Consider the following 115343-nt stretch of genomic DNA (forward strand, 5'->3'; position numbering starts at 1 on the left):
TACAGGAGGAACCGATAAATATCCCCAAGCCAAATGATGCGCCTGATCCAGATGCAGATATTCATCACGTTGCAGATCATATTCCGGACTCAGCAAAATATACTGCAGTGCAAATTTTAAAATGATAAACCCAATTAAAATAAATGTCTTTTTGGTCATGTAGATTTTGGTTTTTTAGGTTTGTTTGGCTTTGGTGGTCTAAGTGGTTTTAAATCAACGCGTAATTCTGTAGCTAAGATAGGATTTATTTTGATTTTTGAATATTCAGAATATTTTACAATAGGATATTGTAAATATCAGATATCTAGATGTTTATGGTTGTTTAATGTCAACTGAATTGACATTTTTATTACCTTTAATACCCAGCAATAACTTTAAAAGAAAAAACCATGAAAAAGAAATTATTGATTGCGGCTGTCCTTTTAGGGGCAATTTCATTTGCAAATGCGCAAAGTGTAGGAGAAATTACAAAAGCGGCGAGTAAGGCGTCGACAACAGCAGTTCCTGCTTTTGATGTTGCTAGTCTCTCGAATCAGGTTATGGGCGTATTATCTCCAAAATTAAAATTAACCGAGGCCCAAAAACCGATTGTGAATTCATTGGTAAATGAAACTTTAAATAAAAAGAAGAACATTTTGCCTACAATGGCTACAGATAAGGCGGGTTATACTTCTAAAATGACAGCCAGTAGAGAGTCTTTTATAGCTAAAATGAAAAAAAATATAAGTCCAACACAATTTGATGCACTTACATCTTTATTGCCAAAATCAGCTTCGGCAGTGACGCCATTGGCAAAAATGCTTTATTAAAATAGTGTAAAATAAAAAAGCAAAATAGAATTCTATTTTGCTTTTTTATTTTCATTTATTAGAAAATGTCTTGCATTTAAAGACTTTCTTCTAAATAAGTAGGATCAAATTCGTTTGTATCCTGAACTTCGGCAGCTACAGGTTTAGAAGCTTTCAGTGTATTGAATCTTTCCAGCATTTCTGTTTCGCCTTCTTCACCGCTAAAATAAGGGAAAACATCCATAATTGCTGTTTCTGAAATGGCCGGAATAGAATATTCACCCATTGTATTTTTCATTACGTGAAGTGTATTGTCGAAAGCTTCGCGAACATCGTTTGCCTGAATAAGCATGTACATGCTTGTTTTTCTTTCCTTACCGCTTTCTTCATCATAAGCAATTAAAGTGATTTTAGATTTAAACCATCTGTCCGCATTTTCAAAAGGATGAATTTCGGCATAATTTGCCACTTTGATAGCTGTGATTTTAAATTCTTCACTAGTATAAGCGGCCATTTCTTCGGTCATTCTTTTTTCAGCTTCTGTATAAGATAAAGCATCAACCAAATAAGGTTCGGTTAAAACTTTTTGCCCTCCAGTTTCATCTGTTTTTCTATATTTTACTTTGCATTCGTACCAAGTTGCGCTCATTTTCTTGTAATTTTTAAGGATGTCAAAGATAGATTTTAAAGAGAAAATATGCCTCAAATTCTCAAATAGATATTCACAATTTAAAACAACTATTGATTTGTTAATTTTTGTTTAATGTTTTGTTGTCTGATAATTTTATTTGATTTTTTAATTACAAATGTTTTAAAAATGTATTTCATCGATTATTAATGAATATGGTATGCTTTATTTGTTAAAACGTTTTAAACTTTATAAATTTAATAGATTTCTGGGTGTGTCTTTTTTGAAGAATTTTACTACTTTAGATTAAACAAAATTTAGTTATCAGCCTAACGTATTTATTAAGGATAATTTAAGCGTATGAACAATATTCAGGATTTAAACATAAGAGAAGAAGTATTGCCTATTTTTGATTTTTCACTAAATAGCTTCACTAAAAAAAGGATTCTTTATTTATTAGAAACGCCTTTAACAACCGAAAGCCAAATTGTTGAAAGGCAAAATATTCTTAAAGGATTTGCTTTGAATAATGAGGTTCTGGAAAAGTATTCTTATACTGTTTTGTATTTAAATGAAGTTCATTTTTTTCTAAACAATTTTAGAGAAGAAGAAATCAACTGGAAACGCTTTTTGTTTTTTGGTCCAACTGCTGATGAAATTCTTACGCACAATAAAATCCATTTATTAATATTATTTTTTTATCGACTAGAATCGACTTGTTTTACAAGATTGAATCTTATTCATTTTCCTGAATCATATAGAAAGGATTTGAATAGAATTTTGTCTTTTCTTTCATTTTTTGAATTGAGTAAATACGAATATATAATTAGGGAAAAACAATTAAAGAGCAAGCATCTCAAAAAAATAACAGCTAAAATTTCTGCATTGCAGGAAGAAGGAAAAATTGAAAAATTTTGGGACGATTTATTTTTGTTTGAATCGTATTTGTCGATTAGTAAAGCAATCATAAAGCGTGAATTTGTTTTTCCGGTTCTTACAGAAAACACCCTGAATATTAATGATTTTTACCATCCATTAGTCGAAAATCCTATCAAAAACAGTTTTAAGGCATTTAAGAATGTAATTGTATTGAATGGACCAAATATGTCTGGAAAATCTACTTTTCTTAAATCGGTAAGTTTGTGTCTTTATTTAGGAAATTTGGGTTTTGGTATTCCGGCTTCTTCGGCAGAAATTCCATTTTGTACTGATTTTTCAATTGGAATAAACAAACGCGATGATATCTTGAATGGCTATAGTCATTTTATGACAGAAGTAATTAATGTCAAAGATGTAGTTCTAAAAGCGGCTGACGGCAAAAGATGTTTTGTTGTTTTTGATGAGCTTTTTAGCGGAACGAATGTTGAAGATGCTTTAGAAATTTGTACCCGAACCATAAATGGTGTCAGTATTTATTCGAATTCGTATTTTTTAATTTCGACGCATATTCAGGAATTAAAAAATCTGACTAATGATACCGTTTCGACTTATTATCTCGACTGCGAGCTGATAGATAATATTCCAACATTTACTTATAAACTAAAAAAAGGATGGTCGGATATTAAAGTGGGAAGAATTTTGTTTGAAAAAGAAGGGCTGAATAAACTTTTGCAGGCCAATTAATTTTTTTCATCTTAAATAAAAAAAAAGCTCCAGATTTCTCTGAAGCTTTTTCTATTTAAATAATACCTTAGAAATTAGTATTTACTTTTTTAGAGCGATCTGCAATGTAAGAGATCAACCAGATTACTTGTCCTTCTTTTACAAAAAGTACTTTTTTCGATTGTAAATTTGGAATACTTTCAAGGCAAGTCTGTAATATATTATTTGCTGAAATAAGATATTGCTGGTCATAAGTGCTTAAAACTCTGGCAACTTCTTTGTTGGTTTTTGCCTGGTTGGTAAACTTCACAAAATTGTTTTTCAGAATAGCATCATAATTGATAACATCTTCTAAAGTTAAAGGAATATAATGTTCTTTTATTTCGTCATTGTAGTATAACGTTGCAAAAGCCCAAACAGCACCGCCAGACAAATAGATTTTATTTTTTTTAGCCAAAGGAGGATTTGCATCTAGTAATGCTTTTACTTTTTTACGCAAAATAGGATTGAAATCAAATGCTTTTTCCTGATAAGTAGCCATGTCATTTGCCTGATTTGGATTGACAACTGTCTTTTTTACTGCGTCAGTAAGCGTCATAGTTCCAAAATCAAGTTCTAAAGGAATAAATTCTAATTTATCGTCCTCAAGCTCATCAATATAACCACCTTTAGTAGTTTGAGCGCCAATATCAAGTAAGAATGCATTAGCAAAATCAACTGGAGGCATTGCACCTTTAACAAGTGTTTTTGCTTCTTCGTTAACGTTTAAAACGTCAAGATTTTTATTAGTTAACGTATTAATTTTGGTTTTTAAAACATCAATATTACGTGCTTGTGCAAAAACGGGAGCTGCTACTATAAAGATGTTTTCTTCAAGAAGTTTAAAATCAGTTTTTATTTTTTTTAATTGATCGACAACTGTAATACCAATTTTGTTGATGTCTTCTTGAGGAAGTTCGCCTTTTTCGGCAATATGTGCAGCAAAATCAAGTCTGTCTGTTGCAAAATAAAGAATTTTATAGTCGGCTTTTCTGATGTTGTTTACATCGACAACAGAAACTTTTATTGCTCTTCTTCCGATTTCAATTCCAGCGTAAACACTTTTTTGAGAAAATGCGTTTAGAGAAAAAAATAAATTTAAAAGAATAAAAAATAAAATTTGGGGTTTGTTTTTTTTAATCATTGGATTTAATTGTTGTTGTAATATAGTTGTGAATAATGATGTACGATATTGATTTGATTGTGTAAATTGTAAAGAAAGTGTACTCTGGATTTTTTTGCGTTATGCGTCATTTAAAAATCGAACGAGTTTATTATAGGTTGTTAGGATTATGGTATTTGGGTTTTAATTAATTTTTGCAAAAATCCGATAATTTGTTTGAAGAAAAAAGAACTTACATGTTTTTTTATTGTTACTTTTTGAAGGATTATTGAGTTTGATATTTTTTTTCAGAGAATGTCATAAATTTCTAGATTCTTATCGCCAATTTTTGATACAATTGTTAACGGATAAAATCTGCTAATATTTTTCCCAAACGATGAAAAACAAAAAAAGCTTCAGATTTCTCTGAAGCTTTTGCTTTGCTAAGTAGTCCGTGGGGGAATCGAACCCCCCTTACCAGGATGAAAACCTGGCGTCCTAACCGATAGACGAACGGACCTGTTTTGCTATTGCGGGTGCAAAAGTGCAAATAATTTTGGAATACGCAAACAGTTTTTTGAAAAAACTTTTTAAAATTATTTTGGAAACATCAAATTTAGAAGCAGAAAAGCCTGAAATATTTTGTTTGATTAAGACTTATTTGTTTGATTCGTAATTAATTGTTTTATGTAAAGAATGAAATAAAGAAGTTTTTTTCTTAAAATAAAAATTTCAAAAAAAATAAAAATTTTATGTGTGATTTTTTGTTTTGAAAGAATATTCTCTTGATTTTTTTATATCTTCGAAGAGTTCCTTGTGAGAAACTGTACAATCTCGAAATCTTTGGAGGCTTGCACGACGCTTATATGAACACATTGGACATGCAAAGAATTTAAGTTAATAAATAGAAAATATTAAACTGATTTAAAAATTTTAAAACAAAGAAAGCAATGCAAAAATTACAATTTAAAAAAGAAATTAAAGCATCAGCTCAAAAGGTATATGAAACGATGCTAGGCTTAAAAAACAAAGCCACTTACGAATATTGGACAGCTACGTTTAATCCTACTTCTACCTATGAGGGAAGCTGGGAAAAAGGAAGCAAAATCCTTTTTGTAGGAGTAGATGAAAATGGCAAAAAAGGAGGGATGGTTTCGGAAATTGCAGAACATAAACCAGCGAATTTTGTTTCCATTCGTCATTACGGATTTTTGGACGGAGATACCGAAGTAACTACAGGCGAACAGGTAGAAAAATGGGCAGGTGGGCACGAAAATTATACCTTTCAGGAAAATAATGGTATTACAACTGTAATCGTGGATATCGATGTTATTGATGAGTATTTAGGCTATTTCAATGACAATTATCCAAAAGCAATGGATAAATTAAAAGAAGTTGCAGAACAATAAAAAAAACGCTGAAAAATGAGCACGACTAAATTTGCAGAGACTATTTTAATAAATAAAAATTCAGAACTGGTTTTTGACTTTACGCAAGATTATAATAAACGATTAAAATGGGATACTTTTCTTAAAAAGGCTGACTTAATTGATGGTGCAACAAAAGCTGATAAAGGGGTTAAAGCATATTGTGTAGCGAAAAACGGACTTGGTATGAAAACAGAATATGTTACCTATAATCGACCAAAAGTTACGGCAATAAAAATGATAGATAATTCCTTTTTATTTAAATCATTTTTAGGTTCTTGGACGTTTAAAGAAATACCTAACGATAAAACAGAAGTAGTTTTTTTATATTCTTTTTCACTTAGATTTCCGTTCAATTTAGTGATAAATTTTATAAAAAAGATTTTGCAAACAAACGTAAGACAAAGACTTATTGATCTTAAATTGAATATTGAGAAAGAAAACATGATTGTATAACAATTACTATAATGAATTTAAGCAATTAACTTAATGGAAAGTTTAACAATTAAGCAAATCGTTCAGAAACATTCGGTTTTGATATGTTTGGTCATTTCCGTGATTTTGATTGTAATAGCAACTTTATTGTATCCAGGCGGATCATTGCTTGACAAAAATTCTATTGGATTTGGCTGGTCAAAAAATTTCATTAGTAATTTGTTTGCTGCAAAAGCGATAAATGGGGCAGAAAACCCCGGCAGGATTTGGGCCATTATCGGAATGGCATTCCAATCGGTTGGTTATGGTGTTTTTTTTTATTCATATGTCAAAAAAAATAGCTTTAAGACAATGGGCTAAAATTTTAAAATTTATAGGCGTTGCCAACATATTGTTTATTTTCTTAATTGCAACACCCTTACATGATCTGGGAACCATATCGATTGTTTTAACATTAATCGGTTTATTTATTATTACAGTATTGATTCTTAAGTCAAAACTTCGTTTACTTAAATTTTGCTGTATTATTTGCTTGCTGACATTTTATTGCTTCTTTTTTCTATTTGGGTTTGGTTATTTGAGTTCAGCCATCATAATGCAGAAAGTATATAATGCAAGTTCGGTATTATTGGTTTTGGGACTTGAGTATTTTACCAAATATGAGGACTTTATAGCAGTTAAATCGGGAGAACAAAAAGTATAAATAATGAACTTGTAAAAACCGATGTAGCTTCAAAACGTATACTGAATCACTTCATTAATGGTAAATAACTGCTTATAATTCTGATTTTTATAAGTAGTAATTCTCACAAAAACTTCAGAATTAAAAACTGAATTCGTATATTGTTCTGCTAAAATTAATTTGTTTCCAAACGTCTTTCAGTTCATTTTAATAGAAATCATTTAAATTATGAAAAAAACCTTAGTGCTCTTCAGTGCATTCTTAGCTTTTGCATCATGTTCAAAACATGAAGGAAAAAAAAATGTTGCTATCACAGGAATAGATTCCACATTGACACCTGGCAATGATTTTTTTAAATATGTAAATGGTAAATGGTACGATTCTGTATCAATACCTGCATCTCAATCCGGAGTTGGTGCTTATATGTTTATGAATTTCCCACAACGAATGCGTCTGCAAGGAATATTAGACAGTATTTCAAAAAGCGAGAATCCGGCAGGAAGTATAGCGCAAAAGGTAGGAGATTTTTATGCATCAGGTATGGATACTGTAACTATTGACAAACGCGGTTACACACCTATAAAGCCGCTACTTTCCAAAATTGAAGCAATTAACGATTTGCCTACCTTGATGAACTTTGTGGTTGATCAAGTAAAGGTGTATAATCCTTCTATTATAAGTTTTGGAGTCTCAACTGATGATAAAAACAGCAAAATGAACATTGCTCAAATCTATCAAACCGGTATTGGTTTACCAGACAGGGATTATTATTTCAAATCAGATTCGTCGACTGTTGCCATACAGGAAGCATACAAAAAATACCTTATTACATTATTTCAGCAAACTGGCAGTAATGTAGAAGAGGCTAAAAAGAGTGCTGATTTGGTTTACAATATTGACAAGCAACTCGCTACTTCACATAAAACAAAAGTTGAACTTCGAGATGTGCAGGCAAATTATAATAAAATAGCGGTGACAGATCTTGTAAAAAGACACCCTAATATCGATTGGACTGCTTTTTTAAATAATTTAGGTGCTAAAACCGATTCTATTAATGTATGCCAGCCTGCTTATTATGATGCTCTTAATAAGCTCTTAAAAACCATTCCGCTTAATAATTGGAAAATTTATTTGAAAGCAAACTCTATAGAAAGATATGCTGATGATCTAAGTAAACCTTTTGTAGATGCTTCATTTGAATATACAAAAGTGCTTTCTGGTCAAGCTGTTCAAAAATCACGCGGCGAAAAAATGGCTAATGTCATTGATAGTTATTTGGGCGAAGCGTTGGGCGAATTGTATGTAAAGAAATATTTTTCAGAAGATGCCAAAAAACGTATGTTGGTACTAGTGAATAATTTGCAAAAAGCGTACGGCAAAAGAATTGATAAATTGGAATGGATGAGTCCAATTACGAAACAAAAAGCTAAAGAAAAATTGTTCGCCATTACTAAGAAAATAGGATATCCAGATAAATGGAGAGACTATAGCAATGTGAATGTAGCTAGAAATACCTATTTTGAGAATATTATTTCGGCTTCTAAAGCTGCGTATCAATTTCAATTAGCAAAATTGGGCAAACCAGTCGATAAATCAGAATGGTTTACTACAGTTCCAACAGTTACGGCATATAATAATCCTACTGCAAATGAAATTGTTTTTCCAGCAGGTATTTTACAAGCTCCATATTTTGATAATAATGCAGATGATGCACTAAATTATGGAGGTATTGGAATGGTTATAGGTCACGAAATTACTCATACTTTTGATGATCAAGGTGCTCAATATGACAAGGATGGAAACCTAAAAAACTGGTGGACAAAAGAAGATTATGCGCAGTTTAAATCAAGAATACAACAGGTTATCAATTTGTACAGTACCTATACTGTTTTAGGAGATTTGCATATTAATGGCGCAATGACAGTTGGTGAAAATACAGCTGATATTGCTGGAATAGCAGTTGCCTACGATGCTTTTAAAATGACCGAACAAGGAAAAGGAAACACAAAAATCGATGGTTTTACTCCAGACCAACGCTTCTTTATTTCTATAGCCAAAATATGGCGAGTAAAAATGAAAGACGAGTTCCTGCGTTTGTGGATTAACAATAATCCGCATTCTCCACCAAATTGGCGTGTTAACGGTCCTCTAATGAATACTACACCTTTTTATGATGCATTTAATGTAAAACAAGGCGATAAAATGTTTTTACCGAAGAAGGATAGGATAACGATTTGGTAATACCTTCGTTCTCCGAAGTGTTCCTATAAAAAGCTGCGCAAATGTCACTGACTTTGCGCAATTTTTTGTTTATTAGAGATCGAAAGGCCTTCAAAGACTCTGACTTTTCAGTTAGTTTTTAATATTATTTTAATTATTTATTTTGGAAATTACTCCTAAGAAATTTAGTTTTAAAGTCGGAGACTTTATGACTTATTCGTTTTAAATTACATATTTATAAAATGGCGCAAAGTCGGAGACATTTGCGCAGCGTTCTGAATAATACTTTGCGGAGCGGGTATTATTTTTTGCATGGTGAAAGACCTCCAGGAAATCCAATTTTTAGATAATTATAATTAATAACAATTATATATGAAACTAGCATTAGCTCAATATACATCGGCGGAAATAAAAAAAGAAACTAGATTTTTAATTGATTTTTCAGATGAAATCGAAAAATATTTTATTAAAAAAAAATATGGGAATGATTTAATGGAAATTGTAATTGGAATTATATGTGTAAGTTCAATATTTGAACAATTTTTTAAGCCAAAGTCGCCGAAATATACAAAAGAAAAAAAACATATAAAAAGCGAGGGATTCGAATATGAAGTTGAAAAATGCTTAGAATATAGTATAAAATTAGATTTTGAAACATTTAAAAATTCTTCAGAAATTAAAGCAAAAAAATATTTGGCACAAGAAATTTTAAAATCATTGGAAATTATAGACACGATGAAATCTAAATTTAAAGACTTCGATTTGGTAAATTTTAAAAAAGATTTAGAAAATTATTTTAAAGAAAAAGAATTGATATAAAAAACTGACCGACAAATAATTTTAAGATTTAGTTTTCACATTTAAACAAAAGTTTGCGCTATTCTTGATAATTTCTTCGTTTGCGCGAGTGTATCACTCATGAACGCAATAAAAATAAAAAGCCATTCCAAAAAAAAGGAATGGTTTTTAGCTTTCTAAGTAATTGTAGGAATAGCAAAATTTAACCTTTGAACATACTTGTCCTAACTTCCAAAAGTGTACGCAGGATAAAGAATGCTAAGAAGAAAAGTTGTATAAATATCTCTGATTTTATGCTTTTTTTTCTTACTCAGAATTTTATAAATAAATAATTTAAAACATTATTTGTTTTATTTATTGGATTTGTTTTTTGATATCTATGTGGCGTGTTTCTCCTCCTGAATGGAGGAAATCAAATGGAAATGTTGATTCTGGAAAAATATTACATATATGGATATTTTTTCTTGCATGGCGAAAGACCTCCAGGAAACGGAATATTTAAATAATTATAATTAATTACATAATGTATGAAAATAGCATTGGCTCAATATACTTCAGCAGATATCAGAAAAGAGACAAATTTTATAAGCGATTTTTCAAATGATTTGAAAGAATGGTCTTCGGAAAAGAAATATGGTAAAGACTTAATCGAGCTTGTCATAGGCGTTATTTGCGTTAGCCAAAGTTTCGAGGCTTTTTTTAAACCTGGAAAGCCAAAATATATAAAAGAAAAAAAAGGCGTAAAAAGTACTTATACAAAGCAAGAGTATGATATTGAAAAATGTTTAACATATGATATAAAATTAGATTTTGAAACATTTAAAAAATTTTCAGAAATCGAAGCTAAAAAGCATTTATCCTTAGAAATTTTGAAATCCTTAGATATCATTGTAACTATGAAGACTAAAATTAAGGATTTTGATTTTTTAGCTTTTAGAAAAGATTTAGAAGACTATTTTAAAGAAAATGGATTGATATGAAAAACTGCATTCTGTTAAACGTTTCGGAACAAATCGTGTTGAAAGAAAAAATTTGACACTCAGAACTCATTTAAAAAGACTAAACCGCAGAACAATCTGCTTCAGTAAAAGTTGAGTAGTTTTTATTGCTGTTTTAAAAATTTACTTTTGGATATGAGTTTAATTGGATTTGAGTCTTTTGTTTGACTTAATGGGACTCGAACCAATTTTCCCTGAAAATACTAGAGGTTTTTATTTTTAATAAATGGAACAAGATTTTTCGAACCATAAAAAAAGCTTGAGAAATCTAGATTTTTCAGGCTTTTAGTTTTTACTAGTAGCGGGAACAGGACTCGAACCTGTGTCCGCCGCGGCGGATATAAGCCCGAAGAGCTAAATGTTAAGAATTAGATTTTTAATAAACTCTCTTCCAATTCCTGTTTTTAAATATTTTTCTCTTTTCATTGCTTCAGATTTTGAATTGAAAAATTCGACATGAATCACTTTCCAAGGTCTAAATTTTAAAGTATACCCTTTTGTTTCAAGAAGATTGTGAGATTTGAATCTCTCAATTAGATTAGAAGTATAACCTGTGTAATTTTTATTGAATTTTTCAGAATAAAGAATGTAAACTACAAATTCTTCCATAATACAAAATGTTATAAACAAAAAAAACACCACTTGTTGAAGTGGTGTTTTTGCTTAGTAGCGGGAACAGGACTCGAACCTGTGACCTTCGGGTTATGAGCCCGACGAGCTGCCTACTGCTCTATCCCGCGATGTTCGGGTGCAAAGATACGGCGATTTTTGAGAAATCCAACGAAAATATTAAAAAATGTTTTATTTTCTCTATTGAGTTGATATGACTACCTTTGCACTCGAGACCGATAGGTCGAACTGTACGCAGTAAAATTAAATATTATGCAAATGTCACATAAAGCAGGTTTTGTAAACATCATCGGGAATCCAAATGTTGGGAAATCGACACTAATGAACGCTTTCGTTGGAGAACGATTGTCAATCATTACATCAAAAGCACAAACTACACGTCATAGAATCTTAGGAATTGTAAACGGAGAAGATTTTCAATTGGTATTATCAGATACTCCTGGAATTATAAAACCGGCGTATGAAATGCAGGAATCGATGATGAATTTCGTAAAATCGGCTTTTGAAGATGCTGATATTTTAGTTTACATGGTCGAAATAGGCGAGCAGGATCTAAAAGATGAAGCTTTTTTTAATAAAATCATTCATGCTAAAATTCCGGTTTTACTTCTTTTAAATAAAATTGATAACTCGCACCAAGAACAATTAGAAGAGCAAGTAGCTTTTTGGAAAGAAAAAGTACCAAATGCTGAAATTTTCCCAATTTCTGCTTTGCAGAATTTCAATGTTCCAGAAGTTTTTGGAAGAATTATCGAATTACTTCCAGAATCTCCAGCCTATTATCCTAAAGATCAATTAACAGATAAACCAGAACGTTTCTTTGTTAACGAAACAATCCGCGAGAAAATCTTATTGAATTACAGCAAAGAAATTCCATACGCAGTTGAAATCGTGACAGAAGAATTTCACGAAGACGAAAAAATTATCAGAATTCGTTCGGTAATTATGGTGGAACGCGATACACAAAAAGGAATTATCATCGGACATAAAGGAGCTGCTCTAAAAAAAGTAGGAACAGATGCCCGTGCTGATTTAGAGAAATTCTTCGGAAAACAAATTCACATTGAACTTTACGTAAAAGTGAACAAAAACTGGAGAAGTAATGCCAATATGTTGAAACGATTCGGGTATAATCAGTAGTTTTTATTGAATCGGTTAATCGTTGATTTGTTTAATCGTAAAAACGAAAATATTCTTGAAACACAGATGCCCTAGCCCAGATGGGAACGGCATCCTTTTGTGGTCTCGTTTTTTTCTAACGAGACCACAAAAGATATAGTGAACAGCTGGATTAAGCTCCTGAAAATTATACAAATTAGAATAAAAACTTAGGTACTTAGAAACTTAGCATCTTAGCAACTTTTTTTAACTACCTTTGCAAAAAATTTAAATAAAGCATTTTTGGTTTATAATTTATTGTGATTTAGTCAAAAACGAAATCTGAAATTGTAAATCTGAGATCTAAAATTCAAAAAAATGAATAACATTGTTGCGATAGTAGGAAGACCTAATGTAGGGAAATCAACCCTTTTTAATAGGCTGATACAAAGAAGAGAAGCTATTGTAGATTCAGTATCTGGGGTTACCCGTGATAGAAACTATGGTAAAAGCGAGTGGAACGGAAAAGAGTTTTCTGTTATTGATACGGGTGGATACGTTCGCGGATCTGATGACGTATTTGAAGGTGAAATCCGTAAACAAGTGGAGCTTGCTATCGACGAAGCCGATGTTATTATTTTTGTTGTTGATGTTGAAGAAGGAATTACACCAATGGATGAAACGGTGGCTAAATTGTTACGTAAAGTAACAAAGCCGGTTTTATTGGCTGTAAATAAAGTAGATAACGCAATGCGTGAAAAAGATGCGATTGAGTTTTATAATCTTGGTTTAGGAGATTATTACACTTTTGCAAGTATTTCAGGAAGTGGAACTGGAGATTTATTAGATGCTTTAATTGATGCATTTCCAGAGAAACCAGTTGTTGAGGTTAAAGAAGATTTGCCTCGTTTTGCTGTTGTTGGACGCCCGAATGCTGGAAAATCTAGTTTTATCAATGCTTTGATTGGCCAAGACAGATATATTGTAACGGATATTGCAGGAACAACTCGTGACGCAATTGATACTAAATTTGACCGTTTTGGTTTTGAATTTAATTTGGTTGATACTGCGGGAATTCGTCGTAAAGCAAAAGTGAAGGAAGATTTAGAATTTTATTCTGTAATGCGTTCTGTTAGAGCGATTGAGCATGCAGATATTTGTATATTGGTTATCGATGCAACACGCGGATTTGAAGGTCAGGATCAAAGTATTTTTTGGTTGGCAGAGAAAAACCGAAAAGGTGTTGTAATCTTGGTAAACAAATGGGATTTGGTTGAGAAAGATACCATGTCAACCCGTGATTACGAAGAGAAAATCAAAAAAGAATTAATGCCTTTTACAGATGTGCCAATTTTATTCGTTTCGGCATTGACAAAACAACGTTTGTTGAAAGCATTAGAAGCTACAGTTCAGGTTTTTGAAAACAGAAAACAAAGAATCGCTACTTCAAAATTTAACGAATATATGTTGAAAGTTATTGAGGCTTATCCGCCGCCAGCGACAAAAGGTAAATATGTGAAAATTAAATATTGTATGCAATTGCCAACTGCAACACCTCAGTTTGTGTTTTTTGCCAATATGCCACAATATGTTAAAGAACCATATAAAAGATATCTTGAAAATAAAATTAGAGAAAATTGGGACTTTGCCGGAGTGCCGATTGATATTTATATCAGAGAAAAATAAAACTGAATCCCCTGTAAAAAGGGGATTTTTTTTTGCTTCTAAACAAAATACGCAGTAAATGTTATATTTATAATTAAACCTTTAAGTTGCTTTCAGGTCTTAATAGTTCTAACCAACCAATTATGACCAGGTATTTTTCTTATTTATTGTTTTTTCTTTTTTGCGTCGCTGCCAATGCGCAAAATGATATTATCATTAAAGGAACTGTTGTTGATCTTAACACACAAGTTCCGCTTGAAATGGCGACAGTATATTTTACAACCGTTAAAGATTCTGCTGTAATCGAATATGCTACTACTGATAAAAACGGCGTTTTCAGAATAAATACAAAAAAAATCAACAAACCTGTTTTCCTGAAAGTCAATTATATGGGATATCAGACTTTCGTTGAAGAACAAAAAGAACTTGTTGAAAGCAAGGATTTCGGGAAATTATATTTGGCCGAAAATATTAATGCTTTGGAAAATGTTGTCATTAAAACTGAAGCACCACCAGTTGCCGTTAAAAAAGATACTTTGGAATTTAATGCTTCGGCGTTTAAAGTAAGGCCAGATGCCAATGTTGAAAATTTATTAAAACAGTTGCCCGGCGTTGATGTTGATAATGACGGAAAAGTTACTGTAAATGGGCGGGAAGTAACCCAGTTTTTAGTTAACGGAAAAGCTTTTTTTGATAAAGACGGTCAGATGTTATTGAAAAATATGCCGGCCGAAATCATTAAAAAAGTTCAGGTTTCAGATTTTAAAACCAAAAAAGAAGAACTGGCAAAACAGGAATCAAGTTCAGATAATTCCTCGATTAACTTCACGATTGACGAAAAGAAAAATAAAGGTTTCTTTGGAAAAGCGCTTGCTGGTTATGGTTCAGATGATCGCTATGAAAGCAGTCTGATTATGAATTTCTTCAATAATAATCAGAAAATTAGCGTTTTGGCTTCTTCTAATAATATCAATTCGACCGGTTTTTCAATGGATGACGTATTTGATAATATGGGAGGTGGACGAAATAATAACGCCAATCAAGGAAGTACTACAAGTGGAAAAGGAATTATTCAGTCAAATTTGGCTGGAATTAATTATTCAGATGAATGGTTTAAGGATTTCTCAGCTTCCGGGAGTTATAATTTTTCAAATAATATAACGAACAATGACAGCAAAGCTAATCAATTGAGCTTTTTGCCGACAGGAAATATTTTAACGGAATCAGATGCCAAAACGAGAACTGAAAATACCGGAAATAAAGCCAATTTTGAGTTCGAGTACAAACTTGATCCGAGTACGCGAATTGTTTTTACGCCAAAATTCAATCAGACGCGAGTTGATAGTGATTCAGATTCATCAAGTTCTTCTCAAGATGAAAATGGCCAGGCTTTAAATGAAAGTACAGCGGTTTCTCGCCGAGAAAATACAACGACTAATTTTGCCAATACTTTAAATTTCAATAAAGCATTTGAGAAAAAAAATCGTAACCTGAGTTTCGTTTTTGATAATAACAATACAGATGCTATTACGGATGCATTGAATGTTTCAGAAACAATTTTTTATCAGGATAATAAACCAAATGATAAACGAAATCAGACGACAAGAAATGATAATGTGAATGATGCTTATTCCTTAGATATTGAATATACGGAACCGATTACAGATTCTTTAAGAATCAGATTTGGTTCTGATTTTGATTGGCAAAACGAAATAAAAGATCAAAAAACATTTGATTATGATGCTGATACACAATCGTATTCTCAAGTAAATGAGTCTTTGACGACTTATACAACGTCGAAACAAAATTCGGTGAGCCCGAAAGTTGGAATTACGCTTCAAAAGAACAAATACACCATAAATCTGGATACAAAAACCTCGATTATTGATTATGATAATCATGCTTTTTATTTAGGAAAACCAACCGATTTGAATCAGAAATATGCTTTGCCATACGCGACAGCTCAATTTCGATATAAGTTCAGCCGTTCAAAGAATATGACTTTTAAATATGATTATTCGAATGCGCTTCCGGCTTCGAGTTTTTTATTGCCAGTTGCAAATTTGAGCAATCCGTTGAATACGATTATAGGAAACCCGAATCTGACGCCAATAGAAAAAAGCAGTGCAAATTTTAGTTTCAGAAATTTTGATTTCCGAACACGTTCGGGTTACAGCGTGTATGCAAGAGGAGATTATTATTCTAATGATATTTCTTCTACTTCATTTTATGATGACAGCGGAAAAAGAACGACAACGTATGTGAATATATCAGATACCTACACCTTTACTGTTGGCGGAAACTGGAATCAATCGATCAAGAAAGATGCAAATACGTTTAGATATGGTTTGCAGTTGAACGGAACTTACAGTTTTGATAAAGGTTTTACAAATGGAGTTATGTACAATGCAAAAGGTACTGCAGTAACGCCAAAAGTATATTTGTCTTATGAATATGGCGAGCTGATTGTTATTGCACCTTCGTACAGTTTGTCATACAATGAAACAAAATATCAAAACTACACTCGCGATGCAACTTCAAATGTCGTACACCGAATTAATTTGCAAACAACGAGTTATTGGCCAGCTAAATTTATTTTCGGTAATGACTTTGGATATACTTATAATTCTAATATTTCGAGTGATTTCAAAAAAGACTTCTACTTATGGAATACGAGTTTGTCTTACGGATTTTTGGACAAAAAACTTTATGCAAAAGTGAAAGTGTACGACGTTTTGAATCAAAATCTAAGCGCTACCAGAACGATTTCGGCAACATCAATCCGAGATGAAGAAAACACCGTTTTAAAAAGATATATCATGTTTTCATTGGCCTATAAAATTGGAAATTTTGCAGGAAATGAAAAGGGTAAGAGAAGAGGCCGAGAAAGAGAGGAGTAGGTTTTGTCTTTCTGAAGAGACGTGTGTTGGCGCGTCTCTTTAAGGCTTTTTTTTAAGATGCTAAGGTTCTAAGGTACTAAGGCGCTGAGGTTTTGAAAAAGCGTATAAATCAAATAAAGTTTGATTTATACGCTTTTTTTTATCACTACATATAAAACCTTAGCATCTTAGAAGCTTAGCACCTTAGAACCTCTTTTCTATTCGATGATAAACAGTAAAACGAACAATATCCCTGTCATAAAAATCTATACCAGTGGCACGTCTTTGGAAGTTTTTTAGATAACCCAATTCTACTCCGATATTAGGATTGAAATGATAGCGAAGTGCTACGTAAAATCTGTTTTGATCAAAAGTATTCAGCTTGTTGTCTTTTCCGAAATTGAACATAACTTCGTCGGAAATTGTACCTTTTAAGCTTCTGTTTTCTTTTTTCCAAAGATCAAAAGTCGACTGCAATCTATATCGGAATCTTAAGGCAAATGAGAAATCATCGAGTAATTCTGTTCTTGAAGCTTTTTCGATAAAACGTTCTTCAAGCTGAAAACGATTGTGAAAAGTGATTTTCCCAATATCGTCAATCAAAGTAATATCTTGCTGAATTCGATATTCCGGAATTGAGAAATCAGGATCAATATTGGGATTTTGAGTATTTACATTAAAAAAAGCAAGTCCGCCTCCTAAATCTACAAGTTTGCTTGCTCTATATCGACCCTGAACTCGGATAACAAAAAGATTTTCATGAACCGGATTTAAAAAAGCCCGATTATCAAATTCAGAATGAAGTGCCCATTTTTCGGATAAAGGCAAAATGTTATAATAACGAATCCAGGCTAAAGTTTGCTGGTCGGTTTTCTTTTCATTTTGCGCCGATAAATTTGTGCCAATTAAGCCAAGTAGGAACAGTAATTTGAAAAACTTCATCTAATCTCCATAAATTCAGGCTGCGAATATATAGAAATCAGCGTTGATTCAGTGCAGATTAAAATTTGGTTTCATTACTATTTTGTGATTTCAAAGTATAAAAAAACGAGGCAGGTTTAAAAACTTGCCTCGTAATAATAATTTTAAACAAACTAACTTAACCGCTTACAGCGAATATTTTAAAGTAACTCCGTAAGTTCTTTGGTCACCAATTACCCCTGCATATTGTCCTGCGTTACCTCCGGCAGGCAACAATTGCTCATAGTAATCTTTATTCAATAAGTTGCGTCCCCAGAAGTGAACAGATAGCCCTTGAGAGGCACGGAAACCTAAACGTGCATTAAAAATAGCATATCCTGGTACAACCAAATATTTTGAAGCCGATGGACTTGAAGAAAATTCTGAACGAGCATAAGAATCAAGTGCTACAAATATTTTTCCTCTATTTCCAAAGAATGTTGCATTGTCGGAAAGCTCTCCGCCTAATGATCCTGCCCATCTTGAAGCTCCAGGCAAATCAGTTCCAGAAACATCTTTGAAAGATACCGGTGCACCAGTTTCTTCTAATGGAAGCGGAGCATTTGTAAATTTCACATATTTTCCGTCAGTATAAGTTGCAGCAGCATTTACTGTTAAATGTGAGCTAAATACGAAACTTGCATCTAATTCTGCACCTCTTACACGTACTTTATCAGCATTTGCAAGGTATCCACGGTTTACACCTAATTCAGCAGCCTGAACGTTTGTTTGGAAATCTTTAATATCTGTATTGAAGAACGTTAAGTTGAAAATCGAATTTTTAAATGGAGACGTTTTTACTCCAACTTCATAATGATTTACTTTTTCAGGTTTGATTACAGCAAGATCCAATAACGGATTTCCTTTTGAATCTGTAGGAAGTCCAGCAACGTTTACACCAACTGGTTTGTAGCTTTTTGCATAAGTTGCATAAGCATTGATTTTGTCTGTAACTTTATAAGTCAATGTTAAGTTTCCTGAAAAATCGGTATTGTCTGTACTTGAATCAAAAGCCTGATCAGAGTAAACTGATTTTTTCAAAGCAATTAACGCAGGATCATTAGTTTGTAAACCTCCGTAAGTTAAACGGCTGTAATGAGCATCTTTTTTATCAAAGTTATATCTTAAACCTGGTAAGACATGCAAGCGTTCTGTAATTGCCCAGTCAATTTGGCCAAATACTGCTGCACTTGAAGCTCTGATTCTAGCATCAGTTTTGATTCCGTAGCCTTCAAAAAGACCTGGAGTTTTCCATAATGGGCTAGTAGAACTTTGTGCGAATCTCCATTGTGCATTTCCAGATTCTTCTGTACCATCTGTTTGAGAAGTTTGATCAATAAAGAATACTCCCGCAACACCACTAACTTTAGAAGTTAATTGACCTGCATAACGAACCTCTTGAGTTATCTGAGTTTGTCTTGTTGGGTTTTGAGATTTTGCTAATACTTGTAATCCTGTAAAATCCCTGTCATTTGATGGATCCCAGTTCCAGAATCTCCAAGCGGTAGTTGAAGTTAATGTTCCTGGTCCAACTTTTGTGTCAATATTAAGCGAAATACCTCCCATGTCTTGATTTGAACGCCATGGTGTATCCTGATCAATTTTACGGTCAAAAGCATTTAAACTTGGTAATTGATAATTTAAATCTTTGATAATAGCATCAAATTGGCGGTAAGCGGCTCTTTGAGTAGGAGCAACACCAGCTACAACCTGTGCATATCCGTCAGGACGCTGTGTTGTAATATCTGCTGCTAAAATAATATTAGTATTTACAGATGGAGTCCAAAGCAATTGACCTCTAACACCTTGATTGTTCAATGTGTTTGTTGGTCTTCCAGTTGCTACGTTGTCAATTAATCCATCTCTTTGTGTTCCTGAAAAAGAGATTCTTCCAGCAACTTTTTTACCTAAAGCTCCAGTAACCGATGCTTTAGCTTGTAAAAAGTTATAGTTTCCATAACTTACTTCAAAATCTGCTCCTGTAGAAAAACTTGGTTTTCTAGTAGTAATATTGAAAGCACCCGAAGTTGTATTTTTTCCAAATAATGAACCTTGTGGCCCACGTAACACCTCAATTTGCTCCACATCAATAAAATCTAAAGTTGTTGCTGCAGGACGAGCATAATAAACCCCGTCAACGTAAAAACCAACTCCAGGATCGATTCCGTCATTTGTTAATCCGAAAGGAGAACCTAAACTACGAATGTTGATTCCTGTATTTCTTGGATTTGAAGAATAAAGTTGTACTGATGGAACTAATTCTTTAATACGGTTAACATTAAAAGCACCTGTTTGTTCTGCTTGTTTTCCTGTAATTACAGAAATTGCAATTGGCACATCCTGAACTTTTTCGATTCTGCGCCGTGAAGAAACAACAACTTCGACCAAAGCGTTTTCTTCATTTAAAATGATTTGTAATGGAGTTGCAGGCAAATCATCGATTTCTAATTCGGTAGTTTTATAACCAACATATTGAATTAAAAGTGTTATTGGAAGTTTTCCCTTAGTGTCGATAGTAAATTTTCCTGTAGCGTCAGTAATTGTATTTATAGTAGTACCTTTAATAACAACGTTTGCAGCTTCTAATGGAGTATTTTCAGTTGTTTTAACTACACCTTCGATGTTTTGTCCAAATGAGAGTGAAAAAGTTAAAACAGATAATATTGTAAGTATATTTTTAATCGAATTTTTCATTTTTATATTAAGTATATATGATTAGTAGAGTTTTTAATAAATTTTTTTTTATCAACACATACACATCATACAAGAAATGCTTTTTGCAGTTTGGAACTGACTATTTGAATTTGTTTGCAAAAGACTTTTGGTTACGCCTAATAAACTGAAATGTTCTTTCATGAGTTAAAAATTTGTAATTGGTTTGTTAATTATTTTTTGGCAAATATATATAATTAATTCTATCGATTTACTAGACTTTAAAAAAATATTTTTTTATTTTTTTACTAATGAGGCGATTGTGATACCTTCCATAGCCTTCAAAGTTTTATCTCTAATAAGCATTAAACCATGACGCAGACTGCATTCAGACTCGGTTTTGCAATCAGAACAAGGCTCGTAAAAATTTAAAGAAGCACATGGCAAAAGTGCAATTGCACCGTCAAATAATCGGTGAATTTCTGCCAAAGTGATGTCGTTTTTGGATTTTATCAGATAATAACCGCCAAATTTTCCTTGTTTGCTGCTTACAAAACGTCCTCGTTTTAGATCTAAAAGAATCTGTTCTAAAAACTTTTTAGGAATGTTAGCGCCATCAGCGATTTCTATAGTTCTAGAAATGTGATTTTCGTCTTGTTCAGCTAAATAAAGTAAGGCCTTAAGGGCGTATTTTGCTTTATGTGATAACATCTATGATTGAATTATGAATTGTAAATTTAACTAAAATAATTTAGTAAACCTGAAACTTGAAATTAGAAACAAAATAAATTACCAACTTCCGCCTGAACCTCCACCAGAGAATCCGCCTCCGCCAAAGCCTCCGCCGAAACCGCCGCCGCCAGATGATCCGCCACCGAAGCCTCCAAAACCGCCTCCGCCACTTCTTCCAAGATTACTCAGAATAATAACATCAAGTAGGCTAGGACCTCCGCCGCTATTCCCAGAATTTCCTCCGCCACCTCTTTTATTACGGGAAAGTAAAATTAATACTATTACCACAATGACGATAAATGGAAATATAGGAAAGTCTTTTCCTTTAGATTGCTTGCGTTCGCCTTTATATTTGCCTTTAAAAACATCAAAAAGCGCATCGGCACCTTTGTCAAGTCCGCGATAATAACTTCCTGCTTTAAATTCAGGGATAATAATGTTTCGGGTAATTTCTCCTCCAATTCCTGCTGTTAAACGATCTTCTAATCCATAACCAGGAGAAATCCAGATTCTTCTTTCGGCTTTAGCCAATAAAATCAAAACCCCGTTATCTTCTTTTGCTTGTCCAATTCCCCATTCCTGAGCCCATTTTGGAGTAAGAATTCCAATATCTTCCCCTTTTAAGCTTTCAATAGTAATGACAACAATTTGAGTAGAAGTTGAATCGGAATAACGAACTAGTTTTTCTTCTAATTGTGTTTTTTCAGAAGAACTTAAAACATTGGCGTAATCATAAACCGAAGTCTGGAAATCAGGTTTTTTAGGAATGTCAAACTGAGCAAAAATAGTATTGCAGATAAAAAACGCGATAAGCAAAAAAGTAAACTGAAAAATTCTATTGGAATTTGGGATTTTATTATTGGAATTTTTCATTATTTATCCTTTTGAGATTTCGTTAGATAATTCGTTTGTGTCGCCTTCCGACCACGGAAAGTATTTTTTTAATTGTTCTCCGGCATTTGTAATTCCGTCAACAATTCCTTGTTTGAAATTGCCAGATTTAAAATGATTACTCATGATGTCTTTGGTACAATCCCAAAAATCATCGGCAACCAAATCATTAATTCCTTTGTCTCCACAAATTACAAAACTTTTGTCTTCAACTGCAAAATAGAGCAATACGCCATTTTTTAATTTGGTTTCATCCATTCGTAATTCATGAAAAACTTCTAAAGCCCGATCAAAATGAGCTTTAGAAGTTGTTTTTTCTATATGAACTCTAATTTCGCCAGAAGTATTATTTTCAGCCATTCGAATAGCTTCAACAATTTCCTGCTCTTCTGCTTTGGTTAAAAAATCTTCTACTTTTGACATTTGGGTAATTTTAGAGTTAAGGTTATAGATCTTAGATTTATTGTCTAAATTCTTTTTAGAATTTTACTTCAACTGGTTTGTCTGCTCCGGTAGAAGCCTCGAAGTATGGTTTTTCTTTGTATTCGCTCAAGAACCAGTTGTTTGGAATTTTTAAAACATATCCGTTATAAGTTTGTACAGATTCATTGAAACGAGTTCTAGCCGTTAAAATTTGATTTTCTGTACTTGCTAATTCGTCTTGCAATTTTAAGAAATTCTCGTTTGCTTTCAAAGTTGGATATTGTTCTACAGAAACCAATAATTTTGATAATGATGAAGTTACACCACTTTGAGCCTGGTTGAATTGTGCCAATTGCTCTGGAGTCACATTACTTGGATCAATAGTTACTGAAGTTGCTTTTGCACGAGCTTCGATTACTGCTGTTAAAGTTGATTTTTCAAAATCAGCAGCACCTTTAACCGTGTTTACTAAATTTCCAATAAGGTCATTTCTTCTTTGGTAAGCTGTTTGTACGTTACCCCATTCTTTATTTACAGCTTGACTGTGCTGTAAGGCAGTGTTTTTAATTCCAATTGACCAAAATGCGATAATAGCAATAAATGCGATAAGAATTCCTACAGGGATTAACCACTTTTTCATATTTGTTTTGATTTAAGTTTATTTCTATTTTTAATTACAATTCGTTTTTGATGTCGTTCAATTGTGTTTTTATGGTCTCTAATTTACGTATTATTTCGAATTTATCTAATGTTTTCTTCTGTCCCTCTTTTAAATGCGTTTTAGCGCCTTCAAGCGTGAAACCTCTTTCTTTTACCAAATGATAAATCAGCTGCAGGTTTGTAATATCTTCCGGAGTAAACATTCTGTTGCCTTTAGCATTCTTTTTTGGTTTCAGAATATCAAATTCGCTGTCCCAAAATCGTATCAATGATGCATTGACATTAAAAGCCTTGGCAACTTCGCCAATACTGTAATATCTTTTGTCTTTTGAAAGTTCAATATGCATGTTTTTGTATTTCTAATTTATTTCAAAAATAACACTTTTTAAAGTATTAATCTAATGATTGATTTTCCTGGTTCGCCATTTGTGAAATTGCTACATATTCGGCAGCTGAAATATTTCCGTAATAAAAATTCAGCGGATTTACGACTTTTCCATCTTTGTGGACTTCATAATGACAATGCGGACCTTCAGATCTTCCGGTACTTCCCACGTAACCAATAATGTCACCTCTTTTTACATGTTGTCCTGGTCTGCAATTGTATTTACTTAAATGTGCATAAAGGCTTTCGTAGCCAAATCCGTGCCGAATTACAACATGATTTCCATATCCAGAAGCCGTGTTGTCAGCTCTGCTCACTACGCCGTCTCCGGTTGCATATACAGGAGCTCCTGTGTTTGCAGTGAAATCCATTCCGTTGTGCATTTTCCTCACTTTCGTGAAAGGATCAAGACGATATCCAAAACCCGAAGCAACACGTTTTAAATTTTCATTTCGAACGGGTTGAATGGCAGGAATGGCTAATAATAAATTTTCTTTGGCTCCAGCTAATTTTAAAATTTCATCTAAAGATTTCGACTGAATGGCCAGTTGCTTCGAAAGTTTATCAATTCTTTTCGTAGTATTTAAAACTAGCTGAGAATTATTATATCCTTCTAGCGTTTTATACCTGTCAGAACTTCTAAATCCTGCTTTTCTAATCGAATCTGGAATTTCAGCTTTGTTAAAATATACACGATAAATATTATTGTCACGTTCTTCTAATGCGTCTGCAGCATCATCAATTTCGTCTAGTTTTTTATTTAAAATGGAATATTGAAGTTTTAAATTTTCAATTTCACGTGCCTGTAAACGATCTTTTGGAGTTTCGAAATAAGGCGTGTTAATTAAAAGAACAAAAACTAAAAAACCAAACAACGCTGAAGCCACTAAAAACAATAATGCGTAACCTATTTTTATTCTTTTTCTGGTTTTTATTTTTGTATAAGCCAGATTTTCTGAGTCGTAATAATATTTTACTTTCGCCATATTTTAAAATACGCTATTTTTGCACCTTGTAAAATAAGTTAGTCGAATAAAACTGCTAAATGTTTCAGTTATCCGACACTTTTTTTTACGAGGATTAATGATTAGATATTGGGGACTATTTTATCATTAGATAATGCGCAAAATAGACAATTTATTGTTTAAATTATAAGTTTTTTAATTTCATTATAAAAAACTTAATGCATCATCAAATGAATTAATTATCTAATTATCTAGTTATCAAATTGACACATTAAATTGACACATTTTCTAATTAAAATATGAAATCACAAGACGTACGTAAACAATTTTTAGATTTTTTTGAGAGTAAAGGACATACTATCGTTCCTTCAGCTCCTATTGTTCTTAAAGACGATCCAACCCTTATGTTCAATAACTCGGGAATGGCCCAGTTTAAAGAATTTTTCTTAGGGAATGGAACTCCAAAAAGTCCAAGAATAGCCGATACGCAAAAATGTCTTCGTGTTTCAGGAAAACATAACGATCTTGAAGAAGTTGGTATTGATACCTACCACCACACTATGTTTGAGATGCTTGGAAACTGGTCTTTTGGAGATTATTTCAAAAAAGAGGCTATCAACTGGGCATGGGAATTATTGACAGAAGTGTATAAAATCCCAAAAGAAAATCTTTATGTTTCTGTTTTTGAAGGAAGTAAAGAAGATAATGTTCCGTTTGACCAAGAAGCTTGGGATATCTGGAAAACATTAATTGACGAAGACCGAATCATTCTTGGAAATAAAAAAGATAATTTCTGGGAAATGGGTGATCAAGGACCATGCGGACCTTGTTCTGAAATTCACGTTGATTTACGTTCTGAAGAAGAAAAAGCTCAGGTTTCTGGAAAAAGTTTAGTTAATAATGATCATCCACAAGTAGTTGAAATCTGGAATAACGTATTCATGGAATTTAACCGTAAAGCGGATGGTTCTTTGGAAAAACTTCCTGCACAACACGTAGATACCGGAATGGGATTTGAGCGTTTGTGTATGGCTTTACAAGGAAAAACATCAAATTATGATACTGATGTTTTCATGCCTTTGATTAGAGAAATCGAAACCATTACAGGAGCAAAATATACAACTAATGATGTAACAGACATTAGTGAAGAACAAAATAAAATGAATATTGCTATTCGTGTAGTTGCAGATCACGTTCGTGCGGTAGCATTTGCTATTGCTGATGGACAGTTGCCTTCTAACACGGGTGCAGGATATGTAATTCGTAGAATTTTACGTCGTGCTATTCGTTACGGATTTACTTTCTTAGGAACAAAAGAGCCATTTATTTTCAAATTAGTTGAAACTTTAAGCGAGCAAATGGGAGATTCTTTCCCGGAAATCAGAACACAGAAAGCACTTTGTTCGAATGTGATTCGTGAAGAAGAAAACTCTTTCTTAAGAACATTAGATCAGGGATTAATTCTTTTGGATGCTGTAATCTTAAATAATGCAGGAGATACAATCGACGGTAAAAAAGCTTTTGAATTGTATGATACTTACGGTTTTCCAATCGATTTAACGGCTTTGATTCTTTCAGAAAAAGGATTGAAATTAGACGAAAAAGGATTCCAGGAACAATTACAATTGCAAAAAGAAAGATCTCGTGCAGCATCAAAAGTAACTGCTGGAGACTGGAATGTAATTGTTGAAGATGACATTCAGGAATTTGTTGGTTATGACAGATTATCTCAGCAAGTTAAAATCACGAAATACAGAAGAGTAGAAAGTGTAAAAGATGGAGAAATTTTCCAATTAGTTTTCAATGCTACACCGTTTTACGGGGAAAGCGGAGGACAAACTGGAGATAAAGGATATCTTGAAGCTCAAAATGGTGATATTATTTATATCATTGATACTAAAAAAGAAAATAATCAAACTGTTCATTTAGCAAAATCGCTTCCTGAAAATATTACTGGAACTTTTAATGCTGTTGTTGATGCAATTCAAAGAGCTAAAACTTCTTCAAATCACTCGGCTACGCATTTATTGCACCAAGGTTTGCGTAAGATTTTAGGAACTCATATTGAACAAAAAGGTTCGATGGTTCGTAATGCTTCACTTCGTTTTGACTTTTCTCATTTCTCTAAAGTTACAGATGAAGAATTGCTAGAAGTAGAGAACTTTGTAAATGCAAGAATTCGTGAGAGTTTGCCATTAATCGAGAAAAGAGCCATTCCGAAAGAACAAGCGCTTGAAGATGGAGCAATTGCTTTATTTGGAGAGAAATATGGCGATTTAGTTCGTACAATTAAATTTGGTGATTCTGTCGAATTATGTGGAGGAACACACGTTGCAAATACATCAGATATCTGGCATTTTAAAATTGTTTCAGAAGGAGCAGTTGCAGCCGGAATCAGAAGAATTGAAGCGATTACAAGCGAGGCAGCAAAAGAGTATTTTGAGTCTCAGGCAATTTCTTTTAATGAAATTAAAGAAGTGCTTAAAAATGCTCAGGATCCTGTAAAAGCGATTCAGGTATTGCAAGATGAAAATGCTCAATTGAAAAAACAAGTGGAAGCTTTATTGAAAGATAAAGCTAAAAATATGAAAGCTGATTTAGCTAAAGAATTACAAGAAATCAACGGCGTTCAATTCTTAGCAAAACAAGTTGATTTGAACCCAGAGGGGGCAAAAGATTTAGCTTACGAATTGGGAGGCTCATATAACAACTTATTTGTAGTTTTCGCAACTGCTCACGAAGGAAAACCGATGTTAACTTGTTATATTTCTAAAGAAATTGTAGCAGAGAAAAACTTAAACGCTGGACAAGTAGTTCGCGAATTAGGAAAATACATTCAAGGTGGAGGAGGAGGACAACCTTTCTTCGCAACTGCTGGAGGTAAAAATGTTGACGGAATTGGTGAGGCTTTGGCGAAAGCGGTTGGTTTCGTGAAGTAATTTTTAATCTCGCAAAGACGCAGAGTCGCAAAGTTTAATTTTTAAGCTTTGCGATTTTTTTTTGCGCTAATTTAATTGCTAAGGTTTATGTTTTTGAAATAGAAGATTTACTAATCTCGCAAAGACGCAGGGTCGCAAAGTTTTTTAAGTTTTATTTTTGTAAGTTTATACTTTGATTTAAAAAGAATGACTGAGAATGAGATTTCAGCTGTTGTGGTTGATGTTTGTTATAAAATTCATGTGAAATTAGGACCTGGTTTATTGGAATCTGTTTATGAAGCTATTTTACATCATGAATTAACTAAGAGAGGATTAACTGTAGAAAGACAAAAAACTTTACCCGTTATTTGGGATCAAATAAATCTGGATATTGGATTTAGAGCAGATTTAATTGTTGAAAATAAAGTGATTTTGGAAATTAAATCAATCGAACAATTGACGGATATTCACGCCAAACAAGTTTTAACTTATCTTAAAATCACAAAAATGAAGTTGGGCTTACTAATTAACTTTAACGTACCAATTATCAAATTTGGAATTAAAAGAGTCGTTTCAAATCTTTAATAAAACACTTTAAAACTTAAATAAAAAAGCAGAGTCGCAAAGTATATAAAAAAACTTTGCGACTCTGCGTCTTTGCGAGATTAAAAAATTACTTACGCTCCCCAATTTGCTGGCGCCACATAGCGTAATACAATCCTTTTTCAGCAATCAAATCATCATGTTTACCTTGCTCGATAATTTTACCTTGTTCCAAGACAAATATTCTATCAGCGTGCATTACAGTTGATAAACGGTGTGCAATTAAAACTGTAATTCTATTTTTATCTGAAATATTTCTGATAGTAGCATTAATTTCTTCTTCGGTAATAGAATCCAAAGCCGAAGTTGCTTCATCAAAAATCAATAAATTTGGATTTCTAAGAATAGCTCTGGCAATAGACAAACGCTGTTTTTCTCCACCCGAAACTTTAATTCCGCCTTCACCAATTGTGGTGTTCAAACCATCTTCAGCACGTTTTAACAATTTTTCGCAGCTTGCTCTTTTTAGGGCATCGTATAAATCTTCATCGGTTGCATTTGGTTTAACAAACAATAAATTTTCGCGAATTGTTCCGGAGAATAATTGAGCGTCCTGGGTTACAAAACCTAACTGCTTTCTTAAATCTAGTAAATCAATCTCGGCAGAATCGATATCATTGTAAAAAACCTGACCTTCTGCAGGCGTGTATAATCCAACTAATAATTTTACCAAAGTTGTTTTTCCGGAACCAGACGGACCGACAAATGCAACAGTTTGTCCTTGTTTAATTTCAAAATTGATATCTTCTACGGCTTTAAATTTTGCCGTTTTATGTTTGAAACTAACATTTGAAAATAAAAGTGATTGAATTGCGCCAACATGTTTTGGACTTTTAGGACGAAATTCTTTTGGAGCATTTAATAATGTTCTGAAATTCTCCATAGAAACTTTCGTTTCATTAACTGCAATAATAAAGTTTCCAAGTTCCTGAAGCGGACCAAAAATGAAGAAAGTGAAAAATACCATCGTCAATAAATCACCCACAATAATTTTACCTCCAAACAAGAAGTAATACAAAGTAAACACCACACAAGTTCTTAAAAAATGAACCGTTGTTCCCTGAATAAAACTCAAACTTCTGATATAACGAACTTTCTCTAATTCGAGATGTAAAATCTTAAAAGTATTTAAGTTAAGACGTTTTTCTTCTTGATACGTCAAACCTAGACTTTTTACAAGTTCAATGTTTCGCAAACTTTCGGTTGTTGAGCCAGCCAAAGCATTTGTCTGGTTTACAATTTTTTTAGAAACTACTTTTATCTTTTTTCCTAAATAAGAGCTTACCAAAGCAATAATTGGCGCCGTAATTAAAAAGATAATTGAAATACGATAATCGATTCGGGCAACATAAACAATTACGAATATGAATCCGATAATGGTTTGAAAGATTAACGAAATCGAAAGTGTAATTAATTTTTCAGAATCAGAACGAACTTTGGTTAGTTTGCTTAAAGTTTCACCGCTTCGTTGATCTTCGAATTCGGCGTATGGTAAATCCAAAGATTTTTTAATTCCATCAGTATACATTTGAGCACCAGTTCGCTGAATGACAACATTGGTGAAATAGTCCTGAAAGTTTTTAGTAATTCGGGAAATCATTGCTGCTCCAAGCGAAAGCCCAAGCCAAAATGACAATGATTTGATAAAACCAGTTGCGTTTCCATCATATTTATGGAGCCCGACACCGCAATCCTGCATTAATTTACCGGTAATAATTGAATCTGATAAACTGAAACAAATGTTTATCGAAGCCATAATCAGCGCAAAAAACAAAAGCATTTTGTGTCTGATTATATAAGAATATAATAATTTCATATGATTTTTAGAAAAGTGGAAGATGCAAAAGTAAGCAATTGTTTTAGTTTGTAAAGTTGATTTATGTTATTTAAAATGTAATTTTTTTTACGGTTAAATTATATGTGTTTTTATAGTATTATATGTTTGAAATTTTAGGAAGTATTTTTAAACTTTTGAATAAATATAAAAATAAGAAAACAACTATTTTTATTACAGTATTTTGTTTTGTAGTTAAATTTCTAAAGAAGTAATTTCTTGTGTATAGTAGTTGTTTTTAGTGTGTTAAAAAAGGTTAATTGTGTTTTTTGTTCTGATTATGGAAACCCGTAAGGCTTTGATTTTGGATTGTGCTATGTTTGTTTCATTAACAAATTTATCCAAATCAAAATGAAAAAAATCCTATGTCTTTTCGGAGCTTTGACTCTATTATTAACTTCATGTTCTAGTGATGATTCGTCTTCAAATTCTGGTTTACTTAAAAAAACCGTTATTACAGCTCCTGATGGTGATAAATACACTATCAGTTATAAGTATGATGGTAATAAAATAGTAAGTGCGATAGATGATTCAGGTGATGTAAGTCTTTATTATACTTATACAGGAGATTTAATTACCAAAATAGAGTTTAAAAACCCTGATGGAACAATCGACCAAATAAATAATTTTTCATATAATGCAGAAGGTAAATTAACAACTTTTGTAAGAGTAGAACCAAATATGGATTGGGGACATAAGGAAGTTTATACTTATAATGCTGATGGAACTGTAACAGCTCAATCGTATTCAGGTGACGGTACAACTCAAACAAACAAAGGAACAAGTAATACAATTAAATTTGTAAACGGAGAAGTTAGTGAAATAGTTAGTTCAGCAAGTTGGGAAAATCATAAATATACTTATGACAATAAAAATAACCCTACGAAAAATATTTTAGGAATGGATAAAATTGCATTTGTTGATGGAGAAGGAAATGGAGTAAAATTTAATATTTTGACAGATACATCAGAAGGAGATTTGTGGACAAATAGCACTTTTACTTATAATGAGCAAGGATACCCAACTAAAGAAGTTGATAAAGGATCTGACAGTTTAGGTACTTCGGAGTACTTCTATTAATAACCACACAATTTTAATTATAAAAGCCAGATTTTATCTGGCTTTTTTTTGATCTATATTTTTCCTTTTTTCGCTGACCATTTTACAACACCATTTTGAATTAGTTCAAGATCTCCATTATCCTGTAAATGAAGTTGTGCGTTTGTAATCCCAGAAATTTTACTTCTCCAAACAATTTCCTGCAAGAACATACCGTTAGGTCGTGATCCTAAAATTCCAATCTCTCCACTATTTGAAAAAAAACACATAGCGTTATTATAGATAGGAGATCCAACTAACCATATTTTTTGATTATTTGAGTTGTCCAGTATAAATAAGCAACCTGAATCAAATTCTAATGAATATCTTCCATTAGGTGATTTTATACATTTCCGATAACATGCTAAATCGATTCTTTCTCCAGTTTCTATGACTGATCTTACAGCGAAAGGATACCATTTTAGTATTGATTCTTTATCAATTCTTGATAAAGTACTTTGCTCATATACGGCTACACCATTAGTTGTAAGAGATGCGGGTACATAATAATGCATTATAGAAAGAGGGTCATATTCAGAGTAATTTGTTGAATTTGCTTTATTAATAACTGATTGATCTACTTTTTCTTTTGACCAATCCATAAGGTCATAATAGTATTTATATACTTTTGGTAAATCCCATTTAATAGTAGCGGCAGGATTAGTTGTTTCATGAACTAAACCTAATGCATGACCAAATTCATGTAATATAGTTCTTCTGGAACTTTCATTATCACTAATAGCACCTAAACGCATTGTTGGCGTATTTTGGACATTAGAAAAAAGCGGACTTGGATACATTCCGATTGCTCCTAGTTGAGACCAAGTTCCAGGAGTACCTATATTAATAGCAATTTTAATATGAGCATCTTGATCTTTAGGAACATATTCAAATTTTAGATTTGCATATTTTACCCATTCCGAAGCATATTTTTTTACTATTTCATGTTGAGAATTAGTGCCGTCTAAGAATTTAATTTTTATGGTTTGGCCAATTTCCCAACGCGGGTCAATAATTGCTGCATTAGACTTTAATGTGAGATCATTTTGTCCTTCTCTTAGGTCAAATGTGCACATAACGATATCCTCATTTTCCTGTGAAAACGTTTCAGAATAAGTATCACTTATATCAGCGCTACAAGATGATAATACTAAACTGGTTAATAAAATTTTTAATTTTTTCACAATTATAAGGCTTTCTTTTAAGCACAATTTTCAACACAAAATAAAGTGAGACAATACGTGGTATTTTAATTGTGTCTTATCCTGTTATGATTAAAATTTTTAGTAGAAAATTATTATCATAAAAATGTTCATTTTCACCGTAAACTTAATAAATCAATTATGCAAAAGCAATTATCATATTACTTGTTAGCTATAATATTCATTTTAAATTCCTGCTCTAATGAAGAGTATAATTATTCTGTAAATACAATCTTGCCAAAAACGGTAAAAACGATATATTCGGATCATCCTAAAGATAATTTTTCGACTGATTTTATTTATGATGGAAATAAAATTGTGAGTATAAGGAACAAAAATGAAAAAAGAGATTATGAATATGAGGGTAATAATATCGTTAAAGAAACTGTATATAGTTTGTATAAAGGTGAAGAAACTAAATATGCAGAAACAAATTATAGTTACAAAAATGACAGTTTGAAAACAGTTACTAAATTTTTAAACGGAGAAAAAATAAGATACGATTATAGCTATAACAATAATGGTTCAATAACTAAAGAAGTCTATAATTTAGACAATAACACTAGTAAAGAATCAAAAAAATCTGAAAAAAAGTTGATTACTATCATTAATGGAAATATCGCAAATTTAGAATCTGATTGGGGAGATGATTATGATGTCATTAGTATTTCTAAATACGAATACGATACAAATAACAATGCCTTTAAAAATATTGCAGGCTTAAATTTACTGCTCGATCAGTTTAGTTTGGATTCAGGAATAAGCTTGTCTTCAAATAATAATATAAAGCGATATAAAGTAAATTATAAACAAGGACTATTATCAAATATAGCTTTTGAACCATATTGGTTTAAAATGGAATACGAATACAATAAAAATGGTTATCCAATAAAGAAAACAACTTATGATTATGCTGAAAGGATAACTGAAATAGTTGAGTATGTATATTAATTTTCAAAAGAAAATAAATCTGTAAAAACCAAATACAAAAGTATTTGGTTTTTTGTTTATAAAAAATAACCGAAATTTACAGAAAACAATTCTCATGCAATTCAGAACCCAAATTCCAATTTCAAAAAGTAACAATCCAATCGATTATAACTCGAAAGTACTTTCAATTGGTTCTTGTTTTGCAGAAAATATAGCGGAGAAATTTGATTATTTTAAGTTTCAAAATGAAACCAATCCGTTTGGAATTATTTTTAATTCGGTTTCAATTGAGAAATTATTTCGAAGAGTTTGCGAGTTGGATTTCTATCAGGAAAAAGACGTTTTTTTTCATAACGAGCGTTGGCATTCTTATGAAGTGCATTCCGATTTAAGTAATTCCGACCGACAAGAATTGCTTGAAACTTTAAACAAAGCAATCACAGAAACCAATAAACAATTAAAAGAAGCTTCGCATATAATCATTACATACGGAACTTCCTGGATCTACAGAAACCTAGAAAGCGAAGAAATTGTAGCCAATTGCCATAAAGTGCCCCAAAAACAATTCTCAAAAGAATTATTATCAGCTGAATTCATTCAGAAAAGCATTCAAAACACAATTAATTTAATCCAGACATTAAATCCGAACATAAATTTCATTTTTACAGTTTCGCCAGTTCGTCACATTAAAGACGGATTTATAGAAAATCAACTAAGCAAATCACATTTATTTACAGCGCTTCATCAAGTTTTAAAAACTCATAATTCAAAACTCATAACTCATAACTATTTCCCTTCGTATGAAATCATGATGGATGAACTTCGCGATTATCGTTTTTATACCGAAGATATGCTTCATCCAAATCAAATAGCAATTGATTATATCTGGAAGCTTTTCAGTGAAAATTACATTGCTCAGGAAAGTATTTCGGTAATGCAGGAAGTTGATGAAATCCAGAAAAGCTTGCGCCATAGAAGCTTCAATCCAGAATCTGAACAACATCAAAAATTCTTAGCCAATCTTCAAAAGAAAATTAATCTCTTAGGAGAAAAACTTCCACAAATCAAATTCTAAAATTTTCTTTGCGCTTTTGCGTCTTTGCGAGATTATTTCTAAGCTATTTAAACAGGCTTTTTTTAGTCTCGCAAAGACGCAAAGGCGCAAAGTTTTATTCAGTCTTTGGCTAAAGTAAGAACTGAAAATTAACTATTTTACAGTGAAATTTTAGAATAATTGCAGATAATTGTGTAAATTGTTAAGGTTTAAAATCCACAATTTTGTAGACTGTATAATTACAGCCTTATAAAACTGCAACTTTAATCTAATCGTGTTTTGCTGACGTATGAATAAGAAATCAATTCATTTTCTAAAAAAAACACTTCGTGTACTGCTTTGGTGCATGACTTCAATAGTTGCACTTTTATTGCTTATAATTGTTTTGATTCAGGTTCCTTCAGTTCAGAATTTTGTTAAGGACAAAGCGGTTTCTTACCTTCATAAAAAGATTAAAACCAAAGTTTCTTTAGATCATATTTCGATTAAATTTCCAAAAGATGTAGTGTTGGAAGGTTTTTATTTTGAAGATCAAAAAAAGGATACACTTTTAGCTGGAAAGCGTTTAGAACTCGATGTTGATCTTTTTAAATTGGTTAGCAGTGAACTCGAAATCAATTCAGTTTCCTTAGAAAATACGACTGCTAATATTTCCCGAAATAAAGACGGCGTTTTCAACTTCGATTATATCATAAAAGCCTTCGAATCAAAAGAACCAAAAGTCGAAGATCCAAATGCAAAACCTTTTAAAATTTCGGTTGTAAAAGTCAATTTAGATAATATCAAATTCAATTTTAAAGATGATTTCTCTAAAAATGACATTCGCGTAAAGCTGACTCATTTTGATACTAAATTCAAGGAATTTGATTTGGATAGAATGAATTTCGATATTCCGAACATCGATCTTGACGGATTAAAATTGGTTTTAAATCAAGATGTTGTAGAGAAAATTGCCGAAGTTTCGGTAAAAACAGTCGATACGATTTCCAAGCGACCAGATTTCAAATTAAAACTCGGAAAAATCAGTTTGTCAAAAATTGATATTGCTTACGATAATAAAGATTCAAAATTAGATTCGGGAATAAAACTCGGAAATCTAAATTTGTCTTTCAATGAAATTGATTTAAATAAACAGCTTTTGGATTTTGATGCTTTCGAACTAAAAAATCTTAACGGAAATCTAAGATTAGGTGCAAAAGACAAACAAATTGACGCGCCAGATTTAGATACAACAGCGATAAAACAAGCTGGTTGGAAAGCAAAACTGAATAAAGTTGATATTGAAAATGTTGCATTCAAATTTGATGATATGCAGTCAAAACCTATTACAAAAGGTTTAGATTACAGTCATTTGGATTTGAATAAATTTAATTTTCAGGCTGAAAAATTCTATTATGCAAACGATACAATTTCTGGAAATATTAAATCGTTGGCAGTAAATGAAAAAAGCGGTTTAAATATTCAGGCTTTAAAAACCGACTTTTTCTACGGACCAAAAAAAGCGTATCTGAATAATTTATACTTAAAAACACCGCAAACGCTTCTTCAGGATAAAATTAAAGTAGAATATAAATCGCTCAAAGCACTTCAAAAAGATCTTGCAAATCTTTCGATTGAAGCCAATGTAAAGAATTCAAAAATTGGTTTCAAAGACATTTTACTGTTCGCTCCCGATTTACGAAATACTAATCCGTTCAAAAGTAATCCAAATGCTGTTTTGGCGATAAACACACGTTTGAGCGGAAAAGTAAAAGATTTAGATATTCCGTTATTCGAAATGAGCGGCATCGGAACGACAAAAGTTTCCCTTTCGGGGAAGATAAAAGGCCTACCTGATGCTCAAAAAGCGTATTATGATTTGAATATCAAAAAACTTTCGAGCACTTCAAAAGATATTTATGATTTTGTACCAAAAGGAACAATTCCGACGAATATTCAAATGCCGCAACAATTAAGTTTGATCGGAAAATTCAAAGGTTCTGTGCAGAATTTCAAAACAAATTTGGCTTTGAAAAGCAGTTTCGGGAATGCAAAAGTCGACGCCTTATTTGATCAGCGTGTTAAAAAAAGAGAGAAATACGATGCCACGGTTTATTTATTGGATTTCGATTTGGGAAGATTAATCAAAAATGATTCGATCGGAAAAATTACGCTTAAAGCGAAAGTCAAAGGCACTGGTTTAGACCCAAAAACAGCAAATGCAGCAGTTGACGGATTGGTTCAAAAAGCAGTTTTCAATAAATATACGTACAGAGATTTGGCATTAAAAGGAAATATCGAAAACGGATCATTCGCCGTAAGATCAGGAATGAAAGACCCAAATTTGAATTTTGATTTAGTCGCAAGTGGCAATACAAAAGAGAAATATCCGGCCATAAAATTAAACTTAAACTTAGATATAGCCGATTTAGAAAAACTGAATCTTCACGCCGGACCAATGAAACTTCGCGGAAATGTCGATGCTGATATTGCCAACAGCAATCCAGATTTTTTGAACGGAAAAGTATTTCTTTCAAACATTCAGATTTTGCAGGACAAAGAACCAATTGTTTTAGATTCCATCCGCGTTTTTGCTTTTGCTGATAAAGACAGCAATTCAATCAAAATTTCATCGCAATTTTTAAAAGCTGAAGTAACCGGAAAATACAAATTAACAACGCTCTCAAATTCGATTCAAAAATCATTATCAAAATATATTAATCTTCAAAATCCAAAAGTCAACGCCGAATCAGACGAGCAAAGATTAGCGTTTACTTTAAAAGTAGATAATGATCCTGTACTTTTAAAATTATTGCCAAAACTAACAGGATTAGAACCTTTTGAAATAAACGGAAAATACAACAGCCAAACAGATTCGTTGGAAGTAAAAGGAACGATTCCGAGAATTGTTTATGACGGAAGTACCATTTCGGACGGAAGGATAAATATTGAAACAAAAGATAACGCTTTAGAATATTTGGTTTCTGTGGCCACTATCGAAAGTGGTTCTTTCAAAATTCCGTTTACAAGTTTATCGGGTAAAGTAGAAAACAACGAACTGACTTATGCTTTGGCAGTAAAAGATGCCAAGGAGAAAGAGCAGTATTTTATTTCCGGAAATCTGAAACATGAAAATGCGAAAAACATCTTTAAAATTGATCCTGAAAGCTTTGTTTTAAATTATGAAAAATGGAATGTCGATCCGGAAAATGCAATCGAATTTGGAGATAAGCGACTTTATATCAATAAATTTTATTTGAATCATGAAGGTGACGAATTGAAGATTCAGTCTCAGGGAACACAAAATAATGCGCCATTGCAGGTTGATTTTGTAAACTTCAAAATCGGGACAATTATGAATATGATTTCCAAAGATCAAGCGCTGATTCAAGGTTTGGTAAACGGAAATGCTTTGGTTGAAAATATAATGACAAAACCCACTTTTACTTCTGATTTAAAAATAGATGATTTTGCTTTTAAAGGAGAAAAACTAGGAGATTTAGAAATAAAAGTTGACAATAAAACGACTGATACGCTTTATGCAAATGTGGTTTTGAGCGATGAAGGAAATGATGTAAAACTTACTGGCGAATATAAAATAGCGGAAGGCAATTTTGATTTGGATGTTGCCATCAACAAACTGAATATTAAAAGTATTCAAGGTTTCAGTATGGGAAATATCACTGAAGGCACAGGTTTTCTATCAGGAAATTTTAAGGTTAAAGGAAATACTTCGGCTCCAAAAGTTAACGGTGAATTGAACTTTAATGATTCTGGTTTTAGAGTTACGCAGTTGAATTCTTATTTTAAAACCGGAAAGGAAAAAATCACTTTCAACGAAGGAACGATTTCATTTGATAAGTTTTCTCTTTTAGATGAAAATGATAATGAATTGTTTGTCAACGGAACAATACAATCTGCTGATTTTGTAAAGTATAATTTTAATCTTTTGGTAGAGGCTAGTGATTTTAGAGCTATTAATTCTAAAGCGGCCGATAATGATTTGTTTTACGGCGATTTGTTTTTGGATACAAAACTAAACATTAAGGGAAGTTTAGAAAGTCCGGTTATTGACGGAACTATTAAAATAAATAAAGAAACCGAGTTTACGGTTGTCATGCCTCAATCAGATCCGTCAATTGCAGATCGGGAAGGAATTGTTGAGTTTGTCGATGAAGATAATATGTATCTGAAACAAACGGTTGACATGAAAAATAAATTGGATCAATCGGAATTGAAAGGAATGGATGTGAATGTCGCTATTTCGATTGACCCGGAAGCCGAATTGACTTTGCTGATTGATAAAGCAAACGGTGATTATTTAAAATTAAAAGGCGAAGCGGAATTAGTTGGAGGAATTGATCAGTCAGGAAAAACAACGCTGACTGGAAAATATGAGTTTACTGATGGTGCGTATGAAATGAATTTTAACGGAATCAAAAGAAAATTCGACATCCAAAAAGGAAGTTATATTACTTGGAACGGAGAGCCTACAGAAGCAAATGTAAATATTACGGCAATTTATAAAGTCAATGCGGCTCCAATAGATTTATTGGGAAATCAGTTATCAGGCAAGGAGCAGGCTGAAAAAAACACCTATAAACAAAAGCTTCCTTTTCAGACTTTATTGAAAATGAATGGCGAATTAATGAAACCTGAAATTTCGTTTGGAATTGAACTTCCAGACGGAAATTACGATGTTTCTGCAGATGTTGTGACATTGACTCAGTCAAAATTAAAACAGATAGAACAAGATCCGGCGGAATTAAATAAACAGGTTTTTGCTCTTTTATTATTAAATCGATTTGTAGGCGAAAATCCGTTTTCGAGTGAAAGTGGCGGTACAAATGCAGAATCTATGGCAAGACAAAGTGTGAGTAAAATTCTTTCGCAACAATTAAATAATCTTGCTGGAGAATTAATTACAGGTTTTGAAGTCAATTTTGATTTAGAATCAACCGAAGATTATACCACAGGAACCATGCAAAACAGAACCGATCTGAATGTTGAAGTTTCAAAAAGATTATTGGATGATCGCTTAAAAGTTACGGTTGGAAGCAGTTTTGGCGTAGAAGGCCAGGAACGTGCCAATGAAGAAAGCACCAATATAGCTGGAGACGTAGCACTCGATTATCAGCTTACAAAAGACGGCCGATATATGGTTCGTGCCTACAGAAAAAACCAATATCAGGTTGCTGTTGAAGGTCAGGTTGTAGAAACGGGAGTTGCTTTTGTTATTACGATGAGTTACGATAAATTCCGTGAACTTTTTCATCGTACAGAAAAGGAAAAAGAATTGATAAGAGAAGAAAAACTGCGAAAAGAAAAGCAAAAACAAAAAGAGAAAGAAAAGAAGAAATTAGAAGAAGATCAGGAAAATAAAATTAAGGGAAATGAACAAAAGACATAATCATATAAAAAATCATTTTACAAAGTATTTTGTATTGATGTCCCTGTTTTTTGTTTTAGGATGCAGTAATACAAAATACCTTCCGGAAGGCGATTTACTTTATACTGGCGGTTCAGTAGAGGTGAAGGATTCTATCATAAAAAAGAAAGATAGAAAGGCACTGGAAACGGAATTGGAAGGATTGCTTCGCCCGAAGCCAAATAAAACTTTCTTAGGTTTACGCCCGAAATTATGGTTTTATAATATTGCCGGAACACCGAAAAAACAAAAAGGATTCAGATACTGGCTGAAGAATAAAGTCGGCGAAGAACCCGTACTTTTCAGTAAAGTAGATTTAGAATACAATGCATCGGTTTTGCGAAATTTTACCGAAAACAGAGGCTATTTTAAAACCCGTGTAAGTGCCGATTCGACTGTTCGAAATAAAAGAGTAACAGCAGAATATATTGTTGTTCCTAAAAAACAATACATTATCAAGAGTGTTACTTTTCCTGATGATTCTCTCAAAATGTCAAAAATAATTGCCCGATCAAGCCGAAGAAGTTTATTGAAAGTTGGAAATCCGTATGATTTGGATGTTATAAAAGCAGAAAGAGAACGCATCGATGCTCGATTAAAAGAAAAAGGTTATTTCTATTTTAATCCGGATTATATTTTAGCAAAAGTAGATAGCAGTAAAGGCGATCACGAAGTAAAAATAAGATTGGTTATAAAAGACGAAACACCGGTTAAGGCTTTAACCGCTTACAAAATCAACAATATATTTGTATATCCAAATTATTCTTTCGGAAATGACACTGCAGTGTATCGAAAAAGAAACATAACACAATACAAAGATTTTACCATTATAGATACAACGGAAACTTTTAAACCAAGAGTTTATGACCGAACAATTTATTTTAAAAAAGGAGATTTATACAATAGAAAAGACCATAATTTAACGCTGAACCGTTTTGTAAATCTTGGAACTTTTAGTTTTGTAAAAAATGAATTTAAACCTTCTGATAGTATCGAAAATGCTTTAGATTCTTATTACTATTTGACACTTTTGCCTAAGAAATTTATTAGAGTTGAGGTTATCGGAAAAACGAATTCGGCAAGTTATACCGGTACAGAAGTCAATTTAAATTGGAATAACCGAAACTTTTTCAAAGGCGCAGAATTGTTTACCGCATCGGTTTTTGGCGGTGCCGATTTTCAGTTGGGCGGTGTCAATAAAGGAAAAAATATTTATAAGCTTGGAGGAGAAGTTAGTTTGACCTGGCCAAGATTTATTACGCCTTTTCATATAGAAGGAAACAGTGAATTTGTACCAAGAACCAAGGCCACTTTAAGATACGAATATCAAAAAAGAACGGAGTTATATGCATTGAATTCTTTTAACTCGACTTTTGGCTATTTATGGAAAGAAAATATCCGAAAAGAGCATCAGTTAAATGTTGTAGATGTGACCTATGTGAGTCCGAATCATGTTACGGAAGAGTATTTAGAAGATATTGAAGAAGATCCAGCATTAGGAAAAGTAATTGAAAAACAGTTGATTTTTGGTCCAACTTATAATTATACCTACACCAATACAATGCAGAAACGCCGAAAAAATACCATTTATTTCAATGGTGAATTAGATTTGGCGGGAAATCTTACTGGATTAGTTACGGGCGCAGACTATCCAAATAAAGTAAAAACAATATTTGATGTTCCGTTTAGTCAGTATGTAAAAGTCAGATCTGATTTTAGGCATTATTTAAAATTGGGAAAAGAAAGTGAATTGGCCAGCAGATTGATTGTTGGAGCCGGATTTGCTTACGGAAATTCAAATACACTTCCTGCGTCCAAACAATTTGTTGTGGGCGGTACCAATAGTATTCGTGCCTTCAGAGCAAGAACACTCGGACCTGGAAGTTATGTAATTCCACCGACCACAAATTCAAATTATACACCTGATCAGTCCGCTGATTTAAAACTGGAATTCAATACAGAATATCGGGCAAAATTGTTTAGCATTGTTAGAGGCGCTGTCTTTTTAGATGCCGGAAACATCTGGCTTTTGCATGCCGATCCTGACAAACCTGGTGCTGAAATCTCAAAAGATTTCATGAAAGAGATTGCTGTTGGCGCTGGTGTTGGTTTGCGTTTTGATTTATCGTTCTTTGTTTTGAGAACAGATTTGGCTATTCCGCTTAGAAATCCTGCGTTGCCAGACGGACAACGATGGGTAATTGATGATATAAATTTTGGAAGTAGTTCCTGGCGAAAAGATAATCTGATTTTGAATATTGCTATTGGATATCCGTTTTAGAGTTTTTTTTGCCACGAATTTCACGAATTTTCACGAATTCGATGCGTGTATTTATACATTATTTTGCAAAGCAAAATTTCAGAAAGAAGCAAAAAAATTAGTGGAAATTCGTGAAATTCGTGGCGAAAAAAACTAAAAAAAGAAGTAAATTGCTCTAAATATTTTATTAGAATGCAGAACTTAATCAAAAGAATTATAGGAGTTGGAGTTATTGTTTTATTTATTGTTCTGGGCTTCAAATATTGCCAGTTCAAAAAAGACGACGATTCCGATATTCAATACAACACCAATTTAATTCAGCAACAGATTCTTAATGTTGGAAAATTGGTTGTCACCGAAGGACATTTTTCAGAAGTTATCACGTATAAAAATCAGCAGAAATATTTCATGGACATGATTTCTTTTGAGAAGAAAGCCCTTGTTGTTGTAAACGCAAATGTGACAGTTGCTTACGATTTGCACAAAATGAAATATGATATTGATGAAAAAAATAAAACGATTACGATTTTAAACATCCCAAAAGAAGAAATTACCATCAATCCCGATATTCAGTTTTATGATGTAGAACAAAGCAAACTGAATCCGTTTACGGGCGATGACTACAATAAAATCAACAAATCGGTAAAAGCGAATCTGGCTAAAAAAATCGAAAAATCTTCATTAAAAACAAACGCCGAAAACCGCTTAATAAGTGAATTGTCTAAGATCTTAATTATGACAAATTCAATGGGCTGGAAACTACAATACAATGGAAAAACAATTGAATCTGAGACTGAGTTAAATCAGGATTTGAGTTCAAAGTTGTAAAAAAAGAATCTCGCAAAGACGCAGAGTCGCAAAGCAAACTTATTAAGTAAAAACTTTGCGACTCTGCGTCTTTGCGAGATTAAAAAAAATCTGTAGAATCTGCTTAAATCTGTAAAATCTGCGTGCAATAATTTAAGCGGTCTCTTTGTCAAAAATCAAATCCAATCCGCCAGCAATTAAATGCGCTACTTCAGGACGCTTCACTTTCAATTGATCCAAATGAACCAATACTTCCTGAAGCAGTTGTTTTTCATCAGAATCCTTTAAAAGTTCTGCGATTTCAACAGTTAACAGCCAATCGTTAGAATGATTGTTTTTGACTTTCTCAAAAACAGATTTTAATTCGGTTTTAGCATCTTTATTATTTCTAATGTTTCGAACTGTGGCGTATAAAATCTCTAATTCATCACGCTCATCAGTATGTTTCGCTTTAATTGTTTTAGTTGTTGGAACGATATTAATCAAGTCAAAACTATTCACATCGGCAGGACCGGAAAAAGCAGAAACCACTTTTTTACCAATTGCCATATCATAATTTCCCCAATCAGGCTGAAACAAAATTGTTTCGCCATGCGTTACGGTACAATTTCTAAAACTAATTAAAATAATTTCTCCGTGTAAGTTTCGTGAACCGGTGATAATTTCTCCTTCAACAATAATATTGCCTTCAAATTCCAGTTTTACTGTTTCATTTTCAACAATACTGTATGCCTGTAAATCTTTCGGACTCATGTCTTCAATCGCTAAATTGAAGCCTTTCAGTTTTCCAATCGGACTTCCAAATCCGTGTGGATGTGTTAAAGTTCCATGACCGACTAATTCTTTTTCGCGGTATGCCAAAGCTGTTTTTCCAGTGGTCTGAATATAAACCGGTTTTCCTTCTTCTTCAATTACATTTGTAAAAACTCCTGAAATTTGCAAACCAGTACTTAATTCAATTGTTCCTAAAGCGTTGGACTGAATCAATTTTTGAATTCCAGATAATCCTCCGGTACGCAAAGCCATTTTATTTGCAAATTCTTCCAAAATCAAACTCAAATAAGAGAAAGTTGGCGTTACATATAGTTGAGGTTGTAATTGTGTAATATCAAAATTTTGATTCGCTGCCGAGATATCGTAAGGGATTTTCTTTACATTATCTGTCATGCACCAAGCGCTTTCGCCAATTGAAGAAAGCAATCCGGCGCCGTATATTTTTGGATTTTCGACAGTTCCAATTAATCCGTATTCAACTGTCCACCAATGTAAATTTCGAATTTGCGCCATTTCAGACAATTCGCCCATATTGTTTTGTAAATCGGCAACTGCTTTCTCAGCTTCGTCAATTTTTTCTTGAGGTGTATCTTCGGCTTCTTTCAAAATCGAAAGCAAACGAATCGCTTCATACATCTGATAATCTTTATGAGAAGAAATCGCTTTGCATCCAATTTCGCCAAAACGTCTTAAATATTCAGCATATTCAGGATTCGCAATAATAGGAGCGTGGCCGGCACCTTCATGAATAATGTCTGGAGCTGGTGTATATTCAATATGTTCAAGCTGGCGAATATCTGAAGCAATAACCAAAACGTTATAAGCCTGGAATTCCATAAAAGCATTTGGCGGAATAAATCCGTCAACGGCAACTGCAGCCCAGCCAATTTCGGTAAGAATACGGTTCATTCCGTACATACTCGGAATAGAATCAATTTCGATTCCGGTTTTCTTTAATCCCTCTAAATAGGAATGATGTGCAACTTTTGAAAGATAATCTACATTTTTACGCATTACATATCGCCAAACTGCTTGATTGATAGGTGTGTAATCGCTATAATCTTGAGGTTTAATAAATTGCTTTAAATGTTTAGGCAACCGCTCTAATAATGGATTTGTTTCTATAGATGCATTCATTTCGAAAACGTTGTAGATTAGAATGTAAAATTACGAATTTAGACCGCTAATTTTTGCTATTCGTCACAAAATTTTTATTCGAAAGTATGTTTTATTGCGTTTTTATAGTTTTTTAGAGCTTAGTCAGAAAATTGGTTTTAACAGTCGTTATTCTCGTAATTGACTTTTTCCATTGTTTTTTCAAAGTCAGTCAACTCTTTTTTTGTCATCGAAACTTCTTTCAATTCAACTTTTAATTGTTTTTTAGTGTCAGGACTTATCCATAATCCTGAAAAAGTATTTTCGATTTTCTTCAAAATTAATACGCCGCTGAAACCATGTTCTACAAGAACAAATTCATTTTCAGCTTTTCTGTTTTGAGTAATGTTCAGCTGAATCCAGTTTTTGGATTTGTTGTAACGGTACATCGAAGTGTACATTAAATCAGCTGTGCACGGATTTTCTTCTGTTTTGATGTAAACTGTTATTGGCGTTTTTCCATCCACAGTTCCTTTGTATAGATTTGATGTTGGAGCCGTTTGAGCTTGAATTGTATTGAAAAAAGAGAAACAAATTATTAAAAAGAGCATTATTTTTTTCATTCGAAAAACTTTTAGTAGGTTTTTAATTTGGTTAAGATAGGGTTTGTGCTGAACCAAATTTATTTAAAAAATAATAACATCCTCTAAATTTTGAAATTTACTTTTAAGATTTCTTGACCGAATTTCTCAATTCATTTTCAGCGTTTCTGAAATATTCAATTTTATGATTGAACATAAAAGCCATGTTTGTGGCGCGCATTTTAGCTTCTTCCGTCAATGGACCTGCAAATTGTTCATCAATTGTAGTGTTGAAAATTTCGATCCAGCGGTCAAAATGAGTTTTATCGACTGGTAATTGTTTGTGAGGAGGAAACGGAGTCCCAGAATAGGCACGAACATCAAATAAAATAGTTTGCCAAAAACCGTACATTTTTTGCAAATGAGGTTCCCATCGATCTTGTAATTTGTCATTAAATATTGGACCAATGAGATCATCTTTTCTAACATTGTCATAAAAGCTGTTCACCATTTGTTTAATATCTTCTAAAGTCGAAATATCTTTAAGGGCATTCATTGTTTTTCTTTCTAAAATGAATTGCAAAAATACGATATAACTTCTTGCCTAATCCATGATATTTGTCATTTAACAGCTGGTTTTTAACCCTGAAAACAATCAAATTTAGGTTATAAAACACCTATTTTTGAAATATTGTAGATGTAGTAAAATAAAAAGTAAGATTTTTTGTGTTTTATTTTTAATTAATGATTTGATATTCAGTGTTTTGAATTTTAATTAGATAAGTTTTTGTTAAGGTAAATTTTACAAATGATGTGTATTTGTAAAGTTTCAATTATATCGATTTCGTTAAAATTGATATATTTTTGATGCGTTTTAATAAAAATAATCATAATAAAATGAGAAAAATTTAACTATCAACAAACCTCAAAAACCACAAAAAAATGCACAAAACTACTCAAAAACCTACAAATCGGGTAAAAGCTTTTATGACACAAGTCATTATAATGATGCTTTTATGTATTACAAAAACAAATGCTCAGACGGTTACGCCTTTTATAACATCAGGCGATCAGACAAAATTACTTCAACAGCAGGTAACTGTAAGTTTCGGAACAAACTCAGGAACTAATCCATCTACAGTTACAGTTAATGCAGGGACAACCTATCAAACAATGGACGGCTTTGGTTACACACTTACAGAAGGTAGTGCCGAAGTGATAAACGGAATGGCAGCAACACAACAAAACCAGCTATTGAATGATTTGTATAATCCAACTACAGGATTAAACGCAAGTGTGATTCGTATTAGTATTGCGGCTTCAGATTTGAGCAGTTCTTCTTATAGTTACAATGAGACTTCGGGAGATACTAATATGAATAACTTCAGTTTAAACGGTCCGGATTTGACTTATTTGATTCCGATTATCAAAAAGATTCAGCTGATCAATCCGAATATTAAAATATTGGCAACTCCTTGGACTGCACCACGATGGATGAAAACCAACGGTTCTTGGGTTGGCGGAAGTTTACAAACACAATATTATGCAGCTTATGCCAAATATTTTGTAAAATACATTCAAGCTATGCAGGCGCAGGGAATCTCGATTTGGGCAATTACACCGCAAAACGAACCTGAAAATCCAAACAATGAGCCAAGTATGCTGATGAATTCTACAGAGCAAAAGAATTTTATCAATCAACAACTTGGTCCACAATTGGCTGCTGCTGGATATGGCGGTGTTAAGATTATTGCTTTTGATCACAATTGTGACAATACAGCATATCCAATTGATGTTTTGAACAACAGTAGTTACGTAGACGGTGCAGCATTTCACTTGTATTTAGGAAATATCTCTGCAATGTCAACCGTAAAAACGCAAACAAATAAAAACGTTTATTTTACAGAACAATACACAGGTTCTGGAGGAAGTTTCGCTGGAGATTTTGGCTGGCACATGCAAAACGTTGTGATTGGTAGTACAAATAACTGGTCGAAAACAGTTTTGGAATGGAATGCTGCAAATAATTCAAGTATGGGGCCGCACACACCAGGTGGTTGTAACAGCTGTTTAGGAGCGATTACGGTAAATAATAGTACAAGCTATACTAAAAATGTTGCGTATTATATTATTGGCCAAATTTCTAAATATGTGAAACCGGGTGCAGTAAGAATTAATTCTTCTAGCACAAGCGGAAGTATTTTATCAGTTGGATTTAAAAACCCTGATGGATCAATTGCTTTGGTGCTTTATAATACTTCCGGATCATCAAATACTATAAAAGTAGTTTCAGGATCATCGGCATTTAATTATGCGGTTCCAGGATCATCGGCAGTTACTTTTACTTGGGGGACAGGAGGTACGGTTGCTGTAACGGGAGTTAGTGTAAATCCAACTTCTGCAACAATTACGGCGGGGCAAACACAGCAATTAACGGCGACAGTTTCGCCAAGTAATGCGACAAATACAGCTGTAAACTGGAGTTCAAGTAATACCGCAGTGGCAACTGTAAACTCAAGCGGATTAGTTACAGGAGTTGCGGCAGGAATTGCAATGATTACAGTTACAACGGTAGACGGAGCAAAAACGGCGACAAGTACAATTACAGTAAATGCGTCAAGTACTGGATTTCCGGGATATTATAATATCATTTCAAGAAACAGTAATAAAGGTCTAGATGTGGCTGATAATTCTACAACTAGTGGTGGAAGAATTCAACAGTACGATGTTACCAGCGGAGGAGGAAGCAATCAAAGATGGAAATTTGTTTCAGACGGAAGCGGTAATTATTACATTATTGTAAAATCAACAGGAATGTATTTGGCAGTTGAAAATAACGGAACGGCGAATGGACTAAAAGTACAGCAAAGAACTTTTGTTAATTCTAATGAATTTAAATGGACGGTTGCAAGTCTTAGTGGCGGATATTATAAAATTACCAATGTAAATACCGGAAAGTCTCTTGATGTCGAAAATGTTTCGACAGCAAATGGTGCTAATATCCAGGTTTGGGATTATACTGGCGGATTAAATCAGCAATGGCAATTTGTTCAGGTGGAATCTACTGCAAAAAAAGCTTTGGCGCCAACAGTTTCGGCAGAAGAAGAAAATCCAAATGATATGGTGATTTTTATTAATTCGTCAAATGATTATTTGAAAATTGACACCAATCATACAGGAAGCGCCGATGTTGAGATATTCTCACTTGAAGGGCAAAGCGTTTTAAAGAAAAATATGAATTTCGAAGGAAGACAAGCTGAAATTGAAATTTCAAGATTGCCAAAAGGCATTTATGTAGTGCGAGTAAATGACAACACAGGATCGTACTCTAAGAAAGTGTTGAAACAATAAATTACAAATCTAGAATTCAATTAGTAATTTTATATTTGATTTTAAAGGCTGTCTACGGTTAATAGACAGCCTTTAATTTTTATCCAATCAATTGCGTGAATAAATCCTGATTATCATTCAAATATTGAAATTCAAAACCATTTTGAGTCATTTTCAATTTAATTGGCATAATGTCGTTTTTGTTTTTTAATTCCAAACCAACAACTACCGAACCAACTTCGCGACTGTTTTTCTTTGCAAATTGAAAATAGGTGATATCATCGTCTGGACCTAAAATATTGTTTACGAATTCTTTCAATGCCCCAGGACGTTGCGGAAACTGAATCATAAAATAATGCATCAGACCTTCATATAGCAATGAGCGTTCTTTTATTTCTGCAGTTCTTTCAATGTCGTTATTGCTTCCGCTGACAATGCAAACTACATTTTTGCCTTTTATTTTGTCTTTATAAAAATCCAAAGCTGCAATTGTTAAAGCGCCTGCTGGTTCTACAACCATTGCTTCTTCATTATACAATCGCAAAATTGTGGTACAAACTTTTCCTTCGGGAACCAGAATAATATCTTCTAAATTATAACGACAGATTTCAAAAGTTTTATCGCCAACTTGCTTTACAGCGGCACCGTCAACAAATTTGTCGATTGTTTTTAAAGCTGTATTTTTATTTTCTTCTATTGAAGTTTTCATCGAAGGTGCGCCTTTTGGTTCAACGCCGATGATTTTTGTGTTCGGACTTAAATGTTTAAAAACTTCAGATAGGCCAGAAGCCAGTCCGCCACCGCCAATTGGAACAAAAACATAATCGATTGGTTCTTTATAACTTTCCAGAATTTCCAAGCCAACAGTTCCTTGTCCGGCAATTACTTTTTCATCATCAAAAGGATGAATAAATGTTTTGTGATTTTTGATGGCATCTGCAGTTGCCGAAGCGTAAGCATCATCAAAAGTATCGCCAGTCAAAACAATTTCTACAAACGATTTTCCAAACAATTGTACTTGTTTTACTTTTTGTTTCGGAGTGGTTTTCGGCATATAAATTTTACCGTTTATTTTAAGAAGATTACAAGAATAAGCAACGCCCTGAGCATGATTTCCTGCACTGGCACAAACAATTCCGTTTGATTTTTCTTTTTCGTTTAATGAAGAAATCTTATTGTAAGCACCTCTGATTTTATACGAACGAACAATTTGTAAATCTTCTCGTTTTAATAAAATCGTAGATTTGAACTCGTCTGAAAGATTCAAATTTTGCGTAAGCGGAGTTGCGGCAACTACATTTTCAAGTTGCTTTTTTGCATTAAGTACTTCGTTGAATAAACTCATAATGGTTGTTTTTTATTTTTTGCCACAGATTAAAAAGATTTCAATGATTTTAATCTGTGAAAATCCTTTAATCTGTGGCAAAACAATTTTATTTAAAAATAAAAAACCTCCCGTTTTGGGAGGTTTTTATAAAATATATTTTACTTATTTATATAACACCTCGCCATTACTGCTGAATTGCAATAATGCTGATAATAGCGATAATAATGTTATTAAAATTTGTCATTTTTTAGCTGATTGAAAAGCAAAAGTAATTAATTATTTTTTTACTGGCGGATACTGTGCTAAAATTTTGGTTACAAATTCAGTAATTCGGGCATCTTTTTTATCAATGTTTTTGTATAAAGTACCAATGCCTTGGCCTTGCCAGATCATTTCTTTCTTTTTAGCATCAATAAAATCAATGAACAAAGTTCCTTCGGTGTATCTGGAAACTGATGTTCCTCCGTACATATAAGGGCTGTATCCCCATCCCCAGCCGTAACCCCAGCCATAACCGTATCCAGCATAAAATTGATTTACATCAACTTGCTCTTTGGCTTTGGTAAAAATGTTTATTAGGATATCAGGATTTTCGCTTTTGGTAAAACCTTTAGCTTGCATTTGATCATCAATTGCATGAAGAATTCTTTTTTTGTCCAAATCAGATATTTCGACCTTATCAATTCCGGGCTTAAAATAAGCATAAGTTTTATAAGGCGTAAAATCTACGGTTTTATCGTAGTCAGAGTAAGCACTAACCGTGTCGCACGACGCAGCAAGTATCAAAAGCAAAAAAATCGGAATTAATTTGAATGTTTTCATGTTATTAGAAATTTAATGTTCTCTGTTTTATGAGTAACTTTTGTTTAAAGCAGACTTTCGTCAACAATATTAGGTAAAGTTACTTTTAGTAAAGGCTCAACTTGCATGGCTCTTTTTATGGCAAAAATAGCTTCGTCATTTCGAGCCCAGCTTCTTCTTGAAATTCCGTTGTTAACATCCCAAAAAAGCATTGATGCTAAACGTTTTGAAGCTTCTTTAGAACCATCAAGAACCATACCAAATCCACCATTTATAACCTCTCCCCAGCCAACTCCACCGCCATTGTGAATCGATACCCAGGTTGCTCCTCTAAAGCTGTCTCCAATTACGTTATGGATTGCCATATCGGCTGTAAAACGAGATCCATCGTAAATGTTTGAAGTCTCTCTGTAAGGTGAATCAGTTCCGGAAACATCATGATGGTCGCGTCCTAAAACAACTGCACCAATTTCGCCTTTTGCAATTGCCTGGTTGAATGCTTCAGCGATTTTAATTCTTCCTTCTGCATCAGCGTAAAGAATTCTAGCTTGAGAGCCTACGACAAGTTTGTTTTCCTGCGCACCTTTAATCCATTTAATATTATCCTGCATTTGTTGCTGAATTTCATTAGGAGAAGTTTTTGCCAATTCTTCTAAAACCTGACTTGCAATTGCATCCGTTTTTTGCAAATCTTCAGGTTTTCCGGAAGTACAAACCCAACGGAAAGGTCCAAAACCGTAATCAAAACACATTGGTCCCATAATATCCTGAACGTAGCTTGGATATCTGAAATCAATTTTATTTTCCGCCATAACATCTGCGCCAGCGCGCGATGCTTCTAATAAAAAGGCATTTCCGTAATCAAAAAAGTATGTTCCTTTTGCTGTGTGTTTGTTGATTGCCAACGCTTGTCTGCGAAGTGATTCCTGAACTTTTTCTTTAAATAAATCAGGATTATTTGCCATCATTTCATTGGCTTCTTCAAATGAAATTCCAACTGGATAATAACCTCCAGCCCAAGGATTATGAAGCGAAGTCTGATCTGAACCTAAATCAATTTTGATATTTTCTTTATCGAAACATTCCCAAACGTCAACTACGTTTCCTAAATAAGCAATTGAAACCGTTTCTTTATTGGCTTTCGCCAAAGTCACTCTCTGAACTAATTCTTCAGTTGAAGTTACAATTTCATTAATCCATCCTTGTTCGTGACGAATTTTAGTGATTTTCGGATTTACTTCGGCGCAGACCGTAATACAACCTGCAATATTTCCAGCTTTTGGCTGCGCGCCCGACATTCCACCCAATCCAGAAGTTACAAATAAACTTCCTTCAGGATTTTGTTTTATTTTTCTGAAACCGTTCAAAACCGTAATCGTAGTTCCGTGTACAATTCCTTGTGGGCCAATGTACATATAACTTCCGGCGGTCATTTGTCCGTATTGTGAAACTCCTAAAGCGTTCATTTTTTCCCAATCATCCGGCTTAGAGTAATTCGGGATAACCATTCCATTTGTTACGACAACTCTTGGCGCTTCTTTATGAGAAGGAAATAATCCCATCGGATGTCCGGAATACATCGTCAAAGTCTGTTCATCTGTCATTTCAGACAAATATTGCATCGTCAATAAATATTGTGCCCAGTTTTGAAAAACCGCTCCGTTTCCTCCATAAGTAATCAATTCATGTGGATGTTGTGCCACAGCATAATCCAGATTGTTTTGGATCATGTGCATGATCGCTTTCGCTTGCAAAGATTTTCCTGGATATTCGTCGATAGGACGCGCGTACATTCTGTATTCAGGACGAAGACGATACATATAAATTCGCCCGTATTTTTCTAATTCTTCTGAAAATTCAGGAATTAATTCGGCATGATGTTTTGGATCAAAATAACGCAAAGCATTTTTTAAAGCCAGTTTTTTTTCTTCTGCCGAAAGAATTTCTTTTCGTTTCGGAGCATGATTAATAGCAGGATCATACGCTGCCTTTTGAGGTAATATATTTGGAATTCCTTGTTGTATTTGTTCTTTGAAAGTCATTTTTTTTAAAGATTCTAAGATGCTGAGATTCTAAGCTACTAAGGTATTGTGCTTAGATTAACAACAGATTAATTTTTTGTTTTTTTAGATTTTGTCGTTCCACTGGTACTCAAATGTGACCAACATTTTATTGAGTGCAATTGGAAATTGGATTTTTTTTAAATTATCTAATTTTCAAATTGGCACATTTTCTAATTAAAAAAACTAGGGATAACGGATATCCGACCTATGATAAGACTTGTGGATTTTAATCCTGAATTTTCGTGAATGGATATCCATTTATAATTTTAGAGTTTAGATTATTGAATTATCTAATTGACACATTTTCAAATTGACTAATTATTTAATTAGCCCTCTTTCTGATTTCTCCTGTTCTTTTATCAAACCCGTAAGGACAATGACGGCAACCGCTTTTGCAGCAATAACCACGTTTTAAGTGGTGTTTTTCAGTAAAGCATTTGTAACCTTCGGGCGTATAGTAAAAATCTTCTCCTTCGATTAATTTATTTTCATTACTTTGCTCTTTCATAAATCTGCTTCGGGTTTTTGTTTCATTATTCAAAAATCAAAAATAAGTATTTGATTGAGATTTTAATGAAATCAAATAATTTTATAGCTACAAATTTATAAATTTTACAGCCAATGTTTCTGATTGTTGCCAAATATTTAATTCCGAAAGGATATCGCGGAATGGCTGTTTTTCCGTTTGTTTTGGTGAAATATGATTTTGATAAAACGAATGGCGTTTTTGTCAATCATGAAAAAATCCATTTAAGACAGCAATTAGAACTTTTAGTAATTCCGTTTTTTATCTGGTATTTTTTAGAATATCTAATTCGTTTAATTCAATATAAAAATGGGGCTTTAGCGTATCGCAATATCAGTTTTGAAAGAGAAGCTTACGCCAAAGAAAATGACTTAAAATATTTGAAAAACCGATCATTTTTTCAGTTTTTACATTACATCAAATTAAAATGAATTCAGTTTTTAATCAACATATTTCGATTGATTTTCCGAATGATATTTCGCTGATAATAAAACGGGAAGATCTCATTCATCCTTTTGTTTCGGGGAATAAATTCCGGAAATTAAAATACAATTTGCTTCAGGCGAAAGTCGAAAAAAAAGATACTTTACTGACTTTTGGAGGTGCATTTTCGAATCATATTGCAGCAGTAGCATTTGCGGGAAAAGAGCAAGGTTTTAAAACTATCGGAATTATTCGCGGAGATGAACTTTTTGATAAAATCGAAGGAAATCCAACGTTGAAATTCGCTCAGGAAAACGGAATGCAATTTGAATTTGTTTCAAGAGAAGAGTATCGTTTAAAAAGTGAAATTTCATTTTTAGAAAAGTTAAAAAATAAGTTTGGAGACTTTTATTTAGTTCCCGAAGGAGGTACAAATGAACTTGCAGTGAAAGGTTGCGAAGAGATTTTGACTGATGAAGATTCAGTTTTTGATTATGTTTGTTGCGCTGTAGGAACCGGTGGAACCATTTCAGGATTAATAAATAGTTCTAAGGAAAATCAGAAAATTTTAGGGTTTCCGGCGCTAAAAGGTGACTTTTTAAAGGATGAAATTCGTATTTTTGCAAAAAAAGATAACTGGGATTTAATTTCTGACTATCATTTTGGAGGTTATGGCAAAGTAAATTTGGAATTAATCGAATTTATAAATGCGTTTTTTGAACAAACAAAAGTGCCATTAGATCCAATTTATACAGGAAAGATGGTTTTTGGCGTTATAGATTTAATAGGCAAAAAATATTTTCCTGCACATTCAAAAATTTTACTCATTCACACCGGAGGATTACAGGGAATTGATGGAATGAATATAAAGTTGAAGCAGAAAAAATTACCAATACTCATAACCAATGATTAAAAAAATTATATTACTTCTCGTAATATTAGGCTTAGCAAGCTGCTCATCTAGCAAGCCTGCCATAGCGACGACTAAAAAAGCGGCAGCAGTTCAAGCCAGAACAGCTTCAGTTAAAAGAAGTAATCCTGCCAAGCCAATCGGTAAAAATTATCCTTCTACAAATAATACAACTGAAGTTATTCAATCGACTTCAAAAACAGTTGTAACCAGCGATTTAGTTAATTCTTATATTTTGCAGTATAAAGATATTGCAATGGGAAATATGCAAAAGTATGGTATTCCTGCCAGTATTATTTTGGCGCAGGGTATATTAGAATCGGGTGCGGGAAAAGGAGATTTGGCTGTCGATGCTAATAATCATTTCGGAATTAAATGTCATAAAGATTGGCTTGGAGAAAGTGTTCGCCATGATGACGATGCAGAACAAGAATGTTTCAGAAAATATAAAGAAGCTTCAGAATCGTATCGCGATCACGCTTTATTTTTAGTTGGGAAAAAGAGATATGAATCTTTGTTTACTTACGAAAAAGACGATTACAAAGCTTGGGCAAAAGGACTGAGAGCTTGTGGTTATGCAACAGATCCAAATTATCCGGACAAATTGATAAGCTATATTGAACGTTATAATTTGCATCAATATGATTGTCAGATTACAGGAAAAAATTATGTTGCAATTAATAAAACGGCTCCACCAAGAAAATCATCTTATGATGTGAATTCTGATCCAAAGATAAATTTAGACTCAAACGACCCGAATTTATACGAAGTTCAAAAAGGGGATACGCTATATTCAATTTCAAAAAAATTCAATTTATTGGTCGATGATTTAAAACAAAAAAACAATCTCACTGATAATGCGATTTCAATTGGACAGAGACTTAAAGTGAAGTAATTATGAATTGATAATTAATAATTAACAATTATCAAGAAATCTATAATAAAAAATGTTATATAAGAGAAGTAGTCAGCTTTTTGCTGAAGCAGAAAAAGTAATTCCGGGAGGAGTAAATTCACCAGTTAGAGCATTTAAAGCAGTTGGCGGAACTCCAATTTTTGTAAAAAGTGCCAAAGGTGCTTATTTGTATGATGAAGACGGAAATAAATTAATAGATTATATCAACTCTTGGGGACCAATGGTTTTAGGCCATGCTTATCAGCCAGTTGTTGATGCGGTAATCGAAAAAGCAAAACTAGGAACTTCGTTCGGAATGCCAACAGAATTGGAAACTGAAATCGCAGCTTTAGCCGTTTCTATGGTTCCGAATATTGATAAAATCAGATTCGTAAATTCAGGTACAGAAGCTTGTATGAGTGCGATTCGTTTGGCTCGTGGCTTTACAAAAAGAGATAAAATTATCAAATTTGCAGGCTGTTACCACGGACATTCTGATTCATTTTTGATTCAAGCCGGAAGTGGAGCCGTAACTTTTGGTTCGCCAAATAGTCCAGGCGTGACAGAAGGAACTGCGAAAGATACTTTATTGGCAAAATACAATGATTTAGAAAACGTAAAAACGTTAATCGAAGCGAATAAAGGCGAAATTGCAGCAATTATTATTGAAGCAGTTGCAGGAAATATGGGCTGTATTCCGCCTGCAAAAGGTTTCTTAGAAGGTTTAAGAGAATTGTGTACAGCAAACGGAATCTTATTGATTTTTGATGAAGTTATGACAGGTTTCCGTTTAGCGCGCGGAGGAGTTCAGGAATTGTATAATATCAATGCAGATATTGTAACTTTCGGAAAAGTAATTGGAGGAGGACTTCCGGTTGGAGCTTTTGCTGCACGTGAAGAAATCATGAATTATTTAGCGCCTCTTGGACCGGTTTATCAGGCAGGAACATTATCTGGAAATCCGCTTGCAATGGCAGCCGGGTATGCAATGTTGAAAGCGTTGGATAATGACCGCGAAATTTTTACGCGTTTAGAAGAAAAAACAGCTTATTTAGAAGCAGGAATCGACAAGGTTTTAAAAGCAAATAATGTTGTTTTTACCATCAATAGAGTAGGCTCTATGATTTCTGTTCACTTTGATGCAAATCCTGTAACCGATTTTCAAACTGCTGCAAAAGGAGATAATGAAACGTTCAAAAAATTCTTCCACGGATTGTTGCAGGAAGGCGTTTATATTGCGCCATCAGCATACGAAACTTGGTTTATTACCGATGCTTTGACTTATGAAGATTTAGATTTTACAATTAATGCAATCGACAAAGTTTCGAAAACATTTTAAATCAAATAAAAAATATTTCTCAAAGGTTCAGTTTTATCAGCTGAACCTTTTTTTATTATTATAATACTTATTTTGTAGTTAATAAAAAGTTAATGAAGATGTATTGTCTTGTGTTATTGTAATCAAAAATTATTTTTGTTTATCAAATAACCATAAAACCTGCAATAAATGAAGAAATTTTTCATTTTATCTACAATAGCGGCATTTGCGCTATTTCCAACAAACCAATTTGCCCAATCGAAAAAGAAAAAAGACGAAACTCAAACTGTTCCGCCTGAAAAGAAACCGGAATCAACAATTAAAGAATATAGCAAAGTAATTACAAAAGATGCTGTTTCTGATGAAGGACTTTTTACGGTTCACAAAGTGGATAAAAAATACTACTTCGAAATTCCGAATAAATATTTAGATAAAGATATGCTCTTGGTAAGCAGATTAGCAAAACTGCCTTCGAATTTAGGAGGAGGCTACGTAAATGCTGGATCTGAAACGAATGAGCAATTGATTGTTTGGCAACGTTTTCAAGATAAGATTCTGATCAAATCAAAATCATATAATTCAGTTGCAAATGATACTTTACCAATCAGCATTTCAGTTAAATCAAACAATTATGAGCCAACATTATTTGCTTTTGATATTGTAGCTTTCAGCAAAGATTCGGCTAATACTGTAATTGATGTAACCAAATTTTACAGTACAGATGTGAAAGCAATTAGTGGAATTTCGGCAGAAATGCGTGAAACGTACAAGGTAAAAGGATTGGATGATTCGAGAAGTTTTATTAATAAAATTAAAAGCTTTCCGATGAATATTGAAGTCATTCAGGATATGACTTACAATGCTTCAAAACCATCAATGTTGGAGGATACAGAGTCAATCAGTATTCAAATGAATCAATCGATGATTTTATTGCCAGAAGTACCAATGCAGCCTAGATTGGCAGATCCGCGAGTTGGCTTTTTCACCGTTAGTCAATACGATTATGGCAGCAATGAATTAAAATCAGATCTTAAAACCTATATCAGACGTTGGAGATTAGAACCAAAAGATCCGGAAGCTTATGCAAGAGGAGAATTGGTTGAACCAATAAAACCAATTGTTTATTATTTAGATCCTGCAACTCCTGAAAAATTGAAAAAATATATCAAACAAGGAATTGAGGAATGGCAAAAACCTTTTGAAACTGCTGGATTTAAAAATGCTATTATTGCAAAAGATGCACCAACAAAAGAAGAAGATCCAGATTTTAGTCCGGAAGATATTCGTTATTCTGTGATTCGTTACGTGGCAAGCACGACAAGAAATGCAGTTGGACCAAGCGTTTCTGACCCTAGAACAGGCGAAATTATCGAAAGTGATGTAATTTGGTATCATAATCATTTACGTTCATACAGAAACCGTTATTTGCTTGAAACAGGAGCAGCAAATCCATCGGCAAGAACTTTGCAGACAAGCGATGAAGAAATGGGCGAAATGATGCGAATGGTAATTGCACACGAAGTAGGTCACGCACTAGGATTTCCACACAATATGGGAGCAAGTTCATCATATGATTGTGAAAGTTACAGAAACGGAGCTTTCACACAGGAAAATGGTATTTCTCCAAGTATAATGGATTATGCGCGCTATAATTATATTGCGCAGCCTGGAGATCAAAATATTCGTTTTATTCGTAAAATGGGTGCTTATGATCATTATGCGCTTAATTGGGGTTACAGAGTAATTCCGAATGCGAAATCTCCTCAAGATGAAAAAGCAACTTTAGATAAATGGATTTTAGACAAAGCAGGAAATCCAATTTATAAATTCGGAAAGCAGAGCAGTACGTTTGATCCTTCTTCTCAAACAGAAGATATCGGAAATAATTCAATGAAAGCCAGTACATACGGAATGAAAAATCTGGAATATGTGGCAAATCATTTGAGTGAATGGACCAGTAAAGTGACAAATGATTATGAAGATTTAAGCGAATTATACAAAGAAATGTTAGATGTTTGGGGAAGATATGTCGGGCATGTTGTAACCAATGTTGGAGGTGTTTATGAAAACACAAAAAATCCAAATCAGATCGGAAATGTGTATGAAGTTGTTCCAAAAGCAAAACAAATTGAAGCAATGAACTGGCTTCAGGCAAATGCTTTTGCATCGCCAACTTGGATTGTCAATATCAATACATTAAAAAATACAGGATATGCAGGTTATACAGAGACTTTCAGAAATATTCAGGTTCGCCATTTGAACAATTTACTGAGTCTGCCTCGCATTGGAAGATTAATGGATAATGAAATTCTTGGCGCAGATACTTATAAAGCTTTGGATTTCTTCAAAGATCTTCGAAAAGGAATTTGGAAAGAAGCTGCTTCAGCAACGAATGTTACTATTTATCGCAGAAATTTGCAAAGAGCTTATATTGATAGAATGGGTGGCTTAATGACAGAGGAAATTAAACCAAATGATCGATCTGCAACCTATTATAATGCTGCACAATCTGATCTTAGGGCTTTGGTTAGAGGAGAATTAAATGCTTTGAAAAAATCACTTGTAACGGCAAAAGCGACAGCAGTAAATACAGAAACAAAATACCATTATGAGGATTGTATCAAACGAATTGATTTGATTTTAAATCCAATTAAATAATTATAATATAAAACAAAAAAGAGGCTTTTAAAGCCTCTTTTTTTATGAAAGTAAATTAGTTGCTCTCATCTTTGTATTCTCTCATTTTTTCTCTAGCCTTGTCTTTGTTTTCCTCCTGAATTTTTTTCCATTTAGTGTATTGGTCAGCATTCAGAATCGATTTCATTTTAGCGTCGTTTGCGTCTCTTTCAGCTAACATATCTTTTTTAAAGGTTTCTCTTTCGGCAGCAGTTAGTTTAGTTCCATTTTCTTTATTTGCCTGACGAGCTTCTCTTAGTTTTTCTGCTTTAGCGCTTCGGTCAGCCAAAAGCTGTTTTACCTGAGTTTGCTGATTAGCATCTAAGTTTAATTCAGAAGTTAATTTTTTCAGCTGTTTTTCATTACGCTGTTCAGGCGTCATTCTTTCTCTTTGGTCACGTGCTGGCTTTTGATCCATGTCTTGTGCAAAAGATGCTACTCCAACAAATAACATAGCGGCGATAAATAGTTTTTTCATGATTAAGTTTTTTTAATTGTTATATCGATTAGACTTCATCAAATTCATTAGGTTTAATTTTCTCTAATAGATTTGTATTTTATTTAACATATTGATTCGTAATTCATTAAAACGTTAACAAGAAGAGCAATAGTATCGAAATAATTGCTTATTTTTAAAGTATTAAGATGTTTATGAACGTAGAACATGATTATGATGAGCTCAAATACTCCTTTAAATAATAAAATAGCTTTTTTCTCAACCCAGCCTTATGATAAAGTTTTTTTTAATAAATACAACAGCGATTTTGGTTTTGAGCTGGATTATTTTGAAACACAGCTAAATCTTCAGACTGCTGTTTTAATTGAAAATGCCAGTATTGTCTGTGTTTTTGTAAATGATATTGTAAACGAAGCCGTAATCAAACAATTGGCCGAAAAAAACGTAAAAATTATTGCTTTGAGATGCGCTGGTTTTAACAATGTGGATTTAGAAGCGGCTAAAAAATACAACATAAAAGTATGTCGTGTTCCGGCTTATTCACCTCAGGCCGTAGCTGAACACGCAATGGCCATGATTTTGACCTTAAACAGAAAAACTCATAAAGCTTATAATAGAGTTCGGGAGCAAAACTTTTCATTAAACGGCTTGTTAGGTTTTGATTTGTTCGGAAAAACAATCGGAATTATTGGAACTGGAAATATCGGTAAAGCATTCGCTAAAATTGCGTTAGGTTTTGGCTGTAAAGTTTTGGCGTATGATATTGTCGAAAATGATGAAATGATTAAAGATGGAGTTTCGTTTGTTAGTTTAGAAGAGATTTTTAGATCAAGTGACATTATTTCGCTGCATTGTCCGTTAAACGATCAGACGAAGCACGTAATTAATAATACGTCGATTTCTTTTATGAAAGAAAGCGTTATGATAATTAATACAAGCCGCGGCGGATTAATTGAAACGTCATCTGTTATTGAAGGTTTAAAAGAAGGAAAGATTGGTTATTTAGGAATTGATGTTTACGAACAGGAAGAAAAACTGTTTTTCAGAGATTTATCAGCCGATATCATACAGGATGATGCCATTCAACGATTAATGAGCTTCCCGAATGTTTTGGTTACAGCGCATCAGGCATTTTTTACCAATGAAGCTTTGACACAAATTGCGTTAGTGACTTTTAATAATATAAAATCGCTATTGGAGAAAAATGATATTGAAAACAAAGCAGCACTGTTGGTTTAAATTGTCAAATATTTTTCGTAATTTAATTAGCTGTTAAGGAAAATGTAGATTTTAAAAATTTCAGATTATGAAAAGTAAAATTCTAATTTTAATCGGAATTCTGGCATTCTATTCCTGCCAAAATAAAAATGAATCAAAAAATATAATTAAAACTATTGTTCAGGATACTTTGTCAAAAACTGTTGGCGGAACAGCTAACTTAAGCGATGCGCCGTCAAGAGATGATAAAGCAGTTGAATTGATCAGAAAGCAGTTAAATATTTTGCTGGAGAAAGATTTGCCTGTCATGACAAAAGCAGACCGATTTTTTTATTATCAAGCTTTTGATTTAAACAATGATGATAAAAACGAATATTTTGTTGGCTTTTCAAACTCCTATTTCTGCGGAAGCGGTGGCTGTTCTGGTTATATTTTAAATAATGACGGAAGCCTAATAAATCGCTTTTCAGTAACCGATTATCCAATTCTTATAGCGAATACATCCACTGAAAATTTTTCTGATTTAATAATAGAAAGCAACGGCGAGTTTCATATTGTGAGAATGAAAGACGGGAAATACCCATCAAATCCATCAGTTCAGGAAATTTGGAAAGGTGTGACCCCAAAAGAAAGTACTAAGGTTTTGAATATTACAGATAAAAAAATGGAGAAGTATTCGTTTTAAGCTTTAAATATAAAAGGAGCCATTTAGCTCCTTTTTTTATTAATCAAATGAAATGTAATTTCCTTCGTGAAGATCTATTTGATATTTAACTTTGAATTCTTTTCTTTTTGATGACACGCTTGCTTGTGGTGCAATTCTTTTATGGTTGTCAAAACAAATTATAGCATTTTTACTTTCAACATTAATTGAGTCAATTTTCTTTAAATAAAATTTAATAGTGTTTTCTAATTGTGCAATACCTTTTTTTCGTCGAACTGATAAATTTTCGTCTGTTGCTTTTATTTCAGTAAAATAAATGCAATTATCATTAAGGATAACATAATCGCATTGCCCACCTTTAATGCTTTTCATAACACAATCATCATTTTGAATGAAGTTGTATGATGACTTTGTATTGTTTTGAATATGAAAATGATACTTTTCAGTAGCATCTACAAAAACACCTTTTTTTAATTTCGGATCTTCAAAAACAAATGCGTGTTTATTAGCAATGACGGTTATGCAATTTTCTTCGATTTGAGGAAATGCTTCTCGAAGTTTATTAATCATAAATCTAATAATTTATTAAATTCATCTGCAAAACTATCAGAAACTCCATCAATCATATTTTCAGAAATCTGTCCTAATTTATCATTCATAATCTTTTTCGCTTTTCCATTTTTCAATTCGTAAGCAATAAAGTTTTTAGGGTTTAACCAAGATTCTTTTTTTATAATTTTATTTACTTCTTTTGGATTTGTTTGTCCTTTATCATAAGCAAGTAATAAGTTGTTTATAGATGCTAAAACAAATGGACTATGAGTTGTAAGAATTAAATTTTTTCTGTCGAACAAACAATTTTTAACTAAGTATTTAATTAACTCATGTTGTGCCTTTGGATATAAATTTAATTCAGGCTCTTCTACCACAAAATTGAAATTGTATTTTTCTTTTAATGATTTCGAATATTCTACAAGTAATAAGATTGGTATTATAGATTGTAATCCTGATGCAGATTCTAACAAATCTATTTTCTCATTTTCATTGTGATAGATATATGAGGTTTGTCCTTCCCTCTTGTACTTGAATTTTTTATCGATAATAGCTAATGGTAGTTCTTTTACTGTTTGAACAGCTTTTTCGTATTCTTGCCCGCTATTTAATAGGTATTTTGGAATCTGGATATCATTGTTTATTAATCCTAATATATTGGTAGAGATAATTCCTAAAATATTTCTTTCTGTAGGTATATAGATTGAATCATATAAGAATATATTTGGAAAACAATTAATTAAGGTTTCGTAAAGCTGAAAATAACTCTCGGTTTCTTTTTCTTTGTTTAAAATATCTAAAATTTCATCTGCTAAATATCCTTTAAAAGACTTTCTGTTTTCTGGATTGTAATAATAGCTTATAAACTTAGTCTTCTGTTTCTTTTCTGGAAAAAGATTGAGAATTTTTGTTTCAAAATTTGGATCATAAGATTCACAATGCTCAATGCTCCAGTAAATTGATAATTTAAAAGCTATAATCGTTATATCTTTTGTAATAAAATGATCTTTAGGTTTTATTTCTTTGAAAAGCTCAATTGAATGAGGGGCTGTTTGCTTTTCAAATTTACTAGATGAAAATTTTAATGTAAATGGAAATACACTTTCGCTATTTTTATATTCAATAAAAGTGTTTTCATTTAAGTAGGAGTAAATATTGTATTTATGTAATTCTGTTTCAAAAGTTGCTTTTGAGCTCCTTCTAAAATCATCATCTTCAAATATTGAAATTAATTTAGCCAAAGTACTTTTTCCAGAAGCCTGTGCCCCAATAAAAGTTACCATTTCTCTAACTTCAATATTAATATCTTTTAGGGGTCCGAAATTTTTAACAATAAGTTTTGCTCTTTCCATGTTTTCAAAATTAAGGAAAATATTTATATATGAAAAAGGAGCTTCAATAAAAGCTCCTTTTTTAATTTTGTATGATTTTAAAAGAATTTACCCCACCAATTCCACAAATTTAAACTCGCCGTCAACTACAACTTTAGTCAAACCATGTTTTGATAAGTTTTTCATAGAAGCATCCCATTTTTTACCGCTTAAGTTAGCCGTAACTTTAAGTTGTCCTAATTCCATTTTATTTTCATTTCCTTTCAATAAAGTAATGATAATTTTTTCTTCGTCAGACAATTCAATCTGAGCTAATTTTTTCTCAGGACGCATTTGAGGGAACAATAGAACTTCCTGAATAGAAGCATTATTCGTTAAATACATAATCAAACGATCCATTCCAATTCCCATTCCAGAAGTTGGAGGCATACCGTATTCAAGCGCTCTTAAAAAATCTTCATCGATAATTCCGTTTGCTTCATCATCACCTTTCGCAGCCAAACGCATTTGATCTTCAAAACGCTCTCTTTGATCAATTGGATCATTTAATTCAGAATATGCATTTGCAATTTCTTTACCGCAAACCATTAATTCAAAACGTTCAGTCAAATCTGGATTATCGCGGTGTTCTTTACAAAGCGGTGACATTTCTTTAGGATAATCAGTAATAAAAGTTGGCTGAATATAATTTCCTTCGCATTTAGCGCCAAAAATTTCATCAATTAATTTTCCTTTACCCATTGTTTTGTCAACCTCGATTCCCATTCCTCTTGCTGCTTCAAACAATTCTTCTTCTGTTTTTCCTGAGATATCAAAACCAGTAAAATGTTTGATAGAATCTGTCATCGTAACACGTGCATAAGGTGCTTTAAAGTTGATTTTGTGTTCGCCAAAAGTAACTTCGCTTGTACCATTTACAGCAATTGCACAATGCTCTAATAAACCTTCAGCAAATTCCATCATCCAGTTGTAGTCTTTGTAAGCTACATATATTTCCATTGCGGTAAACTCAGGATTATGCGTTCTGTCCATTCCTTCGTTACGGAAGTTTCTAGAGAACTCATAAACACCTTCAAATCCACCAACAATTAATCTTTTTAAATATAACTCATTCGCAATACGCATGTAAAGCGGAATATCAAGCGAGTTATGGTGCGTAATAAATGGTCTCGCCGAAGCACCACCAGGAATTGACTGCAAAACCGGAGTATCAACTTCAAGATATCCAGCATCGTTAAAATAACCACGCATCGCAGTAAACAATTTAGTACGTTTGATAAAAGTTTCTTTAACCTGTGGATTTACAGTTAAATCTACATAACGCATTCTGTAACGTAATTCAGCATCATTAAATGCATCGTGAACGTTTCCTTCTTCATCAACTTTTGGCAATGGTAACGGACGCAATGTTTTACTCAAGAAAGTAAATCCGCTCACGCGAATACATTTTGCACCAACTTGCGTTGTAAATAATTCACCTTCAATACCAATAAAATCACCTAAATCAGTTAATTTTTTAAATACTTGGTTGTATAAAGTTTTATCGTCACCTTCACACAAAACATCACGATTCACGTACAATTGAATACGTCCTTCGCTGTCTTGTAATTCAGCAAAACAAGCTTTACCCTGATCACGAACACTCATCAAACGTCCCGCAACGATAACCTTCTTACCCTCCTCAAATGTGTCCTTTATCTGCTTCGAAGTATGATTTACAGGAAAAAGATTAGCCGGATAAGGATTGATTCCTAAGTTGCGTAAGTTCTGAAGTTTTTCTCTTCTAATGATTTCTTGTTCTGATAATGCCATTTTGTGCTCTGTTTTTTAAGTGTGCAAAGATAGTTTTTAAGTCGCAAAGTTGCAAAGTCATAAAGTCTAAAGTTTTAGAAAAGAGTAATGTTTTTTATTAGAAGCAGAAAAAACAGTTTTTTATTGGCTCTTGTCCCGCTATTCGCTTGTATCTTTTCCTTCCGCCACGGCGGAAGAAAAAGGATACCGCTTCTATCGGGGCTAGATGAGAAATTTTTGTTTTCAAAAGATGTTTTAGTTGGAATGTTTATTCTTAACGCAATTACAAACAAAAAATCTGTAAGAAATAAACTAAAAGAAAACTTAGTATCTTAGTCACTCAGAATCTTAAAATCTTTTCAAAAAAATGAAATACATATCCGTTTTTTTTATCTTAATTTCTTTTGCAAGTTGCCAAATTACTGAAACTATCAATCTCAATTCAGACGGAAGTGGAACAATTGAATATTATAATCTTCGTGATGAGAACAGTTTTCAACAATTAGGAAGGCAGGATCTTAGATACGAAAAATTCAGAGACACAATTTTTACTTTTCAAGATTATATTACAAAGTATCATGAAACTTTTGTGAGATTTAGTAAGGTTGATCAAGCTTTGTTTACGGAACATGCGAATGTAAAAATGCATATCAAAGTAGATCCAATTCAAATGGAAAATTTCAATAGAGTATGGGTCGATTTCAAAAAAATAGATGAAGTGCCATATGTTTACGAAAGCCTCGGATTAGCAAATTCATTAAAAGAAAATTATCCGATACATAGAAAAAATTATAAAATAAAATACAGTTTTGATGGCGTTATTTTTAAAAGAAGTTTACAAATAATGGATCAGGAAAATTTTGAGAAAGACAAAAAAGAATGGGAGGAGAGAAAAAAAATATATTCGAAATATAAATTAGTGGAGTCGTATATTTTAAATTATCATTTTCCGAGAAAAATAAAATCGGTTTCAAATGAAAAAGTGATTCTCAGCTCAGATAAAAAATCATTAACCATAGAGTTTCAGCTTTCAGATTGTCTTCAAAACCCTCAAGTAACAAATTTAGAAGTGGTTTTAGAACCAAAAGACTTTCAATAAGCTAGACTTAGCATCTTAGAAGCTTAGTTACTTAGAGTCTTAAAAATAAAAATAGACTTCGTATCTTTGATAAAAATAAAACCATTATGAAATTATATAAACTTCTGTTTTTTTCTTTTTTACTAGCAACTTTAACAAGCTGTACTTTCACTGAAAATATTTATATCAACGATAACGGATCCGGGAAATTTTCTGTAGATATGGACGGTTCTTCTTTAATGCAAATGGCCGGCGATCAACTTGGAAGTCAAGTAGGAGCTGATGCCAAAAAAGACATTGATTCAACTTTTACTTTTAAACAATTGCTTGCTGAGAAAAAAGACAGCATCGCAAAATTATCTCCAGAAGTGCAAAAAGAACTGAAAAAGCTGGAAAACTTCGTAGTTACTACAAAAATGAGCGCAGAAAAAAAGCAGTTTTTAATGACTTTATCAACTGATTTTAAGAGCGTGAATGAACTTCAGGATATTTTACAGACAGCAAGTACACTACAAAAATTAGAAGGAGGAGCAACAGCAAATCCTCTTGGGAATGGTTTTGGAGACAATAAAAGTAAATTAAATTATACGTATGACGGAAAGAAATTTACCAGAAAAGCTACAATTGATCAGCAAAAATTAACAGAAAAGCTAAATGATTCGTCGGCAGATATGTCTAAAATGATTTTTGCATCGTCAAATTATATTGTGAAATATCACTTTCCAAAAAAGATTAAAAAAGTTTCTAATCCAAGCGCTTTATTCAGCGACGACAGGAAATCAATTACAATTCAATACTCTTTCACGGATTATATGGAGAATCCGGACAAACTTAACTTTGATGTTGAGTTTGAAAAATAATCAAAATGAACAAAAATATTCAACTTCAGGATCTGGGAAACAGAGACTATAAATCGACTTGGGAATATCAGGAAGAACTTTTCGCGGCTATTGTCGACTTAAAAATCAAAAACAGAAGAGAAGAATTAGATTTGCCAACACCAAATTATTTGTTATTTGTTGAGCATCCGCATGTTTATACATTAGGTAAAAGCGGTGATCTGGAAAATTTATTATTAAACGAAAAACAGCTCGAAGCAAAAGGAGCGACTTTTTATAAAATCAATCGTGGTGGTGATATAACGTATCATGGTCCGGGACAAATCGTAGGTTATCCTATTTTGGATTTAGAAAACTTCTTTACCGACATTCATAAATATTTACGTTTCCTCGAAGAAGCAATGATTCTTACCTTGGCAGAATACGGTTTAGAGTCCGGCAGGAGTGAAGGAGAAACGGGTGTTTGGCTTGGTGTCGGAACTCCGTTTGCACGTAAAATTTGCGCAATGGGCGTTCGTGCTTCACGCTGGGTAACCATGCATGGATTTGCCTTAAACGTAAATGTTGATTTAGGATATTTTGATAATATTATTCCGTGTGGAATTCGCGGAAAAGGCGTAACTTCTTTACACGTAGAGCTTGGTGTCGAAAAAGTCGATGAAGACGAAGTAAAAGCCAAAATACTCAAACATGTAGCTAATTTGTTTGAAGCTGAATTTATTAAATAAGTTTCTAAAATATATAAAGTATGAAAAATGCTGAAGAAAATAACAATTACAGAATTGCCGTTCCTTCAGCATTTGAAACTGTTTTTTCGCATTTCTACTTTGCTGAAAACAAAACAGAATTTCCCATAACCAAAACCTTATTGCCAAGTTTTCAAAGTATATTGGTTTTTAATTTCGGAACAAAATCATCTTTAAAATCGCAGCAGAATACTTTTCTGGAAATTGAAAAATGCGTTGTTTTGGGGCCAATCAAACAAGCTTTTGATTATACTTTAGAACCAGGTTCACAGATTTTAGTTGCCAATTTTAAAGAAGATGCTTTTTACAGATTCTTTGGCAATGCGCTTTTTGATTCTATGCCCATTCATCCCGATGATTTAATTAATGAAAACTGTTTTACTGTTTTATGGGAAGAACTTCAAAATATTCCTGATCCAAAAGAACGTGTCGCTTATATTTTAGATTTCTGCAAACCTTATTTGCGGGAACAAACGGCAATTACGACTCTTTTAAGCGATTTTCATGATCAGAATTTAAATCCAATAAAAACGATTGCTTCACAGATCAATCAAACTGAAAGAAACATTCAGTTGAATCAAAAAAAGATTTTTGGTTATTCCGTTAAAGAAGCCAATCGTTATGAAAGGTTTTTAAAGGCCATTGATCAAATTCAGAAAAATATTCTAAACGAACTAAAAATAGATTGGTTAACAATTGTTAATGAATGCGGATATTATGATCAAAGCCAGCTTATTCATGACTTTAAATATTATATGAATATTTCGCCAACAAAGTTCCTCAAATTTCAAAGCGATATCTGCAGTTCAAAACGGCAATAAGACCGATTTCGTTTTCTTACAATTACTCCTCAAACCTGTGTTATAGATTTGTCATGTTCAATCTTTAAAACTAGAAAACATGAAAAATTTAATTATTTACGCACATCCAAACGAAGCAAGTTTAAATCATTTCTTTAAAAACACAATCGTAGAAACTTTAGAAAAATCAGGGCAGGAAATTGTGGTTCGCGATTTAAATGAAATCAATTTTAATCCGGTTCTTTCTTTGCAGGATATGCAGGGGCAAAGAATGGGACAAGTTGCAGATGATGTAAAAACAGAACAAGATTTTATTTCGTGGGCAGACCAAATTATTTTTGTTTACCCAATTTGGTGGACGGGAATGCCGGCAATTATGAAAGGTTATATTGACCGCGTTTTTAGTTACGGATTTGCGTATCGATACGATCAGGGCGTTCAAAAAGGTTTACTGACAGAAAAAAAAGCCGTTATTGTAAATTCTCATGGAAAATCAAATGCTGAATATGAAGCAATAGGAATGGACAAAGCTTTGGAATTAACTTCGGATACCGGAATTTTTAAATATTGTGGATTAGAAATCAAACAGCACTTTTATTTTGATAAAGCTGACAGAGCTTCAACAGACAACGTTTTAGAATGGGAAAAGGAACTTAAAAATGCTTTTAAACTCATAAATGAAGTTTCTGTTTTTCAATAGAAATTTATTTTTCAAAGGAATAATTGAAAAAAAATCTAAAAATGTTCGGCTAAGAGCCAAGATTTTAAATTGATAGCAAATTACAGAAATATGATGATTTTCTAATGTTTTTATGGTAAATTTGGTTTTATACTTAAAATTTAAGCGTTAACTAAATCTAATATCTTATGAGAAAAATCTACTTTGTATGTTTTCTATTTATGCTTAATGGCCTTTTTGCTCAAAAGAAAGATAAATTATACCCAATTGCAGCTTATGAAAAGGTATGGCAAGAGAAAAATAGTGACGTCAGATTAAAAATGATTAAATCGATTTGGCTAGAAGACAGTACTTTTGAAGATCCTTCTGCTTCAATAAAAGGAACTACGGCGTTTAATAATGTCATCAATGAATTTTATAAAAAATTTCCAGATGCTGTATTGACATCTGGAGTAAAAATAGTGAAAGATAATTATGTAACCTGGGAATGGAAAATTCTGGATTCTAAAAATAATCTTATAATGGCAGGCCGAGATTTTGCCCGCTTGAATGGAAAAGGGCAAATAAGTAAAATAATCGGCTTTTGGGATAATTCAGCAACTTTGTCTGAAACGGATATTTTAAAAAATCTTGAAGTAGATAATCTTAAAGTTGTTGCAAAATATTATGAATGTCTTTTTAAAACAAGAGATTTTGATGCAATGGCAACTTTAATTGAAGATGGAGCAGTTTACACTCAGGCGACGGGACTTCCTTACGGCGGTACTTTTGTAGGGTTTGCTGAATGGACAAAAATGTTTGCAAAATCTGCAGAGTTTTTTGATTTGCAAATAGAGAAAGAACCAACATATTTTAGTGATGCTTCAAAAAATGAAGTAATCATTTATTTCACTATAAATTGCAAATCCAAAAAATCGGGTAAAAACCTTTCAATGCCAATTTCGGAACATTTTGATTTGAAAAACGGAAAAATTACGGCGATCAGACCTTTTTATTATGATACCAAACAATTTGCGGAATTCCTGAAAAGCAAGAAATAAAAAAAAGCGACCTTAATATATAGGTCGCTTTTTTTATTCAAAAAAATCCAGAGTCAGTTGATCAGGCAAAAGTCTGAAACTCATTCGATGATATTTTGTGGGGCCATATTTTTTAATAGCTTCTCTATGTTCTTTGGTTGGGTAGCCTTTATTTTGTTTCCAATTGTACATTGGGAATTCTTCGTGAATTTGATCCATATATTCGTCGCGATACGTTTTTGCCAAAACGGACGCTGCCGCAATACTTAAATATTTAGCATCACCCTTAATAATACTTTTATTTGGAATTGATTTTAGAAGTTCAATTTCGGTTGAAGAAAATTGTTTGCCAAAAGTGTTTTTAAGTCCAAGTTTTGCATTTAAGGCTCGGTTTCCATCAACAATAATATATTCGGGAACATGTTTTAATTTTAAAATGCATTCCTGCATTCCTTTCATAGAGGCATTCAAGATATTTATTTCGTCAATTTCTTCCGGAAATAAATGTGTGACAGCAAAACAGAGCGCTTGCTGTTCAATAATTGGTTTTAAAAGGGCTCTTGTTTTTTCAGACAGTTGTTTACTGTCATTTAAAATTTGATTTTCAAAAGTTTCAGGCAAAATTATAGCAGCTGCTGTGACGGGCCCGGCTAGACATCCGCGTCCGGCTTCATCGGTTCCCGATTCTAAAATAAATCCTGAGAAATTCTTTTCGAGCATTTTTAACCTTTTTGGATGGCAAAGATTATAAAAAATTAAATAAAAAGGCTTAGCGACGATTAAAAATTGAAGAAGGGATATAAAAAATCGAATAAATTATGTCATTTTTTGGGTTGTTTTTAGAGATAATATTTCATGTTTTTTACACTTTCTCTTAATAATTTTGTTGATAAGCGCTTTTTTTTTGAATTTTTTTAGGGCAACTATTAAAAAAACTTATAAAAAATGGATGTTTTGCCATGTTTTGCTCTTGTTTTTATCAAAAGTTTAAAAAACTCTACTGATTTAGAGAACTTAATAAAAGATATTGCTGTTTTTTATGAGTTTAACTATTTGATTTTCTTAAATGTTAAAATCTGTTAACGTTTTTAACTCAAAAAAATTATATTTTTTGATATTTTTGAAGGAAAAATAGTATTTAAAGTTTGAAATAGTTATATTTTCTGGGATTGGATTAAGCTTTTGTTAATAATCTTAAGGAAATTTAAGTACAAATAGTTTGTTATTTTAAGAAATAATTAAGATGTTTGTCGCATACTAATTCAAAATAAATTAAAATGAAATTAAAATTTAAATGGATTTTTACGCTCCTTGTAGCGTTATCTATGCAGTTTTCTTTTGCTCAGGAGAGAACTGTTACTGGAAAGGTATCTGATAAAACAGGTGTTATTCCAGGAGTAAATGTTCTTGTGAAAGGATCTAAAGCAAATACTCAGACTGATTTTGATGGAAGTTATTCTATCAAAGCAAAGACTGGTGATGTTTTGGTTTTTTCATATGTTGGTATGAACAACAAACAAGTTACTGTAGGGACTTCAAATACAGTAAACGTTGAGCTAGAATCTGAAGCACAATTAATGAATGAGGTTGTCGTAGTAGGTTACGGTGTTCAGAAAAGAAAAGAAGTTACAGGTTCTATTTCTAAAATTGCTGGTAACGACATCGCTAACTTAGTGACTCCATCTTTTGAAGGAGTATTAGCTGGTAGAGCAACTGGAGTACAAGTTGTAACTAACAGTGGTATTGTTGGAGTTGCTCCAAAAATTAGAATTAGAGGTATTGCTTCTATTTCTAGTGGAAGTGATCCATTAATCGTAGTAGATGGTGTGCCAATTCTTTCTGGTGATATCGGAGGTGTTGCAAACACAAACGGTTTAGCAGATATTAACCCAGACGATATCGAATCATTTGATATCTTGAAAGATGGTGCTGCAACGGCTATCTATGGATCAAGAGCTGCGAATGGAGTAATTTTGATTACTACAAAAAGCGGTAAAAAAGGAACTTTAAAAGTTAATTTCTCTTCAAATTTTGGTGTTGCAAGTGCAGCTAAAAAATACGATCTTTTACAGACTCCTGATTTCTTAACGATTGCAAATGAAAAAAGAACTAACAGAGGACAAGCTCCATGGGCTGTTGGAAGTACTTATAATACAGACTGGCAAAGTGCTGTTTTAAGAAACGCACCTCAAATCACTAACAACTTAGCATTTAGTGGTGGTTCTGATAAAACTAAATATTACTTATCTTTAGGTTATACAGATCAAGATGGTATCAACTTGGCAAATAGCATGCAAAGATATTCAGTAAGAGCTAATATTGATCAAGATATCAATAAATGGTTAAGCATTGGTACAAACTTAAGTGTTACTAGAACTGAGTACAATGGTTTAAATACTAGTGCTAGTGGACTTTCTGGAAATATCTTCAACACAATCAGACAATTGCCTAACGTGCCAATTTATGATGCAGCAAATCCAACAGGATATAACTTAACATTGCCATTAAGTACAAATACAGTTGGTAGATGGGATAATACAGATCCAGTAGGAGATAACATTACAAATATTCTTTATGTATTAGATCATAATAAATATTACTCAAAAGTTAACAGAACATTGTTAAGTCTTTTTGCTAACGCAAAAATTACTTCTGATTTAACTTACAAATTACAAGTAAGTGCTGATAACTCTATTACTGGTGGATTACAATACTGGAATCCTATTCACGGTGACGGACGTTCTAGAAATGGTTACCTGTACAATGATAATACAGAATACTTAAGATGGAACTGGCAAAATATCTTGAACTACAAGCATACTTTTGGTGAAAATCATAACGTAGGAGCTACAGCTGTTGCTGAGTACCAAAAACAGAGATATCAAAATTTCTGGGGGTCTGGAAGTGATATCATCAGTGATTTCTTCAACCAAAACTTAGTTACTAACTCATATGTTACTAAAGATTCAGGTGGATCTGTTACTGAAAATGGTATTATTTCTTACTTAGGACGTTTTACATATAACTACAAAGAAAAATACTTCATTCAGGGTTCTATCAGAAGAGACGGTATTTCTAAGTTAAGTGCAGATACAAGATGGACTAACTTCCCTGGAGTTTCTGCAGGTTGGACAGTTTCTAAAGAAGATTTCATGCAATCAATCAGCAGTACAGTTTCTGATTTCAAACTAAGAGCATCATACTCTAAAGTTGGAAATACTGAAATTGGAAACTATCCTTACATGGATTTAACAACTGGTTCTCCTTATGCAACTGCAAATGGTATTGGATATTTCCAATTTGGAAATCCTCAATTACAATGGGAATCTAGTGAGAAAATTGACTTTGGTGCTGATTTCGGATTTTTCAATAATCGTTTGACTATTGGTTTTGATTACTACAGAAACAATATCGATAAATTAATTTTGGCTGTACCGGTTTCTCCATCATTAGGTGTTCCGTTTAATACAACAAACAAAAATATTGGTAAATTATATAACCAAGGTTTAGAGTTCGCTGTTGGTTTCAAAGCTATCAACAACCAAAACTTCAAATGGGATGTATCATCAAACTTGACTTTGTCTAAAAACGTAGTTACTGACGTATTTAATGGTCAAGATATCATTGGAGGATCTTCAACAGATACTAACATTGCACCAAATATCATTATTAGAGAAGGTGAATCAATGAACTCTTTATATGGTTTCAAATATTGGGGAGTTAACAAAGCAAATGGTAACCCAGTTTACTACAAAGCTGATGGTAGTTTAGTTCAAGGAAACATTCCAACATCTACTTACTATGTTTTCGATCCAAACAATCCAGCTGCATTAACAACTCCAGCTACTTTAAGTGCTGCTACTGATAAAGTAATTTTAGGTAATACATTACCAACTTACTATGGATCTTTATCTTCTAGCATGAAATATAAAAATCTTGATTTCGGATTTATGTTCAGATTCAGTGGAGGAAACAAAATTTTCAACTCTACAAGAAGAGAGTTGATGAACCAAAACTTCAACAACAACGGAACAGAGATCTTAGGAAGATGGCAAAGTGTTGACAATCCTGGAGACGGATGGACTCCAAGATTATGGGCAAGTTCAAATACATTTACTAACCTTTCTGGAAACGCGAGTTCTCGTTTCGTAGAAAAAGGAGATTTCATTTCTTTAGATAACATTAGCTTAGGTTATACTTTACCTAGAATCTTGTTAGATAAAATCCAAGTAGAAAACTTCAGAATCTATGTTCAGGCTCAAAATATCTGGTTAATTTCTGATTACAAAGGTATTAACCCTGAAATGGAAACATCTGGAGTAGATATCAATGGAACTCCACGTTCTAAAGTTATATCAATGGGAATAAATGTTAGTTTATAATATGAAAAATATGAAAAATATAATAAAATCAATTTTACTTTCTGCAGTAGTACTTGGGATGAGCTCATGTACTGAAGAAAAGATCTTAGACCTTGTACCTATAAATAACGTTCCAACTGACCTTGCTTTTACAACTCCAACTTATATAGAAACTTATATGGCTGGTGTTTACAATGCTGCAGCTATTGGTACTTACAACAGTGGTACTTCAAATGGTGGTAGAGGATACGTATGGGGAGCTGCTTTTGTTGAGCAAGGTGAATGTATGGGAGAAGATGCAGTAAACAATGCTACTTTCTACCAATTAACATATACTCAAACTTACGATCCAACATCTGCAAATAACGTTTACTACTGGGTTGACGGTTACAGATTAATCAACAGATGTAACTTAATGATCGAAGGAGTTAATGATGCAGTTGCAAAAGGTGTTATTACTAAAGCTGTAGGTGATGACTATATTGGTCAATCTAAATTTTTAAGAGCGATTACACATTTTGAGTTGTTGAATTATTTTGCTAGACCTTACAACCATACTGCAGGAGCTACCCATTTAGGTATTCCTTACAGAGAAGTTGGTGTAAATACTCAAGCAGAAATTGATTCTGAAAATGCAAAACCTAGAAATACTGTAGCAGAATGTTATGCTAAAGTACTTGCTGATTTAGATGATGCTGAAAAATTAATTACAACTGCAACTACTTCAAGAGCATCTAAAAATGCTGCAATTGCTTTCAAAACGAGAGTTTATCTTCAAAAAAGAGACTGGGCAAATGTAGTTGTTGAAGGAACTAAATTAAATGGTAAATATACTTTGACTGCTAAGCCAGGTGACCCATTTGTACCAGCTAGTAACTTAACAAACTCAGAGTCTATTTTCTCTATCGCTCACTCAGCTACTTCTAACCCTCAGGTTAATGCTGCTTTAGCTAGTATCTTGAACAGTAGAGCTTTAGTTAACATTAGCCCAATCATTTGGAGAGAACCAAAATGGTTAGTTGATGATAAAAGAAGAGAAGAAGGTGTTATGATCAAAACTGTTGCTGGTAGAAAATATACTAACAAATATTCTGATATTGTTAACTTGACAGATGCTGCTCCTGTTATTAGATATGCAGAGGTTTTATTGAACATGGCAGAAGCTCAAGCTCGTTTAAATACTGCTTCAAGTTTAACTTCATCTTTGGCTTTATTGAACCAAGTAAGAAACAGATCGTTAGCTAATCCTTTAACTCAAGCTTATACTGCAGCTACTTTAAATACGCCGCAAACTTTAGTTCCAGCGATTCTTATTGAAAGAAGAATTGAGTTTTTAATGGAAGGTCGTAGATGGTCTGATATCCACAGATTACAAAATGATGATATTGCTCCAATCAACGGTATTCCTGCAAAACTTGCTAATGCTGCTCCAGCTGCTGCATTATACACTTTAGGAACTGCTTACCCAGGTCCATTTGGTGTGCCAGCTTTGCCTTATACTGATTACAAATTCATTTGGCCAATACCACAAATTGAAATGAATACAAACCCAGGTTTAGGACAAAACCCTAACTGGTAAGAAATAAATATTTTGATTTTTATAAAACCCTCAATCATTTTGATTGGGGGTTTTTTTATTGTGATAAAAACTCCTCATTCATACTGATTTGTTTTTTTATACGTTTTTATCTTTTACCTTTGCTTGACTAATTTTGTCGAATATAATTTCAATATAAAGCTATCAAATGAGAATACTCTTTTTTCTATATCTAATGATAATGCCCGCCTTATTGTTTTCTCAAGAAAAAAACACTTCTAAAAATAATTTGGATATGAACACGAAATATTCAAGTATTACAGATACTGTAAAAAAGAAAAAATCTTTAATAGCTAAAATTGAGCAATACCAGATTATCACTTTAGAGCATGATACTACTTATGCTGATACATCTTTAACATTGAAAAGTGCATACAGACAAAATTATCTCCGCAAGGATAATTTCGGTCTTTTAGAATTCTCAAATATTGGACAGACATATAATACCTTACAATATAGTCTGAATAGTTTTTCACCTTATCCAGAAATTGGTTTTTCAGGAAAACATTTTGATTATATGCAGGTTTCGGATATTAAATATTATTCTGCCGCAACGCCTTTTACAGAGTTGTTCTTTAATACTACTATTAATAAAGGACAAAATGTTGACTCATTTATTACATTAAACACCTCTAAAAATCTGAATTTTTCAATTGCCTACAGAGGACTTCGTTCAGAAGGAAATTATATTAACCAATTAGTAAGTGTTGGGAATTTTAGATTTACAACCAGTTATGCCACTACAGATAAACGATATATTTTGAATGCTCATGTAACATATCAGGATGTTACAAATGAAGAAAATGGAGGAATAACAACACCGAAGGATTTCGAAAGTAATGATCCTGATTTTAAAAACCGTCAGCGTTTGCAGGTGTATTTAACAGATGCAGAATCTTTATTAAAAGGACATCGTTTCTTTTTTGATCATGCATTCAGAATCAATTCTAAAGGAGGTGATAATAACTTATTTGTTACTCATCAATTTAATTATGAATATAAGTTCTTTGAATACAAGCAGCCAACTGTTCTTTCTACAGTAGGTACTACGCCAGTTCAGCGTTTTGGGGAATCATATGTGACAAGTAATATTAATGATCGTACTCGTTTTGAAAAACTGTATAATAAAGCAGGACTTGCCTATGAAAATTCCCTTTTAGGAAAATTCTATTTCTTCATTGATGACTATAGATCAAATTATGAGTACAATAGAATCATTGTAAGAGAGAACGGGCATATTATTCCTGACAATCTATTTTTGCAGATTAATAATGTTGGTGGACAATATGAATATCAAAAAAATAAATGGAACGGACGTTTCTTGTACACTAGGTCAATTACAAATCAATCGCTTTCGGACTTAGATGCGAAATTAAGATATAATTTAAACAAAGATTTTCAATTTGATTTTAGATATCGTAACATAAATAAACTGCCAAATAATAATTATAATTTATATCAAAGTAGTTATATTGAGTATAATTGGTCTAATGATTTTAAAAACGAAAAAATCAATCAACTTGGAGCAAATGTTTTCACGCCTTGGTTGAATGCAGAAGTTCAATATTCGGTGTTAAAAGACCATTTATATTTTGCTGATGTTTCTACAGATGCTCAGGCTTTGGCTCATACACAAATTATAAATCCAGCACAATATGGAAATGTAATTAATTATTTTTCTATAAAGGCTAACAAAGAATTTAAATTTGGGCGATTTGGTTTTGATAATACACTTTTGTATCAAAAAGTGGATCAGTCAGAATTAATTGTAAATGTGCCCGATTTTGTAACCAGAAATACACTGTACTATTCTAGTTATTTTTTCAAAAAGGCATTATTTATGCAAACAGGAATTGTGTTTAATTATTTTACGAAATACTACGGAAATGATTACAATCCGGTTGTTGGAGAATTTTTTGTTCAAAATACAAAGGAAATTGGTAATTATGCTACTTTCGACTTTTTTGTGAATGCAAGAATTCGTCAAACTCGTTTTTACTTAAAAGCAGAACATTTTAATTCTTCTTTTTCTAATAACGATTACTATTCGGCGCCGAATAATCCATATCGCGATTTTGTAATCCGTTTTGGTTTGGTTTGGAACTGGTTCGAATAAAATTAAGCCTTTATTTATTTTTTTAAAACCAAATATTAAATTATAGTAAAATGGACTTTTCAAATAATATTTTAGAAACAATAGGCAATACGCCGCTTGTAAAGCTCAACAAAATTGTTGCTGAAATTGATGCATTAGTGTTGGCAAAAGTCGAAACTTTTAATCCAGGAAATTCTGTAAAAGATAGAATGGCCGTTAAAATGATTGAAGACGCTGAAGCAGACGGCAGATTGAAACCTGGAGGGACAATTATTGAAGGAACTTCTGGAAATACTGGAATGGGATTGGCACTTGTTGCTATTGTAAAAGGTTATAAATTAATCTGTGTAATCTCAGACAAACAGTCTAAAGAAAAAATGGATATATTGCGTGCCGTTGGTGCAAAAGTTGTGGTTTGTCCCACTGATGTTGAGCCAACTGATCCTCGTTCGTATTATTCGGTTTCGAAGCGTTTGGCTGAAGAAACTCCAAATTCCTGGTATGTAAATCAGTATGATAATATGTCTAATTCATTGGCTCATTACGAACAAACTGGACCAGAAATCTGGAAACAGACTGATGGGAAAATCACGCATTTCGTAGTAGGAGTTGGAACAGGAGGAACAATTTCTGGAGTTGGAAAATACTTAAAAGAGAAAAACCCGAACATTAAAATTTGGGGAATAGATACTTATGGTTCTGTTTTTAAGAAATATCATGAAACCGGTATTTTTGATGAAAATGAAATCTATTCTTATATTACAGAAGGAATTGGAGAGGATATTTTACCAAAAAATGTCGATTTCTCTTTGATTGATGGCTTTACAAAAGTTACTGATAAAGATGCAGCAGTTTATACTAGAAAAATTGCTTTGGAAGAAGGTATTTTTGTTGGAAACTCAGCTGGAGCATGTATAAAAGGCTTGCTTCAGTTAAAAGAACATTTTAAACCAGATGATGTTGTAGTGGTTTTATTTCATGATTCAGGAAGCCGCTATGTTGGAAAAATGTTCAACGACGATTGGATGCGTGAGCGTGGATTCTTAGAAGAAAACATTACTAAAGCAGAAGATGTTATCAAAGATCATATTGATAAAGAATTAATTGTTGTTAGAACTGAGGAATTAGTTTCGCATGCGATTGACCGTATGCGTAAGTATAAAATCTCTCAAATTCCGGTTGTAGATATTAATGGTTTTGTTGGATCTGTTGACGAAACGGATTTATTTAGAAGTTATGTAGCGGATAAAAATGTTGCTGAAAAACCAATTAAGGAAGTAATGGGAAAACCTTTTCCTATTGTGAAATTAGGTACTCCTATTGAAGAAGTATCAAAGCTTTTTACAAAAGAAAATGATGCAGTTTTAGTTGATTTAGGAAACGGTTCGCACCATATTATTACAAAATATGATATTATTGGTTCAATAAAATAGAACGCATAAAATAGAATTTATCCATAAATCTGATTGATATTAACCAATCGGATTTATGGATTTTCTCTTTTTAAATTATTAGAAAATGAATTTTACTGCAATAGATTTTGAAACTGCGACAAGTTTTCATCCCTGCTCAGTCGGAATCGTGACGGTGCAAAATGGTGTAATAGTCGACGAGTTTGTTACTTTAATAAAACCTCCAAACAATATTTATAATCCATTTACAATTCAGGTTCATGGAATTTATCCGCGTGACACGGTTAATGCAAAATCATTTGTACAGGTTTATCCTGAAATTGAAAAAAGATTAAAGAATAGAGTGGTGGTAGCTCACAATGAAAGTTTTGATCGAAATGTATTAATTAAGTCGATGTTGGCAAATGGCTTAAGTTATGAAGATTTGAATATTGCATTAAAATGGGAGTGCACAGTAAAAATTTACAAAGCGAAAGGCATAAAACCTACAAAGCTTAGCGATTGTTGCCGTGAAATGAATATCAAATTAAATCATCACGAAGCATTATCAGATGCAAGAGCATGTGCAAAATTATATATGCTACGCTAAAAATATAATTTTTGTAAGAATAATATTAATTTATTTTTTTATTTTTAGATTTTGAAACTTATTATATTGTCTAAAAATGAAAGAAGATTTTCTTCATTATCTATGGAAATTCAAAAAGTTCAGTACTCTGAATTTAAAAACCGCCCAAAAGGAGGAACTTGTCATTTTTAAAACGGGTGATTATTTAGGACTTTCCGGTCCGGATTTTTTTAATGCTCAAATTAAAATTGATGAACAAAAATGGGCTGGAAATGTCGAAATCCATTTAAAATCATCAGATTGGTATTTACATCATCATGAAAAAGATATTGCTTATGAGAATGTAATTTTACATGTTGTCTGGGAACATGATACTGAAATTTTCAGAGAAAATAATTCCGAAATTCCTGTTCTGATTCTGAAAGATTATGTTTCAAAGGAAATAATTGCAAATTATAATGCTCTTGTTTCTGTGAAAAGTTGGATTTTTTGTGAAAGACAATTAAATGAAATAGATGATTTCGTTTTTAAAAATTGGCAGGAAAGACTTTTTTTTGAACGATTAGAGCGTAAATCGGAGTTTATTTTTCAATTATTAGAGGAGACAAACCAAGATTGGGAAGCTGTTTTGTTTTGTATGTTAGCCAGAAATTTTGGACTTAACACAAATGGTAATTCTTTTTTCCAAATGTCGAAGTCAATCCCTTTTTCTATTTTAAGAAAAGAAAGTTTTGAAATAGAAAATATTGAAGCCTTGCTTTTTGGATTTTGTGGTTTGTTAGATGCTGAAAAAGAAGATGTTTATTTTAAAGATTTAAAGTTTCGATATTTTTTTCTGCTTCATAAATACAATTTAGATAGAACTTATGTAGATCCTGTTCAGTTTTTTAAACATCGACCAGATAATTTCCCTACGATCAGACTTTCTCAGTTGGCAAGTCTTTATTATAGTTATCAAAACTTATTTTCAAAAGTAATTGATTTAAAGTCGGTAAAAGATGTCTATAAACTTTTTAGTGTTTCTGCAAGCCCTTATTGGCAGAATCATTATCAGTTTGATAAAGAAAGCCCAAAGAAGTCCAAAGCATTGTCAAAGCCGTTTTTAGATTTATTAATTATCAATACAATAATCCCAATCCAATTTACTTATTCAAATATAATGGGATTAGCAATTGCCGAGAATTTAATAGATTTTATGAATGACGTTTCGTCTGAAAAAAATGCAATTATAGAGAAGTTTGCATCTTTTGGAGTGAAATCAAAAAATGCATTTGAAAGTCAGACTTTATTGGAACTCAAAAATGAATATTGTAACCATAAGGCTTGTTTAAAATGCGCAATAGGATTGGAATTGCTTAAAAATGATTAGATAATTTGTACTTTTGTGAAAATTAAAATCTAAAACTAAAAGATGTCCACAATTTTAAGACTTAAATTCTTTTTTGAAAAGTACGGTTTTCATGTTTCATCAAGATTGGCAGATAAACTTGGAATGCGAGTAACCAATGTTAGATTGTTCTTTATCTATATTTCTTTTGTTACTGCAGGTTTAGGATTTGGTGTTTATTTGACTCTTGCTTTTTGGATCAGATTGAAAGATTTAATTCGCTCAAAAAGAACATCTGTATTTGATTTGTAAAGTTTGCTATTCAATTTTCAACATAAAAAAACCTGTTCAATTATGAACAGGTTTTTATTTTTTCAAGAGTTTAGATTAAATCTCTTCAACTTCATTTTCAAGATTATTAAGTTTTGCTCTTTTTTTACTGTAAACAAAGTAAACTATAATACCTAAAGTTCCCCAGCATAAAAAGGCAATCCATGTCTCATGTCTTACTTGAGTCATTAAAAACAAGTTGAAAGATACTCCCAATGTTCCTACCAAATATACAGCCGGAGTTTTATAATGTCTTTCTAATTCAGGTTTTTTATATCTTAAGATCATTACAGCCACACAAACCATTCCGAAAGCTAATAATGTTCCCATACTACACATTTCACTTACTTTTTCAATTGGTGTAAGTGCTGCAACGACTGAAATGATCGTTCCAACTAGGAAAGTACTTTTATATGGTGTTTTGAAAGTTGTATGTAATTTACTGAAGAATGGAGGTAATAAACCATCTTTAGACATACCTAAGAAGATACGAGTTTGTCCTAACATCATCACAAGCATTACAGATGTTAAACCTGCAGTTGCTGCAATTGTGATAATAAATACGGCCCATGTTAATCCGTTTTCGCTAAAAGCAGAAGCTACTGGTGCAGCTTTATCTAACTGATCATAATGTACCATTCCAGTTAATACTAATGATACAAGAATGTAAAGAATCGTACAAATTACTAATGAAGCAATAATTGCAAAAGGGACATCTTTTTTAGGATTAATAGCTTCACCAGCTTGAGTTGAAACCGCGTCAAAACCGATATAAGCAAAAAATACAATAGTTGCTGCGGTTAAAACACCTCCGAATCCAAAATTCATTTTTCCGGTAGCATTTCCAAGAGAATCTAAAGCAGGAACTTCTGTAGGGATAAATGGATGCCAGTTTTCTACATTAATATAGAATGCACCACAGATAATTACAAAAAGTACTACTGCAATTTTAACTATTACAATGATGTTGTTTGTACTTGCAGCTTCTTTAATTCCTTTTATAAGAATCGCTGTAACAATCCATGTAATTACAAATGCAGGCAAATTAAATGCAAACGTAGGAATGTCAATTAAATCCTGAGGGAAAGCTTTATTGTGTTCGATGATTTTTTCTGTCGCAGTAGCAAGGTCATTACAGAGCCATATAGGAAATTCTATTCCAAATAAATGTATCAGTTTTACAAAATAACCGCTCCAGGCGACGGCGACGGTTGTGGCTCCCATCATATACTCAAGAATTAAATTCCAGCCGATGAACCACGCAAAAATTTCACCTATCGTTCCGTATGCATATGCATATGCTGATCCTTCAACAGGTAATACCGAAGCAAATTCAGCATAACAAAGTGAAGCAAATAAACAGCCTATACCAGCAATAACAAAAGACAGAGCCAAAGCTGGGCCAGCATAATCATGAGCAGCGATGCCCGTTAAGGTGAAAATTCCTCCACCAATGATTGCCCCAATTCCTAATGAGGTCAATCCCCATCTCGTAAGAACTCTTTTTAAATCACTTTTTTTCATATCGGCTTCAAAAGCAGATATAGGTTTAACTCTCCAAATTGACATATGATTATATTGGTTTATTGTTATTAAGTGCCAAATGTATTGTTTTTTGTAAAAAATAAAAACAATTATAGAGTTTTAAGTTATAAAATGTTTAAAATATTCATAAATGTCATGTAAAACAAGCTTCAAAGCCTTTGATTTGTCAATCTTTTTAGGTTAAAATTTTAGAAAATACATTTCAGTGTAAAAATAAAAATTTAGTAAAATTCTTAATAAATTGATATTTTTGGATTCTTTTTAATATCAGCAACTAGAACTATGAAAAATTATAAGCCGTTTATATCCTATTTCAAATTTACAAATCAGCAACGTACAGGCATAGTGGGACTTTTCGTTATTATAATTATACTAGAGGTCTTATATTTCACTTTAGATTTTAATATGACCGAAAAATCTTTTCCTGAAAAAGAGCAATGGATGTCACTGCAATCTGAAATAGATTCTCTAAAGATGGTTAAAAATGAGAGAAAGCCAATGCAGTATTCTTTTAATCCAAATTTTATTTCAGATTATAAAGGTTATAAACTTGGAATGTCTGTTGCGGAAATTGATAGATTATTGGTATTCCGAAAGGAAAATAAATATGTGAACTCTGCTGAAGAATTTCAAAACGTAACAAAAATTTCAGATTCTTTGCTAAGAGCAATTTCTCCTTTCTTCAAGTTTCCGGATTGGACTCGCAGTAAGCCAAATTTTAAAAATGAAAAGAAGGAGTATGCTCAAAAAACAGAATTCAAAAAAGAAAAAATTATTGTTTTGGATATAAATCAGGCATCTCAAGAAGATTTGATGAAAATTTATGGTATTGGAGAAGCTTTATCGGCTAGGATTCTTAAACAAAAAGAAATTTTAGGATGTTTTGTTTTGATGGAACAAATGAATGATGTCTGGGGATTATCGCCTGAAGTAATTGCTGAGCTGAGCTCTCATTTTAAAGTTGTAATTCCGGGCAATTTGAAAAAAATAGCGATTAATGACGCATCCTTAAAAGAATTATCGCAGTTTCCATATTTTAAATATGCTTTGGCGAAGCAGATTATAACTTATCGAAGTATGAATGGAAATTTCAATAATATTGAGGATTTGATAAAAATTAAAGGTTTTCCTGTTGAAAAAGCAAAAATAATTAGTTTATATTTGGAGTTCTAAAAAAAGCCAACAAATGAATTTTGATTATAATGAAACGCAGTCAATGATTGCTCAGTCTATTAAAGAATTTGCAGAGAAAAACATTAGACCTAATATTATGGAGTGGGACGAAGCTCAAATTTTTCCTATAGCGCTCTTTAAACAATTAGGAGAAATGGGTTTTATGGGAGTTTTAGTGCCAGAAGAATACGGAGGTTCAGGATTAGGGTATCATGAATATATTACAGTTATTGAAGAAATTTCAAAGGTTGATCCTTCAATAGGATTGTCTGTTGCTGCTCATAACTCATTATGTACAAATCATATTTTGACTTTTGGAAATGAGGAGCAAAAGAAAAAATGGCTTCCTAAATTAGCCACGGCTGAACATATTGGTGCTTGGGGATTAACAGAACACAATACGGGTTCTGATGCCGGAGGTATGAATACGACAGCAGTAAAAGATGGTGATTTTTGGGTGGTGAACGGAGCCAAAAATTTTATAACACATGCTATCTCTGGTGATATTGCAGTAGTTGTGGTTAGAACTGGAGAAAAAGGGGATTCAAAAGGAATGACAGCATTTGTTTTTGAAAAAGGAATGCCGGGATTTTCATCTGGAAAAAAAGAAAATAAATTAGGAATGCGCGCTAGTGAAACTGCTGAACTGGTTTTTGATAATTGTCGTGTTCCCGATGCAAACAGACTTGGAGAAGTTGGGCAGGGATTTGTCCAGGCAATGAAAATACTTGACGGAGGCCGAATTTCAATTGGTGCTCTATCTTTAGGAATCGCAAAAGGAGCGTATAATGCAGCTCTGAAATATTCCAAAGAAAGATATCAGTTTGGTCAGCCTATTAGTAGTTTTCAAGGAATCTCATTTAAATTAGCAGATATGGCTACTGAAATTGAGGCTTCGGAATTGTTGCTGCATAAGGCTGCTTACTTAAAGCAACAGCATAAACCAGTAACAACATTAGGTGCGATGGCAAAAATGTATGCTTCTGAGGCTTGTGTAAAAATTGCCAATGAAGCTGTTCAAATTCATGGAGGGTACGGATATACTAAAGATTTTCCTGTAGAGAAGTTTTATAGAGATTCGAAATTATGTACAATAGGAGAGGGAACTACTGAAATTCAAAAATTAGTAATCTCCAGAAATTTGCTTAAAGAATAAAGAAAAAATAATTCAAAATTTATGATTGATAATTCATAATTAATTTTTACCTTTGCAGTCTTAACGAGAGGAGGTGTCTATATTATGTTAATTATACCAATTAAAGACGGAGAAAATATCGATAGAGCATTAAAGCGCTATAAAAGAAAATTTGATAAAACAGGAACTGTTCGTCAATTAAGAGCACGTACTGCTTTTATTAAGCCTTCTGTTATCAAAAGAGCACAAATTCAAAAAGCTGCTTACATCCAAGGCTTGAAAGATAGCTTAGAAAGTTAGTATTACGCTTTTTAAAAATAATTACCGTTAGTTGTCGAAATTTTGGCACTAACGGTTTTTTTATGCTTAATTTTGAGGTTAAGTATGAATGGATAAATTGGTTGTAATGAAGTCAAATAAAGATGCTTTTCGGGATTATCTTCAGTTGGAGAAGAAATATTCTTTGCATACTGTTGGTGCTTATCTAAATGACATTTCGTTTTTTGAGGAATTTAACAAGCTTCATTTCGAGCAAGATGGAATCGAAAATTCGAATTATAGTCAAATCAGGAGTTGGATTGTTTCTTTGGTTGATGATGGTGTTGCTAATGTTTCGGTTAATAGAAAAATGGCTTCATTGAAGGCGTTTTATAAATTTCTTTTGAAATCAAAGCAAATTGATGTGAATCCGATGTTGAAACACAAGGCTTTGAAAACGCCGAAAAATGTTCAAATACCGTTTTCTGAAAAAGAACTGGGAGATTTGATTCAAAGTATAGGTGTTCCAATTGGTTTTGAAGAGGTAAGAGATAAGTTGATTGTCGATTTGTTTTATACAACCGGAATGCGAAGAGCAGAGTTGATACATTTGATGTTGTATAATGTTGATTTGTCTTCAAATGTGATTAAGGTTTTGGGGAAAAGGAATAAAGAACGAATTATTCCGGTTTTGTCTATTGTTGCTGATGAATTAAAGGTGTATTTAAGTGAGCGTTCTTTGGTTGAAAATATTCAAGATGAGGATTATTTTTTTATTTCAAAAAAAGGATTAAAATTGAGTGAATCTTTTGTGTATCGATTAATAAATTCTTACTTTAGTAGGGTCTCTGAAAAGGTGAAAAAAAGTCCGCATGTGCTACGGCATACTTTTGCAACTCACTTATTGAATAATGGAGCAGATTTAAATTCAGTTAAGGAATTATTAGGGCATTCGAGTTTGGCGTCTACGCAAGTGTATACTCATAATAGTTTGGCGGAACTCAAGAAGACATATAATGATGCGCATCCTCGAAATAAATAATGATTTCTGAAATGTTTAACCCTAAAATTAGTATTATGAAGGTAGATGTTCATGCAGTTAACTTTACTGTTGACCGAAAATTGGTGGATTTTATTCAGGAAAGAATGGATAAGTTAGAAAAATATTACGATCGAGTAGTGTCGTCAGACGTTTTTTTAAAAGTGGAGAGAACAAGTGATAAGGAAAACAAGGCAGTAGAGATAAAGATTAATGTTCCGGGAGATGATTTTTTGGTAAAAAAGCAGTGCAAGACATTTGAAGAAGCGGTTGAGCTTTCGGCAGAATCGTTAGAACGTTTATTGGTAAAAAGGAAAGAAAAAATAAGAGCACATATATAATTGAAATTTTTTTTTGAAAAATGTTTTGATTCAAAGATAAAATAGTTACATTTGCAGTCCGTTAGAAATAGCGGACTTTTTTAATGCATTCGCCGATGTAGCTCAGCTGGCTAGAGCAGCTGATTTGTAATCAGCAGGTCGTGGGTTCGAGTCCCTCTATCGGCTCAAAAATATTTCAAATGCGATTTGAAATTTGTTCTTTAGAATAATGAAATTTTAAAAATTAGGGGAGATACTCAAGCGGCCAACGAGGGCAGACTGTAAATCTGCTGTGTGAACTTCGCAGGTTCGAATCCTGCTCTCCCCACGTAAAAATAAGATTTTGAATGTTTTATAAACTGTAAAGTTTGAAAATAAGAAAAATCTTAAAATTAAATTAAGGCTCTGCCGGTGTAGCTCAGGGGTAGAGTGCTTCCTTGGTAAGGAAGAGGTCTCGGGTTCAAATCCCGACATTGGCTCAAGTAAGTAGGAAATTGAAAATTAATATATAACTAAGATTAAAAATTAAGTAAAATGGCAAAGGAGAATTTTAATCGTTCCAAACCGCACTTAAACATAGGTACAATTGGACACGTGGATCACGGAAAAACTACATTAACTGCTGCAATTACAAAAGTATTGTCAGATGCTGGTTACTGTCAAGCAAAATCGTTTGATCAAATCGATAACGCTCCAGAGGAGAAAGAAAGAGGTATTACTATTAATACATCTCACGTAGAGTATGAAACAGCTAACCGTCACTACGCTCACGTTGACTGTCCAGGTCACGCGGATTACGTAAAGAACATGGTTACTGGTGCTGCTCAAATGGACGGAGCTATCTTAGTAGTTGCTGCTACAGATGGTCCAATGCCACAAACTCGTGAGCACATCCTTTTAGGACGTCAGGTTGGTATTCCAAGAATCGTTGTTTTCATGAACAAAGTGGATATGGTTGATGATGCTGAGTTGTTAGAGCTTGTTGAAATGGAAATTAGAGATTTATTATCTTTCTACGAATATGATGGAGATAATGGTCCTGTAGTTCAAGGTTCTGCATTAGGAGGATTAAACAATGATCCAAACTGGGTGCCTAAAATTATTGAATTAATGGAAGCTGTTGATGCTTGGATTGAAGAGCCAGTACGTGACGTAGCTAAACCATTCTTGATGCCAGTTGAGGACGTATTTACAATTACAGGTCGTGGAACTGTTGCTACAGGTCGTATCGAAACTGGAGTTGCTAACACTGGAGATCCTGTTGAAATCATTGGTATGGGAGCTGAAAAATTAACTTCTACTATTACAGGAGTTGAGATGTTCCGTAAAATCCTTGATAGAGGTGAAGCTGGAGATAACGTAGGTTTATTGTTAAGAGGTATTGATAAAGCTGATATCAAAAGAGGTATGGTTATTATTAAGCCAGGTTCAGTAAAACCACACGCTAAATTCAAAGCTGAGGTTTATATCTTGAAAAAAGAAGAAGGTGGACGTCACACTCCATTCCACAATAACTACCGTCCACAGTTCTACGTACGTACAACTGACGTAACAGGAGTTATTTCTTTACCAGCAGGTGTAGAGATGGTAATGCCAGGTGATAACTTAACTATTGAAGTTGCTTTATTAAGCCCAATCGCTATGAACGTAGGTTTACGTTTCGCTATCCGTGAAGGTGGTAGAACAGTTGGTGCTGGTCAGGTTACTGAAATCGTAGAGTAATTCTATAAATAAATAAAAAGCCAGTTGATTTTCTTTATTGAAATCAACTGGCTTTAATTACGGGCGTAGTTCAAGGGTAGAATAGCGGTCTCCAAAACCGTTGATGGGGGTTCGAATCCCTCCGCCCGTGCAATAAAAAATATATCAAATGACAAAAGTTACTAATTATTTATCAGAGGCTTTCGAGGAGTTAAAGTCAAATGTTACTTGGCCAGCATGGGCTGAGGTTCAAAAATTGACAATTGTTGTGGCTGTATTTTCGATTCTGTTCGCTTTGGCAACATGGGGAGTAGACGAATTTTTTGCAAAAGCTTTGGCTGGATTTTTTAACTGGTTAAAAGGATAATTTTTTTGTGATGGCAGATAATAATGTGAAAAAATGGTATGTAGTTAGAGCTGTAAGTGGACAAGAGAATAAAGTCAAAGCTTACATCGAAACTGAGATTGCCAGACTAGGGATGGAGGATTATGTTTCCCAAGTTTTAGTTCCTACTGAAAAAGTGGTTACTGTGAAAGAGGGAAAAAAAATGTCTAAGGATAAAGTGTATTTCCCTGGATATGTTATGATCGAAGCCAATTTAGTTGGTGAGATACCTCATATTATTAAATCTATTACAAGTGTGATTGGTTTTTTAGGAGAAATTAAAGGAGGAGAACCTGTTCCTTTGAGATTATCTGAGGTAAATCGTATGTTAGGAAAAGTAGATGAGTTAGCAGTTAATACTGATACTCGTGCAATTCCTTTCAGTTTGGGTGAAACTGTAAAAGTGATCGATGGTCCTTTTAACGGATTTAACGGTACGGTTGAAAAAATCAATGAAGAAAAGCGTAAACTTGAAGTTATGGTTAAGATTTTCGGAAGAAAGACACCATTGGAATTAAGTTTTATGCAAGTAGAAAAAGTATAATTTTTGTTACACTATAATAAACCATTGTAATCGCTTCCATTGATTACAATGTTAAATTTTTTAAAAATGGCTAAAGAAATTAGTAAGGTAGTTAAACTACAAGTTAAGGGAGGTGCTGCGAACCCGTCGCCACCGGTTGGACCTGCTTTAGGAGCTGCTGGGGTTAACATCATGGAGTTCTGTAAGCAATTTAATGCTAGAACTCAGGATAAACCTGGCAAAATTTGTCCAGTGCAAATCACTGTGTACAAAGACAAATCATTCGATTTTGTTGTTAAGACTCCTCCAGCAGCAGTTCAGTTAATGGAAGCTGCAAAGCTAAAATCTGGTTCTGGTGAGCCTAATCGTAAAAAAGTAGCTAGCGTTACTTGGGAACAAATTAGAACTATTGCTGAAGACAAAATGCCGGACTTAAACGCTTTCACAATTGAGAAAGCTATGAGTATGGTTGCTGGAACAGCTAGATCTATGGGTATAACTGTATCAGGAGATGCTCCTTTTTAATTAAGAAAAAGACATGGCAAAATTAACAAAAAAGCAAAAAGAGGCTGCTTCAAAAATTGAAAAGAACAAATTATACTCTCTAAAAGATGCTGCTGCATTATTGAAAGTTGTTGCTTCTGCAAAATTTGATGAGTCTGTTGATATCGCAGTTCGTTTAGGAGTAGATCCTAGAAAAGCGAATCAAATGGTAAGAGGTGTTGTAACTTTACCTCACGGAACAGGAAAAGATGTTAAAGTATTAGCATTGGTTACTCCAGATAAAGAGGCTGAAGCAAGAGAAGCTGGAGCAGATCACGTTGGTCTTGACGATTACCTTCAAAAAATTAAAGATGGTTGGACAGATGTTGATGTTATCATCACTATGCCAGCTGTTATGGGTAAATTAGGTCCATTAGGTCGTATTTTAGGACCTAGAGGTTTAATGCCAAACCCTAAAACAGGTACTGTAACTATGGATGTTGCAAAAGCTGTTCAAGAGGTTAAAGCTGGTAAAATTGACTTTAAAGTTGATAAAACTGGTATCGTTCACGCAGGAATTGGTAAAGTTTCTTTTGGAGCTGAGCAAATTGTTGACAACGCACACGAAATTATTCAAACATTAATAAAACTTAAACCAACTGCTGCTAAAGGTACATACATTAAAGGTATCCACCTTACAAGCACAATGAGTCCTGCTATTGCATTAGACCCAAAAGCAGTATAATTGGTAGTTAAAAATTTTTAGTATGACTAGAGAAGAAAAATCAATCGCGATTGAAAATTTAACTGCGCAGTTAGCTGGTACAAATATCATTTATGTATCTGATATTTCTGGTTTAAACGCAGAGACAACTTCAAACTTACGTAGAGCTTGTTTTAAAGCTGGTATCAAATTAGAAGTAGTTAAGAATACTTTGCTTGCAAAAGCAATGGAAGCTTCTGCTAATGATTATGGTGATTTACCAACAGTTTTAACTGGTAACAGTGCTATCTTTATTTCTGATGTTGCTAACGCACCTGGAAAAATTATCAAAGATTTCCGTAAGAAATCTGATAAACCAGTTTTAAAAGGAGCTTACATCAATTCTGAAGTATATATTGGGGATAACCAATTAGATGCATTAGCTACAATTAAATCTAAAGAAGAGCTTATTGGAGAAATCATTGGGTTATTACAATCTCCAGCTCAAAGAATTATTTCTGCTTTACAAAACAAATTCGCTGGTAGCGAAGAAGGAGCAGAGTAATTATTTATGTAAGGAAGAATACTTCCTTGCTGCTTAAATTAGCGCACAATAATTAAATTATATTTTTACAAATCATTTTAAACGATAGAAAAAATGGCAGATTTGAAACAATTCGCAGAACAATTAGTTAACTTAACAGTTAAAGAAGTTAACGAATTAGCAACAATATTAAAAGACGAGTATGGTATCGAGCCTGCTGCTGCAGCTGTAGTAGTTGCTGCTGGTGGTGGAGAAGGTGCTGCTGAAGAAGCACAAACTGAATTTACAGTTGTATTAAAAGAAGCTGGTGCTTCTAAATTAGCAGTTGTGAAATTAGTAAAAGAACTTACAGGTTTAGGTTTGAAAGAAGCTAAAGATGTAGTTGACGGTGCTCCAAGCAACGTTAAAGAAGGTGTTTCTAAAGAAGAGGCTGAAGGTCTTAAGAAAGCATTAGAAGAAGCTGGAGCTGTAGTTGAATTAAAATAATTCAACTCGGTTTTAAGAACTAGGTTTAGGTCCTGAGTTAACACTCAAAGGCCTAAACCATTTTTCGTATAATAAAATACATTAAATTTTATTATCAAATAGTTTAATATACGAAAGAGTTTTTGATCAATACGAAGAAAAAAAATGGAACCTGATTTTATCGTTTTATTTTTAAAGATGTATTGATTTTAAAAAGAAAGTATAAACTACGCAGTGTGTTTTTACACAAAAAAATTACTTTTTTTTAATCAAAATTTTGTCCATTGATGATAACAAATCAGACTGAAAGATTGAATTTTGCCTCTACAAAAAATATTCCTGACTATCCGGATTTCTTGGATGTTCAGGTTAAATCTTTTAAAGATTTCTTCCAATTAGAAACGAAATCTGACGAAAGAGGCAACGAAGGGTTATACAATACCTTCATGGAAAACTTCCCAATTACAGATACAAGAAATAACTTTGTATTGGAATTCCTAGATTATTTTGTTGATCCGCCACGTTATACAATTCAAGAATGTATAGAGAGAGGTCTTACTTATAGTGTGCCTTTAAAAGCTAGGTTAAAACTATACTGTACAGATCCAGAACACGAAGATTTTGAAACAATTGTACAAGATGTTTATCTTGGAACAATACCTTACATGACTCCAAGTGGTACTTTTGTAATAAATGGTGCCGAGCGTGTTGTAGTATCACAATTACACCGTTCTCCTGGGGTTTTCTTTGGACAGTCATTCCACGCAAATGGAACTAAACTTTATTCTGCAAGAGTAATTCCTTTTAAAGGATCTTGGATAGAATTCTCTACAGATATTAACAGCGTAATGTACGCGTATATCGATAGAAAGAAAAAATTACCTGTAACAACTTTATTCCGTGCTATCGGTTTCGAAAGAGATAAGGATATCCTTGAAATTTTCGACTTAGCAGAAGAAATTAAAGTTTCTAAAACGGGTATTAAGAAATATATTGGAAGAAGACTTGCTGCACGTGTATTGAACACATGGCATGAGGATTTCGTTGATGAAGATACCGGAGAGGTAGTTTCTATTGAACGTAACGAAATCATCCTTGATCGTGATACAATTATCGACAAAGATAATGTTGAAGAGATCATCGATTCTAACGTTAAATCTATTTTGTTACACAAAGAGGATAACAATCAGGCAGATTATGCTATTATCCACAACACGTTACAAAAAGATCCAACAAACTCTGAAAAAGAAGCTGTAGAGCACATTTACCGTCAGTTGCGTAATGCTGAACCGCCTGATGAGGAAACTGCTCGTGGTATTATAGATAAATTGTTCTTCTCTGATCAACGTTATAACTTAGGTGAAGTTGGTCGTTATAGAATGAACAAAAAATTAGATTTAGATATCCCTATGGATAAGCAAGTGCTTACAAAAGAGGATATCATTACAATCGTTAAATATTTGATCGAATTGATCAACTCTAAAGCAGAGATTGATGATATTGATCACTTATCAAACCGTCGTGTTAGAACAGTTGGTGAACAATTGTCTCAACAATTCGGTGTTGGTTTAGCACGTATGGCTAGAACTATTCGTGAGAGAATGAACGTTAGAGATAACGAGGTGTTTACACCAATTGATTTGATTAATGCTAAAACATTATCATCAGTTATCAACTCTTTCTTTGGTACTAACCAGTTATCTCAATTTATGGATCAAACGAATCCATTAGCTGAGATTACACACAAAAGAAGACTTTCTGCACTTGGACCAGGTGGACTTTCGAGAGAGAGAGCTGGTTTCGAGGTTCGTGACGTTCACTATACTCACTATGGTCGTTTATGTCCGATTGAAACTCCTGAGGGACCAAACATTGGTTTGATTTCATCTCTTGGTGTTTATGCAAAAGTAAACGGAATGGGATTCATTGAAACTCCATACCGTAAAGTAACTAATGGTGTAGTTGATTTAGAAAGTACTCCAGTCTACTTAAGTGCTGAAGAAGAAGAAGGAAAAATGATTGCTCAGGCAAACATTGAAATGGATGCTTCTGGTAAAATTACAGCGAGCAATGTTATTGCTCGTGAGGAAGGTGACTTCCCGGTTGTTGAGCCATCAGTAGTTCATTATACAGACGTTGCTCCTAACCAGATCGCTTCGATTTCTGCTTCATTGATTCCTTTCTTGGAACATGATGATGCGAACCGTGCGTTGATGGGATCAAACATGATGCGTCAGGCAGTTCCTTTGATCCGTCCTGAAGCTCCAATTGTAGGTACAGGTTTAGAACGTCAGGTAGCTTCAGATTCTAGAGTATTGATCAATGCTGAAGGGCATGGAACTGTAGAATACGTAGATGCTAATATCATTACTATTAAATACGATCGTACAGAAGACGAGAGAATGGTTAGTTTTGATGCTGATGAGAAAACGTACAATTTAATTAAATTTAGAAAAACCAATCAAGGTACAAGTATCAACTTGAAACCAATCGTAAGAAGAGGTGATAGAGTTGTTCCTGGTCAAGTATTATCAGAAGGATATGCTACTCAAAATGGTGAATTAGCTTTAGGTAGAAACTTAAAAGTTGCGTTCATGCCATGGAAAGGGTACAACTTCGAGGATGCGATTGTAATTTCTGAGAAAGTAGTTCGTGATGATATTTTTACTTCTATCCACGTTGATGATTATTCATTAGAGGTTAGAGATACTAAGTTAGGAAATGAAGAGTTAACAAACGATATTCCTAACGTTTCTGAAGAAGCTACTAAAGATTTAGATGAAAACGGTATGATTAGAATTGGAGCAGAGGTTAAACCTGGCGACATTTTGATCGGAAAAATTACACCAAAAGGAGAATCTGATCCTACTCCAGAGGAGAAATTGCTTCGTGCAATCTTTGGAGATAAAGCAGGTGATGTAAAAGATGCTTCATTAAAAGCTTCTCCATCTTTACATGGTGTAGTTCTTGACAAAAAATTATTTGCAAGAGCCGTAAAAGATAAACGTAAACGTACTCAGGATAAAGATGCTTTAGGCGCTTTAGAAATGGAATTCGAAACTAAATTTGTTGAATTAAAAGACAGATTAGTTGAGAAATTATTCTTGATCGTTAACGGAAAAACATCTCAAGGTGTAATGAATGATTTGGGTGAAGAAGTTTTACCAAAAGGTAAAAAATATACTCAAAAAATGCTTTACGCAGTAGAAGATTTCGCTCACTTAAGTAAAGGTCAATGGGTTGCTGATGATGCTACTAATAAAATGGTTAATGATTTAATTCATAACTATAAAATTAAGCTGAACGACTTACAAGGAGCTTTAAGAAGAGAGAAATTCACTATTACAGTTGGAGATGAATTACCATCTGGAATCTTGAAATTGGCTAAAATCTATATCGCTAAAAAACGTAAGTTAAAAGTTGGTGATAAAATGGCGGGACGTCACGGTAACAAAGGTATTGTTGCTAGAATCGTTCGTCACGAAGATATGCCTTTCTTAGAAGATGGAACACCAGTAGATATCGTATTGAATCCACTTGGGGTACCTTCACGTATGAACATTGGTCAGATTTATGAGACTGTTCTTGGATGGGCTGGTATGAACTTGGGTAGAAAATTTGCTACTCCAATCTTCGACGGTGCTTCTCTTGACGAAATCAATGCTTTGACTGATGAAGCTAACGTACCACGTTTCGGACATACTTATCTTTATGATGGTGGAACTGGTGAGCGTTTTGCACAAAAAGCAACTGTTGGTGTAATTTACATGCTTAAATTAGGACACATGGTTGATGATAAGATGCACGCACGTTCTATCGGACCATACTCGTTGATTACGCAACAACCACTTGGAGGTAAGGCTCAATTTGGAGGTCAGCGTTTTGGAGAGATGGAGGTTTGGGCACTTGAGGCTTATGGAGCTTCTAGTACACTACGTGAAATCTTAACTGTTAAGTCTGATGACGTTATTGGTAGAGCTAAAACTTACGAAGCTATCGTTAAGGGAGAAACTATGCCAGAACCAGGTTTGCCAGAATCATTCAATGTATTAATGCACGAATTGAAAGGTCTAGGTTTAGATCTTCGTTTGGAAGAATAATAAAAGTTTTGGAATCAGTCTCATTTTTTAATGGGACTGATTACTCATTTATAATAAGTTTTTAAAGATTTATACCCGTAACCCGTTCCGATTTTTTATAACAATGCAAGGCATTTTATAACTAGCGCTTCAAATAAGAATTTGAGGTTTAGAGAAGTAACCCGAGGTAGTAGCTGAATGATTAACTCTTATTCTTTTAAGAGTAGATTATAAATCTAAATTCAATTTTTTAATTGCAAATAAATCAATAGTAAAAACTATGATGAATAACAGAAACAATAATAAAGATAAGAATCCAGTAAAAAGATTTAACAAAATCTCTATTGGATTGGCTTCACCAGAATCTATCTTGAAAGAATCAAGAGGAGAGGTTTTAAAGCCAGAAACAATCAACTATAGAACTCACAAACCAGAGCGTGACGGACTTTTCTGCGAAAGAATCTTCGGACCAGTAAAAGATTTCGAATGTGCTTGTGGTAAGTATAAAAGAATTCGTTACAAAGGTATCATCTGTGACCGTTGTGGTGTTGAAGTTACTGAGAAAAAAGTACGTCGTGATAGAGTAGGACACATCAACCTTGTTGTGCCAATTGCTCATATCTGGTATTTTCGTTCTCTTCCAAATAAAATTGGTTATATCCTTGGTCTTCCATCTAAGAAATTAGATATGATTATTTACTACGAAAGATACGTGGTAATCCAGGCAGGTATCGCTAAAAATGCAGATGGAGAATCTTTACAAAGACTAGATTTCTTAACTGAAGAAGAATACTTAAATATTTTAGATACTCTTCCACAAGAAAACCAATATTTAGATGATTTAGATCCTAATAAATTTGTTGCCAAAATGGGAGCAGAATGTATTATGGATTTATTAGCTCGTATTGACTTAGATGCTTTATCTTATGAATTAAGACACAGCGCTAACAACGAGACTTCTAAACAAAGAAAAACGGAAGCTTTAAAAAGATTACAAGTTGTTGAGTCTTTCCGTGAGTCTAATGAAAACCGCGAAAACCGTCCAGAATGGATGATTATGAAAGTGGTTCCAGTTATCCCACCAGAATTACGTCCGCTTGTGCCACTTGATGGTGGTCGTTTTGCAACTTCAGATTTGAACGATTTATATCGTCGTGTAATCATCCGTAACAACCGTTTGAAAAGATTAATGGAGATTAAAGCTCCAGAAGTTATCTTAAGAAACGAAAAACGTATGTTACAAGAATCTGTGGATTCATTATTTGATAACACTCGTAAAGCTTCTGCTGTTAAAACAGAATCTAACAGACCATTAAAATCATTATCTGATTCCTTAAAAGGTAAGCAAGGACGTTTCCGTCAAAACTTACTTGGAAAACGTGTGGATTATTCTGCTCGTTCGGTAATTGTTGTTGGTCCAGAATTAAAATTATTCGAATGCGGATTGCCAAAAGATATGGCATCTGAATTATACAAACCTTTCGTTATCCGTAAATTGATTGAAAGAGGTATTGTTAAAACAGTAAAATCTGCTAAGAAAATTATAGACAAAAAAGAGCCTGTAGTTTGGGATATCCTTGAAAATGTAATTAAAGGACACCCTGTATTGCTTAACCGTGCACCTACGTTACACAGACTTGGTATTCAAGCTTTCCAACCAAAATTAATTGAAGGAAAAGCGATTCAATTGCACCCATTAGTATGTACGGCTTTCAACGCCGATTTTGATGGGGATCAGATGGCAGTTCACTTGCCATTAGGACCAGAGGCTATTTTAGAGGCTCAACTATTAATGTTGGCTTCTCACAATATCCTGAACCCTGCAAATGGTGCTCCGATTACTGTACCTTCTCAGGACATGGTCTTGGGTCTATATTATATGACCAAAGAGCGTATTTCTACAGACGATCACAAAATTTTAGGTCAGGATTTGACTTTCTATTCTGCTGAAGAAGTAAACATTGCATTAAACGAAGGAAGATTAGAATTAAATGCTCGTGTGAAAATTAGAGCAAAAGATTTTAATGAGGCTGGAGAATTAGTGTATAAAATCATTCAAACAACTGCAGGACGTGTATTATTTAACGAAGTAGTACCAGAAGCAGCTGGATATATCAATGATGTATTGACTAAGAAAAACCTTAGAGATATTATTGGACACATTTTAAGTGTGACTGATGTACCTACAACGGCAGCTTTCTTGGATAATATGAAAGATATGGGTTATAAATTCGCATTTAGAGGAGGTTTATCATTCTCTTTAGGTGATATTAGAATTCCAGAACAAAAAACAAAATTAATTGCAGATGCCAGAGAGCAAGTTGAAGGTATCTCAACTAACTATAACATGGGTCTTATCACCAATAACGAACGTTACAACCAAGTTATTGATGTATGGACTTCAGCAAATGCGCAGTTAACAGAATTAGCAATGAAAAATATTAGAGAAGACCAGCAAGGTTTCAACTCTGTATATATGATGCTTGACTCTGGGGCAAGGGGTTCTAAGGAACAGATTCGTCAGTTAACTGGTATGCGTGGTTTGATGGCTAAGCCTAAAAAATCTACTGCTGGTGGTGGTGAGATTATTGAAAACCCGATTCTTTCTAACTTTAAGGAAGGTCTTTCGATCCTTGAGTACTTTATTTCTACTCACGGTGCTCGTAAAGGACTTGCGGATACGGCTCTTAAAACTGCCGATGCCGGATACTTGACAAGAAGGCTTCATGACGTTTCGCAAGATGTTATTGTTAACATCGAAGATTGTGGAACTTTAAGAGGTGTTGAAGTTTCTGCTTTAAAGAAAAATGAGGAAATCGTTGAATCATTAGGAGAAAGAATTTTAGGACGTGTTGCATTGCAAGATGTTATAAATCCACTTACTAATGAAGTAATGGTTCAATCTGGCCAACAAATTACTGAAGCAATTATGAGAACTATCGAAGCTTCTCCAATTGAAAAAGTAGAGGTTAGATCTCCATTAACTTGTGAAGCTTTAAAAGGTATTTGTGCTAAATGTTACGGTAGAAACTTAGCTACTGGAAAAATGACACAAAGAGGTGAAGCTGTCGGAGTTATTGCAGCTCAATCTATTGGAGAGCCAGGTACACAGTTGACACTTCGTACGTTCCACGTTGGAGGGGTTGCTGGAGGTATCTCTGAAGAGTCTAGTATTGTTACAAGATTCGCAGGTAGACTTGAAATTGAAGATTTAAAAACAGTTAAAGGAGAAGACGGAGAAGGAAACTCTGTTGATATCGTAGTTTCACGTTCAACTGAATTAAAGTTAGTTGATGAGAAAACTGGAATTGTTTTAAATACACATAACATTCCTTACGGATCTAGTATTTTTGTTAACGATGGAGATACTGTTGCTAAAGGAACTGTAATCTGTAAATGGGATCCATATAACGGTGTAATTGTTTCTGAGTTTACTGGTAAGATTGCTTACGAGGATTTAGAGCAAGGACAATCGTTCATGGTTGAGATCGATGAGCAGACTGGTTTCCAAGAAAAAGTAATTTCTGAGGCTAGAAACAAAAAATTAATCCCAACTTTATTAGTTTATGGTAAAGAAGGTGAATTGATTCGTTCTTACAACTTACCAGTAGGTGCACACTTAATGGTTGAAAATGGTGAGAAAATTAAAGCAGGTAAAGTATTAGTAAAAATCCCACGTCGTTCTTCTAAAGCAGGCGATATCACGGGAGGTTTACCAAGAATTACTGAGTTGCTTGAGGCTCGTAACCCTTCAAACCCAGCGGTTGTATCTGAAATTGATGGTGTTGTATCTTTCGGAAAAATTAAAAGAGGTAACCGTGAGATCGTTATCGAATCTAAATTTGGTGAGATTAAAAAGTATTTAGTTAAACTTTCTAGCCAAATCTTAGTACAAGAAAATGACTTCGTAAGAGCGGGAGTTCCATTGTCTGATGGTGCAATTACACCAGATGATATCTTAAGAATTCAAGGTCCAGCTGCTGTTCAACAGTACTTGGTAAATGAAATTCAAGAGGTTTACCGTTTACAAGGGGTAAAAATTAATGACAAGCACTTTGAGGTAGTTATTCGTCAAATGATGCGTAAAGTAAGAGTTCAGGATCCAGGTGATACTTTATTCTTAGAGGATCAATTAATTCACACTAAAGATTTCATCGTTCAAAACGATAAATTGTATGGTATGAAAGTAGTTGAAGATGCTGGAGATTCTTCAGTATTGAAACCAGGTCAGATTATTACACCTCGTGAATTACGTGACGAAAATTCATTATTGAAACGTACAGATAAAAATCTTGTTGTAGCAAGAGACGTAATTACTGCAACTGCAACGCCAGTTTTACAAGGTATTACAAGAGCTTCGTTACAAACTAAATCATTCATTTCTGCGGCTTCATTCCAGGAGACAACGAAAGTACTTAACGAAGCTGCAGTAGCTGGTAAAGTAGATGATCTAGAAGGATTAAAAGAAAATGTAATTGTTGGACACAGAATTCCTGCGGGAACTGGTATGAGAGAATACGATAACACTATCGTAGGATCTAAAGACGATTACAATGAAATGATGGCTAATAAAGAAGAATACATTTATTAATTAGGAAACTATGAGTAATCCGAAACAACAACAAGAGCAAATTAATATTGAGTTAGACGAAACTGTCGCAGAAGGAATTTATTCTAATCTTGCGATTATTAATCACTCATCATCAGAGTTTGTTTTAGATTTTGTGAGCATTATGCCAGGTATTCCTAAAGCCAAGGTAAAGTCAAGAATTGTTTTGACACCACAACATGCTAAAAGATTATTACGAGCAATTGGTGAGAATATCCACAGATTTGAAGCAGCCCATGGCGAAATCAAAGAAACGGAACAAGCGCCAATACCACTTAATTTCGGTCCTGCGGGACAAGCATAAATTTTAAAGCCCCAGTAATGGGGCTTTTTTTTTAGCATCAATTTTCTATTTTGCAGTTTATCCGATTTAATCGGTATTTCATCGACTAAATTTCTGCCTTACTTAAGTTTGCCGTATTTTAGCAATTCCGAATTAGAAAAAATTTATATTAGAATAATAACTCATTAAGGTTGTCATTAATTCAAATAAAAAAAGCGCTATAATGTATATAGCGCTTTTTTTATAGTTTATTTTTAAATGTAAATTAATCAAACTCAGATGTAAAGTATAATTTCACACTTGGATATTTACTTTGTGTCATTTGAATTGTAAAATCAGAATCGGCTAAAAATACAAGTTGTCCGTATTTATCGTGTGCCAAAAATTTTTGTTTGATTCGCTTAAATTCTTTGAATTCTTCGTTTTTAGCATCATCTGGTTTTACCCAGCAAGCTTTGTGAACAGGGAAGTTTTCGTAAGTACATTTTGCACCGTACTCATGTTCTAAACGATATTGAATTACCTCATACTGAAGTGCTCCAACTGTTCCGATTACCTTACGGTTATTCATTTCTAAAGTAAACAACTGAGCTACACCTTCATCCATTAATTGATCTACACCCTTTTCTAATTGCTTAGCTTTCATAGGGTCAGCATTATTGATGTATCTAAAGTGCTCTGGAGAAAAACTCGGAATTCCTTTAAAACTCATAATTTCACCTTCTGTCAAAGTATCTCCAATTTTAAAGTTTCCGGTATCATGTAAACCAACAATATCTCCAGGATATGAAATATCTACAATTTCTTTTTTCTCAGCGAAAAAGGCATTTGGACTAGAGAATTTTAAATTTTTCTTTTGGCGAACGTGATAATATGGTTTGTTTCTCTCAAAAGTTCCAGAAACAATTTTGATAAATGCTAAACGGTCACGGTGTTTTGGATCCATATTAGCGTGAATCTTAAATACAAAACCAGACATTTTTTCTTCAGCTGGATCAACTAAACGAGTTTCAGAATCTTTTGGTCTTGGAGAAGGAGCGATTGTAACGAAACAATCTAATAATTCACGCACTCCAAAATTATTTAAGGCAGATCCAAAAAACACAGGCTGGATTTTTCCATCTAAATAATCCTGACGCTCAAATTTTGGATAAACTTCATCAATTAATTCTAATTCTTCGCGAAGTTTTTCAGCTGCTTTTTGACCCACAATTTTATCTAATTCCGGATTATTCTGAACATCAGAAAAAGCAATTGTTTCTTCAATGTTTTTACGGCTGTCTCCACTGAAAAGATTGATGTTTTCTTCCCAAAGATTATAAATTCCTTGGAAATCATAACCCATTCCGATTGGAAAACTTAAAGGAGTTACTTTTAATCCTAATTTTTGTTCGACTTCATCCATCAAATCGAAAGCATCTTTACCTTCACGATCTAATTTATTGATGAAAACAATCATCGGAATATTACGCATTCTACAAACTGCAACTAATTTTTCAGTTTGTTCCTCAACCCCTTTTGCAACGTCAATTACAACAATTACACTATCAACGGCAGTTAAAGTTCTGAATGTATCTTCGGCAAAATCCTTGTGTCCAGGTGTATCAAGAATGTTGATTTTTTTGTCTTTATAATTAAAAGCAAGTACAGAAGTCGAAACCGAGATACCTCTTTGGCGTTCGATTTCCATAAAGTCACTCGTTGCTCCTTTTTTAATTTTGTTGTTTTTTACTGCACCAGCTTCCTGAATAGCACCTCCAAATAACAGTAATTTCTCTGTTAATGTAGTTTTACCGGCATCGGGATGCGATATAATTCCGAATGTTCTTCTGCGTTGTATTTCTTTTAAAAAGCTCATATTTCGTATAAATAGGTTGCAAAAGTACTATTAAATACGGCTTTATAAAAATATTCACTTCTTAAATTTAGAAGTCTTTATTCTTTAAGATGTTTTTTAGAAAAAAATAAGGCTGTTTTGCAACAGCCTTATCGAGTCACTTTAAATTACTGATTAATTGACCAAATTGAATATCCTTTTGGAGGGCATTGAATTTTTACCCATTTATCTGCCTGAGTTATTGGATACCAAGTTGAGTTTCCTGTGAAATCTTTAATTTGTGTGTTGGCCCAATTCGTCTGAATCCATCTTTCCTGCCAAACATCAGAATTATTGATGTAAACTACTAATCCAGGATTTCCATTGTATCCATTTCTTCTTGCAACATATTCATCATTATCAGAGTATAAAATAGAAGTTGTTCCTGTTGCTTTATTGTTGTGGATCCAGATTAGATTGTTTAATTTGTTTTTATCCAGCCATTCTTCATAATCTCTATAGAAAATTGTTGGATAACCTTCGTGAGTTAATATATAGGAGTACGCAAGCATTTTGCTCCAAATTTCATCAGTATCGTGATTGGTAACAAATGTTACCGCTTTGTATGGATTTCGTTTCCACATCATGTCATCATTCAAAAGTGCCAAATTATTTCCGTCAAAGGCATCATTCATTTTATAATAACAAGCAAAATCAAACACAGAACTATTGGCATTGTTTGCCCAGTCATTTAATACGTTTACATTCGAATCCCATAATTCACCAACTGAAAATCCGCCAACATTAGCATTCCATGCATTGACAACCCAAGCACCAAAACCTTTTACATAGTCGAATCTCCAACCATCAAATTTCATGGTATTTTTATAATATTTACCAACTCCGTCGGCGCGTATCCAAAGCCAGTCTTTTACGTAAGGATCTGCATGACATAAATCCGGAAATCCTCCAAAGGAACCTTCATCATTATTACCAAAACTGTTTTTATAAAAATTTGCATAAGTACGCTTAAATTTTCCCGAAGAAATCCCATTAAAATTAGTCCACGTATTTGTTCCAGTGAAAGGATTTGCTTCAGATTGCCCGCCACTGTTATGATTGATTACGATATCTGCATACACTTTTATATTCTCAGCATGAGCAGCTGTAATTAAATTTACCAATTCGGTTTTTGATCCAAATCGAGTTTCAGTACTTCCGTTTTGGTTATAATCTCCAAAATCAAAATAATCAGTTGGATCATAACCCATTGAAAATGCTCCATTTTGTGCTTTAGAAGCAGGAGGAAGCCAGATAGATCCAATTCCCGCGTTGCCCCATGCAGTGACTTTACTGCTAACGGTATTCCACCAGGTTCCGCCGGAAGGTACATCCCAATAAAAAGCCTGCATCATAACGCCTCCACCAGGATTATCGACATATTTTCCTGTAAGTGATGATTTTGTACCCGTACTAAAAGGTTTTCCATCGTGATGTGTAACGTTGATGATTTCAAATTGCTGACTTTCAGCTTTTGAATCAGCTTCAGGAGTGTCATTTTGTGAGCACGAGCATAATAATGCTGCAAACATGCTCACAAACAAAAATTTTGCTTGTGGTTTTTTCATAATAGATTTGGTTAAAATGGTTAATAAAGTTAGTAATTGCGCAATTTTTATGTTTTAAAAAGAGTTTATTCTTATTTTTTAACTAGTTAAATTGTCAATTACGCACGAATGTAGGTTTTTTTTGATTCGGTCTACATTTGCAAGAAATTAGTTATACAACGAAAACGTTGTAGTGTTAAAAACTTTTTTTATACCCTTATAAATTAAGATGTTGGATTTTTTAAAAGGAAGTTTTTAAAATAATAATAGTTTTGAAAGTGATATTAAGATAATGAGCAAAAAGTACTTTTGAATTTTATATTTAAAATACAATCTGTATAATTTTTTGTTAATAGTATAAGCGATAGTTGTATTATGTAATTGAATTGTTATTTTTGTTCGTTATAAGTAAAAGAACTAGAGTTTAATTGTTTACTGCTTTTGAAGTTCAGCTTCTAAAATAGAGCAATTCGGAGTTTAGTTTTTAAAACAAGGATAATTCTAAAAACAAGATCTTTACATTTAAATTAAATCTAAAATAATGTTATTAAAAAAATTACAGCTAAAAACAATTGATTACAAGCTTGTATTGACAATGTGTTTTTTACTTTTTTTCAGCTCAATGGTTTCAGCTCAGGAAATTATTCCAAATGTTGTCGCTCAAAAACCAGCTGAAGTTCCTGTTGGAAGACAAAAAATTGACGGTATTATTGCTACCGTTGGAGATTATATTGTTTTAGACTCAGATATTGATAAAGGATTTTTAGAGATTACAGCTCAAGGTGGTTCTGTAAAAGATATTACAAGATGCCAAATGTTGGGTAAACTTCTTGAAGATAAATTATACGCACACCAAGCGATTCAGGATAGTATCATTGTAAGTGATGCTGAGATTAGAGGTATGATGGAAGACCGTTTGAACTATATGGTTAAACAGGTTGGAGATATCAATAAAGTTGTAGAATATTATCATAAGAGTTCTGTAGAAGAATTCAAAACCTATTTTGCTGATATCTTAAAAGAGCAGAAATTGGCTTCTGAAATGAGAGATAAAATCATTAAAGAAGTTGAAATTACGCCGGAAGAAGTTCGTAATTTCTTCAAAAAAATACCAAAAGACGAATTGCCGACTTTTGGAGCTGAAATGGAAGTAGCACAGATTGTGGTAGAACCAAAAGTTTCAAAAGAAGACAAACAGAAAGTAATCGACAGATTGAATGCAATCAGACAAGATGTTATAGCAGGTTCGAGCTTTGCAACAAAAGCCGTTTTATATTCTATGGACCCAGGATCATCTTCTAACGGTGGATATTATAAAATGACTCGAAAAACTCCTTTTGTAAAAGAGTTTAAAGATGTTGCTTTTAGTTTGCAAGAAGGTGAAATTTCTCAACCTTTTGAAACAAGTTTTGGATTCCATATTATTATGGTGGATAAAATTAAAGGGCAGGAAGTTGAATTACGTCATATTTTGATTTCGCCAACTGTTTCTGAAAATGCTTTAAAAGAGGCTAAAGACAGAATCACAAATATTCGAAACAAAATCGTAAACAAAGAGGTTACTTTTGCAGATGCAGCCAGAACAGAATCTGATGAAAAAGAAACAAGAGCAAATGGAGGAATTTTAATAAATCCTAATACACAGGATACACGTTTTGAATTAACTAAAATGGATCCTCAATTATATAGCCAGGTTTCAAATTTGAAAGATACTGAGGTTTCTCAGCCACTTTTAAATGTAGATGAAAAAAGCGGTAAAAAGACCTATAAAATAATTACTGTAACAAACAGAATTAACGAGCATACCGCAGATTATGCACTGGATTATACAAAAATTAAAGATTTAGCATTGAAAGAAAAACAAATTGATGCAATTGCTAAATGGTTTGATAAAAAGATAAAAGATACATATATTAAAATTATTGGAGAATACAGACAATGTAATTTTGCTAATAATTGGCTGAAAAAATAATTTTTATTAAATAAATAAAAGAGTTAGTTTTATGAATCCATAGAGCTGACTCTTTTTTAATTTAAAAACATACTTAAATGTCTGACGTAACAGCAATTCATAATTTAGTTCAAAAACGAAACGAGTTAAAATCAGAAATAGCAAAAATAATTGTAGGCCAAGACGCAGTAGTTGATGAAATCTTATTGTGTATATTTTCAGGTGGACATGCCTTGTTGATTGGAGTTCCTGGTTTGGCAAAAACATTAATGATAAATACTTTATCTCAAGCTTTAGGTTTAGATTTTAAAAGAATTCAGTTTACGCCAGATTTAATGCCTTCGGATATTTTAGGAAGTGAAATTTTAGATGAAAATCGACAATTTAAATTCATAAAAGGGCCAATTTTTTCTAATATAATTCTTGCTGACGAGATCAATAGAACCCCGCCAAAAACGCAGGCAGCTTTACTTGAAGCGATGCAGGAACGTTCTGTAACCATTGCAGGACAGAATTATAAATTAGATTTGCCATATTTTGTATTGGCAACGCAAAATCCAATTGAGCAAGAAGGAACGTATCCGTTACCGGAAGCACAATTAGATCGTTTTATGTTTGCCATCAAATTAGAATATCCAACTTTTGAGGAAGAAGTTCAGGTTGTAAAACGAACAACTTCGGATGTCAAAACAACAATTAATGCTCTGTTTACAGCACAAGAAATTATTGATTTTCAACACTTGATTCGCAGAATTCCGGTTGCTGATAATGTTATTGAATACGCAGTAACGTTAGTAAGTAAAACACGTCCTGATAATAAATTGTCTAATGATTTTGTAAAAAATTATTTAGATTGGGGAGCAGGGCCAAGGGCTTCTCAGAATTTAATTTTAGCAGCAAAAGCTCACGCCGCATTTAATGGTAAATTTTCCCCAGATATTGAAGATGTAAAAGCAGTTGCAGTTGGAATTTTAAGACACAGAATTATTAAAAACTATAAAGCTGATGCTGAAGGAATAACAGAAGAAGTTATTATTCAGAAGCTGTTGTAACTATTATATTATATAAGAAAGCCTGACAAGATTAAGATTTTGTCAGGCTTTTTTTTATTGCTGAATTTTAGTTGTTTCATTAACCAAGCGAACAGATTTATTTGTAAATAGTTTGATTAAAAGAACTTCAGGAAGAGAAGTATATTTTTTTGAATCACATTCGTACCACCAATACGAATTGTATTGAACGTTGTTTTTCTCCATTTTTACCTGCCATATTTTTTGATTTCCTCTGGCAGTTTCTTTTTTCTCTATAATTTTATAGCCATTTCCAGTCCAGCAAACTAACGGATTATGTGCTGGAGTTTTTATATAAATCAACTTACTTGGAGTTGAAATTTTAAAAACTTCATTGTTTACCCAAGTTCCATTTTGAATGGAATACTCTGGACTTAAATTTTCAAGTAAATTGTTTGGATGTATTTTCTTTATTTCAAAACTGGTTGCAAACAGGATTGCAGTTGCTACAACTATAATGTCGAATTTATGTTGTTGCTTTTCTGTCTGAGTTTCTTCAGTTTTCGGTTTAAAAAATCGGATCAGAAAAAGCATTGGAACAATTTGATAAAATACAAAACACAAGATTCCAATAGTATGATGCAGTACATTTTCCTGAGTACATTGGAACAAAATAAGCGTAATGATTCTGAAATAATTCGAAATGATGTTGAGGATTATTATAACAACACAAAAAAGAAAAATCTGAAGGATATTGAAATATTTCGACTGTTTCTTTTCTTCTAAAGTTAATATAAAAGCACCTGAAAGTAATCCGGTTTTAAACATTGACAAACCCATACAAGCTGTGTCGACTGTGATTTTAGCATTATTAATGTAGAAATTTACACCTTCTATTTTATCAATTGCAATAAAATTCTTTAAAACGATGTAAACATAATAACAGAGAATTTGTTTTATTTCGGTTGTCATGTAGTCGAAAAAAGTACTGAATACCGAAGAGAACAGTAAAATACAAATGAAAGCAATAAGCGAAAATTTTTGCGTGAAACTGTAATACAAAAGACATATAAATAAAGCCAAAGCTAAAAGATGCAATGATTTAGTATGCAAGCGAAAGCTTATAAATTCTAGTATAAAAATCATTGCAAAAAGTGGATAGCTTATGTTGAAAGTCGTTTTTCGGCTCCCAATAAAAAACAACCCAATTGAAGCTAAAATTCCAAACAAATTATTATTCAGTCCTGCTGAAATTATGCTGTAGTTTAAAAGTAAAAGACAGCCGAAAATCAACAGGACAGTTTTTTTGTATTTCAGTAATAGATTCATTTATACTGTTTGTTTTTTTGTTTTTCGGTAATAGAAATAAAGTGTTGCTGTTCCAATAATAATCAAAAGCCATTCGTGAGGCTCAGGAACCGCGCCGTCATTGTTTATTGAAGCATTTCCTAAAGTATTTACGTTTTTCTCGATTCCGTTGTTTTTGTAATCTTCATCGGTTTCAAGAACAATTAATGACGAAATTGGCGTTACAATATTGGCATCTTTAGCTAATTCAACATATTGATTATTGGCCAAAGTGTCGTTTTGAATTTTAACCTGTTCTTCGAGAACTTTCCCAAAAGCGTACATTCTGTAAATATGATTTGGCCCATTGCTTTTTGAATTATTGTCTTGTGTGTTTTCACGAATAGAAACTTGTGACGGTTCAATATTGACACTGTTTTGATCTGTTTTGTAAACTGGAAATTGATGTTTGTTGATCATCTTTAAACAAGTAGCTAAACTGCTTTGAAAATATTCAACGTATTTTTGTTCTTTAGCAGTCTGCCAAAACGGATTAATATCTCCACTGATATTGATGACTTTTATATTCTTTTGTTTAGTTCCAGATTTAATTTTCTTCAGATAATCTGATTCTTCAAGTTCTTCAAAATTAGCAGAGAAAGTTCCCGATTTTGTTATCACTAAACTGTTTTTTGCCAATTTATAAAGAGGCAATAATGTATACTGAGAATCTTCAAAGTCAAGCTGAATGGCTTTAAAATTCTCTTTGTTGATTTGTTTTTTTTGTCCATTTACAAAAACGTAAATATTTTGCTGGTCAAGATTGACAAATGATTCTATTTGTTTAGTTGTCCAATTGTTGTTTAAATCCAAAATAATTTCAGAAGGAGTGAAGGGAATTACTGTTTTCGGAATTTGATTAACTGTATAAGTTTTTCCTTTCCATGCAAATGAATTATGATTGATTTTGTTTAATGGCATTGTTGCTTCCCAATTTTCAAGTCCTCTAGATTGATTCATATAAAATCCTTTTTCAAACTCAAAACTTTTACTCGTTTCTACAGCCGAATTTCCAGTTATTTGTATTCTTGAAATTGTTTCAGCATTTGAAATGTTTGGCCCTTTAATAGAAAGACTTTGATATTTCATTTGGCTGTCTTCGACTTGTAGCGGAGTTGTAAAACCGCATTTAAATTTTCTTGGAGTTTGTTTGTTAACTGGAAAAACTCTCACAACGACTTTATTTCCTTCTTTCCATTGCATTAATGAAGGATCACGATATTCTACACCAACAATTTGATTGTAAGCTTTTTTAGCTTTTTCTTTAGTGGTTAAAATGCCTTTGCGTTCCGTTCCATTAACCCATAAAGAAAGCGAAGTTGCCACGGAACCTTCAGGCAATTGAAAAGAATAAATCGCTTCTTCGTCTCCTCGTGCATCTTCGGCACATGCAATATCCATTGTAATTTCAGTGTATGCTAAGCGTGCTTCTGGATATACTTTTACGTCTTCTTTAATTTTTTTGGTAAATAAATCATCTCCGTTCCAAAGCTGTTCTTCTGTTTCTAACCTTTTATCAAAATTCGATTTCAGAATATTGATTTTGTCATCATTGTCTAAACCAAGATCATCACAAACTAAATAGGCAATACTGATAAAAGGATTATGGATTTTAGTTCCGTTGAATTGCTGTTTGCTGAATGAATTAAAACGGTCGAACGAAAAGAAGTTATCAATATTGATATATACAAGACCTTTCTTGAGCAGAATTTCATTAAAAAAATTAGGCTTTATATTCTGAGAAACTGAGATGTATGCAGGTAAATCGGTATTACTATTGAAAGAATTGATTTTTGCAATTTGAGCGATTTTTTTGCTTTCAATAACTAAACCGGCAGTAAAAATTAGAAAACCGACAAGCACAATTGAAAACCCGGCACTAAAGGAAAGATAATAAGGTCTGTTTTTAGGTAAATGAAAAATAACGGTTAGCATATGAATGACTAAGATTATTGCTGGAACCATTCCGTAGAAACCCATTCCCAAAGCCAATATTCCGATAAATGAATAGGGTAGAACGGGAATGAGAAATAAAGCAAAGTAAAATATAATCCAAAATGTAGCACCATTAATAAAATAAAATAGATATGTACGTGGGCTTTTTATATCACTTTGGTAAAGAAAAAAATTAGTGATGCAAAACACAAAAGTTGTAACATAAACCCAAACAGGTAAATGTTGAAAAACGGGAATAAAAACATTTAAGCTAAAACAGCCAATAAGCCAATTGAGCATTAAAAAAGGAGTAAGATGAAGATAGTCTTCTCTGTTTTTAAGAATAAGAAATGATACCACCGTTCCGTAAATAAATTCGATAATCAAACTTATCGATCCAATAGATTCGAATTCGTGGAAAGAGAATTCTTTAGAAGTGAGCGCACAAATCATAAATATTGTACTAAATAATGTCACTACGAGGCTAGTTTGTGTGCCTGATTTTTGAGAATAATAATCTAAAATTTTCATTTTGTATTTCATAGTTATATTTTTTAAAAAGTACTTTGAAATACAAAGTTAATAGAATATTTGAAAAACCAGATTTTTTTAATTTATTTTTTTGAAGAAAATTTGGAGTGAATTTTTCAGTTCTAAAAATCCATTTTAAAGACGAAAAAAAGTTAACTATAACGTTATAATTTCTTATTTAGAACTATTCTTTGCGAAAATAGGGGTAAAATCTCACTTACTTTATAACATCAAATTCCGACTTTGTTAAAGAAAAGATTTTAAAATATTAAAAATTCATTTTTTTAATACAAAATTGATATTTTGGCAAAAACAAGCAGTCAAAATCGTTTTTTAGCAATAATAATTTTTGAAAAGGCGACTTTCATTATATTCTTTTTAATTCTCACCTTTAATCTCTAAATTTGCGTACAAAAAAAAATACTTCTAATATATTATGAATACTTACAAAGATTACATTAACGAAATCGAAGAAAGAAAAGGCCAGGGACTTCACCCAAAGCCAATTGATGGTGCAGAATTATTAAGCGAAATTATTTCGCAAATTAAAGATGTTGATAATGAATATAGAGAAGATTCTCTTAAATTTTTTATCTACAATACTTTGCCGGGAACAACAAGTGCTGCAGGCGAAAAAGCTAATTTTTTAAAAGAGATTATTCTAGGTGAATCTGTAGTAAACGAAATTACGCCAGCCTTTGCTTTTGAATTATTATCACACATGAAAGGTGGACCTTCTATCAAAGTTCTACTTGATTTAGCTTTAGGTAATGATATTGCTATTGCAAAAGAAGCAGCAAAAGTTTTAAAAACACAAGTTTTCCTTTACGAAGCAGATACAGATCGTTTAGTAGAGGCATTCAAAAATGATAACCCAATTGCAAAAGAAATCCTTGAGAGTTACGCTCAGGCTGAGTTTTTTACAAAACTTCCAGAAGTAGCAGATACAATTAAAGTGGTTACTTTTATTGCTGGTGAAGGTGATATCTCAACAGATTTACTTTCTCCAGGAAACCAGGCGCACTCGCGTTCAGATCGTGAACTTCACGGTCAATGTATGATCACTCCTCAAGCGCAGCAAGAAATTAAAGCTTTACAAGCACAGCATCCAGATGCAAGCGTAATGTTGATCGCTGAAAAAGGAACAATGGGTGTTGGTTCTTCAAGAATGTCAGGTGTAAATAACGTGGCACTTTGGACAGGAAAACAAGCAAGTCCATATATTCCATTCGTAAACATCGCTCCAATTGTTGGTGGAACAAATGGTATTTCTCCAATTTTCCTAACAACTGTTGATGTTACTGGTGGTATTGGTTTAGATCTTAAAAACTGGGTAAAAAAGGTTGATGCAGAAGGAAATGTTATTCGTAACGAAAACGACGAGCCAATTTTAGAGCAAACTTATTCTGTTGAAACGGGTACAGTTTTGACTATTAATATTAAAGAGAAAAAACTTTATAACGGTGATAAAGAATTAATCGATATTTCTAAGGCATTTACGCCTCAGAAAATGGAATTTATTAAAGCTGGTGGTTCATACGCTATTGTTTTTGGTAAAAAACTACAGACATTGGCAGCAAAAGTTTTAAATGTTGAAGCACCTCTTGTATATGCTCCATCAAAAGAAATTTCTCATGAAGGACAAGGTCTTACTGCAGTTGAAAAAATCTTCAATAAAAATGCAGTTGGTATCGCTCCAGGTAAAGTATTACACGCAGGATCTGACGTTCGTGTAGAAGTAAACATTGTAGGTTCTCAAGATACTACAGGTTTAATGACTGCTCAGGAATTAGAGTCTATGGCTGCAACAGTAATTTCACCAATCGTAGATGGTGCTTACCAATCAGGTTGTCACACTGCTTCGGTTTGGGATAAAAAAGCGCAGGCTAATATTCCTAAATTGATGAAATTCATGAATGATTTTGGTTTGATTACAGCTCGTGACCCAAAAGGTGTTTATCATTCAATGACAGACGTAATCCACAAAGTACTTAATGATATTACAATTGATGAGTGGGCTATCATTATTGGTGGTGACTCTCACACAAGAATGTCAAAAGGTGTTGCTTTTGGTGCTGACTCAGGAACTGTTGCTCTTGCATTGGCTACTGGAGAAGCTTCTATGCCAATTCCAGAATCAGTAAAAGTTACTTTCAAAGGAGATATGAAAGGTTACATGGACTTCCGTGATGTGGTTCATGCTACTCAAGCGCAAATGCTTCACCAATTTGGAGGAGAAAATGTTTTCCAAGGAAGAATTATCGAGGTTCACATTGGAACGTTAACTGCTGACCAAGCCTTTACATTTACAGACTGGACTGCAGAGATGAAAGCAAAAGCTTCTATCTGTATTTCTGAAGATGATACTTTAATCGAATCATTGGAAATTGCTAAAGGCAGAATCCAAATCATGATCGATAAAGGAATGGATAACGATAAACACGTTCTTCAAGGATTAATCAACAAAGCAGATAAGAGAATTGCAGAAATTAAATCTGCTGAAAAACCAGCTTTAACTCCAGATGCAAATGCTAAATATTATGCTGAAGTTGTAGTTGATTTGGATCAAATTGCTGAGCCAATGATTGCTGATCCAGACGTAAATAATGCTGATGTTTCTAAAAGATATACTCACGATACAATTAGACCTCTTTCATTTTATGGAGGAGTGAAAAAAGTTGATTTAGGATTTATTGGATCTTGTATGGTTCACAAAGGAGATATGAAAATCCTTGCTCAAATGTTGAAAAACGTAGAAGCACAAACAGGAAAAGTTGAATTCAACGCGCCTCTTGTTGTTGCTCCTCCAACTTACAACATTGTAGATGAATTGAAAGCAGAAGGTGACTGGGAAGTTTTACAAAGATACTCTGGTTTCGAATTTGACGATAATGCTCCAAAAGGTGCTGCGCGTACAGAATACGAAAACATGTTGTACTTAGAGCGTCCAGGTTGTAACCTTTGTATGGGTAACCAGGAAAAAGCGGCAAAAGGAGATACAGTAATGGCAACTTCAACTCGTTTATTCCAAGGAAGAGTTGTTGAAGATAAAGAAGGTAAAAAAGGAGAATCTTTACTTTCATCTACGCCAGTTGTGGTTCTTTCTACAATTTTAGGTAGAACTCCAACTATTGAAGAATATACTGCTGCAGTAGATGGTATTAACTTAACAAAGTTTGCACCTTCAAACAAATCATTAGTAATGTAATCAAAAGATTATTTAATTATAATTCAAAAGCCCGAGTCATAAAACTCGGGCTTTTTTTGTAATAATTGTTCTATTTTTTGTAACTTGTCATGTTCAAAAAACAATAATAAAAACAAGTAAATCTTATGGCTTTTGATATTGAAATGATTAAAAAAGTGTATGAAAACATGCCAGGTCGTGTTGATAAAGCACGTGAAATTGTTGGTCGTCCACTTACTTTGACGGAGAAAATTTTATACAATCACCTTTGGGATGGAAATCCAACTAAGGCATTTGGAAGAGGAATTGACTATGTTGACTTTGCACCGGATCGTGTAGCATGTCAAGATGCAACGGCA

The 115343-nt window shown here is 33.1% G+C and carries 90 protein-coding genes, 6 tRNA genes and 1 pseudogene (2 of these 97 cut by a window edge); 64 read left to right on the top strand and 33 right to left on the bottom strand.

Features of this window, described 5'->3' with window-relative positions; genetic code table 11:
* A protein-coding gene (locus GQ47_RS19125) for an ArnT family glycosyltransferase (protein ID WP_035651832.1) crosses the window boundary here: on the bottom strand, positions 1 to 159 show its 5' end (the start). 1368 nt of this gene lie to the left of the window's left edge; only the first 159 of its 1527 coding nucleotides appear in the window; the start codon lies at positions 157 to 159; its stop codon lies off the left edge, out of view.
* 230 nt (positions 160 to 389) lie between these two features.
* Between GQ47_RS19125 and GQ47_RS19130 the strand changes: the two genes are divergently transcribed.
* Positions 390 to 809 carry a hypothetical protein gene (locus tag GQ47_RS19130; RefSeq protein WP_035651834.1) on the top strand — a complete coding sequence of 140 codons (420 nt, stop codon included), beginning with the start codon at positions 390 to 392 and terminating at the stop codon, positions 807 to 809.
* A 76-nt stretch (positions 810 to 885) separates the two neighbouring features.
* On the opposite strand, the gene GQ47_RS19135 is transcribed toward GQ47_RS19130, so the two are convergent.
* Positions 886 to 1437: a DUF4494 domain-containing protein gene (locus GQ47_RS19135; RefSeq protein WP_035651836.1), complete on the bottom strand. Its 552-nt coding sequence runs from the start codon at positions 1435 to 1437 to the stop codon at positions 886 to 888.
* A gap of 339 nt (positions 1438 to 1776) precedes the next feature.
* Here GQ47_RS19135 and GQ47_RS19140 point away from each other — a divergent pair, with 339 nt between their 5' ends.
* Complete coding sequence (locus tag GQ47_RS19140) at positions 1777 to 3039, top strand: MutS-related protein (protein WP_035651838.1); 1263 nt, start codon at positions 1777 to 1779, stop codon at positions 3037 to 3039.
* 67 nt (positions 3040 to 3106) lie between these two features.
* On the opposite strand, the gene GQ47_RS19145 is transcribed toward GQ47_RS19140, so the two are convergent.
* Positions 3107 to 4201, bottom strand: a complete 1095-nt coding sequence (locus tag GQ47_RS19145; RefSeq protein WP_035651839.1) for a Ppx/GppA phosphatase family protein — start codon at positions 4199 to 4201, stop codon at positions 3107 to 3109.
* 406 nt (positions 4202 to 4607) lie between these two features.
* Positions 4608 to 4679: transfer RNA gene (locus tag GQ47_RS19150), tRNA-Glu, on the bottom strand.
* Between the two features lie 430 nt (positions 4680 to 5109).
* Between GQ47_RS19150 and GQ47_RS19155 the strand changes: the two genes are divergently transcribed.
* The 7 genes and pseudogenes from GQ47_RS19155 to GQ47_RS23240 form a co-directional block, all read left to right on the top strand.
* Positions 5110 to 5568 carry a hypothetical protein gene (locus GQ47_RS19155; RefSeq protein ID WP_035651841.1) on the top strand — a complete coding sequence of 153 codons (459 nt, stop codon included), beginning with the start codon at positions 5110 to 5112 and terminating at the stop codon, positions 5566 to 5568.
* A 15-nt stretch (positions 5569 to 5583) separates the two neighbouring features.
* Entirely contained in the window at positions 5584 to 6042 is a 459-nt protein-coding gene (locus GQ47_RS19160; RefSeq protein WP_035651843.1) for a type II toxin-antitoxin system RatA family toxin, read from the top strand.
* 33 nt (positions 6043 to 6075) lie between these two features.
* Positions 6076 to 6381 (top strand): hypothetical protein, encoded by a 306-nt coding sequence (locus GQ47_RS23475; RefSeq protein ID WP_152561057.1) that lies wholly within the window; start codon positions 6076 to 6078, stop codon positions 6379 to 6381.
* Positions 6382 to 6931: 550 nt separating this feature from the next.
* Positions 6932 to 8944, top strand: a complete 2013-nt coding sequence (locus tag GQ47_RS19170; RefSeq protein WP_035651845.1) for a M13 family metallopeptidase — start codon at positions 6932 to 6934, stop codon at positions 8942 to 8944.
* 351 nt (positions 8945 to 9295) lie between these two features.
* On the top strand, positions 9296 to 9742 hold the full coding sequence (locus GQ47_RS19175) for a hypothetical protein (RefSeq protein WP_035651846.1): 447 nt from the start codon (positions 9296 to 9298) through the stop codon (positions 9740 to 9742).
* A gap of 506 nt (positions 9743 to 10248) precedes the next feature.
* A complete protein-coding gene (locus tag GQ47_RS19180) occupies positions 10249 to 10701 on the top strand; it encodes a hypothetical protein (protein ID WP_035651855.1) in 453 nt (150 codons plus the stop codon).
* A gap of 7 nt (positions 10702 to 10708) precedes the next feature.
* Positions 10709 to 10816, top strand: a pseudogene (locus tag GQ47_RS23240) (IS1 family transposase); the annotation flags it as partial.
* 257 nt (positions 10817 to 11073) lie between these two features.
* Here the strand turns inward: GQ47_RS23240 and GQ47_RS19185 are convergent.
* Positions 11074 to 11328 carry a GIY-YIG nuclease family protein gene (locus GQ47_RS19185; RefSeq protein ID WP_035651864.1) on the bottom strand — a complete coding sequence of 85 codons (255 nt, stop codon included), beginning with the start codon at positions 11326 to 11328 and terminating at the stop codon, positions 11074 to 11076.
* A gap of 58 nt (positions 11329 to 11386) precedes the next feature.
* Positions 11387 to 11459, bottom strand: a tRNA-Met gene (locus tag GQ47_RS19190).
* Positions 11460 to 11607: 148 nt separating this feature from the next.
* On the opposite strand from GQ47_RS19190, the gene era reads away from it, so the two are divergent.
* The 3 genes from era (at position 11608) to GQ47_RS19205 (ending at position 17012) form a co-directional block, all read left to right on the top strand.
* Positions 11608 to 12489, top strand: coding sequence for a GTPase Era (era, locus tag GQ47_RS19195; RefSeq protein WP_035652098.1), 882 nt, complete (start codon positions 11608 to 11610; stop codon positions 12487 to 12489).
* Positions 12490 to 12825: 336 nt separating this feature from the next.
* Positions 12826 to 14133: a ribosome biogenesis GTPase Der gene (der, locus tag GQ47_RS19200; RefSeq protein WP_035651868.1), complete on the top strand. Its 1308-nt coding sequence runs from the start codon at positions 12826 to 12828 to the stop codon at positions 14131 to 14133.
* A gap of 122 nt (positions 14134 to 14255) precedes the next feature.
* Positions 14256 to 17012 (top strand): outer membrane beta-barrel protein, encoded by a 2757-nt coding sequence (locus GQ47_RS19205; RefSeq protein ID WP_035651871.1) that lies wholly within the window; start codon positions 14256 to 14258, stop codon positions 17010 to 17012.
* A gap of 183 nt (positions 17013 to 17195) precedes the next feature.
* On the opposite strand, the gene GQ47_RS19210 is transcribed toward GQ47_RS19205, so the two are convergent.
* The 8 genes from GQ47_RS19210 to GQ47_RS19245 form a co-directional block, all read right to left on the bottom strand.
* The gene (locus GQ47_RS19210; protein ID WP_035651873.1) at positions 17196 to 17933 is read right to left on the bottom strand and encodes a DUF2490 domain-containing protein; all 738 of its coding nucleotides are present in this window, start codon (positions 17931 to 17933) and stop codon (positions 17196 to 17198) included.
* A gap of 165 nt (positions 17934 to 18098) precedes the next feature.
* Entirely contained in the window at positions 18099 to 20645 is a 2547-nt protein-coding gene (locus GQ47_RS19215) for a TonB-dependent receptor (RefSeq protein ID WP_035651875.1), read from the bottom strand.
* Positions 20646 to 20900: 255 nt separating this feature from the next.
* Entirely contained in the window at positions 20901 to 21314 is a 414-nt protein-coding gene (locus GQ47_RS19220; RefSeq protein WP_026730483.1) for an RrF2 family transcriptional regulator, read from the bottom strand.
* A gap of 78 nt (positions 21315 to 21392) precedes the next feature.
* Positions 21393 to 22208: a TPM domain-containing protein gene (locus tag GQ47_RS19225; protein ID WP_035651877.1), complete on the bottom strand. Its 816-nt coding sequence runs from the start codon at positions 22206 to 22208 to the stop codon at positions 21393 to 21395.
* 3 nt (positions 22209 to 22211) lie between these two features.
* A complete protein-coding gene (locus GQ47_RS19230) occupies positions 22212 to 22649 on the bottom strand; it encodes a TPM domain-containing protein (RefSeq protein WP_035651879.1) in 438 nt (145 codons plus the stop codon).
* A 55-nt stretch (positions 22650 to 22704) separates the two neighbouring features.
* A complete protein-coding gene (locus tag GQ47_RS19235; protein WP_035651882.1) occupies positions 22705 to 23289 on the bottom strand; it encodes a LemA family protein in 585 nt (194 codons plus the stop codon).
* A 34-nt stretch (positions 23290 to 23323) separates the two neighbouring features.
* Positions 23324 to 23656, bottom strand: a complete 333-nt coding sequence (locus GQ47_RS19240; RefSeq protein WP_035651884.1) for a MerR family transcriptional regulator — start codon at positions 23654 to 23656, stop codon at positions 23324 to 23326.
* Positions 23657 to 23702: 46 nt separating this feature from the next.
* Positions 23703 to 24680 carry a M23 family metallopeptidase gene (locus GQ47_RS19245; RefSeq protein WP_035651887.1) on the bottom strand — a complete coding sequence of 326 codons (978 nt, stop codon included), beginning with the start codon at positions 24678 to 24680 and terminating at the stop codon, positions 23703 to 23705.
* Positions 24681 to 24958: 278 nt separating this feature from the next.
* Here GQ47_RS19245 and alaS point away from each other — a divergent pair, with 278 nt between their 5' ends.
* Together alaS and GQ47_RS19255 are read left to right on the top strand one after the other, a co-directional pair.
* Complete coding sequence (gene alaS / locus GQ47_RS19250) at positions 24959 to 27598, top strand: alanine--tRNA ligase (RefSeq protein WP_035651889.1); 2640 nt, start codon at positions 24959 to 24961, stop codon at positions 27596 to 27598.
* A 186-nt stretch (positions 27599 to 27784) separates the two neighbouring features.
* Entirely contained in the window at positions 27785 to 28162 is a 378-nt protein-coding gene (locus GQ47_RS19255) for a GxxExxY protein (protein ID WP_035651891.1), read from the top strand.
* Between the two features lie 88 nt (positions 28163 to 28250).
* Here GQ47_RS19255 and GQ47_RS19260 read toward each other — a convergent pair whose 3' ends face one another.
* Positions 28251 to 29996, bottom strand: coding sequence for an ABC transporter ATP-binding protein (locus tag GQ47_RS19260; protein ID WP_035651893.1), 1746 nt, complete (start codon positions 29994 to 29996; stop codon positions 28251 to 28253).
* A gap of 369 nt (positions 29997 to 30365) precedes the next feature.
* Between GQ47_RS19260 and GQ47_RS19265 the strand changes: the two genes are divergently transcribed.
* On the top strand, positions 30366 to 31094 hold the full coding sequence (locus tag GQ47_RS19265; protein ID WP_035651894.1) for a hypothetical protein: 729 nt from the start codon (positions 30366 to 30368) through the stop codon (positions 31092 to 31094).
* A gap of 53 nt (positions 31095 to 31147) precedes the next feature.
* On the opposite strand, the gene GQ47_RS22985 is transcribed toward GQ47_RS19265, so the two are convergent.
* Positions 31148 to 32296 carry a zinc metalloprotease gene (locus GQ47_RS22985; RefSeq protein ID WP_051951662.1) on the bottom strand — a complete coding sequence of 383 codons (1149 nt, stop codon included), beginning with the start codon at positions 32294 to 32296 and terminating at the stop codon, positions 31148 to 31150.
* 159 nt (positions 32297 to 32455) lie between these two features.
* Between GQ47_RS22985 and GQ47_RS19275 the strand changes: the two genes are divergently transcribed.
* From GQ47_RS19275 to GQ47_RS19295, 5 genes are all read left to right on the top strand, one after another.
* Positions 32456 to 33265, top strand: coding sequence for a hypothetical protein (locus GQ47_RS19275; RefSeq protein ID WP_035651895.1), 810 nt, complete (start codon positions 32456 to 32458; stop codon positions 33263 to 33265).
* A 94-nt stretch (positions 33266 to 33359) separates the two neighbouring features.
* Entirely contained in the window at positions 33360 to 34319 is a 960-nt protein-coding gene (locus GQ47_RS19280; protein WP_035651897.1) for a GSCFA domain-containing protein, read from the top strand.
* A gap of 268 nt (positions 34320 to 34587) precedes the next feature.
* Positions 34588 to 39687, top strand: coding sequence for a translocation/assembly module TamB domain-containing protein (locus tag GQ47_RS19285; RefSeq protein WP_035651899.1), 5100 nt, complete (start codon positions 34588 to 34590; stop codon positions 39685 to 39687).
* Entirely contained in the window at positions 39671 to 41986 is a 2316-nt protein-coding gene (locus GQ47_RS19290) for a translocation and assembly module lipoprotein TamL (RefSeq protein WP_035651902.1), read from the top strand. Before GQ47_RS19285 ends, GQ47_RS19290 begins: the two co-directional genes overlap by 17 nt.
* Before the next feature lie 171 nt (positions 41987 to 42157).
* A complete protein-coding gene (locus GQ47_RS19295; RefSeq protein WP_035651903.1) occupies positions 42158 to 42793 on the top strand; it encodes a DUF4230 domain-containing protein in 636 nt (211 codons plus the stop codon).
* 132 nt (positions 42794 to 42925) lie between these two features.
* On the opposite strand, the gene GQ47_RS19300 is transcribed toward GQ47_RS19295, so the two are convergent.
* The 3 genes from GQ47_RS19300 to GQ47_RS19310 form a co-directional block, all read right to left on the bottom strand.
* Positions 42926 to 44683, bottom strand: a complete 1758-nt coding sequence (locus GQ47_RS19300; protein ID WP_035651905.1) for an aromatic amino acid hydroxylase — start codon at positions 44681 to 44683, stop codon at positions 42926 to 42928.
* Positions 44684 to 44820: 137 nt separating this feature from the next.
* The gene (locus tag GQ47_RS19305; RefSeq protein WP_035651907.1) at positions 44821 to 45264 is read right to left on the bottom strand and encodes a hypothetical protein; all 444 of its coding nucleotides are present in this window, start codon (positions 45262 to 45264) and stop codon (positions 44821 to 44823) included.
* Positions 45265 to 45367: 103 nt separating this feature from the next.
* Complete coding sequence (locus GQ47_RS19310; protein WP_035651909.1) at positions 45368 to 45778, bottom strand: group III truncated hemoglobin; 411 nt, start codon at positions 45776 to 45778, stop codon at positions 45368 to 45370.
* Between the two features lie 386 nt (positions 45779 to 46164).
* Here GQ47_RS19310 and GQ47_RS19315 point away from each other — a divergent pair, with 386 nt between their 5' ends.
* Positions 46165 to 48573 (top strand): RICIN domain-containing protein, encoded by a 2409-nt coding sequence (locus GQ47_RS19315; protein WP_035651911.1) that lies wholly within the window; start codon positions 46165 to 46167, stop codon positions 48571 to 48573.
* A gap of 79 nt (positions 48574 to 48652) precedes the next feature.
* On the opposite strand, the gene ilvA is transcribed toward GQ47_RS19315, so the two are convergent.
* The 4 genes from ilvA to GQ47_RS19340 form a co-directional block, all read right to left on the bottom strand.
* Positions 48653 to 49897, bottom strand: a complete 1245-nt coding sequence (gene ilvA, locus GQ47_RS19320; RefSeq protein ID WP_035651915.1) for a threonine ammonia-lyase IlvA — start codon at positions 49895 to 49897, stop codon at positions 48653 to 48655.
* A gap of 258 nt (positions 49898 to 50155) precedes the next feature.
* Positions 50156 to 50701, bottom strand: coding sequence for a DUF4136 domain-containing protein (locus GQ47_RS19330; protein WP_035651920.1), 546 nt, complete (start codon positions 50699 to 50701; stop codon positions 50156 to 50158).
* Positions 50702 to 50745: 44 nt separating this feature from the next.
* Positions 50746 to 52722: a urocanate hydratase gene (locus GQ47_RS19335; protein WP_035651921.1), complete on the bottom strand. Its 1977-nt coding sequence runs from the start codon at positions 52720 to 52722 to the stop codon at positions 50746 to 50748.
* Positions 52723 to 53065: 343 nt separating this feature from the next.
* Positions 53066 to 53251 carry a DUF5522 domain-containing protein gene (locus tag GQ47_RS19340; RefSeq protein WP_035651923.1) on the bottom strand — a complete coding sequence of 62 codons (186 nt, stop codon included), beginning with the start codon at positions 53249 to 53251 and terminating at the stop codon, positions 53066 to 53068.
* Between the two features lie 113 nt (positions 53252 to 53364).
* Between GQ47_RS19340 and GQ47_RS19345 the strand changes: the two genes are divergently transcribed.
* From GQ47_RS19345 to GQ47_RS19365, 5 genes are all read left to right on the top strand, one after another.
* The gene (locus GQ47_RS19345) at positions 53365 to 53700 is read left to right on the top strand and encodes a hypothetical protein (protein ID WP_035651925.1); all 336 of its coding nucleotides are present in this window, start codon (positions 53365 to 53367) and stop codon (positions 53698 to 53700) included.
* Positions 53697 to 54605 carry a 1-aminocyclopropane-1-carboxylate deaminase/D-cysteine desulfhydrase gene (locus GQ47_RS19350; RefSeq protein ID WP_035651928.1) on the top strand — a complete coding sequence of 303 codons (909 nt, stop codon included), beginning with the start codon at positions 53697 to 53699 and terminating at the stop codon, positions 54603 to 54605. Before GQ47_RS19345 ends, GQ47_RS19350 begins: the two co-directional genes overlap by 4 nt.
* Complete coding sequence (locus GQ47_RS19355; RefSeq protein ID WP_035651931.1) at positions 54598 to 55497, top strand: glucosaminidase domain-containing protein; 900 nt, start codon at positions 54598 to 54600, stop codon at positions 55495 to 55497. The genes GQ47_RS19350 and GQ47_RS19355 overlap by 8 nt, the downstream gene beginning before the upstream one ends.
* Positions 55498 to 55549: 52 nt before the next feature.
* Entirely contained in the window at positions 55550 to 56836 is a 1287-nt protein-coding gene (gene hemL / locus GQ47_RS19360; RefSeq protein ID WP_035651934.1) for a glutamate-1-semialdehyde 2,1-aminomutase, read from the top strand.
* Positions 56837 to 57004: 168 nt separating this feature from the next.
* On the top strand, positions 57005 to 59473 hold the full coding sequence (locus GQ47_RS19365; protein WP_035651937.1) for a zinc-dependent metalloprotease: 2469 nt from the start codon (positions 57005 to 57007) through the stop codon (positions 59471 to 59473).
* 55 nt (positions 59474 to 59528) lie between these two features.
* On the opposite strand, the gene GQ47_RS19370 is transcribed toward GQ47_RS19365, so the two are convergent.
* A complete protein-coding gene (locus GQ47_RS19370) occupies positions 59529 to 59969 on the bottom strand; it encodes a hypothetical protein (RefSeq protein WP_035651939.1) in 441 nt (146 codons plus the stop codon).
* A 192-nt stretch (positions 59970 to 60161) separates the two neighbouring features.
* On the opposite strand from GQ47_RS19370, the gene GQ47_RS19375 reads away from it, so the two are divergent.
* Both GQ47_RS19375 and GQ47_RS19380 read left to right on the top strand, forming a co-directional pair.
* Positions 60162 to 61187: a 2-hydroxyacid dehydrogenase gene (locus GQ47_RS19375; protein WP_371199652.1), complete on the top strand. Its 1026-nt coding sequence runs from the start codon at positions 60162 to 60164 to the stop codon at positions 61185 to 61187.
* Positions 61188 to 61254: 67 nt separating this feature from the next.
* A complete protein-coding gene (locus GQ47_RS19380; RefSeq protein WP_035651942.1) occupies positions 61255 to 61851 on the top strand; it encodes a hypothetical protein in 597 nt (198 codons plus the stop codon).
* A gap of 39 nt (positions 61852 to 61890) precedes the next feature.
* On the opposite strand, the gene GQ47_RS19385 is transcribed toward GQ47_RS19380, so the two are convergent.
* The 3 genes from GQ47_RS19385 to lysS all read right to left on the bottom strand — a co-directional run bounded on the left by GQ47_RS19385 (position 61891) and on the right by lysS (position 65525).
* A complete protein-coding gene (locus GQ47_RS19385) occupies positions 61891 to 62400 on the bottom strand; it encodes a hypothetical protein (RefSeq protein WP_035651944.1) in 510 nt (169 codons plus the stop codon).
* Positions 62397 to 63734 carry an AAA family ATPase gene (locus tag GQ47_RS19390; protein ID WP_035651946.1) on the bottom strand — a complete coding sequence of 446 codons (1338 nt, stop codon included), beginning with the start codon at positions 63732 to 63734 and terminating at the stop codon, positions 62397 to 62399. The genes GQ47_RS19385 and GQ47_RS19390 overlap by 4 nt, the downstream gene beginning before the upstream one ends.
* Before the next feature lie 87 nt (positions 63735 to 63821).
* Entirely contained in the window at positions 63822 to 65525 is a 1704-nt protein-coding gene (lysS, locus tag GQ47_RS19395; RefSeq protein ID WP_035651947.1) for a lysine--tRNA ligase, read from the bottom strand.
* 346 nt (positions 65526 to 65871) lie between these two features.
* Here lysS and GQ47_RS19405 point away from each other — a divergent pair, with 346 nt between their 5' ends.
* The 6 genes from GQ47_RS19405 to GQ47_RS19430 all read left to right on the top strand — a co-directional run bounded on the left by GQ47_RS19405 (position 65872) and on the right by GQ47_RS19430 (position 70686).
* A complete protein-coding gene (locus GQ47_RS19405; RefSeq protein ID WP_035651952.1) occupies positions 65872 to 66603 on the top strand; it encodes a hypothetical protein in 732 nt (243 codons plus the stop codon).
* 86 nt (positions 66604 to 66689) lie between these two features.
* Entirely contained in the window at positions 66690 to 67442 is a 753-nt protein-coding gene (locus tag GQ47_RS19410; protein WP_035651954.1) for a hypothetical protein, read from the top strand.
* 5 nt (positions 67443 to 67447) lie between these two features.
* Positions 67448 to 68149: a lipoyl(octanoyl) transferase LipB gene (gene lipB / locus GQ47_RS19415; protein WP_035651957.1), complete on the top strand. Its 702-nt coding sequence runs from the start codon at positions 67448 to 67450 to the stop codon at positions 68147 to 68149.
* 20 nt (positions 68150 to 68169) lie between these two features.
* Positions 68170 to 68988 (top strand): AraC family transcriptional regulator, encoded by an 819-nt coding sequence (locus GQ47_RS19420; RefSeq protein ID WP_035651960.1) that lies wholly within the window; start codon positions 68170 to 68172, stop codon positions 68986 to 68988.
* 79 nt (positions 68989 to 69067) lie between these two features.
* Positions 69068 to 69667 carry an NAD(P)H-dependent oxidoreductase gene (locus GQ47_RS19425; protein WP_035651961.1) on the top strand — a complete coding sequence of 200 codons (600 nt, stop codon included), beginning with the start codon at positions 69068 to 69070 and terminating at the stop codon, positions 69665 to 69667.
* Positions 69668 to 69834: 167 nt separating this feature from the next.
* Complete coding sequence (locus tag GQ47_RS19430; protein ID WP_081909385.1) at positions 69835 to 70686, top strand: nuclear transport factor 2 family protein; 852 nt, start codon at positions 69835 to 69837, stop codon at positions 70684 to 70686.
* 33 nt (positions 70687 to 70719) lie between these two features.
* Here GQ47_RS19430 and GQ47_RS19435 read toward each other — a convergent pair whose 3' ends face one another.
* Positions 70720 to 71385, bottom strand: a complete 666-nt coding sequence (locus GQ47_RS19435) for a ribonuclease HII (protein ID WP_035651965.1) — start codon at positions 71383 to 71385, stop codon at positions 70720 to 70722.
* Positions 71386 to 71942: 557 nt separating this feature from the next.
* Between GQ47_RS19435 and GQ47_RS19440 the strand changes: the two genes are divergently transcribed.
* The 7 genes from GQ47_RS19440 to GQ47_RS19470 all read left to right on the top strand — a co-directional run bounded on the left by GQ47_RS19440 (position 71943) and on the right by GQ47_RS19470 (position 82337).
* The gene (locus GQ47_RS19440; RefSeq protein WP_035651968.1) at positions 71943 to 75047 is read left to right on the top strand and encodes a SusC/RagA family TonB-linked outer membrane protein; all 3105 of its coding nucleotides are present in this window, start codon (positions 71943 to 71945) and stop codon (positions 75045 to 75047) included.
* A 10-nt stretch (positions 75048 to 75057) separates the two neighbouring features.
* Positions 75058 to 76605 (top strand): RagB/SusD family nutrient uptake outer membrane protein, encoded by a 1548-nt coding sequence (locus GQ47_RS19445; protein WP_035652105.1) that lies wholly within the window; start codon positions 75058 to 75060, stop codon positions 76603 to 76605.
* A 166-nt stretch (positions 76606 to 76771) separates the two neighbouring features.
* The gene (locus GQ47_RS19450) at positions 76772 to 78739 is read left to right on the top strand and encodes a putative porin (RefSeq protein WP_035651971.1); all 1968 of its coding nucleotides are present in this window, start codon (positions 76772 to 76774) and stop codon (positions 78737 to 78739) included.
* A 50-nt stretch (positions 78740 to 78789) separates the two neighbouring features.
* Positions 78790 to 80151 (top strand): pyridoxal-phosphate dependent enzyme, encoded by a 1362-nt coding sequence (locus GQ47_RS19455; RefSeq protein WP_035651974.1) that lies wholly within the window; start codon positions 78790 to 78792, stop codon positions 80149 to 80151.
* 85 nt (positions 80152 to 80236) lie between these two features.
* Positions 80237 to 80719, top strand: coding sequence for a 3'-5' exonuclease (locus GQ47_RS19460; RefSeq protein WP_035651977.1), 483 nt, complete (start codon positions 80237 to 80239; stop codon positions 80717 to 80719).
* A gap of 76 nt (positions 80720 to 80795) precedes the next feature.
* Complete coding sequence (locus GQ47_RS19465; RefSeq protein WP_035651979.1) at positions 80796 to 82067, top strand: DUF2851 family protein; 1272 nt, start codon at positions 80796 to 80798, stop codon at positions 82065 to 82067.
* Positions 82068 to 82109: 42 nt separating this feature from the next.
* Positions 82110 to 82337, top strand: coding sequence for a PspC family transcriptional regulator (locus tag GQ47_RS19470; protein WP_035651982.1), 228 nt, complete (start codon positions 82110 to 82112; stop codon positions 82335 to 82337).
* 75 nt (positions 82338 to 82412) lie between these two features.
* Here the strand turns inward: GQ47_RS19470 and GQ47_RS19475 are convergent, their stop codons facing one another.
* On the bottom strand, positions 82413 to 83924 hold the full coding sequence (locus tag GQ47_RS19475; protein ID WP_035651985.1) for an APC family permease: 1512 nt from the start codon (positions 83922 to 83924) through the stop codon (positions 82413 to 82415).
* Positions 83925 to 84182: 258 nt separating this feature from the next.
* Between GQ47_RS19475 and GQ47_RS19480 the strand changes: the two genes are divergently transcribed.
* The 19 genes from GQ47_RS19480 to GQ47_RS19570 all read left to right on the top strand — a co-directional run bounded on the left by GQ47_RS19480 (position 84183) and on the right by GQ47_RS19570 (position 101621).
* Positions 84183 to 85073 (top strand): ComEA family DNA-binding protein, encoded by an 891-nt coding sequence (locus tag GQ47_RS19480; RefSeq protein ID WP_035651987.1) that lies wholly within the window; start codon positions 84183 to 84185, stop codon positions 85071 to 85073.
* Between the two features lie 13 nt (positions 85074 to 85086).
* Positions 85087 to 86229 carry an acyl-CoA dehydrogenase family protein gene (locus GQ47_RS19485; protein WP_035651989.1) on the top strand — a complete coding sequence of 381 codons (1143 nt, stop codon included), beginning with the start codon at positions 85087 to 85089 and terminating at the stop codon, positions 86227 to 86229.
* An 84-nt stretch (positions 86230 to 86313) separates the two neighbouring features.
* The gene (gene rpsU, locus GQ47_RS19490) at positions 86314 to 86508 is read left to right on the top strand and encodes a 30S ribosomal protein S21 (protein WP_026730435.1); all 195 of its coding nucleotides are present in this window, start codon (positions 86314 to 86316) and stop codon (positions 86506 to 86508) included.
* A gap of 106 nt (positions 86509 to 86614) precedes the next feature.
* Positions 86615 to 87508: a tyrosine-type recombinase/integrase gene (locus tag GQ47_RS19495; RefSeq protein WP_035652107.1), complete on the top strand. Its 894-nt coding sequence runs from the start codon at positions 86615 to 86617 to the stop codon at positions 87506 to 87508.
* Positions 87509 to 87543: 35 nt separating this feature from the next.
* Positions 87544 to 87846: a ribosome hibernation-promoting factor, HPF/YfiA family gene (hpf, locus tag GQ47_RS19500; RefSeq protein WP_035652108.1), complete on the top strand. Its 303-nt coding sequence runs from the start codon at positions 87544 to 87546 to the stop codon at positions 87844 to 87846.
* A 91-nt stretch (positions 87847 to 87937) separates the two neighbouring features.
* Positions 87938 to 88011 (top strand) — tRNA-Thr (locus tag GQ47_RS19505).
* A 61-nt stretch (positions 88012 to 88072) separates the two neighbouring features.
* Positions 88073 to 88153: transfer RNA gene (locus tag GQ47_RS19510), tRNA-Tyr, on the top strand.
* Between the two features lie 79 nt (positions 88154 to 88232).
* Positions 88233 to 88304 (top strand) — tRNA-Thr (locus GQ47_RS19515).
* A gap of 55 nt (positions 88305 to 88359) precedes the next feature.
* Complete coding sequence (tuf, locus tag GQ47_RS19520) at positions 88360 to 89547, top strand: elongation factor Tu (protein WP_026730432.1); 1188 nt, start codon at positions 88360 to 88362, stop codon at positions 89545 to 89547.
* A gap of 59 nt (positions 89548 to 89606) precedes the next feature.
* Positions 89607 to 89677, top strand: a tRNA-Trp gene (locus GQ47_RS19525).
* 18 nt (positions 89678 to 89695) lie between these two features.
* A complete protein-coding gene (gene secE / locus GQ47_RS19530; protein WP_008466927.1) occupies positions 89696 to 89893 on the top strand; it encodes a preprotein translocase subunit SecE in 198 nt (65 codons plus the stop codon).
* 10 nt (positions 89894 to 89903) lie between these two features.
* Entirely contained in the window at positions 89904 to 90455 is a 552-nt protein-coding gene (nusG, locus tag GQ47_RS19535) for a transcription termination/antitermination protein NusG (RefSeq protein WP_031456759.1), read from the top strand.
* A 66-nt stretch (positions 90456 to 90521) separates the two neighbouring features.
* Positions 90522 to 90959, top strand: a complete 438-nt coding sequence (gene rplK, locus GQ47_RS19540) for a 50S ribosomal protein L11 (RefSeq protein WP_008466923.1) — start codon at positions 90522 to 90524, stop codon at positions 90957 to 90959.
* 13 nt (positions 90960 to 90972) lie between these two features.
* A complete protein-coding gene (gene rplA / locus GQ47_RS19545) occupies positions 90973 to 91662 on the top strand; it encodes a 50S ribosomal protein L1 (protein ID WP_012024013.1) in 690 nt (229 codons plus the stop codon).
* Positions 91663 to 91684: 22 nt separating this feature from the next.
* Positions 91685 to 92185, top strand: coding sequence for a 50S ribosomal protein L10 (gene rplJ, locus GQ47_RS19550; RefSeq protein WP_035651992.1), 501 nt, complete (start codon positions 91685 to 91687; stop codon positions 92183 to 92185).
* Positions 92186 to 92278: 93 nt separating this feature from the next.
* The gene (gene rplL, locus GQ47_RS19555; protein WP_026730429.1) at positions 92279 to 92650 is read left to right on the top strand and encodes a 50S ribosomal protein L7/L12; all 372 of its coding nucleotides are present in this window, start codon (positions 92279 to 92281) and stop codon (positions 92648 to 92650) included.
* Between the two features lie 266 nt (positions 92651 to 92916).
* Positions 92917 to 96729, top strand: a complete 3813-nt coding sequence (gene rpoB, locus GQ47_RS19560) for a DNA-directed RNA polymerase subunit beta (protein WP_026730428.1) — start codon at positions 92917 to 92919, stop codon at positions 96727 to 96729.
* 259 nt (positions 96730 to 96988) lie between these two features.
* Positions 96989 to 101299 carry a DNA-directed RNA polymerase subunit beta' gene (gene rpoC, locus GQ47_RS19565; RefSeq protein WP_035651994.1) on the top strand — a complete coding sequence of 1437 codons (4311 nt, stop codon included), beginning with the start codon at positions 96989 to 96991 and terminating at the stop codon, positions 101297 to 101299.
* 10 nt (positions 101300 to 101309) lie between these two features.
* Positions 101310 to 101621, top strand: a complete 312-nt coding sequence (locus tag GQ47_RS19570; RefSeq protein WP_008466913.1) for a DUF3467 domain-containing protein — start codon at positions 101310 to 101312, stop codon at positions 101619 to 101621.
* 244 nt (positions 101622 to 101865) lie between these two features.
* On the opposite strand, the gene GQ47_RS19575 is transcribed toward GQ47_RS19570, so the two are convergent.
* Together GQ47_RS19575 and GQ47_RS19580 are read right to left on the bottom strand one after the other, a co-directional pair.
* Complete coding sequence (locus tag GQ47_RS19575; protein WP_035651996.1) at positions 101866 to 103458, bottom strand: peptide chain release factor 3; 1593 nt, start codon at positions 103456 to 103458, stop codon at positions 101866 to 101868.
* Positions 103459 to 103604: 146 nt separating this feature from the next.
* Positions 103605 to 105044, bottom strand: a complete 1440-nt coding sequence (locus GQ47_RS19580) for an alpha-amylase (RefSeq protein WP_035651998.1) — start codon at positions 105042 to 105044, stop codon at positions 103605 to 103607.
* 520 nt (positions 105045 to 105564) lie between these two features.
* On the opposite strand from GQ47_RS19580, the gene GQ47_RS19585 reads away from it, so the two are divergent.
* Both GQ47_RS19585 and GQ47_RS19590 read left to right on the top strand, forming a co-directional pair.
* Positions 105565 to 106995 (top strand): peptidylprolyl isomerase, encoded by a 1431-nt coding sequence (locus tag GQ47_RS19585; RefSeq protein ID WP_035651999.1) that lies wholly within the window; start codon positions 105565 to 105567, stop codon positions 106993 to 106995.
* Positions 106996 to 107072: 77 nt separating this feature from the next.
* Complete coding sequence (locus tag GQ47_RS19590; RefSeq protein WP_035652001.1) at positions 107073 to 108026, top strand: AAA family ATPase; 954 nt, start codon at positions 107073 to 107075, stop codon at positions 108024 to 108026.
* A 54-nt stretch (positions 108027 to 108080) separates the two neighbouring features.
* On the opposite strand, the gene xrtN is transcribed toward GQ47_RS19590, so the two are convergent.
* Together xrtN and GQ47_RS19600 are read right to left on the bottom strand one after the other, a co-directional pair.
* Positions 108081 to 109313, bottom strand: a complete 1233-nt coding sequence (gene xrtN / locus GQ47_RS19595) for an exosortase N (RefSeq protein WP_035652003.1) — start codon at positions 109311 to 109313, stop codon at positions 108081 to 108083.
* Positions 109314 to 111809 carry an XrtN system VIT domain-containing protein gene (locus tag GQ47_RS19600; protein WP_238568015.1) on the bottom strand — a complete coding sequence of 832 codons (2496 nt, stop codon included), beginning with the start codon at positions 111807 to 111809 and terminating at the stop codon, positions 109314 to 109316.
* 424 nt (positions 111810 to 112233) lie between these two features.
* Here GQ47_RS19600 and GQ47_RS19605 point away from each other — a divergent pair, with 424 nt between their 5' ends.
* Both GQ47_RS19605 and GQ47_RS19610 read left to right on the top strand, forming a co-directional pair.
* Positions 112234 to 115005: a bifunctional aconitate hydratase 2/2-methylisocitrate dehydratase gene (locus GQ47_RS19605; RefSeq protein WP_035652004.1), complete on the top strand. Its 2772-nt coding sequence runs from the start codon at positions 112234 to 112236 to the stop codon at positions 115003 to 115005.
* 125 nt (positions 115006 to 115130) lie between these two features.
* On the top strand, positions 115131 to 115343 hold the beginning of the coding sequence (locus GQ47_RS19610; RefSeq protein ID WP_035652006.1) for an aconitate hydratase. It continues 2052 nt past the right edge of the window; the window shows 213 of its 2265 coding nt (coding positions 1-213); it begins with the start codon at positions 115131 to 115133; the stop codon falls past the right edge of the window.

It is taken from the genome of Flavobacterium sp. ASV13, assembly GCF_000745775.1.
Classification (GTDB): domain Bacteria; phylum Bacteroidota; class Bacteroidia; order Flavobacteriales; family Flavobacteriaceae; genus Flavobacterium.

Coding starts and splice junctions, on each gene's coding strand:
- GQ47_RS19380 (WP_035651942.1), top strand. CDS start 61,255: ATGAAAAGTAAAATTCTAATTTTAATCGGAATTCTGGCATTCTATTCC.
- GQ47_RS19370 (WP_035651939.1), bottom strand. CDS start 59,969: ATGAAAAAACTATTTATCGCCGCTATGTTATTTGTTGGAGTAGCATCT.
- GQ47_RS19170 (WP_035651845.1), top strand. CDS start 6,932: ATGAAAAAAACCTTAGTGCTCTTCAGTGCATTCTTAGCTTTTGCATCA.
- GQ47_RS19480 (WP_035651987.1), top strand. CDS start 84,183: ATGAAAAATTATAAGCCGTTTATATCCTATTTCAAATTTACAAATCAG.
- GQ47_RS19335 (WP_035651921.1), bottom strand. CDS start 52,722: ATGACTTTCAAAGAACAAATACAACAAGGAATTCCAAATATATTACCT.
- GQ47_RS19590 (WP_035652001.1), top strand. CDS start 107,073: ATGTCTGACGTAACAGCAATTCATAATTTAGTTCAAAAACGAAACGAG.
- GQ47_RS19495 (WP_035652107.1), top strand. CDS start 86,615: ATGAAGTCAAATAAAGATGCTTTTCGGGATTATCTTCAGTTGGAGAAG.
- GQ47_RS19160 (WP_035651843.1), top strand. CDS start 5,584: ATGAGCACGACTAAATTTGCAGAGACTATTTTAATAAATAAAAATTCA.
- GQ47_RS19385 (WP_035651944.1), bottom strand. CDS start 62,400: ATGATTAATAAACTTCGAGAAGCATTTCCTCAAATCGAAGAAAATTGC.
- rplA (WP_012024013.1), top strand. CDS start 90,973: ATGGCAAAATTAACAAAAAAGCAAAAAGAGGCTGCTTCAAAAATTGAA.
- ilvA (WP_035651915.1), bottom strand. CDS start 49,897: ATGAGTTTATTCAACGAAGTACTTAATGCAAAAAAGCAACTTGAAAAT.
- GQ47_RS19265 (WP_035651894.1), top strand. CDS start 30,366: ATGAAAAAAATCCTATGTCTTTTCGGAGCTTTGACTCTATTATTAACT.
- GQ47_RS19435 (WP_035651965.1), bottom strand. CDS start 71,385: ATGCTCGAAAAGAATTTCTCAGGATTTATTTTAGAATCGGGAACCGAT.
- GQ47_RS19605 (WP_035652004.1), top strand. CDS start 112,234: ATGAATACTTACAAAGATTACATTAACGAAATCGAAGAAAGAAAAGGC.
- GQ47_RS19230 (WP_035651879.1), bottom strand. CDS start 22,649: ATGTCAAAAGTAGAAGATTTTTTAACCAAAGCAGAAGAGCAGGAAATT.
- GQ47_RS19225 (WP_035651877.1), bottom strand. CDS start 22,208: ATGAAAAATTCCAATAATAAAATCCCAAATTCCAATAGAATTTTTCAG.
- GQ47_RS19205 (WP_035651871.1), top strand. CDS start 14,256: ATGACCAGGTATTTTTCTTATTTATTGTTTTTTCTTTTTTGCGTCGCT.
- GQ47_RS19255 (WP_035651891.1), top strand. CDS start 27,785: ATGACTGAGAATGAGATTTCAGCTGTTGTGGTTGATGTTTGTTATAAA.
- GQ47_RS19450 (WP_035651971.1), top strand. CDS start 76,772: ATGAGAATACTCTTTTTTCTATATCTAATGATAATGCCCGCCTTATTG.
- xrtN (WP_035652003.1), bottom strand. CDS start 109,313: ATGAATCTATTACTGAAATACAAAAAAACTGTCCTGTTGATTTTCGGC.
- GQ47_RS19405 (WP_035651952.1), top strand. CDS start 65,872: ATGAAATACATATCCGTTTTTTTTATCTTAATTTCTTTTGCAAGTTGC.
- GQ47_RS19600 (WP_238568015.1), bottom strand. CDS start 111,809: ATGAAATACAAAATGAAAATTTTAGATTATTATTCTCAAAAATCAGGC.
- GQ47_RS19180 (WP_035651855.1), top strand. CDS start 10,249: ATGAAAATAGCATTGGCTCAATATACTTCAGCAGATATCAGAAAAGAG.
- GQ47_RS19430 (WP_081909385.1), top strand. CDS start 69,835: ATGAGAAAAATCTACTTTGTATGTTTTCTATTTATGCTTAATGGCCTT.
- secE (WP_008466927.1), top strand. CDS start 89,696: ATGACAAAAGTTACTAATTATTTATCAGAGGCTTTCGAGGAGTTAAAG.
- rplL (WP_026730429.1), top strand. CDS start 92,279: ATGGCAGATTTGAAACAATTCGCAGAACAATTAGTTAACTTAACAGTT.
- GQ47_RS19570 (WP_008466913.1), top strand. CDS start 101,310: ATGAGTAATCCGAAACAACAACAAGAGCAAATTAATATTGAGTTAGAC.
- rplJ (WP_035651992.1), top strand. CDS start 91,685: ATGACTAGAGAAGAAAAATCAATCGCGATTGAAAATTTAACTGCGCAG.
- GQ47_RS19215 (WP_035651875.1), bottom strand. CDS start 20,645: ATGAAAAATTCGATTAAAAATATACTTACAATATTATCTGTTTTAACT.
- hemL (WP_035651934.1), top strand. CDS start 55,550: ATGTTATATAAGAGAAGTAGTCAGCTTTTTGCTGAAGCAGAAAAAGTA.
- GQ47_RS19185 (WP_035651864.1), bottom strand. CDS start 11,328: ATGGAAGAATTTGTAGTTTACATTCTTTATTCTGAAAAATTCAATAAA.
- GQ47_RS19440 (WP_035651968.1), top strand. CDS start 71,943: ATGAAATTAAAATTTAAATGGATTTTTACGCTCCTTGTAGCGTTATCT.
- era (WP_035652098.1), top strand. CDS start 11,608: ATGTCACATAAAGCAGGTTTTGTAAACATCATCGGGAATCCAAATGTT.
- rpoC (WP_035651994.1), top strand. CDS start 96,989: ATGATGAATAACAGAAACAATAATAAAGATAAGAATCCAGTAAAAAGA.
- GQ47_RS19350 (WP_035651928.1), top strand. CDS start 53,697: ATGAATTCAGTTTTTAATCAACATATTTCGATTGATTTTCCGAATGAT.
- GQ47_RS19345 (WP_035651925.1), top strand. CDS start 53,365: ATGTTTCTGATTGTTGCCAAATATTTAATTCCGAAAGGATATCGCGGA.
- rplK (WP_008466923.1), top strand. CDS start 90,522: ATGGCTAAAGAAATTAGTAAGGTAGTTAAACTACAAGTTAAGGGAGGT.
- GQ47_RS19575 (WP_035651996.1), bottom strand. CDS start 103,458: ATGAGCTTTTTAAAAGAAATACAACGCAGAAGAACATTCGGAATTATA.
- tuf (WP_026730432.1), top strand. CDS start 88,360: ATGGCAAAGGAGAATTTTAATCGTTCCAAACCGCACTTAAACATAGGT.
- GQ47_RS19355 (WP_035651931.1), top strand. CDS start 54,598: ATGATTAAAAAAATTATATTACTTCTCGTAATATTAGGCTTAGCAAGC.
- GQ47_RS19310 (WP_035651909.1), bottom strand. CDS start 45,778: ATGAATGCCCTTAAAGATATTTCGACTTTAGAAGATATTAAACAAATG.
- GQ47_RS19235 (WP_035651882.1), bottom strand. CDS start 23,289: ATGAAAAAGTGGTTAATCCCTGTAGGAATTCTTATCGCATTTATTGCT.
- GQ47_RS19290 (WP_035651902.1), top strand. CDS start 39,671: ATGAACAAAAGACATAATCATATAAAAAATCATTTTACAAAGTATTTT.
- GQ47_RS19145 (WP_035651839.1), bottom strand. CDS start 4,201: ATGATTAAAAAAAACAAACCCCAAATTTTATTTTTTATTCTTTTAAAT.
- GQ47_RS19305 (WP_035651907.1), bottom strand. CDS start 45,264: ATGAAAAAAATAATGCTCTTTTTAATAATTTGTTTCTCTTTTTTCAAT.
- GQ47_RS19175 (WP_035651846.1), top strand. CDS start 9,296: ATGAAACTAGCATTAGCTCAATATACATCGGCGGAAATAAAAAAAGAA.
- GQ47_RS19470 (WP_035651982.1), top strand. CDS start 82,110: ATGTCCACAATTTTAAGACTTAAATTCTTTTTTGAAAAGTACGGTTTT.
- alaS (WP_035651889.1), top strand. CDS start 24,959: ATGAAATCACAAGACGTACGTAAACAATTTTTAGATTTTTTTGAGAGT.
- der (WP_035651868.1), top strand. CDS start 12,826: ATGAATAACATTGTTGCGATAGTAGGAAGACCTAATGTAGGGAAATCA.
- lysS (WP_035651947.1), bottom strand. CDS start 65,525: ATGGCATTATCAGAACAAGAAATCATTAGAAGAGAAAAACTTCAGAAC.
- rpsU (WP_026730435.1), top strand. CDS start 86,314: ATGTTAATTATACCAATTAAAGACGGAGAAAATATCGATAGAGCATTA.
- GQ47_RS19240 (WP_035651884.1), bottom strand. CDS start 23,656: ATGCATATTGAACTTTCAAAAGACAAAAGATATTACAGTATTGGCGAA.
- GQ47_RS19410 (WP_035651954.1), top strand. CDS start 66,690: ATGAAATTATATAAACTTCTGTTTTTTTCTTTTTTACTAGCAACTTTA.
- GQ47_RS19280 (WP_035651897.1), top strand. CDS start 33,360: ATGCAATTCAGAACCCAAATTCCAATTTCAAAAAGTAACAATCCAATC.
- GQ47_RS19285 (WP_035651899.1), top strand. CDS start 34,588: ATGAATAAGAAATCAATTCATTTTCTAAAAAAAACACTTCGTGTACTG.
- GQ47_RS19445 (WP_035652105.1), top strand. CDS start 75,058: ATGAAAAATATAATAAAATCAATTTTACTTTCTGCAGTAGTACTTGGG.
- GQ47_RS19210 (WP_035651873.1), bottom strand. CDS start 17,933: ATGAAGTTTTTCAAATTACTGTTCCTACTTGGCTTAATTGGCACAAAT.
- GQ47_RS19420 (WP_035651960.1), top strand. CDS start 68,170: ATGAAAAATGCTGAAGAAAATAACAATTACAGAATTGCCGTTCCTTCA.
- GQ47_RS19475 (WP_035651985.1), bottom strand. CDS start 83,924: ATGTCAATTTGGAGAGTTAAACCTATATCTGCTTTTGAAGCCGATATG.
- GQ47_RS19245 (WP_035651887.1), bottom strand. CDS start 24,680: ATGGCGAAAGTAAAATATTATTACGACTCAGAAAATCTGGCTTATACA.
- GQ47_RS19340 (WP_035651923.1), bottom strand. CDS start 53,251: ATGAAAGAGCAAAGTAATGAAAATAAATTAATCGAAGGAGAAGATTTT.
- GQ47_RS19460 (WP_035651977.1), top strand. CDS start 80,237: ATGAATTTTACTGCAATAGATTTTGAAACTGCGACAAGTTTTCATCCC.
- GQ47_RS19275 (WP_035651895.1), top strand. CDS start 32,456: ATGCAAAAGCAATTATCATATTACTTGTTAGCTATAATATTCATTTTA.
- GQ47_RS19455 (WP_035651974.1), top strand. CDS start 78,790: ATGGACTTTTCAAATAATATTTTAGAAACAATAGGCAATACGCCGCTT.
- GQ47_RS19375 (WP_371199652.1), top strand. CDS start 60,162: ATGATGAGCTCAAATACTCCTTTAAATAATAAAATAGCTTTTTTCTCA.
- GQ47_RS19260 (WP_035651893.1), bottom strand. CDS start 29,996: ATGAAATTATTATATTCTTATATAATCAGACACAAAATGCTTTTGTTT.
- rpoB (WP_026730428.1), top strand. CDS start 92,917: ATGATAACAAATCAGACTGAAAGATTGAATTTTGCCTCTACAAAAAAT.
- GQ47_RS19365 (WP_035651937.1), top strand. CDS start 57,005: ATGAAGAAATTTTTCATTTTATCTACAATAGCGGCATTTGCGCTATTT.
- nusG (WP_031456759.1), top strand. CDS start 89,904: ATGGCAGATAATAATGTGAAAAAATGGTATGTAGTTAGAGCTGTAAGT.
- GQ47_RS23475 (WP_152561057.1), top strand. CDS start 6,076: ATGGAAAGTTTAACAATTAAGCAAATCGTTCAGAAACATTCGGTTTTG.
- GQ47_RS19580 (WP_035651998.1), bottom strand. CDS start 105,044: ATGAAAAAACCACAAGCAAAATTTTTGTTTGTGAGCATGTTTGCAGCA.
- GQ47_RS19390 (WP_035651946.1), bottom strand. CDS start 63,734: ATGGAAAGAGCAAAACTTATTGTTAAAAATTTCGGACCCCTAAAAGAT.
- GQ47_RS19300 (WP_035651905.1), bottom strand. CDS start 44,683: ATGAATGCATCTATAGAAACAAATCCATTATTAGAGCGGTTGCCTAAA.
- hpf (WP_035652108.1), top strand. CDS start 87,544: ATGAAGGTAGATGTTCATGCAGTTAACTTTACTGTTGACCGAAAATTG.
- GQ47_RS19330 (WP_035651920.1), bottom strand. CDS start 50,701: ATGAAAACATTCAAATTAATTCCGATTTTTTTGCTTTTGATACTTGCT.
- GQ47_RS19465 (WP_035651979.1), top strand. CDS start 80,796: ATGAAAGAAGATTTTCTTCATTATCTATGGAAATTCAAAAAGTTCAGT.
- GQ47_RS19140 (WP_035651838.1), top strand. CDS start 1,777: ATGAACAATATTCAGGATTTAAACATAAGAGAAGAAGTATTGCCTATT.
- GQ47_RS19135 (WP_035651836.1), bottom strand. CDS start 1,437: ATGAGCGCAACTTGGTACGAATGCAAAGTAAAATATAGAAAAACAGAT.
- GQ47_RS19130 (WP_035651834.1), top strand. CDS start 390: ATGAAAAAGAAATTATTGATTGCGGCTGTCCTTTTAGGGGCAATTTCA.
- GQ47_RS19315 (WP_035651911.1), top strand. CDS start 46,165: ATGCACAAAACTACTCAAAAACCTACAAATCGGGTAAAAGCTTTTATG.
- GQ47_RS19295 (WP_035651903.1), top strand. CDS start 42,158: ATGCAGAACTTAATCAAAAGAATTATAGGAGTTGGAGTTATTGTTTTA.
- GQ47_RS19485 (WP_035651989.1), top strand. CDS start 85,087: ATGAATTTTGATTATAATGAAACGCAGTCAATGATTGCTCAGTCTATT.
- GQ47_RS19220 (WP_026730483.1), bottom strand. CDS start 21,314: ATGTTATCACATAAAGCAAAATACGCCCTTAAGGCCTTACTTTATTTA.
- GQ47_RS19585 (WP_035651999.1), top strand. CDS start 105,565: ATGTTATTAAAAAAATTACAGCTAAAAACAATTGATTACAAGCTTGTA.
- GQ47_RS19425 (WP_035651961.1), top strand. CDS start 69,068: ATGAAAAATTTAATTATTTACGCACATCCAAACGAAGCAAGTTTAAAT.
- GQ47_RS19155 (WP_035651841.1), top strand. CDS start 5,110: ATGCAAAAATTACAATTTAAAAAAGAAATTAAAGCATCAGCTCAAAAG.
- lipB (WP_035651957.1), top strand. CDS start 67,448: ATGAACAAAAATATTCAACTTCAGGATCTGGGAAACAGAGACTATAAA.